Source organism: Daejeonella sp., from assembly GCF_044348475.1.
Classification (GTDB): domain Bacteria; phylum Bacteroidota; class Bacteroidia; order Sphingobacteriales; family Sphingobacteriaceae; genus Daejeonella.
This window is the reverse complement of sequence record NZ_JBIKSU010000001.1, coordinates 1-115,343: the sequence shown is the minus strand read 5'-3', so window position 1 is coordinate 115,343 and position 115,343 is coordinate 1. Positions and strand designations below refer to the sequence as shown.

Sequence of the window (115,343 nt, the reverse complement as noted above, 5' to 3'; positions counted from 1 at the left end):
GTATCAATAGGTAGTGGTGGAAGCCATTTTTTTGCAGATCTGTTCAACGTGTTCAGGGCAGATAATCCCTTTCGGGTAACCAGATTTACATAACGGTTTGGCGCATTCGCTGCAATTACAGCAAGTTCCTTTTCCTTCGCAAATTCTATCATCGGTTTATAATCAGTATAGTTATTCCATGCCCTAGCTTCTTTAATGAAGTTCTTTTCGCGGATCAGGTTTTGTAAATATTCATTCATAACCTGTTGAATATCTTTTTCAAACATCTCCATGGAAAGCGCCTGTTTTTTGCCATGTATCTGATATAACTTTTGAAGCACATCTAACTCAAGCTGATGCCCTGTTGGGTCATTATGCTCTTCGCCAAAGAAGACTACATCTGCCCGTGCAAGACTGCTGATCATTTCATCTAATGAGCATATACTTTTTGATTGGGTATTATAAATTTTATAATTTTCGGTTTTAAGCTGTGCAAAGGCTATATTTGAAAATAATACAAGTAAATACAGCGGGTTTAATTTCATAAATCTGAGTGTGGGAAATTCGTTTCTCAAGAAAGATAAGGATATTTTTAATCAACTGTTTGAATTGTGAAAAATCAAGCTTATATTTGCACTCTTGTTTTTTAGAGTAATAATAGATTAAAAAGTCATGAAAAGAACATTCCAGCCTTCTCAAAGAAAAAGAAGAAATAAGCACGGGTTTAGAGAGCGTATGAGCAGTGCAAACGGAAGAAGAGTATTAGCTTCTAGAAGAGCTAAAGGTAGAAAGAGACTATCTGTATCTGACGAGCGTCGCCATAAAGCATAATTTTTGATTGTATTTTCGTAGCCTTTTACGATTTTGCAGATCAATATCTGCTTGTCAATCAGGCTAATTAACAATCAAAATGAACAGTTTAAAAAAGGAAGAACGGTTATGTAATATAAAGCTCATAGAAAAGCTTTATCATAGCGGTTCTTCTTTTTTAGTTTATCCCTTTCGTATAATCTGGCATTCCTCTGAAGCAATTTCAGAATTTCCTGTCCAGATATTAATTAGTGTTCCCAAAAAAAAGTTTAAACGTGCTGTAGATCGAAATTTGCTAAAGCGCAGAATTCGTGAAATTTACCGTACTCAAAAGGCTGAAAATCTTTTTCCTTTTCTCAATGAACGTTCAGAAAAAATAGTACTTGGTATTAATTATATCGGGAATGAAATTGCTGAATATGTTTCAATGGAAAAGAAATTTAATACTGCAATGCTGCGATTAAAAAAGAATATATCTGAGCAAACATGTTCAAAAAGCTTATAAAAAAGATATTTTCTGGCCTGTTTTTACTTCTGATAAAAATCTATCAGTATTTAATTTCACCTATTCTTGGAAAATCATGCCGTTTTACTCCAACATGTTCTCATTATGGGCTTCAAGCCATAAATAAATATGGTCCGTTTAAAGGTGGCTGGCTTACCTTAAAACGTATTGGTCGATGCCATCCCTGGGGTGGGCATGGTCATGATCCAGTACCTTAAGCTTTATAATTTGTAATTAATTTTGCTCCTTTGTATCGATGAAAGATCAATTGATTTTACTTCTTGAAACTGCAACAACAACTTGTTCTGTAGCCTTGTCTCAGAATGGCAGTATCCTAGCAATAAAAGAGGTGAACGAACGTAATATTCATGCCAGCCATATAACCTTGTTTATTGAAGAGGTGCTGGTTGCGGCCAACAAAACATATTCTGAGCTTCAGGCAATTGCAATTAGTAAAGGACCTGGTTCATACACGGGATTAAGAATTGGAGTTTCAACAGCTAAAGGCTTATGCTACGCGCTTGATATTCCCTTAATTGGAATTGATACTATAGAAGCAATGGCCTCTGGTTTTAGCGATTCTTCTAAGCTTTCTGATTCTTCATTACTTATACCAATGCTTGATGCCAGGCGTATGGAAGTTTATACTGGGGTATACCGTAAAGATTTGAGTATTGTTGAATCCGTTCGCGCAAAAATTGTAGATAAAGACTCATTTAATGAGTACAATAATCAGTCGCTATTCCTCTTTGGTGATGGTGCTGATAAATTCAGAGAGCTTTTTAAAGATCAGCCTACTATTAATTTCAGTGATTTTGTCACATCTGCTTGCCATTTAAATGCGCTGGCTTTGAAAAAATTCCATGATTCAGACTTTGAAAATTTAGCTTATTTCGAACCCTTTTATTTGAAAGACTTTCTAGTTACAACATCAAAAAAAGGACTGCTCTAGGTCTTTTTTCCGGATAGTCGTTTAATAAATCCTTTCTTAGGGTCTTTAATAAAGCCAGGTATCTGTGTGGCATTTAACGGATGTTCTAATACCCTTCCAAATTTCAGTGCAAATCCCATATAAAATGATAGTCCGGTATATCCACTAGGATAGATAGTTGGATTTTTAATATAAGTCTTCAATATTTCTAACGATTTAACAAGATGATCGCTTCCCATGTAGAATTCAACATTTGGAGTTTTAATCATCAACTGTCCGCCTAGCTGTAAAAAACCATTGGTATTGTAATCAGCCATTCCGGTGAATACATAGTTTTTATAATGGTAGTTATTAACTAAGGCAATATCTCCGCCTTTGTAATAAATGCTTTTTGATAAGATCAGATTAGGACGGTAATTTCCAAAATCTTTATTAATCAGGATCTCTGCTTTGCCATTTAGTACACTTACATACGATTTGTTTGTAGAAATTGAACTTATATTCCTATCAAGACTGTCTGCAAGTCTGTTATCTGCAGTTTGATTGGATGCATTATCAATGAAAATTCTGCCAGTATTAAAGTTGTATTCGTATGAATCCTTGCTCCATTTAATCAATCCAATATCTTTTAAATTTCCCAAAACAAACCAGCCATCCCGCAATTTATAACTGGCACCTGCAGTAAAAGATAAGCCAGGATTTCTAAAATTTGGTTTAATCATGTTTCTTTGGAAATTATCAAACTTGAAATTCGATCGCAGGGTGCCCCGAAGCGAAACGTCTATCACATCTGCAGGCTCGTCTAAATTTATTTCAGATTGACGAACCTTTAGCTTGGTATAACTAATGCCACTGAGCAAACTTAATTTAGCCCCAATAGCCAAATGCTTGGTATAGTTCTGCCTGTACGTAAAACTAAACTGATGATACGATTGATTGTAGCCATTTAAATTTAAAATGTTTTGCACTGAGTTGGAGTTAAAGAGCCTATAATCGTCGAATACCGCAAATATTTCATTACTTACTTCAGCTCTGCCATCGTTTCGAATTTGCCAAGAAAGGCCTAATTCTTGATATTTTTTGACAGACTTTAACATCCTAAGCATCGCCACATAATTATTTGAATTTAATGTGATATTATTTAGCTTATTTTCTCCAATTGTAATATCGCTACCATTAAACATGCCATCATATAGTAGTGTTTTGAACGCAGATTGTGCAGGTCCGGAAAACGAACTGTTGATGCTGATCACAGGTATGAAAAAATTAAACGCAAAACGTTTGCTGGTATCTACCTGATATGCTCTTTGAGATGGATTCTCAAAGCTGTCATAAAGAGTACGACTATTGTAAAGTGAAAATTGCTGCGCAAAAGTCGTATTGTTTATACCTAGTATAATGATCGTCCAAATGAATATTTGAAATAAATAAGTGTTTTTTTTCTTGGTGCTGATCATTCTTTTTAATTTTTCTTCTTTATACTATCTACGGATAAAACATCATCTGGAGTTGCAGCTGATTTTTTATAGCCTGTATAAAAATTGGTAAAAAAATGATTTTTATTGCTCGCAAGTTGATAAGAGAAAGCGTACAGGTCATTTATACCATGTTTGTTGTTCCCAAAGTTACCTGCATAATTTCTTTTTAATAAATTTTTAAGAATACTTGCCGAATTATTAAAATGCAGAATAAACGAAATATTACTTTGATCGCCAATAAATTGATCAAATTGTGTGAATGCCTCCGTTTTCAAAAGAAATCTTTCCGAATTATAGTCATTAAGATATCTCTGCAAGGTGCCAGGCGAATTAGATAGGATGAGCAAATTGTCTGTGATAACATAAAATGGCTTCGCATATTTTTTTAGAGGGTCGCCCCAGTAATTATAAAACAAGCTCTCAAAATTTATCTTTCTGATCGTTTCAGAATAAGTTGAGCTCAGGGGCTCAAGAAAAAATTGCATCTGGGTTCCATTTGTAACTTTAATGATCGCTAAATTTTCATAGGTTGAAAGTTGAATCGTGGATAGTTCGTTGCCCCATAATTTCTTAATGTCACGGTCAGGATTGACTCCGGTTTCAGAGGTTATTCTGCCCATTTGATTAATAAGGGTGTCAAGTTCTTTTCTTTCCTTAAATAAACTAGTCAAGTCATCATGGAAAGTTATGAAACTCGATAGTCCATAAACTAATGAATTAGAGGTATTATAGGGTAGTATTTGTTTAATGGTATTTTTTACAGGTGTTTGCTTTAAGAATAGCCTAGTATAATTATTCTTTTTATCTGAAATATTGGTGAGCCCGTTAAATATAAGATCGTCACTTTTGTAATTAAGGCTTAAGCTTGAAAAGCCAGAAAAACTCTGTAATATTTCAAAGTTTCCGCTTAATTTATTTCTAAAAAAGGGCTTGAGAAACCCTGGTTTTTTATAATTGATAAACAGGTTTGCCAACGCATTTCCATCTTTTCTAACGCCTTCGTTAATGATTTTAATGAATTCAGGATCTATCTTCTGTGAGTTTTTATTCAAGCTGCGAAAAAGAATGTCCTTGTTGAAGCTGCCTCTAGCAATTCCATTATCAATAGTAAAATAAAAGGATCGATCAAGTGTTTTATTCTTGATCAGGAATATATCATGTCCATTTTTCTGAAATGTATGGGTCTGATTTGAAGTGTCACTTGCACTAATTTTCCTGATATCATCTGCATTAATTGACTCTTTTAGTTGCATTGACCAAAGAAAATGCACGGTGTCAGTTTGAGATGGATGGAATGATAAAAATACTTTTTGACCTGCTATTGCCGGTTTTAGAGCAGAATTACTGAGTATAAAGTTACTTAACCAATGAATATCTTCTTTTTTTTGAGGCCCGGCAATGGTATCAAAAATGGTGTAATCTTTTAAAATATCGTAAAGGCTTTGGTCGTTTGGATGTTGAAATATTACTGATGCATCAAACGGTATTTCAGATAGAATCTGGTTATTACTACGGTTTTTAACATTAAGATTTGAAAAGTATAGGTAAGCTACAGCAAGTATTGTAATTAATAAGGCTGCAGTGATCCCAATAATTGTTTTCATTAAAATTTACTTTAAACAAATTTATATTTTTATGTCTTCAAAGTAGAATTGCAAACATGTTTGTTAAATTAGCATTCTAATCTAACAATATGAACAAACGCATCATTATTATCGCTTCAGTGTTTGGAATACTCGCTGTTATTTTAGGAGCCTTTGGAGCTCATGCATTAAAAGCTCGACTCACTACTTCTGAACTAGAAGTATGGAAAACTGCCGTTGATTACCAGTTCTATCATACTTTTGCTCTGCTATTCCTTTCTACTTTTTCACGCTTTAATAGTCGTGAAATTAAGTTAGCTTCCTGGTTTTTTAGTTTGGGGATCATTCTTTTTTCGGGATCCTTATATTTAATCTCAGCAAAAGAAATCTTGAATATAAGTCACATTTCTGTTATTGGTCCTATTACGCCTATCGGTGGATTATTTTTTATCATGGGCTGGATCAGTTTGCTAATTGCTACTATAAAGAATAAATAATGCTTGAATTCAATGAAACTGAGGGCATTGTTCGGAAGACTATTTTTATCGAGGTAATTCTTCCACTCGCTATTTCCAAAACCTATACCTACAGGGTGCCACTAGAAATGACCGCTGATGTAGCCATTGGAAAGCGCGTGGTGGTTCAATTTGGCAGGAGCAAAATTTATACAGCAATAATTTGTTTGATTACTGAAACTCCTCCTGCGCATTACGAAGCCAAGTATATTATTGATGTTCTTGATGCTGAACCCATTGTTAATGAATTTCAGCTTAAATTATGGCATTGGATGTCTGATTACTACATCTGTAATTTAGGTGAAGTAATGCAGGCTGCATTGCCTTCAGCCTTAAAGCTTGCCAGTGAAACAAAAATTGTGTTAAACACTTTTGAGGAGATCGATAAAAGTTTATTGTCTGATAAAGAATTTCTTATTGTTGATGCGCTCGAACTTCATCCTGAACTAAGTGTGAGTGATATTAGTAAACTTCTTGGCCAAAAAACGGTTTTCCCTTTGTTGAGAGCCTTGTTTGAGAAGAACGTAATTGTTATCTCAGAAGAAATAACAGAGAAATTCAAACCGCGGAAAAAGGCTTTTATCGTCCTGAATTCTCAATATAATGAGCCTGAAAATAGAAAAGCTTTATTTGAAGTGCTAGAACGTGCACCCAAGCAATTGGAGATCTTATTGGCATACTTTAAACTTGAAAAGCAACAAGCCGCGATCGCAAAGGCTGATCTGATTGAAGTTTCGGGAAGTTCTGCTGCAGTTCTAAAAGCATTGTTAGACAAGGAGATCTTTATTCAGGAAGATAAGGTAGTTAGTCGCTTAAATTTTGGTGAGCTTGAAGAGATTCATGATTTTGAATTAAATGAGGCACAGGTAAATGCACTGAAAGAAACTAAAGAACAGCTTGATGATAAGGGTGTAGTCTTGCTTTATGGTGAAACATCGTCTGGAAAGACTCAGATCTATATCCGCTTGATCGAGCAAATGCTACTACAGGAAAGGCAAACCCTTTATCTTTTACCTGAAATTGCACTTACTACACAGGTAATTGAAAGATTAAAAGAACATTTTGGTGGTCAAATTGGAGTCTATCATTCCAAATTCAATGATAATGAACGCGCAGAGGTTTGGCAAAAAGTGCTCAAAGGTGAATATAAATTAGTTTTGGGTGCACGATCATCAATTTTTCTTCCATTTAAAAACCTTGGTCTAGTTATCGTAGATGAAGAACACGAATCTTCCTATAAACAATATGATCCAGCACCGCGGTATCATGCAAGAGATACTGCAATATATCTGGCGCAATTACATAAGGCGCAGATCGTTTTGGGATCGGCTACACCCAGTTTGGAAAGTTTTTACAATGCCAAGATTAAAAAATATGGCCTGGTAACATTAAAGGGTCGTTTTGGTGGTGTTAAGTCACCAATTATTGAAGTAGTTAGTATTGCTGAAGAAACTAAACGAAAAACGATGCAATCGCATTTTACCTCAGTATTATTGAATGAGATAAAAGGAGCTTTATCACGTAAAGAACAAGTTATTCTATTCCAGAACAGACGTGGTTATACGCCGGTATTGCTCTGTACTACCTGTGGATATACTCCAAAATGTGTAAACTGTGATGTTAGTTTAACCTTTCATAAAAGCAGCGCAAAGCTTCATTGCCATTATTGCGGATACAAACAAGACATTGTAAGCGTTTGCCCTGCCTGTGGTTCAACCCGAATTGAACAGAAAGGATTTGGTACTGAAAAAATTGAAGATGAATTACAGCGAATCTTTGAAGATGCTATTATAGCCCGGATGGATCTTGATTCTACCAGGACAAGGAATAGTTTTCAGGTTCTCCTGAATGATTTTGAAGAGGGGAGGATTGATATTTTGGTAGGTACACAAATGGTTGCCAAGGGTCTCGATTTTGGGAATGTAACCACAATAGGGATTATTAGCGCCGACAGTATGCTGAACTATCCTGATTTTCGCGCCTTTGAGCGAAGTTATCAGATGCTCTCTCAGGTATCTGGCCGTGCAGGAAGACGCACAAAACAAGGAAAGGTCATTATCCAAGCGTATGATACCTCACACCGGATTATTAGCCAGGTGGTAAAGAATGATTACGAAGGAATGTTCGATACTGAAATACTAGAGCGCAGAAATTTTCATTATCCGCCACTTTATCGCCTCATTCAAATCAATGTTAAACATAAAGATCTTACTAAACTGCTCCTGATTGCTTCTTCATTAGCTAAGATTCTGAGATCTCAGTTTGGTGATAGGGTACTTGGTCCTGAAGCTCCAATGATTAGCAGGATTAGAAATTATTATATCCAGACCGTTTTACTTAAAGTTGAGCGGGAGGGAGTGTCTATTCAAAAGATTAAAGAAGCCCTGCAACAGATTCTCGTAAATTTTGATAGCCTTCCAACAAATAAGGGTGTTTATATGCATATTGATGTAGATCCCTATTGAAAATATTCACTCTGATTTTATATTCATATAATTTTCTGAAAATGCCTTCATAAGACTATTTTTGAAATTAAATGGCACATAAATTAGTTGATAGTTATCGAGAGAAGGGCGCGCGGAAAAAGTTAGTTGAATTACTCCGCGAACGGGGTATTGCAGATGAAAATGTTTTAAAAGCCATTGGAAAAGTACCTCGTCATTATTTTTTTGACGAAACATTCTGGAAACAAGCATATAAGGATATCGCATTTCCTATTGGAGATGGTCAAACCATTTCGCAACCCTATACTGTTGCCTATCAAACAGAACTCTTACACATAAAAGCAGGAGATAAGGTGCTCGAAATTGGAACGGGCTCAGGTTATCAAACTTGTATTCTTGTTGAACTTGGGGCTCAGGTTTATACGATTGAAAGACAAGAAAATTTATACAACCGAACTAAACAGGTATTGCCTCATATGGGATATCAGGCCGAATTCTTTTTTGGAGATGGCTCTAAAGGAATAGCAAAACATGCCCCCTATGATAAAATCATTGTGACTGCCGGTGCACCTTTGGTTCCTGAAATTTTATTGAAACAACTGAAAATAGGAGGTATCCTGGTCATTCCCGTTGGCGACGAAGAGTCACAAAAGATGATCACCGTTTTAAGAGTATCTGAAAATGATTTTGAACGCTTTGTACTCGATACCTTTCGTTTTGTACCGCTGGTGGGAGAGAAGGCTTGGTAGGTTATCTGTTATCAGTTAACAGTTATCAGTTATCAGATTGGGTACGTTAGCCAGACAACAGGCAACAGACAACAGACAACAGACAACAGACAACAGACAATCCCTACCTCTTCATCGCCCTGCTCATTTCCAGTTTTGCATCCCGGTCTTTGAGCGTTTCACGTTTGTCATAAATTTTCTTGCCCTGTGCGAGCCCGATTTCTAGTTTTGCAAATCCTCTTTCTGAAGTAAATATCTTTAATGGGATAATGGTGAAACCCTTTTCTTCAATATTGATCTTTAGTTTGGCTAATTCCTTTTTATTCAAAAGCAGGATTCGATCACGCTTTGCTTCATGATTATAGAATGAACCATGCGAATATTCTGCGATCTGCATATTTCTGACATACAACTGACCGTCAATAAAAGTGCAGAATGCATCATTGATATCAGCTTTTCCTTCACGTATTGATTTAATTTCAGTGCCAAGAAGTTTAATTCCAGCTGTATACGTATCGAGTATGTGATACTCAAAATAAGCTCTCTTGTTCTTTATACTAATTCCACTCGCCATATCTCTGCAAATATCCGAAACAAAATCCATAACCGGAATTATCATATTTTAAGATTAATACAATTTATTTTTTAGATTAATCTAAAATTGTATTTTTGTTAATCTAATAATGTGATAAAAATTTAATCAATGCGCTTATTACTTCCCTGTTTTGTCCTGATGGGCTGCCTAAATACGGTTCTGGCACAGACTTCCATCATTCAGGGTATGGTAAAATCTGGAAAAAAGCCCATTGTGTTTGCCAGCATTGCAGTATTAAATAGCAGGTTTGGAACATCAAGTGATTCTGATGGACATTATCAACTTGAAAAACTGCCAGCCGGAAAATATATCCTGATGGTTTCGGCTATGGGCTATAGCCCTGTTAATAAGAATATTACTATTGATGAAAATCAGGTTCTTAATATTGATCTGGAACTATTAGAAGCATCTTCTGTAATTAATGAGGTGGTAGTGAGTGGAACAATGAAAGAAGTGAGCCGTCTGGCTAGCCCTGTACCTGTTGAGGTATACAGTCCGGCATTCTTTCGAAAAAATCCAAGTACATCGATATTTGACGCTTTGCAAAATGTAAATGGTGTTCGTCCCCAGTTGAATTGTAATGTATGTAATACGGGTGATATTCATATTAACGGACTTGAAGGAGCCTATACCATGATACTTATTGATGGAATGCCTATCGTTAGCGGATTATCATCGGTTTATGGATTATCAGGTATCCCAAATTCATTAATTGAACAGGTTGAGATCGTAAAAGGACCGGCTTCCTCACTCTATGGCTCGGAAGCGGTTGGCGGACTGATCAATATTATCACTAAAAAGCCTGAGAATGCCCCTGCATTGGTTGCGGATGTTTTTAGTACTTCCTGGGGAGAAATCAATACCGATCTTGGTATTAAGCTAAAGGCCGGAAAACGTGCAGATATTCTGACAGGGATCAACTATTTCAATTATACAAACAAGATTGATCATAATGGTGATAATTTCACCGATGTAGCATTGCAGGATCGTATTTCCGTCTTTCAAAAGTGGTCTTTTAAAAGGAAAGAGAACAGGTTGTTTAGTCTGGCAGGCAGGTATAATTATGAGGATCGCTGGGGTGGGGATATAAGCTGGGACAGATCTTATCGTGCTGGTTCAGAGCGCTATGCTGAAAGTATTTATACCAACAGATGGGAGCTTTTAGGCAATTATCAATTGCCAGTAAATGAGCCTGTTATGTTAGCCCTTTCTTTGAACGACCATGCGCAAAATTCGGTCTATGGAAATACCTTGTATCATGCCAGACAAAAGATTGCTTTCGGGCAGTTAAGCTGGGATAGAAAGGTGAATAGTCACGATCTTTTATTAGGTACTGCTTTGCGGTATACCTTTTACAATGACAACAGCCCTGCCACTGCATTAATAAATGGTAGTGATAAACCAGATCAAGTATGGCTTCCGGGAATCTTTATTCAGGATGAAATTACACTATCCCAGACGCACAAAATGCTTCTGGGACTTCGTTACGACTATAATTCTGTTCATAAGCATATTTTAACACCCCGGATAGCATACAAATGGAACATCAATGAGAATAATGTGCTGCGGATAAACGCAGGTACAGGTTTTCGGGTTGTAAGTCTTTTTACTGAGGAACACGCAGCCCTAACCGGTTCCAGGGAAGTTATTGTTAATCAGAAGCTTGAACCAGAGCGAAGTTATAATGCGAATGTGAATTTTAACAAGAAGTTTTATTTCAAAAATGGCAGTTTTATGAGCCTTGACGCATCAGCCTGGTACACCCATTTTAATAATCAGATCATTCCTGATTACCTTACGAATCCTGATCAGATTATTTACAGTAATTTAAATGGATATGCGGTATCAAAAGGTATTTCAGCCAATTTAGATATGGATTTGGATAATGGAATAAAGATTTTAGCAGGTATATCTTTGCTCGATGTGTTTTCGAAACAAAATAACAAATTTGTGCGGCCTTTACTAACCGAAAAATGGACTGGCACATGGGGCATTTCCTATAAACTTAACCGTACAAACTTAAATATGGATTATACAGGAAATATATATGGTCCAATGCGTTTGCCTCTTTTGGGCGATTCTGATCCAAGGAGCGAATATTCACCCGTCTGGAGCCTTCAAAACATACAATTAACTTATGGGGGCTTTCAAAAACTAGAGATTTATGCTGGGATGAAAAATCTGCTGAATTGGAAGCCAGGTCGTAATGAGCCATTCTTAATTGCGAATAGCAGAGATCCATTCGATAAAAATGTGAAACGGGATGCTTCCGGCACCGTAATTTCAAGTTCAGAAAATCCTTATGCATTAAGTTTTGACCCGGGATATGTTTATGCACCAAATCAAGGTATCCGAGCATTTTTAGGATTTAGATATACACTCAGATAATATGCTTAAAATACTAGTTATTTGTTTATTTGCGTTTTTTTTGCCTTCTAGGATGCTTGCACAGGTTAAGCCAGTAACTTTTGAGGAATTGGAAATTGCAGAACCCAGACCAGTTCTGGTGATGATCATGACTAATTGGTGTAAATATTGTCATGCAATGAAGAATAATATAGTAAAGAATAAGGAAGTTTCAGACTTGATAAACAATACATATCATCTTTTATTTCTTGATGCTGAGGAAAGAAGCGATATCGTATTTAAAGGTAAAGTATTTAAATACAGGCCATCTGGTTCTAATACGGGAATTCATGAGCTGGCTCTTGATCTGGGAATGATCAGAGTACAAATTTCATATCCCACTTTAACTATTCTGGATGAAAAGAAGAATATCATTTTCCAAAAGAATGCTTACCTCAAACCTAAAGAGCTTTTGTATCTGCTTAAATTGTAAGACAGATGATTTATTTAGTGATGAGAACTGGAATTTGCACATTATGACGAACCTTTTCTACGGTTGTTCCAAAGATCAGATCACTGATGCCCGAATGTCCATGTGCGCCCATGACCAATAGGTCAAGTTCTCTTTCTTTTGCAATTTCTGCAATTGCTTTGGCAGCTGTTCCATATCCGATGGCAATAGTGATCTTATATCCAAGTTCTTCTAGATTTAATTTATATTTCTCAAGATTATTAGTATCACTCTGGGTTTCATGATCTAAAACTTTTTCGCCGTGGAATCTAGCACCAGCTGTTTCAACAATATGTATCAAATGATACTCAGCATCTTTACCGCCCTGAAGAAGTGCATGCCGCAAAGTATTCCGGTCATTTTTAGAGAAATCAACTGAAATACCCACTTTATGGTATTGTATAGGTTGAATTTCTCCGATCTCTAATGCTTCACCATGAGGTACATTGGATGAATCAAGTTCAGATTTCTTAAAAAATGGCATGATGAATACATAAACAAGCAATGCAAAAATCATAACTATAACAGGGATAACCAGTAGATAAATCCACCAAACATTAATGGTCGTATCTTTTATCCAAGCTCCAATCTCTTCAATTACCAGCTGAACATTTAAACTAACAATGATCAATGCCGTTAACCAGGCAAGTATTTTTACCCAAGTCTTTATGGCATATTCCTTCATTTTTGATTTGTCAGAGTTGAAGTGGATCAGGGGTATTACTGCAAAGCCTAACTGTAAACTCAATACAACCTGGCTTAAAACCAATAAGCCACCAAGTGCATCTTCACCAAAATGCAGAATAGTATAAAATGCAGGAATTATGGCCATCATCCTGGTTAAAAGGCGTCTGATCCAGGGCTGTATTCTTAGTTTTAAATGGCCTTCCATCACAATCTGACCCGCTAAAGTTCCCGTTATGGTTGAGCTTTGTCCTGATGCAATTAATGCAATGGCAAATAGGGTTGGTGCTATTGATCCAAATATATGATCAAGTAATTTGTAGGCATCCTGAATTTCTGCTACCTCAAATAGGCCGTTTTTATAGAATGCAGTGGCAGCCAGTATGAGTATGGCGGCATTGACAAAGAATGCCAGGTTCAGCGCAATAGTAGTATCAATAAAATTATACTTTAATGATTCCCTGATTCCTTTTGGAGTTCGCTCAATCTTTCTAGTTTGAACCAATGAGGAATGCAGATATAAATTATGTGGCATAACGGTAGCACCAATGATTCCTATAGCAATATAAAGTGCATTTCCTGTTAAAATTGATGGTTTGAATCCTGAAATCACCTCTCCCAATAATGGTTTTACAATGAGCATTTCTGTAAGAAAGGAGATTCCCACAATAAATACCATCGAAACAATAAATACTTCCATCATTCTCATTCCCTTGTTCATCAAAAAAAGCAAGAGGAATGTATCAAGGATGGTTATAGAAATTCCCCAAATGAGTGGTAAGCCAAATAATAGGTTTAGTCCGATTGCCATTCCAATAATCTCTGCAAGGTCGCAGGCAATAATGGCAATTTGTGCCAAAACATATAAAGGGTAATTGATGTATGCTGGATAGCTATTTCGAGATGCTTGCGCAAGATCTAGACCGCGAACTATTCCCAACCGGGCACTAAGTGACTGAAGCAATAAAGCCATCAGGTTTGACATGAGTAATACCCAGATCAATTTATAACCAAACTGACTACCGCCGGCGATATCTGTTGCCCAGTTTCCCGGATCCATATAACCAACGCTGACAAGATAAGCTGGTCCTATGAATGCAAAAAGCTTTCTCCATCCGGTTTTTCCGCCGGTATTTATAGAACTATGTACCTCACTTAATGAGTCGTCATTGTTGGTATTCATAGCATGACTAAGATGTTTTTTGCAACCTCACGGCTGATTGTTCTGTCGGTATGATCGTTTACAATAAGCATAATGGATCCGTCAAACTCAATAAGCTCAGAAACCCTGATTTTGGTACCAAGAGTTAGCCCCATTTTTTCAAGTAATTTGAGGAAAACAGATGAATGCTCACTAACCCCTGAAATCATTCCGTTTTGATCTTGGTGCATATCAGAAATTCGTACCAGTTTTTTTTGATGTATGGTTCCTGAACGGTCTGGAATAGGATCTCCATGAGGATCTGCTGCCGGATTTCCTAAAAAATCATCAAGTCTGTTGATTAGCGATTCTGAATTAATATGTTCAAGCTCTTCAGCAATATCATGTACCTCATCCCATTTAAAACCTAATTTTTCGACCAGAAAAACCTCCCATAAACGGTGTTTCCTGACAATGTTAACAGCTGCATTTTTCCCAGCTTCAGTTAAAGTAACTCCCTGATATTTAATGTAGTTGATCAGCTTTTTTTCGGAAAGCTTCTTTAACATATCAGTAACCGAGGCTGCTTTAGTATTCGTCATTTCAGCAATTTGGTTGGTACTCACAACAGAATTATTCCCAGTACTTAAATGGTAAATAGCCTTCAGATAATTTTCTTCGGTAAAGGAATGAATAGTTGACATGATTAAGCAAATCTAATTTATTTTTTAGATTAATCTAAAAAAAATATATAAAAAAATATCTGCCAATTTTATCTTCATATTTTAAAATAAAATTTGGCTATTCCTTTTAAAACTTTTATTTTTGGTAACGTATGGCTATAGAACTGGATAAAATCGATTTTAGAATTTTAAAGATTCTACAGGAGAATGGAAGGATTACCAATCTTCAATTGTCACATGAAGTAGGCCTGTCTCCGGCACCTACCCTTGAGCGAGTTAGAAAACTTGAACAAGCCCATTATATTAAAAGCTATCATGCTCTTGTTGATGAAGAATTGCTTGGTTTAGGAATAAAAACTTTTATTCAGATTCAGCTTGATTTTCATAAGAATAATACGATACAGGTATTTTTGGAAGAAATTGAATTAATAAAGGAAATTACCGAATGCCATCATGTTACCGGGCAATGTGATTTTCTTTTAAAAGCTTATGTGAAAGATATTAAATCATATGAACGTTTGATCATGGATAAGATCAGTAAGATCTCGGTTGTTAAAACCTTCCAAACCATGATGATCATGTCTACAAATAAAAAGGAGCCGGCGGTGCCTTTAGAGTACTAAGTTGTCTTTTATTTAATTTGTCCATTATTCAATTTGTCTATTTGTCAATTGGAATACCAATTAACAAATAAAAATAATTGTCATGGACAAATCAACAAATTGACAAATCAGCAAATTCCTACTCTACCTTCCAATCAATCTCCTTCTCTCCATTATTTTTCAGGTATTCATTAGTTAAAATAAAGTGATTGCAGCCAAAGAATCCATGATAAGCTGAAAAAGGTGAAGGATGTGCCGCCGTCAATATCAGATGTTTATTATGGTCAATCAATCTGGCTTTAGCTTGTGCATATTTACCCCATAATAGAAAAACAATCCTATTTTTTTTCTCCGAAATAATTTGAATTATCCGATCGGTAAATATTTCCCATCCCTGATTTTGATGGGAGCCGGCCTTCGAAGCTTCAACGGTTAAGGTTGCATTCAGTAACAATACTCCTTGGTCTGCCCATGAACTTAAGTCGCCATGTTTAGGAATTTGAAAGTCATTGTATTCTGATTGCAGCTCTTTATAGATATTTTTTAGTGAAGGGGGTAACTTAACACCTTTCTGGACTGAAAATGCCAAGCCATGCGCCTGGTTTTTACCATGATAAGGATCTTGACCAATGATTACCACCTTAACTTGATCAAAGGGTGTATGATTGAAAGCGTTGAATATTAAATTGTTTGGTGGAAATATGGTATGCCCTTCTTTACGGCAGATTTCAAGAAAAGAGTGTAAATTTGACATGTAATTTTTGTCTAATTCTTCTTTCAGGATTTCCTGCCAGTTATTTTCAAATTGAATAGACATATTTTCTTAGATTGATATTGGTTAAACGCTCAAATAAACGGATATTTGAAACAAATTTAAAAGATAAAAGATAATGCCTAATTACATCAGATTGATACTTGCAGCTATAGTGTTGGGTGCAGCAATAACTTTAATGGTTTTCGGATTTTGGGGATGGGGAATACTTTCTGTTTTTATAGCCATTCTTATCACTGTAACCTTCTTTTATAACGAATATATGCTGATTGCACAATATTATCTGCGAAAAGATAATATGGATCAGGCAGGAGTTTGGTTGAACCGAATTAAAAATCACGAAACGCAGTTATTTAGCGGGCAGCATGGTTATTATAATCTTTTGATCGGTTTGATTGAATCACGTAAGGCTCCTTTGCAGTCTGAGAAGTATTTTAAAAGAGCCATTAGTTTAGGAATGACCATGGATCATAATATAGCACTGGCTAAATTAAGCTTGGCTGGAATTGCCATGGCAAAAAGAAATAAGAGAGAAGCTACTTTGTATCTGCAGGAGGCAAAAAAAGCCGATAAAAATAAATTATTGGCTGATCAGATAAAAATGATGAAGGAGCAGATGGGGCAGATGGATCGAACAGTTCAGCAGCGCAATTACCGTCAATTTTAGGATATTATTTATCTCTAAGATTATCGAAACGACTTGTGGATTCATAACTCAATTGACAAACTTTAAGCCCCTCAATTTCATAAGAACCATTGATTGCAGAAAAATAGTGTTCTTCTTTTATTCTCTTCAATAGATTCTTAATAAAGGTAAGGTCAAAATCGTCTTTATTCAGTTTGATCAGATATTCCTGATCAGAAATTTCAATACTTGAATTTTTCATTGTGTTTTTATTTATTCAAAAATAAAAAAAGCCGCATACTTAAAAGTATAACGGCCTTTATCGCTATATTATCCTTTTGTTAACTAAACCATTCTAGAACTGCTTCTTTAGAAGGCATTGCAATTTCTAATTTCATTTTTTTACGCATCCCGCCAAGGTCATTAAAGACTTTGTTTGGGTTTCCTGCTTTTAGTTCTTCTACTGTTTTAAAACCCATTTTGTTCAATACAGGAACCCATTCTGCCGGAATTCCTAACGCAATAAAATCTTCTGAACTAACCTGCATAGTCTTCTTTTCTGGTCTCATTTGAGGAAAGAACAATACTTCTTGAATAGTGCTTTGATCAGTCATCAGCATCACTAAACGATCTATTCCAATTCCCAGTCCGGATGTTGGTGGCATTCCATATTCTAAAGCTCTCAAAAAATCTTCATCCATAGCCATTGCTTCTTCATCACCTCGTCCAGCAAGTAGTAGCTGCTCTTCCAGGCGTTCGCGCTGGTCAATAGGATCATTCAGTTCTGTATAGGCATTGGCTATTTCCTTACCCATTACAAATAGTTCAAAACGTTCTACAAGCCCTTCTTGACTGCGGTGCTTTTTAGCTAGAGGGGTCATTTCAATTGGATAGTCAGTTATATAGGTTGGCTGAATAAGAAATTCTTCCACTTTTTCACTGAATATTTCATCTATAAGTTTGCCTCTTCCCATGGTAGGGTCTATTTCTATATTCAGTTGTTTGCAGGTTGCGCGCAAAGATTCTTCATCCATTGCTGAGACATCAATGCCGGTATATTTTTTGATTGAATCATACATGGATAGTTTTTCATATGGTCCAGCAAATTCGATCATATGTTCACCCGCTTTTACGCTTGATTGACCGTGAATGGCTAGTGCTACCTTTTCTAGGCATTGTTCAACCATCGCCATCATCCAGATATAATCTTTATAAGCTACATAGATCTCCATGGATGTAAATTCAGGATTATGGGTACGATCCATACCTTCATTCCTGAACATTTTTCCAAACTCAAATACTCCGTCAAAGCCCGCTACAATCAGGCGCTTTAGGTATAATTCATTGGCAATCCGCAAATAAAGCGGCATATCCAAAGCATTATGATGCGTATTAAATGGTCTTGCTGCCGCACCGCCATGTATGGGCTGAAGAATAGGGGTTTCAACTTCCATCCATCCCTGATCTTCAAAATAGGATCGCATGGTATTGATCACCTTTGATCGCTTGATGAAGATCTGCTTAAATTCCGGATTAACGGTCAGATCTACATATCGTTGTCTGTAACGCATTTCCGGATCTGTAAACCCATCGTAAATATTGCCTTCATCATCACGTTTTACCACTGGTAGTGGTTTTAATGACTTAGAAAGGATTTTCATTTCACTAACATGAATAGAAATCTCTCCGGTCTGGGTAGTGAAAACATATCCGCTTACACCAACAAAGTCGCCGATATCTAAAAGTTTCTTAAATACAGTATTATAAAGAGTTTTGTCTTCGCCCGGACAAATCTCGTCGCGATTAATATAGGCTTGAATTCTGCCGGTCGAGTCTTGAAGCTCTGCAAATGAAGCACTTCCCATAATGCGACGGCTCATTATCCTACCTGCAAAACGGACATTCTTATACGAGGTTTTATCCCGCTCGTAATTGTTTAATATATCCTGTGCGTTAACATTTACTTCGAAGGCTTCAGGTGGATAAGGGTCAATTCCCAGTTTACGTAATTCACCTAAGGCCTCACGGCGCATAATCTCTAATTCAGATAATCCGATGCTCATTTATTTAAAATTTCTGCAAAAATAGGGTTTTCGACGTAATAATGTTAAGAAAGCTTAGCTCCTGTAAAAGAAAGAACAAAAAACTGCAATTTTCAATGAAGTTAGATCACTTTCCTCCTTTAATCTTTCCCCTTTTATCAGTTATCAGTTGTCTGTTATCAGTTATCAGTTGTCTGTTATCAGTTGTCAGTTGGTTAGGTGGTTAGACGTTATTAATATTTACTAAACAAAATTTCGCTTTTTACTTTCAGCTTTGTACTTATAACCTATAACCTATTACTTTTAGCTTTCAGCTTTATACTTATAACCTATAACCTATAACCTATAACCTATTACTTTCAGCTTTATACTTATAACCTATAACCTATAACTTATTACTTTTAGCTTTCAATCAGCTTCTGTCTCCTGCAAATACATATCATTAATATCCTCAGAATATTTATTCTCAATCACTTTTCTTTTTGCTTTCAAAGTAGGAGTGATCTCTCCTTCTTCAATGCTGAAAGGATTCCGCTTCACTAAAAATGATTTTAAGCGTTCAAACTTAGCCAGTTCATTTGAATATTTGCGAATATCAGCATGTAACCATTCCAGTATATTTTGATCCCTAATGAATGAATCTTGCTCCTGAAAGAACTCTTCTTGTAAGTTAAAAGTTTCCTGAAGAACTTCTTTTGAAGGAACAACTATGGCAGTTACATATTCTCTTTTATCTCCGATTAGAAATATCTGCTCTATTTTAGGACTCTTTAAGTAGGTGTTTTCAACTGGAGTAGGATAAATATTTTTACCATAGGCATTTACCAGCATATTCTTGATTCGGTCTGTGATTTGTAGATTACCTTTATAATATCTACCAATATCACCTGTATGGAACCAGCCATCGTTATCAATTACTTCAGCAGTTTCTGAAGGCTTATTCCAATATCCTTTCATCACGCAATGCCCTCTCACAATGATTTCACCTTCAATACATTCAAAGTGCTCATCAAAGCTTTCATTGGTTTGAATAGTGATGATTTTTTTGCTTTCTACATCCTGAATAGCAACTTCAATGCCTGGGATAATGCGGCCAACAGTCCCATAAACCTGGCGGTGATATTCAGTTACGGCCATAACCGGAGAGGTTTCTGTTAGTCCGAATCCCTCTAAAACCTTTATGCCCAGATTTCCGAAAAATTCTCCCACATTTTTAGGTAGGGCTGCTCCACCAGAAAGCATGAACTTTAAACGACCACCAGTTTTTTCCTTAATCTTACTGAAAACTAGCTTTTCTGCAATAGACTTCTTGATACCTAATATTAAACCGGGCTTTTTTCCAGCTTCATGTACTTCTCGGAATTCTTTCCCTGTTTCAATGGCCGATAAAAAAATCTTTGTTTTAATTCCGCCTGCCGATGTACCATTTTTCATCGCTTTATCATGAATTCGCTCAAGTAAACGTGGAACACAACTCATAACAGTAGGTTTAACTTCTGCCATATTTTTTGCTAATAGCTCAAGGCTTTGTGCAAAAGCTATTTTACTACCTACTGCGCAACATACATGATAGGTTGCTGTACGCTCAAATACATGTGATAAAGGAAGAAAGGAAAGAAAAAGATCATCTTTATTAATAACTGGTATTTGTTCCAGACACACTTTAACATTTTGCACGAAATTGGAATGAGTTAACATAACTCCTTTCGGTGTTCCAGTTGTTCCAGAGGTATAAATAAGGGATGTTAAATCGCTTGGAAGGATGGCCTCTCTTGCGCTGTCTATCTTCTTTTGATATTGATTTAAAATTTTTTCACCTTCCTCAATTAAGTTTTTTAAACTAATCACTCCTGCATTTAGTTCTGAATCAGGAATGTATTTTTGGTAATCATCAAATACAGGAATGATTCTCTGAAGATTGGGGCAATTATTTGCAATTTTTAATATTTTTCTGAATAAGAAAGGGTTTCCTACAAGTAAAGTCTTGGCTCCTGAATCGTTCAGAATATATTCTATTTCAGTTTCTGAAAGGGTAGGATAGATAGAAACATTCACTCCACCAATTTGTTGAAGGCCTTGATCATAATAAATCCAGTCAACCGAATTTTCGATAATCAGGGCCAATCGGTCACCCTTAATCATTCCCATTTCAAGCAAATAACTTGAAATAGCATCTGCGTTGTCTAATACATGTTTATAACTGATCTCTACCCAATTCTCCTTTACTTTATGAAGTAAAAAGGTTGTATTTTCATCGTGAACGTACCCGACTACATTCCTAAGTAAATTAGGTACTGTAGTAGACTTTGTAATTTGATTCATTGTGAGTTAAAATAAAAATTTATAATTAACAAGTATAACAGATTACCTGTATAAAAGCAAAAGGCTCATTCATGAGCCTTTTGCTTTTATTATTTTTTCTGTAAAAGATCTTTACAGATTGATTATCAATTATTTATACGGAGAAACTTTCACCACATCCGCAAGTTCGGGATGCATTTGGATTGATGAAATTGAAACCTTTGCCATTTAATCCATCTGAAAAGTCAAGTTCTGTACCAGCGAGGTAGAGAAATGATTTCATGTCAAGTGCAAGTCGAATACCCTGATCTTCAAAAAATTGATCGCCGGTTTTCTCTTCATTATCGAAATCCATTTTGTAAGATAAGCCTGAACAACCGCCACCCTGAACAGAAACACGCAGAAAATAACTCTTATCGAGTTCGTTTTCAGACATCAATTGTTCAACCTTGTTTTTTGCTTTATCTGTAATTGTTACCATTTTTATTTTTACTTAAGATTCAATGCTGTTGTCAGCCCTATTGATTCTTAGTGGTGAGATTTAGCCGATTCTAAGGCTTCCAAACCATTTTTTACACGGTAGTCATTGATTGCTGCCTTGATCGCATCTTCAGCTAAAACTGAACAATGTATTTTAACTGGTGGAAGTGCAAGTTCTTCTACAATATCCATGTTATCGATCTTCATTGCATCATCTATAGATTTACCTTTTAACCATTCGGTAGCAAGAGAAGAAGATGCAATTGCTGACCCGCATCCAAATGTTTTGAATTTTGCATCAGTGATCATATGATTTTCATCAACTTCTATCTGCAAGCGCATCACATCGCCACATTCTGGAGCACCAACTAAGCCGGTTCCAACCTTAGTACTGCTTTTATCAAGAGTTCCAACGTTACGTGGGTGAGTGTAATGATCGATTACTTTTTCTGAGTATGCCATATTTTTTATATTTAGTGTCTTTTATCAGTTGTCTTTTATCAGTTATCTGAGGAATGAAGTATGAAGCATGAGGTATGAAAAGCTATTATGAAATGAAGCTAACCTATAACTTATTACCTATAACTTATTACCTATAACTTATTACCTATAACTTGTTAATGTTCTGCCCATTCAATTTTATCCAAGTCAATTCCTTCTTTGAACATTTCCCAAAGTGGTGATAGATCGCGTAGGTGATTAACTGCTTTTTTAGTTTGTTCAATTGCAAAGTCAACTTCTTCATCTGTTGTGAATCGGCCTAAGCCAAAACGTATTGAAGAATGTGCCAAGTCATCAGATAGGCCAAGGCTTTTCAATACATATGACGGCTCTAATGATGCAGATGTACAAGCAGAGCCTGAAGATACTGCTAAATCTTTCATTGCCATCATTAGGCCTTCACCTTCAACATATTTGAACGATATATTGGCAACATGAGGTAAGCGATGATCGGTATTACCGTTTACATAACTTTCCTCTAAAACTGTCAGTGCAACCTGTAATTTATCGCGCAATTTAGAGAGACGTTTTGCTTCTTCATCCATTTCAAGCCTACAAATTTCAGCTGCTTTTCCTAGACCTACAATTCCAGGAACGTTTAAAGTTCCTGAACGCATGCCTCTTTCATGACCTCCACCGTCCATTTGTGCAGTAACTTTAACTCTTGGGTTTTTACGTCGAACATATAGTGCTCCAACGCCTTTAGGCCCGTACATTTTGTGGCCTGTAAATGCCATAAGATCTATTCCATCAGCATTTACATCAACCGGTATTTTACCAACTGCCTGAACAGCATCTGTCATGAACAGCGCCCCGTGCTTATGTGCAATTGCAGAAATCTCTCTAACCGGTTGAATAACTCCGATCTCATTATTGCCATACATAATTGCTACAAGAATGGTTTTTTCAGTCATTGCAGCTTCTAGCTCGGCAAGGTCAATTAGTCCGTCAGATTTAACTCCAAGGTACGTTACTTCGCCTCCTAGTTTTTCGACGTGTTTACATGCATCTATCACTGCTTTGTGTTCAGTAACGCAGGTAATGATATGATTTCCTTTGTCTTTATACATCTCAAATACACCCTTGATAGCAAGATTATCTGATTCAGTAGCTCCTGATGTGAAAATTATTTCCTTTTCATTTGCTCCAATCAACTTTGCAACCTGCTCACGTGCGTAATCAACGCCTTCTTCTGCAGCCCATCCAAAAGCATGATTCCTGCTGGCAGCGTTCCCGAATTTTGCATTGAAATAGGGTAACATGGCATCAAGAACCCGTGGATCCATTGGTGTTGTAGCATTATTATCTAGGTATATAGGCAAATCCATTCTTAATATTTTATAGTCTTGATTAATTTGATTCAAAGATACAAAATATATTTTTCACTAATTATCAATTTTGTCTATGTAGGTATAGATAAAATGGTCATTTTTATGACATATTAATACAATCATGGACAAGATAGAACACATTGGAATTGCCGTTAAAAGCTTGATAGATGCCTCGCCTTTGTATGAGCGGCTATTGGGTTGTAAAAGTTATAAAACGGAAGAGGTTGTTTCTGAACAGGTAATCACAGAATTCTTTAAAGTAGGTGAAAGTAAGATTGAACTGCTTGAAGCAAGTTCAGATGAAAGTTCTATTCATGGGTTTATTCAAAAGCGAGGCGAAGGGATACATCATATTGCCTTTGCAGTTGATGATATTGTCAAAGAAATGGCCAGACTTAAAAGTGATGGATTTCAACTACTAAGCGATAGTCCCAAGATAGGGGCAGACAATAAACTGGTTTGTTTTGTGCACCCAAAATCTGCGCATGGGGTATTAATAGAGCTTTGCCAGGAAATAAAATAAACTCGTATAAATTGTAAACAGACCATCTAGGCTTATTCTCAAAGGGTTTTGACAAAATAAAAACAGATGATCAACATAATTTCAAAAATTACTTTTTACTAATTGTATTTTTTCCTATATTTGCACCTCTTAAAAAGTATTGAAGATGAAAGCTGAATTGCATCCCAAAAATTACAGATTAGTTGTGTTCAAGGACATGTCTAACGAATATTCTTTCTTAACTAAGTCATGTATTGATACTAAAGAAAGTATTAAATGGGAAGATGGTAATGAATATCCACTAATTAAATTAGAGATTTCACATACCTCTCACCCGTTCTACACTGGTAAAATGAAATTGGTTGATACCGCTGGTCGTATTGATAAATTCCGTACCCGTTACGAAAAAAAATAATTTTATTATAAATAATAATTACAAGTCCCGCCTCATTAGGTCGGGACTTTTTTTATTTTTGCTAAATGGGTATAATTCTTTTTGACGATCAGTTTCGTGCTAATTTATTGCCCTTGTCGTTTACAAGGCCTGTTTCTGAATTCAGAGTAGGTATATTGACTATTGCAGATAAGTGGAAACGTTATTTGAATTCAGAGATCTCCTACCTGACTGAACACTACCTTCAGGAAAAATACCCTCTCCAAATTGATGCTGAAAATCTTCTCATTAATTCTGCTATTTGTCCGGATAAGAATTTATTAGATGCTATAGCTAAAATCAGAGAAGGCGAAGCTCTTTTTCATGATCAGTTATTGATTGCTGTTCAATTAAATGAAGCAGCAGTAAAAGAATTCGATATAAATAAACTTACCTCTTACAGAAGCGTTGAATACCTTAATTCTGTTACTAGAATTGCCTATCCTGAACATATTTTTTCATTTAATGGTCAAGAAATCCGTAAAGATTTTGAGTTATTGACTACAGGGCGAACATCTGCCAGCCTGAGTAACACGAATATTATTTTGGGTGATCAGATTTTTGTTGAGGACGGTGTTGATGCCGAATGTTCAACATTTAATTCCAAAACGGGGCCAATTTATTTAGGAAAAGATTCAATTATTATGGAAGGCTGTCATATTCGAGGCCCATTTGCCCTGTGCGAAGGTGCACTATTAAAAATGGGAGCCAAGATTTATGGAATGACAACAATTGGTCCGCACTCAAAAGCGGGTGGTGAGATCAATAATTCAGTCCTATTTGCAAATTCTGCTAAAGGTCATGAAGGGTATCTAGGAAACTCAGTTTTAGGTGAATGGTGTAATATTGGTGCCGATAGCAATAATTCGAATATGAAAAATAATTATGCAGAAGTGCGTTTATGGGATTATTCAACTGAAAAATTTAGAAAAACCGGATTGCAGTTTTGTGGTTTAATTATGGCAGACCATGCTAAATGCTCGATTAATACCATGTTCAATACAGGTACTGTGGTTGGAGTTGGTTCAAATCTTTTTGGATCGGGGTTCTCTAGAAACTTTGTTCCTGATTTTTCTTGGGGTGGTAGCCAAGGCCGTGAGGTTTATTCATTAAAAAATATGTTTGAAACTGCTATGAAGGTTTTTGCACGTAGAAATATTGATTTTAATGAAATGGAGCAAAAAATTTTAACTCATATTTTTGAGCTAACAGTTAAATACAGAAGATTTTAATTTATTGAGAAAACTATAGAATGAGAAAGAACATTGTTGCCGGTAACTGGAAAATGAATATGGACCTTGAAAAAGGGATTCAACTTTTTAATGAAATTCAGCAACTTCTTAAAGAAGAAGTTAAGGGAGATCAGGAAGTTATTATTTGTTCGCCCTATATTCATTTGAGTAGCTTATCACAATTAGTAGGCCCAAGTACTAACTTGTCAATTGGGGCTCAAAATTGTCATCAAGCAGATAGTGGAGCTTATACAGGTGAAGTTTCAGCTTCAATGATTGCTTCAACTGGTGCAGCATATGTCATAATAGGGCATTCAGAACGCAGGTTATATTTTTCTGAGTCTAATTCTATATTGGCTCAAAAGCTTGATGCAGTTCTAAAAAATGGCATGGCCCCTATATTTTGCATTGGTGAAACCCTAGAGCAAAGAAATAACACGACCTATTTTGAAGTGATAAAAGAGCAGCTTACTGAAGCTTCATTTCATCTTCAAGGAGCAGAATACAGCAAAATGATTCTTGCTTATGAGCCTGTTTGGGCTATTGGAACTGGCTTAACTGCAAGCCCTGAGCAAGCGCAAGAAATCCATTCTTTTATAAGAAGCTTATTGGCCAATAAATACGATCAGGATCTGGCAAACAATATGACAATTCTATATGGAGGAAGCTGTAACCCTAAAAATGCTTCAGAGCTTTTTGCAAAATCAGATATCGATGGCGGATTGATTGGGGGCGCTTCATTAAAGGCCCGTGATTTTGTGGATATTATCAAAGCATTGAATGACTAATGGTTTACAGCGAAGTAATATTTAATCTTTCTACTACAGAAGAGTTTCATAAAGATTTACTGATTAATTCATTATCTGAAATCGGCTTCGATACTTTTGAAGATTTTGATGCCGGTTTCAAAGCTTATATTCCTTCTTCAGAATTCAATGCAGATGTAATTGATCAATTAATGGTGGTTTATGGTGATATGTTCTCATTTACATTCGCTGCTAAACGTATTCCTCATCAAAATTGGAATGAAATATGGGAAAGTAATTTTGAGCCTCTTCAAGTTGCTGATCGCTGTTACATTCGTGCAACATTTCATGAATCTCATCCAGAGTATGAATATGAGATAGTTATTGACCCGAAGATGGCTTTTGGGACTGGCCATCATCAAACTACTGCCCTGATGATGGAATTCATGCTTGGCGAAAACTTCAAAGGACAGAACGTTTTGGATATGGGATGCGGTACTGGAATTCTTGCAATACTGGCTTCAAAAATGGGCGCAAAAGAAGTTTTAGCTATTGATTTTGATGAGATTTGTTTTGAGAGTACAATTGAAAATTCGGAAATTAACGGAATTAATAATATCCGGGTTTTATGCGGATCTAAAGAAGTGATTCCTAGTCAGAAATTTGATACTATTCTGGCTAATATAAATCGTAATATTTTGCTTGATCAATTAAACCGTTATTCTGAGGTAGCAAAACCAGGCGCAATACTCTTTTTGAGTGGCTTTTATCAAGAGCCTGATTTGACCATAATTAAAGAAAAATGTGTTTCAATTGGATTTATTTTTAAACAACATCTAGAGCTGAATAACTGGGTTTCTGCCAAGTTTGAGTTTCTTATTTAAATTAAATTTTTATATTTTAAGAAAAAAATTAAATTCTGATAGTGGAAATTTCTGAAATTATCTGCTTCTCCAAATAAATTTCTTGTTTCCTGTTTTAATTTCAACTTTTTGCAATGTTGCGAATAGTAGAGTATGGATATTAATTGATTGAAAAATAATTTAATGCAGAGTAAAATAAGCTATTAAATTGAAGTTATTTATATTAAAAACTTTGTTTTGTCACGATTCAGTTATATAATTGAATAATATTAAAGGCTGAAGAAAATAATTGAGTTTTATTAATTTTTAAAGAAAATAAATTAACAAGGCTATGATTTTTGGTTAAATCCTATTAATTTTATTGAATCTATATAAACATATATCTAACATCTATCTATAAAAACAATCCCCATGCAAACATTAGGAAAAAAGATTCGCTTACTTAGACATCAAAAAAGTTGGAGCCAGGAAGACGTAGCTAAGCAACTAGGAATTTCTATTCCAGCATTTTCAAAAATTGAAACTGGAATTACAGATATCAATTTATCTAGGTTAGTGCAAATATCGAAATTGTTTGAAATGACTGTAGTTCAATTGCTTGATACAAATAATGCCGAAGATCAGCAGAACTATGATTTGGAAGTTGATACGCTTACCCAGAAGCTTCATGAACGTGAAGCAGAAATCATTGATCTACAGAAGAAGATTATCGATTTATATGAGATTAGAAAATAATAAAAAAGGGGCTTTCATTTGAAAGCCCCTTTTTTATTAGAATATTTTTCTTAATGTAACATGTTTTTTTCCAAGCGTTGCACCTGTTGCTTCGTGGATAGATAACATTTTATCATTGAAATCGCCTACCCAGGATAATTCCAATTCTTCATATTGATTCAATGGAATAACATATTCTTTGAGCTTAATAAATAAAGCAGATTCTAATCCAAGTTTTTGAAATTGTTTTTTAGTACCCATCACTACTGCGCGCATTCTGCTTACTCCTTTCCACCGGTAGTATAAAAATTTTAACTTCTCAATCAGACCAAGTTTTCCATTAAAGCTTTTGATCATTTGATTTGCATCTGGAATAATAACAATTACTGATGCGGGTTCTTCATTGATGTACGCAAACCAGATTAGTTTTTCATCCATCACCGTTTTCATTTTATTGAAACTTTCAAGAATGCCTTGGGTTTCAAGTGGAACAAAATTTTCGAAATCCTGCCAGGCATCATTATAGATTTCTGCAAAGTCTTTTGCAAATTGTTCCAGTTTTCCAACTTCTAAATGCTTAAACGAATAGCCTGGTTTATTGGCAACCCATTGAGCAATTTTTGTGAAACGCTCTGGGAATGGCTTTTTTGCCTCCAAATGATTCGTAATCTGCTCATAAAGAACAGTGAATCCATAATCTTCAAATAATTTTTTATAGTAGGAGTGATGATAATTCATGCCATAAGAGGGAGTAGTAAAGCCCTCAATTAATAGCCCCCAGAAGCTGTCATTCTCGCCAAAGTTGATGGGCCCATCCATCGCTTTCATCCCTCTTGCAGAAAGCCATTGTTGTGCGGTATCAAATAATAATGTTGCAGCTTCTGTATTATCAATACATTCAAAAAAACCGATACCTCCGGTTGCCTGTTGTGGTTGATAGGCTTTTTTTTCATTGATGAATGCAGCAATTCGACCAATTAGTTTTCCATCATCAGATTTTAATACCCATCTGGTGCATGACCCATGACTATGAAAATTATTTAGTTTTGGATCGAAGACTGCTTTAATATCTTTATCAAGGGGACAAACCCAGAACTTATCATTTCTGTAAAGCTCACGTGCTACATCTAAAAATTCGGCAGCCGTTTGGGGATGATCAACTTCTTTTAAAATCATAAGGTTTAAGGAGATTAAATAAAAAAAGCATTCAGAGAACTGAATGCCTGAATAGTTGATTAGGACTTATTTTATTAAAAATCGTCTTCCTCATCATCGAAATTATCGAAATCCTGAATGTCATCATCTAGTTGTAAGTCAAAGTCATCGTCATCATCCAATACAGTACGTGATGACTCCTTTGGATCAGTCAAATTAGTTTGCTTCTTCACCGGGCCTTTAGCAGCTTTCTTGCCTGACCCTTCGCTTGTGGTTGTTTTTTTTGGCGACTTCATCTGTAGAAAATTACGCTTTATTTATGGTGTTTTTATTGAATATAAAATTAATAAGATTTTGAATTTTCAGCTCTTCTTTTTTTATTTTTTATTTCACAAAACAATCTCTTATTCTGCTTGTTCTCCAATCGTATTATTTTCAGTGATTAGCTCATTGATTTGTGGCAGGTCATTTGTTGAATTAATCCCAAAATAATCCATAAATAAGCCGCTGGTGGTATAAAGAAGGGGCTTACCAATGGTTTCGGCTTTTCCACTGATACTGATTAACTCTTTTTCTAAAAGTTTTTGAACCGTATAATCGCAATTAACCCCCCTGATCTGTTCAATTTCAAGCTTGGTGATGGGTTGTTTATAGGCAATAATGGATAGAGTTTCGAGTGCCGCTTGGCTTAATTTTTTCTTGGATCGTTGTATTTGTAATTGATTAATTGCCCCATAGTATTCTTTTTTAGTCAGAAACTGATAGCCACCATTCAGCTGAACAAGCTCTATGGCAAGGTCAAGCTCCAGATATTTTGCCCTAATCTGTTCAATCATTTCAAGAATGAATCTAATTTCAAGAGGTTCTTCAAGTAGTTCAGTTAAAACCTGATGAATTTCTTCTGCAGTAATGCTCTTTTCGGAAGCGAAGATTAATGCTTCGATTAGGTTTGTTGGTTTATCTGGGGTCATGGACAAACATAATACATTGGATTAAATTCCTAAAAAATGATTTAAAAATATTGAAGTGATATTCAGAATCTTGCTAAGTGATATTATATTTAATGACTAAACTTATTTTCTGTAATAACCAATTATATAATTGAAGTTTAAAGTAAATATTGTTATTCAGTGGGTTGAATGAAATTTAAATCAATGTTTGTCCCAGAATTAGTATATAAATTCATTTGTATTGAATTAAGTTATAAAATCCAGCGTGATTTTATATTGGTCAAGGTTTAATGAATTGAAATCATAGATCTTTCCTAATATTATACAGGTATTTGGATTACAATTTCAGTACCAGAATTGCCCATCTGAATCTTTTTTATACTGATATCCCTGTTATTGAGCATATTAATAAGGTCAACTCTTTCCTGTATTAATTCTAATCCACGACTAATGTGCCCAGAAATTTTATTTTTAATTGAATTAGATATTCCAATTCCGTTATCTGTTATTTTTATTAGGAGTACATCATTCTCGCAAGTAAAATCAATATCAATTCTTCCTCCTGTATCTTTTGGCATAATTCCATGCCATATCGCATTTTCAATGAATGGCTGAATTAACATTGGTGGTAAAACAATTTCCTCTACATCGATATTATTACCTACGGTAAAATTGTATTCCATTTTTTCGGTAAACCTAATCTTTTCGAGTGATAGATATAAAGATAGATATTCAATTTCTTCCATAAGTGTGATAGAAATTTTTAAGCATAGCTCAAGATGTTTTCGCATTAATCGGGAGAAAATAGCAAGTATTTTATTAGCTTCTTGTATATTTTTCTTATTAATAAAATATTGGATAGTGGTCAAAATATTGAATATGAAGTGCGGATTTATCATTGCCTGCAAAGTTTTTTGCTCAAGCAATATTATCTTAGTTGCAGTCTCAATGTCTTTCTTTTTTCTTTTTCTTTTTAATTCGAAATAGATAACTACTCCTATTATAGAGATAATTAGAACTAACGAAAAAATAATTGTAAGGATCCACCAAAACAATGTTTCTTTATATTTTTGTTTAGATATGGTTAGTTCGTTTTCCTGTATTTTTTGTTTTTGAATGTAATAGCTGGAAGTCTTGCCAATATTATCAGTCTGATTTTTTGACAGAAGTAAACTATCGATTTTATGAAGTTTGATTAAGTATTGTAAAGCTTTTTTATGATTGTTTTGTGCCTCTTCGATTTGATATAAGTTGTATATGAAATTGTATTGAATTTTTGAATCTTTTAAAATATTTGAGTAATAAATTCCTTCTTTTATTGTTTTTTTTGCTTCATAAAATTTTTTTTCTTTTATGTAAATCGATGTTAATGTTAAATTGGTGCCAACTAAAATTTTATATAAGTTGCGACCTTTTGCCATTGATTTGGCTTTAAATAAAGCTTTTTTTCCTTTTTCTAATTGATTTATTTTGAGATTCAAAACTCCTAAGTTTTGGTAGTATAATATCATAGATATTGTATCTTCTAAACTTTTAAATATTTCGTTACTCTTTTCAAGATATAATTTTGCCTTATTAGTATCTTTTCCCTTGCTTAAGACGTATGAAATATTAAAATATAGACCAGCTATTAATTCCTTATTATTGAGTTTTTTAGATATATCTAATGCCTTGTTAAAGTAAAACAATGCTTTTTGGTGATTTATTTCTCTATATAGAAGACCTATATTATTATAAACCCTTGCCTGTTTTATTTTATCATTTTTTTTTCTGAAGTATTTTAAGGCCTCGATATAATATTTTACAGCCTGTTCAATATCGTTTAGATTAGAGTAGCCAATTCCTTTTACTCTATATGCTTCGCCAATTCCTGAAATGTAATTTGCAATTATTGCTAATTTTAAGCTACTATCGGCAAGAATAATCGTTTTTGATGGATTCTCAAGGCGTAGATCAAATGCTGTTTTGTTCAGCTTATTGATTCGGGTACTGTCAACTAAATTAGATTCTGCTGATAATGTCCTGAAAATATTTTCAAAGGACATTTTGTACAAACTTGTTGGTTTGAATAAATAATTAGTAAAAAAAAATATAACTAGAAGCAATGTTACTGATGAGGCAGTGATTAAGACTTTGTTTTTCAACTTCGCAAGTTTTAGATTTGATTCAAAGAAAAATTTAATGAAATTGAATTAACGATTGAACTAATATTAAATTATAAACAAGTTTTTTAATAAAGTAATAAAGGCGGTGAAACGCCCCAAACGTTTCAACCGCCTTTTAATAACCAGTATTAATATTACCCCTATGTAAAATTTGCATCTTTAATAGAATAATTTTTTTCAGGTTATGTTAAATCAATAGTAAATCAATTTGGTCCCAAAATATTTTAAACTTAGTAAACGGTATATTATATTCTGTTAACGGTAGGTATTTTAGAAATATGTCGATATAAATGCATTAATGTTTAAAATAATTCCTCACGGTTTCAAGGAATTCAGAAGACCTTCTCCTAGAAACTACATGCTCTGAATTATCTGATAGTTTTACTATCAAACCATTTTTATTGGTATAATCACTCAGATGTTTCAAATTAATTATAGTTGATTTATGTATCCTGCTGAAACCCGAATTCTTAAGGATTTCTTCATATTCTTTAAGATGTCTTGATGCAATGATGCTTTGATTGTTTTCAAGATGAAAAATTGAATAATTGCTATCTGCTAAAACATAAATAATTTCATTGATATTGAGAATTTGAAATCCATTTGAATGTGAAAGGTTTATCTTATTGATCTTTTTGATATCGCTGAGATTTTCTTCAAGACTGTTGAGTTGTGCTTTGATATTATCAGATATTAATTGGTCATTTCCATTTCGGGTTTTCAATTTAATAACCTTTATTACTGCATTCTTTAGTTCGTCAATATCAATGGGTTTTAATAAATAATCAATTGCACTAGCCTTTAGTGCTCTTAATGCATATTGATCAAATGCAGTTGTAAAAATGACAAATGAGTTTACTTTTTGCAGGTCTGGTAATAGATTAAATCCATCTTCATTTGGCATAGCTATGTCAAGAAAAACTAAATCAATTTCAACTGTTTTTAGCATTTTTCTTGCTTCTGCAACTGATTGAGCTATGCCTTTTATTTTGACCTCGGGAAAATGCTCGCCAAGGAGGAAATATAGGGATTGACGTGAAAATTCTTCATCGTCAACTATAAGTGCGTTTATTGACATATTATAGTGATTACGTATACTTACTAAAATATTTGTAATTGAAACATAAATCCAATAAAAATGAGTAAACGGTATATTTTTTTGAGTATCAGTACCCAATCACCTGCTGTTCAGTCATTTCAGGTAAATCTCTGAACTCATATTGCTGTGTTCTGAGCTGAGGTTCAAACCCTGCTTCGCGTATCGAATCCTGGATGCCTTGCGAGGTAAAGCGGTGTGGGGCACCAGCGGCAGAAACTACATTTTCTTCGATCATGATTGAGCCAAAATCATTGGCGCCGGCATGCAAACAGATCTGGGCAACCTGCTTTCCAACCGTTAACCAAGAGGCCTGAATGTTTTTCACATTGGGTAGCATGATACGGCTCAAGGCAATCATCCGGATGTATTCGTCAGAAGTTACCTGATTGGTGATGCCTCTTACTTTCTTAAGCAGCGTACCATCATCCTGAAAAGGCCATGGAATAAAGGCGATAAAACCTTTAGCATCGGCTGGTTTTTCTGCCTGCACTTCGCGCAGCCAAACCAAATGCTCAAAACGTTCTTCCAGCGTTTCTACATGTCCAAACATCATGGTTGCTGAGGTAGTTAATCCTAATTGATGCGCAGCACGCATCACATCCAGCCATTCTTGCCCGCCACATTTGCCTTTTGAAATCAACCGGCGAACCCTATCATTTAATATTTCTGCTCCCGCACCGGGTAATGAATCAAGGCCTGCGGCCATTAAAGCCTTTAATACCTCGGTATGGCTAATGCCTTCGAGTTTAGCGATGTGAGCAATTTCAGGTGGGCCTAAAGAGTGTAATTTAAGGGTAGGATATAATTGCTTGAGTTGTTTGAAAAGATCGACATAGAATTGCAAACCCAGATCAGGATGATGCCCGCCCTGTAATAAAAGCTGATCGCCTCCAAAACGGAAGGTTTCTTCGATCTTGATCTTATAAGTTTCAATATCAGTGATATAGCTTTCATCATGACCTGGCCTTCTAAAAAAATTGCAGAATTTACAATTGGCAATACAAACATTGGTTGTATTTACATTCCGGTCAATGATCCAAGTTACTTTATTGTGTGGAACCTGCTTTTTGCGAAGCTCATTGGCAGTATACATCAAGTCAGCAGTTGATGCATTTTTGAAAAGGAATAAACCTTCATCAGCAGAAAGAAATTCAAAATTTGCCGCTCGTAATAGCAGTTCAGAAGTATTCATTGTCAAATATAACAGAGAATTTGTTAAGGAAGGTACTAGTCAATTAGTAAATTGACCAATATGACAATCAATATATTATTTTATGCTTTCTTCTTGCATTTTACTGACATTTCTGCTCTTTAATAAGATGACAAGACGTTCATTCTGCTCTAAAAATTTCGTAAACTTGTTTTTCTAAATTTTTATCTAATTTATGGTTTCTTTCGAACGCTTTACGCTTGCAAATGGTCTAAAAGTACTGGTACATGAAGACCCCACAACCCCAATGGCGGTTGTCAATATTCTGTATGATGTTGGTGCCCGAGATGAACATCCTGATCAAACCGGCTTTGCCCATTTGTTTGAACATCTTATGTTTGGGGGCTCTGTTAATATTCCATCTTATGATGAACCTTTGCAGCGAGTAGGAGGTGAGAATAATGCCTTCACAAGCAATGATATTACCAATTATTACATTACGCTTCCTTCTGTTAATCTTGAAACTGCCTTTTGGCTAGAAAGCGACAGAATGCTGAGCCTTGCTTTTTCTGAAAAAAGCTTGGAAGTACAACGAAATGTGGTTTGCGAAGAGTTTAAACAACGGTATTTAAACCAACCTTATGGTGATGTATGGCTTAAATTAAGGCCAATGGCTTATAAGCAGCATCCTTATCAATGGGCAACTATTGGCAAGTCGCTTGATCACATAGAAAATGCAACTATTAATGATGTTAAAGCCTTTTTTAACCGTCACTATAACCCTTCAAATGCCATCATGGTAGTGGGTGGCGATGTTAAACTTGAAGAAGTAAAAAGGCTTTCTGAAAAATGGTTTGGAACTATTCCTGCAGGTAAAAAAATACCACGAATATTGCCTACAGAAGGCGTACAAACCAACGAAAGAAAAGAGACCGTTCAAGCGAATGTACCTTTAGATGCATTATATAAAGTGTTTCATATGCCTGCAAGAACCCAGCAAGGTTATTACGCGGTTGATCTGATTTCAGATATTCTTTCAAGAGGTAACTCGTCTAGATTGTTTCGTAATTTATTAAAAGACAAGAAGTTATTTAGTGACATTAATGCTTATCTCACGGGTAGTTTAGATGCTGGATTGTTTGTTGTTGAAGGAAAGCCCCTGCCGGGAGTATCTATGGATGTTGCTGAAGCCGCAATATGGGAGGAGTTAAACAGGATCAGCACCGAATTAGTTCCAGATGCAGAGCTCACAAAGGTTAAGAACAAAATGGAATCGACCATGGTCTTTTCTGAAATGAGCTTGCTTGACAAAGCAATGAACCTTGCCTATTTCGAACTGCTTGGAGATGCCAATGAATTGAATTTAGAAACGCAAAAGTACCTGGATGTAAATTCTGAAGAAATTCGATTGCAGGCAAAACAGATATTCCGGAAAGAAAATTCATCTACTTTATACTATTTAGCTAATTAATATGATTAACAGAGCACTTGCCCCGGTTTATGGTGAAGTTGACAATATAGAGCTGATCAGGGCTAAACCTCTGGTATTGGCTAATGGATTAAAACTATTCAGTATTGATGGGGGAGAGCAAGATCTTGTTCGCATAGAATTTATCTTCTCTAATACTAATTATGATTCTGCTAAACCACTTCAAACATTCGCCACAAATACCATGTTGAATGATGGTACTTCAGAGCTTAGTTCAACCCAAATTGCTGACAAAATTGATTACTATGGCGCATTTCTTCAAACTGAATATGCCAATGATCATTCAACGGTAATTTTATTTACGTTAAACAAGCATCTGGCAAATACCTTACCCATTGTAAAGGCTATTATTTCAGATTCCATCTTTCCGCAAGTTGAACTGGATACCCTGATACGCAATCAAAAGCAAAAGCTGAGTGTAAGTTTAGAAAAAAACGACTTCTTGAGCCGTAAAACATTTAGCCACGTTTTGTTTGGCGATACGCTGTATGGCTATGATATTGCAGCTGCCGATTATGATCAGTTGAGTAGAGATCAGTTAAGTGCCTATTTTAAGTTGGCATACCAGCCAAAAAATTGCACAGTTATCCTATCAGGGAAGGTGAATGAGGATACGATTACGCTCATTGACAAATACTTTGGTACCGATTGGGATAATTCAATTGATGTAAAGGAGAATGAATTCACATTTGCCATGGGTTCTGGCCAAGAGCATTTTCTGGAAAGGGCAGATGCCTTGCAATCTGCCATCCGAATTGGACAAGTATCAATTAACCGGAAACATGCTGATTTTCCTGGGCTTCAGGTTTTAAATACAATTTTTGGAGGATATTTTGGTTCTAGATTAATGGCCAATATCCGTGAGGATAAGGGATTTACTTATGGTATTGGTTCTGCATTGGTTTCATTGAAAAATACCGGATACTTTTTTATTGCTTCAGAGGTAGGCGCAGAGGTTTGTTCTGCTACATTAACTGAAATCGAAAAAGAAATCACACTATTAAAAGAGCAGCCTGTAACTGAAGGTGAATTGGCTTTGGTTAGGAATTATATGCTGGGTTCAATGTTAGGAAGTTTAGAAAATGCACTATCTCATGCCGATAAATTTAAAAATGTTTATTTCTCAGGCCTCGACTATGATTATTATAAGAACTATATCAATACAGTAAGAAATATTGGCCCTAATGAAGTTCAAGCACTTGCTAATCAATATTTAAATTTTAATTCTTTTGAAAAAGTGATTGTTGGAAAGAAATGATGTTGAACTATCTGATTCGATTGCCTGTTATACGCTTCGAATTAGATAGCATAACTTCTAGTTCAAATCCAAATTCGGTTTTTCAATATTTATTTCTACATTTGCCTGGCAAGTAATAACCCCTCAATTATTTGCTATGCATCTAGACCCAGAAAAATTCGTTGCAGAAGGCCTAACCTACGACGACGTACTATTAATCCCAGCTTATTCCGAAGTTTTACCACGTGATGTTGATACCAGCACTTATTTTACTCGTAAAATAAAACTGAATGTTCCTATTGTTTCGGCTGCTATGGATACGGTTACAGAATCGGGTCTTGCAATTGCAATTGCTCAAGCCGGTGGAATAGGCATGCTTCATAAAAATATGAGTATTGTGCAGCAGGCAGAAGAGGTGCGTAAGGTAAAGCGTTCTGAAAGTGGAATTATTCAGGATCCGGTAACCCTTGATGTAAATGCCTTGGTTTCAGATGCCTTTCTGATTATGAAAGATTATAAGATCGGTGGAATTCCGGTTATCTCATCAGACCGAAAATTGGTAGGGATTATTACTAACCGTGATCTTCGTTTTCAAAAAGACATGAAACGCCCGGTAAAGGATGTGATGACCAGTGAAAATTTGATTACTGCACCAGAGGGCACAACCTTAAAGCAAGCAGAAGAAATTCTGCAAGATTATAAAATTGAGAAACTTCCAGTAGTTGATAAACAAGGTTATTTAACCGGTTTGATTACATTTAAGGATATTCAGAAATTCAAAAATTTTCCAAATGCATGTAAAGATGAGCATGGACGATTGCGGGTTGGTGCAGCAGTTGGAGTTACCCCAGATACTATTGAGCGAGTAGATGCATTGGTTAAAGCCGGAGTAGATGTAATCACTATTGACACGGCACACGGGCATTCTAGAGGGGTTATTCAAAAATTGAAAGATGTAAAAGCAAAATATCCTGAACTTCAGGTGGTTGTTGGAAATATTGCAACCGGCGAGGCTGCTATTGCATTGGCCGATGCAGGTGCTGATGCTGTTAAGGTTGGAATTGGACCTGGTTCTATTTGTACAACCAGAATTATTGCAGGTGTTGGTGTTCCACAATTGTATGCAGTATATGAGTGTGCAAAAGCACTTAAGGGCAGGGGTGTACCAGTAATTGCCGATGGAGGTATAAAACAAACTGGGGATATTGCAAAAGCAATTGCTGCAGGTGCCAGTACAATCATGGCGGGATCTTTATTTGCTGGAGTTGAAGAATCGCCTGGCGAGACCATTATTTACGAGAGCAGAAAGTTTAAATCATACCGCGGAATGGGTTCAATTGAAGCCATGGAACAAGGTTCAAAAGATCGCTATTTTCAGGATGTAGAAGATGACATTAAAAAATTGGTTCCTGAAGGTATTGTTGGTAGAGTGCCTTTCAAAGGGTCTCTTGCAGAGGTAATGTATCAGCTTATTGGCGGCTTAAGAGCGAGTATGGGATATTGCGGTGCGGCAACAATTGATGATCTTCAAAATGCAAGGTTTGTTAAAATTACGGCAGCTGGAATGCGCGAAAGCCATCCTCATGATATTACAATTACTAAAGAAGCTCCGAATTATAGTAGGTAATTGGGGGCTGAAAGCTGAAAAGTTATAAGTTAAAAGCTAAAAGGCGAAAGCTGAAAGTTAAAAGCTAAAAGGCGAAAGCTGAAAGTTAAAAGCTAAAAGGTGAAAGCCAAAAGCTAAAAGGCGAAAGGTAAAAGCTAAAAGGTGAAAGCCAAAAGGTGAAAGCTAAATTAAATAATACAAATCTTTACTAATTACTAACTACTAACCACTAACTACTAACCACTAACTACTAACCACTAACTACTAACCACTAACCACTAATTACTAACTACTAACCACTAATCAATGAAATCAATTTCTGTTTTCTGTGGGGCAAATTTTAATGGGGATCCTGTGTTGCTTAAGGCAATAGAAGATTTAGCTGATGTTTTTGTACAGAAAGATATCACCTTAGTGTTTGGCGGAGGTAGGGTTGGTGTAATGGGCCTTATTGCAGATGCAATGTTGGTTCGTGGTGGAAGAGCTATTGGCGTTATCCCACAGTTTTTGATGGATAAGGAGGTGGGTCATACCGGACTTACAGAGCTGATTATTACCGAAAATATGCATCAGCGAAAACAAAAAATGGCTGACATTTCTGATGGCATAATAACTTTGCCTGGTGGATTTGGAACCATGGAAGAGTTTTTTGAGGTGCTTACTTGGTTGCAATTAGGCCTTCATAATAACCCCATCGGATTATTAAATGTAGGTGGCTTTTACGATCCATTACTTTTACAGATGGATAGGATGGTTGATCAGAAATTCCTGAAGCCAATTAACCGTGAATTAGTTTTATCTCATGATAATCCTGGGAGCCTTGTTGCATTAATGGAGAAGTATAATCCGCTACCAGATGATGTCTGGTTTAGAGATAGAAATCTGACATAGCTTGATCTATTAAAAATTGATTTAATAAATATTGTTTATTATCTCAAAAATAGGATATGTGGAATGATTTTTGTGGAGCATGAAATGTTACAAATTATTGCTAAATTCTTAAAAATCAGTTATTTTTCGATAAAAAAATCGCTTAGCTTGCAGATTTTTTTTAAATTTGCACACTTTAATACAGCGTATTTATTCATAAATGAGACAACTCAAAATAACCCAATCGATTACCAATCGTGAATCTCAGTCACTAGACAAGTATTTGCACGAAATTGGTAAGGTAGATCTAATTACAGCCGAAGAAGAAGTAATTCTAGCCCAAAAGATTAGAGAGGGCGATCAGGCAGCTCTAGAGCGTTTAACAAAAACCAATCTGCGTTTTGTGGTTTCTGTGGCAAAGCAATATCAGAATCAAGGTCTTACCTTGGGTGATTTGATAAATGAAGGAAATCTTGGACTAATCAAAGCAGCAAAACGTTTTGATGAAACCAAAGGGTTCAAGTTTATTTCGTATGCTGTTTGGTGGATTCGTCAGTCAATTTTACAGGCTATAGCAGAGCAATCTCGAATTGTTCGTTTGCCCTTGAATCAAGTAGGTTCACTGAGTAAGATAAGTAAAGCTTTTTCAAGACTTGAGCAGGAGTTTGAGCGTGAGCCATCTCCTGAAGAATTAGCCGAGAATCTAGAAACAACCGTTGAAAAAATTTCAGACACATTAAGTAACTCTGGGCGCCATGTTTCTATGGATGCGCCATTTGTACAGGGAGAAGAAAATACATTGCTAGATGTTCTTGAGAACAGTGATCCCAATACAGACAGTAATTTGATCAATGAATCTTTATCTGAAGAGATTAAACGTTCATTGTCAACGCTAACTGAAAGAGAACGTGAAATAATAGTTTTATTCTTTGGGCTAAGTACAAATCATCCGCTTTCTCTTGAAGAAATCGGTGAAAAATTCAACCTGACTCGTGAGCGAGTTCGTCAAATTAAAGACAAAGCCTTGCAGCGTTTACGCCATACTTCTAGAAGTAAGATTTTGAAATCTTACCTCGGATAATCTAAAATTTACAGGATTGAAAAAGATCGGGCCTATGCCCGATTTTTTTATTTATAGCCTTTTTACTTGTTTGGCGGTTACTCTTTTTAGATTTACTGTTACTATTTTTTGAATGGTATCAAAAATTCGGTTTTAAAACATATTTATCATAGAATCTGAAGATATGTTCTGTGGCTTCCTCTGCTGTATCAACCAGTCGATACAAATTAAGATCATCCTCTTTAATATTATTCTCTTCGTTTAACATGGTGTTCTTTACCCAGTCCATCAAACCTGACCAATAGTTTTTGCCCACAAGTACAATTGGGAATCGTGCTACCTTTCCGGTTTGAATTAAGGTCAATGCTTCAAACAGCTCATCCATTGTTCCAAATCCTCCAGGCAATACTATAAACCCTTGTGAATATTTCATGAACATTACTTTCCTAACAAAGAAGTAATCAAATTCCAAAATTTTGTCGCGATCAATATATTTATTATGAAATTGTTCAAAAGGAAGGTCGATGTTTAAACCAACAGATTTTCCACCTGCCTCAAAAGCGCCTTTATTGGCTGCCTCCATAATACCAGGACCACCCCCTGAAATCACCCCATAGCCACGTTCAGTTAGAATTCGGGCACAATCTTCGGCTATTTTATAGTATTTATTTTCTTGTGCTGTTCTTGCCGATCCAAAAATGGAAACACATGGCCCTATTTTAGCAAGCTTTTCAAAACCATCCACAAATTCAGACATGATTTTGAATATTTGCCAAGAGTCAGTAACCTTTATTTCCTGCCAATTCTTATTTTCAAATGCATTTCTTAGCTTATCGTCTATACTCATTGTGTCAATTATCGAATTAAAATTGGGTGTTGGTGCTTTGTGGTTTGCTGATTAGTAATAAGCCAATGAATGTTATCAATCCATTGACAACAATTAGCTCATTATCAAATACATATCCACCCATTACTATTTTTGAATTTGCATTGAGGAAAAAGCAAATTGCTGGAGATAATATACAGATGAATGGCACCAGTTTATCTCTTACACCTCTGTTCTTTAAAAACAGGCCAAATCCATAAAGACCAAGCAATGGCCCGTAGGTATACGATGCTACCGTGAAAATTGCACTTACAACAGCTGCATTGTTCACAATGTTAAATAGAACAACAACAAGGAACATGAGTAAAGAAAAACCTACATGTACAAGATGGCGGTTTCGAATAGATGAAGCTGAATTAATATCTTCTTTTTTTGAGAAACTTAAAAAGTCAACACAAAACGAAGTGGTTAAAGCTGTTAAGGCTGAATCTGTTGTTGCAAAGGTTGCGGCTGTAAGACCCAGCATAAAAACAATTGCTGGAATTGCCGACAAATGGTTAAATGCTATTTCAGGAAATAGAAAATCGGTGCGTGGTTTTCCAGTTATGCTATCTAATGGAATCGCAATTCCATACTTATTGGCGTAAACATAGAGTAATGCCCCAACACTTAAGAAGAAGATATTAATTATCACAAATACTGCGGTGAATGTAAACATGTTTTTTTGGGCTTCACCAATATTCTTACAACTCAGATTTTTCTGCATCATATCTTGATCCAGACCTACCATTGTTATGGTTACAAAAATTCCTCCTAGTAATTGCTTACTTACATGAAATTTACTGGTAATAAAATCTTCATAGAAAAATACTTTGGAATAACCACTGTTCTTTATCGTTTCAAAGGCCTGAAATATATTCAGATCTAAGCTGTTACAGATAAAGAATATGGTTAATATTACTGAGGATACAAGAAATACTGTTTGCAGCGTATCTGTTATGATGATTGTTTTTAAGCCTCCCTTAAACGTATATGACCAGATTAGGCCAAGAGAAATCAAAACCGTGGCCCAGAATGGTATTCCATAAGAATCAAAAATGAATCGCTGCAATACAATCACCACTAAATACAGTCTGAATGAAGATCCAATGGTACGGCTTAAAAGAAAAATACTCGCAGCAGTTTTATAGCTGTAGGTACCCAGTCGCTCTTCAATATAGGTATAGATAGAAGTCAGATTCATTCGGTAGTACAGTGGTAGTAAGACTGCTGCTATCAGGATAAAACCAATTGCATTTCCAATCACGAACTGAAAGTATTTGAATTCATTTCCTGCCGGATTACCTACTTCGCCTGGAACAGAGATAAAGGTTACACCAGATAATGCTGTTCCAATCATTCCAAAAGCAACCAGGTACCATTTAGAATTCCTGTTTGCAGTAAAAAAAGTAGAGTTATCAGATGATTTCTTTGAAGTGAAATAGGATATTCCTAATAAGATCAGAAAATATCCAATTAAAAAACTAAGTAAAATTCCTGGAGCCATAATTTTATTTATTGTGATACTAAGCTAAATTAATAATTAAGTTCTTAATTCATTTATTGTCTTGATGCAATTCGGCATAAAGATTAGTATCTGAATTTATCCTTCAACAAGATGTGTAAAGATTAAGTTTTAAATTTAAATTTGCAGAATGAATTTTTCTTCTAAACTGTTAGAAAACGCAGTCAATGAATTTTCTGCACTGCCTGGAATTGGTCAGAAAACAGCCTTGCGCTTAGTATTGCATCTACTTAATAGGCCGAATGCTGAGGTTGAAAAGTTTAGTAATGCCCTCACTGTTTTAAAAAGAGATATTCGATTCTGTGAATTATGCTATAATATTTCAGATCATCCTATCTGTCAGATTTGTAGTTCAGTAAAACGCGATAAATCATTGGTTTGCGTAGTTGAAGATACCCGTGATGTAATGGCCATTGAAAATACCGGAACTTTTCAGGGAGTTTACCATGTGTTAGGTGGCTTAATTTCGCCAATGGATGGTGTTGGGCCATCAGATCTTACCATAGATGGGCTTGTAGAACGTGTTAATTTAGGAGGGATAAAAGAAGTTATCCTTGCTATCAGTGCCACAATGGAGGGTGATACAACTATCTTTTATCTGTACAAGAAGCTTAAAGAATCAGGAATTCAAATCAGCACCATTGCCCGTGGCATAGCTTTTGGTGGAGAATTAGAATATGTAGATGAAATTACTTTAGGCAGATCAATTGCAACGCGCATTCCTTATGAAAACTCTCTTGCCTGATGATCAAGGTGCCAATTAGGTTGATTTAAATAAATTTTAATCCTTTACAATGGATCTCAAAAATAAAACGGTAATAATAACCGGCGCATCATCTGGAATAGGTAAATCTTGTGCAGAGCAGTTTGCAAAAAGAGGGGCTAATCTAGTGCTTGGTGCACGTCAATATGTTACGCTTTGTAAAATAGCCCAAGATCTTGAAAAACGCTTTGGAATTAAGGCTATTGCTGTTCAGTGCGATGTTTCTAACGAGTTAGATTGTATGGAATTAATCAATCAGGCAAAAACTACTTTTGATCGAATTGATATACTTATAAATAATGCAGGTATCTCGATGCGGGCCTTATTCAAGGATCTTGATCTGCTTGTTTTACGTAATTTAATGGATGTCAATTTTTGGGGAGCAGTTTATTGTACCAAATATGCCTTGCCTGAATTAATTAAAAATAGGGGCTCTGTTGTTGGGGTTTCATCGATAGCAGGATACCGTGGTCTTCCAGGAAGAACGGGTTACTCTGCTTCTAAATTTGCTTTAAATGGTTTCCTGGAATCATTACGGGTTGAAAACTTGAAAACCGGTTTACATGTAATGATCGCATCTCCCGGATTTACATCATCTAATATTCGAAATGTTGCACTTGCAAAAGATGGAACCTCACAGGGTGAAACCAGTATGGACGAAGATAAAATGATGAGTTCTGATGAAGTAGCAGCAATCATTGTCAAAGGAATTGATCAGCGTAAGCGTTCACTGATCATGACCTCGCAAGGAAAACTTACTGTATTTCTCAATAAAATATGGCCTTCATGGTTAGATGGCTTGGTTTATAATCATTTTACAAAAGAAAAAAATCCGCTCATTAAATGAAACCATACTTAGTTCTTATGCTTTTTTTGCTTTCCGAAATTTCAATTGCTTTTGGGGGTATTGGGATAAAACGAGATATCTCCTACAGAGGTCAATCGCAAAATGTCAGAAATTATTTAGATGTATATTATCCAAAAAACAAAGAAGCTCCTAAAGATGTTTTGGTTTTTATTCATGGAGGATCCTGGGACAGCGGAAAAAAAGAAACCTATTGGTGGCTAGGCAAAAATTTGGCCAGTAAAAATGTTATCTCAGTGATCATAAATTATAGTTTAAGCCCCAAATCGCAGTATGAAGAAATGGCATATGACTGTTCTGAGGCTATAAAATGGGTAAAAGATAGCATTGCAACCTATGGCGGAAGTCCAGATAGAATTTTTGTAATGGGGCATTCTGCAGGAGGGCATTTGGCAGCATTGATTAATAATGATCCAAGATTTTTTAAGAAGGCTGGGATTATAAATCCAATAAAGGGAGTGATCCTGAATGATGGATTCGGACTTGATATGTTAGAATATCTGAATGCAGCTGAAAAAAATAAGCAAACGGAAAGCTTTTTAACAACTTTTTCAACTGATCAGAATCAATGGAAAATTGGTTCGCCTATGTTTTACCTTGAAAATGTACAAAATCCCTTTCTGATTCTAGTTGGTGAGCGTACTTATCCTGCTATTAAAATTCAGTCTGATCGCCTCTATAAAGTACTAACTGAGGCCAATAAACCATCAGAAATTAATATTATAAAAAGAAAAAAGCATATAGGTATGATTTCGCAAATGATTTTTCGGAATAATCAGATGTATAGTATGATCTTAACCTTTATGAATAAGTATCGTTGATGTATTTTTTTTGAGAGAAATTGAAGGATTTACTTTCAGCTGATTTTACTTTTCATGATATTCTATATTTTCGAAAAAATTATAAATTTTTACTGATATGTTTAAAACTCCATTGGATAGATTCCGTTTCATTGCCTTTATAGAAGGTTGTTCATTTCTATTGATCGGATTTACCATGATACTTAAATATAAATATGATATGCCAGGCCCAAATTATGTGGTAGGTATGGTTCATGGGTTACTTTTTATTCTTTACATAATTTTGCTAATTCAGGTTGCTTATTTGTATAAATGGTCATTCTGGAAACTAACAATGGGCTTTATTGCATCATTAATTCCATTTGGTACGTTTTATGCCGATAAGAAATTGTTCTCAAAATAGGAGATCTTTTAATAGTTAATGTCTTAGCTGATTGTGGAAATTCTTTTTAAAAGCAAAAATTAAAAATATCAATTATTGAATTGAGCCTTATTCTAAAACACTGAGCATGAGTTTGCCTAAAAATAATCGTTCTGTAGTCATTTGGTTGTATGTTGGTTTAGTTATGATCATGATACAAGTTGTTATTGGTGGCATTACGCGCTTAACAGGATCAGGCTTGTCTATTACCGAGTGGAAGCCCATTTTAGGGGCCTTTCCGCCAATGAATGAACAAGCATGGCTAGATGCTTTTAATAAGTATAAAGAAATTGCTCAGTTCAAACATCTCAATAGTCACTTCTCTTTAAGTGATTTTAAGTTTATATTCTTTTGGGAATGGCTTCATCGTGACTGGGCAAGGCTTATGGGATTGGTTTTTATTTTTCCATTCATTTATTTTCTTATAAGCAAGAAGATTCAGCCCAATATGGTCAAACCAATGATCATGCTATTTCTACTTGGTGGTTTACAAGGAGCAATAGGGTGGATCATGGTTCAGAGTGGACTGAACGATGAAAATTTATATGTTAGTCATATTCGTCTGGCTATTCACTTTATTTCAGCACTAATACTTTTATGTTATGTGTTTTGGTTCGCATTAAAGCTTAGTATTTCTGAAAATCAGATTCTGCATGTTCCTGAACTAAAAAAAATCAATGTTTGGTTATTGGTATTACTTACATTTCAGTTAGTATATGGAGCGTTTATGGCCGGATTGCATGCCGCATTTGCTGCAATTACTTGGCCTGATATCAATGGAATGCTTTGGCCAACAGGCATGTTTAGCCAGGGAAGTTTCCTAGAAGATATCACTCACAATCTCATTACAGTGCAATTCATTCACAGAGGGCTTGCCTATATCATCTGTGTTCCAGTTATCATTTGGGTTTTAAAGGCTCAAAAATTAGCTCCAGGAACTTTATTGCATAAGGTTAGCTTTTTACCTGTCCTGTTTTTAGTTGTTCAAATACTTTTAGGTGTGCTCACTGTATTAAATACTGCTACAGAAATTCCATTGATTTATGCGATTCTGCACCAATTTGTGGGAATGTTATTCCTGCTTTCATTGGTATATACTTTGTTTTTGAGCAGAGGAAAACTTTCCAGATTTCGTTGATTTTTTTTCAAGTAGTATTGCCTTTAATTATTATTCTGGATTGTCTGCTGATACTCATATTTTTAAAAATTCGGAAAAGGGTTTGCAGCTAATGAAATTTTATTCATATTTGCTTAAACAATGAAACTAAAGCAAATATATACGATCTGGTGGTGGCAAATGTTCAAACATTCGGCAATTAGCTAGGTATATATTTTTCTGTATAAAAAGAATAATACTAAGGGTTGCTCAAAGAGCAACCCTTTTTTATTAAAAAATAAATTTGAGTTAAAATCAGTGCAAATCTCTAGGTATAAGATATCCGGCTAGAAAGCCAGAAATATAAAATGGTATGAAAAAAATATTGAATCACCTTTTTGAACAAAAAACATTTGGAAGAGATGAATCGAAAGAGATTTTGACAAATATTACATTGGGTAAATACAATGCCTCGCAAATGGCGGCGTTTATGGCTGCTTATTGTATGCGTAATATTACTGTTGAAGAACTCGAGGGTTTCAGAGATGGGATGCTGGAATTATGTTTGAAGGCTGATCTGCATGAATATGAACTGATTGATCTTTGCGGAACAGGCGGCGATGGTAAGGATACTTTTAATATTTCAACTCTTGCCTCATTTGTAGTTGCTGGTGCTGGGTATAAGGTTTCTAAGCATGGAAATTACGGTGTTTCTTCGGGATGCGGTTCATCAAACGTGATGGAATATCTTGGTTATACTTTTTCAAATGACACAGATCACTTAAAAAGATCTTTGGATAATGCTGGAATTTGTTTTTTACATGCGCCATTATTTCATGCGGCAATGAAAACTGTGGCGCCCATTAGAAAGGAGTTGGGTGTGAAAACTTTTTTTAATATGTTGGGGCCACTTGTTAATCCTGCAAGACCTAAATATCAAATGGTCGGGGTATTTAGCCTTGAGCTAGCACGTTTGTATGCATATCTATATCAAAAATCAGATACAAAGTATACCATTGTACACGCACTTGAAGGATACGATGAAATATCCTTAACCTGTGATTTTAAAACTTTTTCGGCATCTGGTGAACATATTCATTCAATAGCACAGTTAGGATTTGACAAAATTGATCCAGAGAAAATTGGTGGAGGTAGTACAGTGAAAGATTCAGCAGATATTTTTAAAGCTGTTTTGGAAGGAGAGGGAACTACTGAGCAAAATAATGTTGTAGTATGTAATGCAGCAGTTGCAATTCGAACAATTAAACCTGAACAGTCATTTTCTGACTGTTTTTATGAAGCAGAAGAATCATTGCAAAGCAAGAAAGCTTTGAATAGCTTTAAGAAAATGTTATCATGAAAATAAAGGTTTGCGGAATGAGAGATCCGAATAATATCATTGATCTTGCTCAATTGAAGCCAGATTACCTTGGATTGATTTTTTATTCTCAGTCTAAACGATTTGCAGCAAATCTAGATAAAGGTATATTAAGCTCATTGCCAGATTCTATCAAGTTAACAGGAGTTTTTGTTAATGAAACAATTGATGAAATAATAAGTAAAATTGAGAAATATGATTTAAATGCAGTTCAACTTCATGGTTCAGAATCGGTGCTCTATTGCCAGCAGTTAAGAAAGCTGCTCCGTGTTAGGTTGCCGTTTAGAGAACTTGAAATTATTAAAGCATTCGGAATTTTTCTTGGTTTTGATTTTAATAAACTTGAACAATTTAACGATGTGGTTGATTACTTTTTGTTTGATACTAAAACTACCGAACATGGGGGATCAGGCATAGCCTTCGATTGGAAAATATTGGATCAATATAGCGGATTGAAACCATTCTTTTTGAGTGGTGGTTTGAGTCCTGACAATATCTCTGAGATCAGTAATTTAGTAACGGAACAGTTATATGCGATAGATCTGAATAGTAAATTTGAATTGGAGCCAGGTCTTAAAGATATCAGTAGTCTTAAATCTGTATTTGAATTAATTGGTAAACAAAACTAGTCTGAAAAGGCAAAATATACATTATGAACAGAGAATTTATAAGCAGTTCGGTTAAATGGGGAGTAAACCCAAAGGGATATTATGGTGATTTTGGAGGAGCATATATTCCAGAAATGTTATATCCTAACGTAGAGCAACTCCGTCAGCAATATCTTGACATTATTTATGAACCTGGTTTTCAGGAAGAGTTTCATATGTTGTTGAAAGATTATGTGGGCAGACCTTCTCCTTTATTTCATGCAGAGCGTTTATCTGCAAGATATGGCACTACAATTTATCTTAAAAGAGAAGATCTGAATCATACCGGAGCCCATAAGATCAATAATACTGTAGGTCAGATTTTGCTTGCCGAGCGATTGGGAAAGAAGCGAATCATTGCTGAAACTGGAGCAGGGCAGCATGGCGTTGCCACAGCAACTGTTTGTGCGCTCAAGGGCCTAGAATGTATTATTTACATGGGCGAAGTTGATATTGAAAGACAGGCGCCAAACGTAGCTAGAATGAAAATGATGGGAGCAAAGGTTGTTCCGGCAGTTTCGGGCAGTAAAACCTTGAAGGATGCAACAAATGAAGCGATGCGAGACTGGATCAATAATCCAATAGATACTCATTATATTATCGGTTCTGTTGTTGGGCCACATCCTTATCCAGATATGGTTGCACGTTTTCAATCCATTATTTCGGAAGAGACCAAAAAACAGCTTTTTGAGAAGACAGGTTCTGAAAATCCGGATATTGTCATGGCATGTGTTGGAGGTGGAAGTAATGCTATGGGTATGTTTTATCATTTTCTGGATGATCAGGATGTTAGGCTGATCGCTGTAGAAGCTGCTGGTTTAGGCGTAAATAGTGGAGAATCGGCTGCTACCACTTTGTTGGGTAGAGAAGGTGTTTTGCACGGTAGCCGTTCTATTTTGATGCAAAGCGATGATGGTCAGGTTATTGAGCCATATTCTATTTCTGCCGGGCTTGATTATCCGGGTATTGGCCCTCAGCATGCTCATTTATTTAAACAAGACCGTGCCGAATATGTAAGTATTACTGATGATGAAGCCATGCAAGCGGGTAGATTATGTTCTGAACTGGAAGGGATAATTCCTGCCATTGAAACAGCACATGCTCTTGCGCAGCTTGAAAAAATGATATTTACAGGTAATGAATCAGTTGTGATTTGCCTTTCAGGGCGTGGCGACAAAGATTTAGATACCTATATGAACTATTTTAATTTATAATACCTAATAATTTGATATAATCATCAAATAATTGATACCTGCACTACTATGAACAGACTTAATGAATTATTCCAACATAAGAAAGAACCGCTTTTATCCATTTATTTTACGGCAGGATATCCAGATTTGAACAGTACGCTTGATATTGCTGAAGCCATTGAAAAAGCAGGTGCTGATTTCATGGAAATTGGGTTTCCTTATTCTGATCCATTGGCAGATGGACCTGTTATTCAGAATAGCTCACAAAAGGCACTTCAAAATGGAATGAATTTAACTATACTTTTTAAGCAGTTGAAAGAACTGCGTAAGCGTGTTTCTATTCCTGTATTATTAATGGGATATGTTAACCCGGTATTACAATATGGAGTTAAGAATTTCTGTGATTCATGTGCTGCAGTAGGAGTAGATGGAGTGATTGTTCCTGATCTTCCGATGGTAGAGTATGAGGAATTTTACAAGGATTATTTTATTGATAATGCAATTAGTAATATTTTTTTAGTTACTCCGCAGACATCTGAAGAACGGATCCGGAAAATTGATGACTTGAGTAATGGCTTTATTTACCTCCTTTCCTCTTCTTCTACAACAGGAAAGAACTTAACTGTTTCAAATGAGGCAGATGCTTATTTCTCTAGAATCCGTGAAATGAACCTCAAGAATCCAACGATGATAGGATTTGGTATTTCAGATCAGAAAAGTTTTAATAAAGCTGCTGAATATACTCGTGGAGCTATTGTTGGGAGTGCTTTTGTGAAATTTTTGGACACTGATAATGCCTTGCAGCGAATTCCTGAATTTATCAATTCAATTCGCCCCTGATTCTATGCTTCTTTGGCTGAAATCGTCGTTTTTTTATGATTTAGAGAGCTCAAAAATGCATAGCCGGATATTCCAGCCAGGACAGAAGAAACTATAATTGCAAATTTTGCTTGAATTTGATACTCAATACTATTAAACGAAAGTAAGGCAATAAATACTGACATGGTAAAGCCTATGCCTGCAAGTAGGCCGAGGCCAAAAATATGTTTCCAATTTACTTTGTTCGGTAATTTTGCGATGCCTAATTTCACTGAAAGCCATGAAAAAAGACTTACTCCAATTGGCTTACCCAATGCTAATCCGCAAATTATACCCAGTCCAAGCGGGCTACTAAGGCCATCAATCATTTTATTTTCAAAGCGAATATTAGTATTGGCAAGAGCAAAAATAGGCATGATTAAAAAGTTTACAGGCCGCACGAGTAGGTGCTCTAATTTTTCGAGAGGCGACTCATCTTTAACCGTATTTGTAGGAATGGTTAGGGCTAGCAATACCCCCGCAATAGTAGCGTGAATGCCTGAATGGTGTACAAAATACCACAAAAAGATGCCCGGAATGATGTAATAAATAAGCTTTTTTACCCCAAATCTGTTTAGTGCTATCAATACTATTAAAATTCCTGTTGAATATAAAAGCTGCATCCAATGCAGTTCATTGGTGTAAAATATAGCGATGACGAGTATGGCACCTAAATCATCAGCGATTGCAAGAGCCGCAAGGAATATTTTTAAAGAAGAAGGAACACGTTTTCCCAATAACGATATAACCCCTAGTGCAAAAGCAATATCTGTAGCCATTGGAATACCCCAGCCATGTATTGTGGGAGTGCCTGAATTCATTAATGCATAAATAATGGCAGGGACAATCATGCCGCCTAATGCAGCAAATATTGGCATAGCAGCCTTTTGTGGGCTTGATAATTCACCTTCAATAATCTCGCGTTTTATTTCCAGCCCTACTAGAAGAAAAAAAATAGCCATCAAGCCATCATTGATCCAAAGTGATACGGAATATTCTAATACTATAGCTGAGCTGCTGAATCCAATTTTTGTACTCAGTAAATTCTCAAATGCTGCACCTAAATTTGAATTTGCGATGATTAGCGAAACGATAACGCAGACAATCAGAATCACTCCGCCTATCTGTTCGGATCTGAAAAAATCTTTAAAAGGTTTTATGTTTATTGTACGTACCAAGGTGTCCAAATTACAAAATAATTTAAAGCTTTATTTTATAAATTTCTTTATTGATTTAAAAAAGGTTATACTCATACACTCAAATAAATAATTGATTGTCAATTACTTACAAGAATTGGTCTAGTTTACCCTTGCCCTGTCGAATTATTTCAAACTCGCCCAAACTACAATCTACAATGGTAGAGGGCTCATTGTCGCCATAGCCTCCATCAATTACAAGATCAACCATAGCCTCATACTTCTCATGAATTAGTTCTGGGTCAGTTGAGTATTCAATGATCTCATCATCGTCATGTATCGAAGTAGAGATTATTGGATTTCCAAGTAGTTGAACAATTGTGCGGGCAATAGTATTGTTGGGCACACGGATTCCTACTGTTTTTTTGTTAGAGCTCAAAAGCTTTGGAACATTTTTGTTGGCATTGAAAATGAAAGTAAATGGGCCGGGAAGTGCTTTTTTTAGAATCCGGTAGGTTTCATTATCTATTGGTTTGGTATAATCTGAAATATGCCTTAAATCGTAACAAACAAAAGAGAAGTTTGCTTTTTCAGGTTTTATGCCTCGAATTTTGCAGATTCGCTCAATTGCTTTTGGATTGGTAATGTCACATCCTAAACCATAAACCGTATCTGTAGGGTAGATAATTATTCCACCTTTTTTTAAGACTTCAACTACCTGCTGAATGATTTTTTCATTTGGATTTTCAGGATAGATCTTAATTAGCATGTATAAAAATACTAAAATAAAATGCGTCCTAAGTATACAGGATGTAATGCAAGCTTAAAGAAAATGCTAATTTTTAAATCAAAAATTTAAATGAATCTTAAAATTCGGCATTTTTTGGAGTTCTCGGGAATGGAATAACATCTCTGATATTCGTCATTCCGGTAACAAATAGAACCAGACGCTCAAAACCTAAGCCGAATCCGGCATGTGGCGTTGAACCAAAACGTCGAGTGTCTAGATACCATGACATATCTTCAGTTGGAATATGCATTTCCTTCATTCTTTTTTCTAGGTTCTCTAGACGTTCTTCACGCTGCGATCCACCTACAATTTCGCCAATGCCAGGGAATAGAATATCCATTGCTCTGACTGTTGATCTTCCTTCTGTATCTGGTTCATTCATTCGCATATAAAAGGATTTGATATCAGCGGGATAGTCTGTTAATATGACTGGTTTCTTAAAATGTTTTTCTACCAAGAAGCGCTCATGCTCTGATTGAAGATCAGCCCCCCAGCCTTCAATCAAATATTTAAATTGTTTTTTCTGGTTTGGCTTGGAGTTTTTAAGAATATTGATCGCTTCTGTATAGGTGATTCTTTCAAAATCATTTTCCAGACAGAAATTAAGTTTTGTTAGCAGGTCAGATTCAGAACGCTCTGTCTGAGGTTTTTGTTTTTCTTCTTCTAGGAGCCTATTATTAAGAAATTCCAGTTCGTCTGCACAATGATCTATGGCATATCGAATCAGATATTTAAGTAATTCTTCAGCAAGATCCATGTTGTCATTCAGATCATAGAAAGCCATTTCGGGCTCAATCATCCAAAATTCTGCCAGATGGCGTGTTGTATTTGAGTTTTCGGCTCTGAATGTTGGTCCAAAGGTGTAAATATCTCCAAATGCCATAGCGGCAAGCTCGCCCTCCAGTTGGCCCGAAACGGTTAGATTGGTTGCTTTACCAAAAAAATCTTCTTTATAATTTACTGTGCCATCCTCATTGCGTGGGATATGATCAGGATCAAAAGTTGAAACTCTAAACATTTCTCCTGCTCCTTCAGCATCAGAGGCAGTAATTATAGGAGTATGCATGTATACAAAGCCCTTGTCATTAAAGAATTTGTGTACAGCATAGGCTAATGCATGTCTTATTTTAAAAACCGCATTGAAAGTACTCGTACGAAAGCGTAAATGTGCAATTTCACGTAAAAATTCTAGGCTATGTTTTTTGGGTTGCAAAGGAAATTTATCTGCATCGCTATCACCTAATATTTCAAGTGAATTTACTTTAATCTCAATTCGTTGCCCTTTTCCTAATGATTCTACCAGTTCGCCATTGATAGATATTGCAGCCCCAGTGGTGAGTCTTTTTAGTAGGCTTTCTTCAAACGAATTAAAATCTACAACTGCCTGTATATTGTTCAAAGTTGAACCGTCATTCAGAGCAATAAATTGATTGTTTCTGAATGTTCTTACCCATCCCATTACAGAAACCTGTTTTCCGAAATCGCTAGAAACTAATAGATCTTTAATTCGTGTACGCTTAGCCATTTTTTTTGTATGAATTGCAAAAATACAAATCGTTCTGTTAACCACAAGATAAAGCCTGCATCTTCTCAGAAGATATTTATTTGCATTTTAAGAGATCGTTTTTAGCAATTTCAGAGTCATAGAAACCCTGTTTATTGCCAAATGAATTGGTTATGTATACAATTACTTGTGCGATATCTATATCTGCCAGTGCTTGGTTGCCAGGCATAATTCCATCGTAGGATAGGTTATTTATCTTAACTATACCACTTTGCCCATTTCTAATTATACATGCTAATTTATTTCTGTTTAATTTAAGATAGGTACTATCCGTTAAAGGCGGATATAAAGTACCCAAACCTTGACCATCTGATCCATGGCAGTTCTGGCAATTCTTTTCGTAAATACCCTTGCCATTAACATAATAACGTTTAAAGTTTATACTTGTCTCATTTTGGCATGATTGAATCATGCTTGTTAAGGCAACTGTAAAAAAAATAAAGTAAATGAGCTTATTTCTCATTAGCAAACTCTTCCTTCAGCAACAGTTCCATGTCTTTCATTAATTGATTAACCTGATCTTCCTTGGTGCCATCATATGCTCCACGAAGCTGCTTTTTAGTATCTACTAAAATAAACCATCCCTGATGAACCAATCCTTGCGGATCAGTGCTGTCTTCAAAAGCAGAAACCAAGTAGCTTTTTGCAGCAATGCCGAAAATAGAATCACGGCTTCCATGAACAAACTCCCATTGGTTGCCTTCAATCCCCAGTTTTGTAGCATAAGATTTTAATTTTGATGGCAGATCGTATTTTATATCTATCGTATGAGAAAGGAATTTAACTTTTGGATTGCCCTTGAACTTCGTATACACATTTAACATATTTCGGTGCATAATCGGACAAATGGTATTGCAAGAAGTAAAAAAGAAGTCTGTCACATAAATTTTATTGTCGAAATCTTTATTTGTAACTGGAATGCTATCCTGGTTAAAATAACTAAAAGCAGGAACTGTTTGATAAATAGTGTCAATTCGTAGTTTACCATCTACAGTTTTCTGTACCGGTTCACGTTCGCCTAAAATTGGAAGTTTTTTTTCAGATGTATTCATACAAGACTGAAAAATTAAAGTAGCAAGTGCAAATAAAAGAACTTTTGTCATGGTGCAAATATACTTTGAATTTTTTGGAGTGATCATTCAAAAAGCTGAAATTTTCAGCCTTTTGAATGAGTTTAAAGCACGAAATTTTTGAATGACAATTTTAAATTTAAACCGCCAAATCTTTCATAATGCTTTCAATCTTTTCTTCAAGAAGCTTGTCTTTTTTGCTGAACTCATTTTTATCAGGAAGAGCAGTTTTTACGCTGCAATAAAATTTGATTTTAGGTTCTGTGCCTGATGGCCTTGCAGAAATAATAGATCCATCTGCTGTAATGAATTGTAATACATCAGATTTTGGATAATCCAAAGGTTTTTCGGATCCAGATAATAAGTCGGTTTCTCTCCCTAGTTCATAATCTTTCAACCTCACTACCTTTGACCCCCCCAGTGTTGATGGTGTATTGGTTCTAAAGCGTTCCATGAGAGCTTTAATTTCTTCAGCACCAGTTTTGCCTTTTTTGGTTATAGAAACGAGTTTTTCCTTATAAAAACCATATTTTTCATACATATCCAGCATGGCCTGGTATAAACTACTTCCCTGATCCTTGTAAAATGCGGTCATTTCTGCGATGAAGGCACAAGATATTACAGCATCTTTATCTCTTACTAGTTCACCAACTAGATAGCCATAGCTTTCTTCGCCTCCTGCAATAAAAAGTTTCTTGCCTTGTAGTTCGGTTATCAAGGCTCCAATCCATTTGAATCCGGTTAGAGTTTCGTAGAAGCCTACATTCTTTGATAATGCAATATCCTCAATTAGCTTAGTAGTTACCACAGTCGATACCACATATTCATTTCCTGTAAGTTTCCCTTTTTGTTCCCAGGCACTTAGTAAATAATTGATTAGTAAGCTGCCTGTTTGATTGCCATTGAGTAAAATAAACTCACCTTCATTGTTTTTTACTGCAATACCAACACGGTCAGCATCCGGATCTGTAGCTAAAACTAGATCAGCATCTATATTCTTTGCTTTGGCTAAGGCTAAAGTTAGGGCCTCTTTTTCTTCAGGATTTGGATAGATAACCGTTGAAAAATTTCCATCTGGAGTAGATTGCTCTTCAACAATGTGGATATTTTTAAATCCAAATCGAGTTAAAGCAGCTGGAACAAGGGTAATGCCTGTTCCGTGAATAGGAGAGTAAACAATTTTGAGATCTTTTTGTCTTTCAATAGCCTCCATAGACATGGAAAGTTCTGCTATCTTTTCTAGGTATAACTCGTCTAGGCTTTCATCAATCAGTTCAATATTTTCTTCAATTCGGTTAAATTTAACCAAATCAATAGTGCTAATGGCAGAAACTTCATCCATAACCATTTGGTCATCAGGTGATGTAAACTGACCACCATCCCATCCATAAGCCTTGTAACCATTGTATTCTTTTGGATTATGAGATGCCGTGATCATTACTCCACTTTTGCATCCTAACTGTCTGATGGCAAATGAAAGTTCAGGAGTAGGTCTTAATTCCTTGAAAAAATGCACATGAATGCCATTTGCTGAAAATACTTGGGCTGTTATCTGTGCAAAATAATCAGATTTGTTTCTGCTATCGTGAGCAACTGCTACACTGATCTTTTGACCGGGGTATTTTTTTAGCAGAAAGTTTGATAGCCCTTGCGTTGCTGATCCGATTGTATATTTATTGATGCGATTACTACCTGGACCCATTATTCCTCTAAGTCCGCCTGTTCCAAACTCTAGATCTCTGTAGAATGAATCGGTAAGTTCCAGAAATGACTCAGAATTCAGTAATCTATTGATTTCATTTTTTGTGTCGCTATCATAATTGCCTTGAAGCCAATCATTGATTTTATTTAATACGGAAGTTTCCAGCTCGTGCATAATTATTAATGGTTAATTGTGTTCAAATACGATCAGAAACGATCAATGGTAAACCCGCCAAATTAAATTTTGTTTGGCATGAAAAATAGAATGCTTTTTTCTATTTTTAACAACTAATTGCACAAGTATAATTATCATTTGTTGCAATTTAAAATTCTAGATTTAATGAAGGTATTAAAGTTCGGAGGAACATCGGTAGGAAGTCCCGATCGTATTAAAAAATTATTAGACATTATTAACCCAAAAGATAGGCAGATAGTTGTTCTTTCTGCTGTTTCGGGTACTACAAACAGCCTTTTAGAAATTTCCCAGGCTTATCTTGGAACTGAGAAGCAGAAAGCTACTGAACTGATCAAGGCATTAAAGGATAAGTATGAGATTTTTATAAAAGAACTTTTTGCATCTGCTGAAGGGTTTGAACAGGGTAAGGATCTTATTGATTATCATTTTAATTTATTAACATCATTTGCCAATGAGCATTTCACAAGTATTGAAGAAAAGGTCATTCTTGCTCAAGGAGAACTGATATCTACCACACTTTACCATATTTATTTGAATGAAATTGGCGTAAGGTCAATACTCCTTCCTGCACTTGATTTTATGAAAATTGATGAGGATAATGAGCCGCTAATTCCTTTTATTTCTGAAAATTTGCAGTTGCTTCTTGATAAATATCCTGAAAACACCTTATTTATTACTCAGGGTTATATATGTCGTAATTCGTTTGGAGAGATCGATAACCTGCGTCGTGGAGGAAGTGATTATACCGCTTCATTGATTGGAGCAGCAATTGCAGCTCAAGAGGTACAAATATGGACAGATATTGATGGCATGCACAATAATGATCCAAGAATTGTAAAGGGTACAAAGCCAATCGCGGTTTTGTCTTTTGATGAAGCAGCTGAGCTTGCCTATTTTGGTGCAAAAATACTGCATCCACAGAGTGTATTTCCTGCTCAAAAATATAAGGTTCCTGTTCGTTTATTGAATACAATGGAGCCTAAAGCACCTGGAACATTGATCACTAATGAAAGTGAGCGCGGAAAAATCAAATCTATTGCTGCAAAAGACGGCATTACTGCAATTAAAATTCAATCTAGCAGAATGCTACTTGCTTACGGTTTTTTAAGAAGAGTTTTTGAAGTTTTTGAACGTTACAAGACTCCAATAGATATGATTACCACTTCAGAAGTAGCTGTTTCAGTTACCATTGATGATACTCAGCATTTGGAAGAGATCATGCAGGAACTGACTAGTTTTGGTACTGTTGAGGTTGATTATAACCAAACGATTGTTTGCGTTGTTGGTGATTTTGGTGTAGAAAAACATGGTTTTGCAGCACGCGTACTAGAGGCAATTAAGCATATTCCCTTACGTATGATCTCGTATGGCGGGAGTAATTATAATATCTCTATATTGGTTAAAGATAGCGATAAAGTGGAAGCACTGAGATCTTTACATAGCCGTTTATTTGAATAGAATACAGATCTGCTAGCGCAGGTATAAATATATATATGTTAAGTAAGGATACGATTTCGCGATTTAAAAATTTAGAAACACCATTTTACTATTATGATCTGGAACTGCTAGATCAGTCTTTAAACACCTGTAAATTAGCTGCAGAAAAATTTGGTTTTCATGTGCATTATGCATTAAAGGCTAATTTCAATGAACAAATTTTACACGCTGTTAAAAAGATAGGTTTTGGGGCTGATTGTGTTAGTGGAAATGAGGTAAAAAAAGCAATTGAAATTGGTTTCGATCCTGGGAAAGTTGTTTTTGCCGGTGTTGGTAAATCAGATCAGGAGATTATTGAAGCGTTGAATAGTAATATTTACTGCTTTAATATAGAGTCGGTGCAGGAACTTGGTATTATCAATAGCCTAGCAGCTGAGTGTGGAAAAACTGCAAGTGTTGCTATACGTATTAATCCTAATGTAGATGCACATACCCATCAGTATATCACCACTGGGCTTGAAGAAAATAAATTCGGTGTGAATCAGTGGGAGCTTGACTCATGCATTGAACAGCTGAAAGCTTGTCCAAACCTAAATCTTATTGGTATACATTTCCATATTGGTTCCCAGATTACCAATTTGGAGGTTTTTAAAAGTTTATGTGTTAAAGTGAATGAGCTTAATTCTTGGTTTGAAGACCATGGTTTTCAATTACAAATTTTAAATGTTGGTGGAGGCTTGGGTGTTGATTATCATGCGCCTGATCAAAATCCTATTAACGATTTTGAGAGCTATTTTACAATTTTTAATCAGTTTTTAGAGCGTAAAAATCATCAGGAAGTTCATTTTGAATTAGGTAGAGCTCTGGTTGCACAGTGTGGAAGTCTGATTAGTAGAATTCTGTATGTGAAAAATGGACTTAAAAAGAATTTTTTGATTTTGGATGCTGGAATGACCGAATTGATGCGGCCTGCTCTTTATCAAGCATTTCATAAGATAGAAAACATTAGCTCACTTGCTGATGTCCATGTTAAATACGATGTAGTTGGCCCTATTTGTGAAAGCACAGATTGCTTTGGTAAAGAGGTTGAACTTCCTGAATCTGTTCGAGGTGACCTCATTGCTATTAGAACCGCCGGTGCGTATGGAGAAGTGATGTCTTCGGGATATAATCTCAGAGAACGCGTTAAATCAGTTTACTCCTGATGTAGATTAATCTAATAATTCTATTTTGTGTTGTTAGTAAATTAGCCGATTTTCAATTCTTATTAATTGTTGCAGTTTTCTAATTTATTCAAATGCATTCAAACCCGTTATATCCATTCCTGTAATAAGTAAATGAATGTCATGCGTTCCCTCATAAGTTACAACTGATTCTAGGTTCATCATATGTCTCATTACTGGATATTCGCCAGTGATACCCATACCTCCAAGTATCTGTCTTGCTTCACGTGCAATAGTGATTGCTGTTTCTACACTGTTTCTTTTTGCCATTGAAATTTGAGCTGGACTAGCTCTGTTCTCATTTACTAATACACCTAAACGCCAAACTAGAAGCTGTCCTTTTGTTATTTCTGTAATCATTTCAGCAAGCTTCTTTTGTTGAAGCTGAAAACCACCAATTGGGCGGCCAAACTGAATTCGCTCTTTTGAATAGCGAAGCGCTGTGTCATAACAATCCATTGCTGCACCTAGGGCTCCCCATGCTATTCCATAACGCGCTTGATTCAAGCATCCTAATGGACCTTTTAGGCCTTTTACATGTGGTAAAATATTCTTTTTAGGCACTTTTACATTATCGAAAACCAGCTCGCCACTTGCAGAAGCTCTTAAACTCCACTTACCATGTATTTCGGGTGCACTAAAGCCCTCCATTCCTTTTTCCACTATTATACCTCGTATAATTCCTTCTTCATCCTTTGCCCAAACAATCGCAATATCAGCGAAAGGAGAATTTGATATCCACATTTTAGATCCATTAAGCAGATAATAATCACCCATATCCTTTATGTTAGTGATCATACTGCCTGGGTCAGAGCCATGGTCAGGTTCAGTCAGTCCAAAGCAGCCCATGAATTCGCCAGTGGCGAGTTTTGGGAGATAATGCATTTTTTGTTCTTCAGATCCGTAGGTATAAATAGGATACATAACTAATGAACCCTGTACAGAGGCTGTAGAACGAATTCCTGAATCGCCTCGTTCAATCTCTTGCATGATCAATCCATAAGAAATGTAGTCTAGCCCGGCTCCACCATACTTTGTCGGAATTGTAGGCCCGAATGCGCCAATTTCTGCAAGTCCGGGAATGAGATGGTTAGGAAATAAAGCCTTTTGAGCAAAATCTTCAATGATTGGACTCACTTCTTTCTTTATCCAGCTACGAGCACTATCCCGAATTAACTTATGCTCCTGGCTTAATAGATCATCTATAAGATAATAATCAGGTGCTTCATAAAGATCTTTTTTGGATGATTTGTGAATAGGGTTGCTGTCTGAACTTTGCATAGACTTTGGTTAGTTTTTCAAAATTACGAAAATAGGTTTGAAAATTTGATTGTAATACCATTGAATAAGGCAGCAATAGTTAAAATGAAAATTAGTACATGAATTTTATAAAAACAAAGCGAAATGCATTGTTTATCATGCTTAGGTTATATTAAGCCATGTTCAAAAATCAAAAAGATTTGCTTTAACATTACTCATCTGATTGTCCATTTTAATAATAGTTTAATATCTTTATAATATGATTTGGAAATTGGTTAAAGACGAGTTGCCTGAGCAGGCAAAAGATGTATTATTATTTGATGGTGGTCAAATTTATTTTGGTTTTTACAGTGAGATCTACAATAAATTTGTAGTTGCAGATGATAAAGTGGAGTTAGAAGATTTTACTCACTGGATGACTTTGCCTGAATTCCCTTCAAAATAAGTCTTTTTATAAGCAAGGTTTTTAAAATACCTTGTTATCTGAATTTTAAGGATTGTAATGTTCTTATCATGAATAAAATTGAATTTTTAACATGAAATAACTAATACATTCCCTAAAATAGATTTGCATTGAACAATTGATTGAGGATATTAAATCTTTAACTACTAGATTTTTCTCTCGTTTTGTTTGCTAGGTGGTTTTAATTCTGGCGGGGTTGATGAAAGTTCGCCATTTTCATTGACATAAGCCATCATGTCTTCCAATTTTCCACCTGTAGAATTTTGTTGACGTTCCTGTTTACGATGTTCTTTATCTTCCTTCTTTTTCGCTCTATTTTTTTCGAGTTGCTTTTTCATGAAGGTAGCCTGTGATTTAGCCATATATTGTAGTTTTAAGTAAAAAATTACTATCCGGTTATATTTCGCTGCTGAAAGATAAAGAGAATTCGACTAGGAGAATAAATCAGGTTAAGGATTTGCTGTTTATGAAACAGTGATGTCCAATATCCAGATTTGACGAATTAATCTGCAGTTGTGAATAAGGAATAGCTAATGCTTTAATCGCAAAATTACGAATTTTAGAGGAGAAGGGCAAGTAATTACTTTTTTTAACTATTCAAAACTAACGGATAATACAAGGATTTGAGATAGGACTCTTATTATCAGTTTATTGACCCATTGAAATTATTGACTAAACTTAAAGATCATAGCAGAACTGGCAAGAATTTTTAAAGCAATGCCAGTTCTGTTATTTGTATGAAATGGTAATCAAATTAAGATCCTGTTTTTTTATAGTTCTCTTATCCAGATATTACGAAAACTTATTGGTTCGCTTGGATCGCCATGGTCTTGCAATTTTATTGGCGATGGGCCGTGTTTTTTATAAAATGGTGCACCAATATATACCGTTTCTCCTTTTATCTCAACATTGTTCTGTATAAGAATTCCGTTATGTAATACCGTAACTCTTGCTGCAGTTTTCAAGCTTCCGTTGTCATTAAAAACTGGGGCAGTCCAAACGATATCGTATGATTGCCATTCTCCAGGTTTTTTAGATGCGTTTACCAGCGGAATTGCTTGCTTATAAATACTTCCAGCCTGACCATTGCTGTAGGTTGAGTTATTGTAAGAATCAAGCAATTGAAGTTCATAACCGCTATCACCTGTGCCTGTTGAAGCCAAAAACAGTCCGCTATTGCCTCTTGCTTGTCCACTTCCAGTAATATTTGCTGGTATTAACCACTCAATATGTAACTGATAATTTAAAAAGGATTGTTTTGTTTCGATATTTCCAGTCCCTTTATTTACCGTAAATATATTGTCCTTAACCGTCCATTTTGCTGCTGATTTGTCTTTAACGGTTAGCCATTGGTTTAGATTTCCACCATTGAACAGAATGATTGCATCTGCTGGTGTATTTTGAAAACTCACTATTTTAGGTACTGGCGTCCAAGCTTCTGTATCTTTTGGGTTTGCGCTTTGTTGGGCATTAACACTATTAAAAGCAACTATTAAAATTGCATTGAATAAAAATGTACGTTTCATAGTTTAATTTTTTTGAAAATAAATGAATAACTAATTCTGAAATGAAGATAATATTTTCTAATCTAATTCTTGTTTTATTTATTCTGATGACACATTCAACCTAGATGTGCCTTAAATAATATATTTTTGTATTTATGGGAACAATCAGTCAAAAAGTTAGTTTAGAAGGTGCTCGCTTTTTTTCGTTTCATGGATTTTATCCAGAAGAACAAGTATTGGGCGCCGAATTCATTCTAGACATTGATACTATGTTGAATGTACATGGTGATGGAGAAGATGATCTATCTAATACAGTCAATTATGTACGCTTGTTTCAGATCGCATCTGATGAGATGGAAATCCCCAGAAAATTAATTGAAACCGTGGCTCATGGAATATTAGACAGAATAAGACATGAATTTTTAGCTGTTCAATACATCCGTGTATCTATCCGTAAAATGCATCCTCCTATGGGAGCAGAAGTAAAAAACTCAGCTATTGAATTGATTTTTAAAAGATAATATGCAATTCTGAATCCTTTCAAGATATTCTAAAAAAAATGTCTGTTTTGATGCTTTATCGTTCCTCCATTTTAGAAATTGGAAAATAGGAATCGAAACTGCTTGCCTTTTCTGTTTCTAAATTAGAGCATAAAGTACAAAAAGTGTAATTTTGCGCCATGCCGAGAGAAATTTTAGAAAACAAGAGGAAAGCACTTAAGATAAATTTAGATGATGCAATTTATGGAACATTTGCTGAGATAGGGGCCGGACAAGAGGTTGCCAGAAATTTCTTTACTGCTGGTGCAGCATCTGGTACCATTGCAAAAACTATGTCGGCATATGATATGGTATTCAGTAATTCTATTTATGGTACTGAAGAGTCTGGCAGATATGTTTCAGAGTCGCGTCTTGATAAAATGATTCAGCATGAATTTGAGCTTTTATCTGAACGCTTAAATGGTCCAAAATATTCTGATAAAACTTTTTTTGCGTTTGCGGATACAGTAACAACACTGAATTTCAACAAAACAAATGACCCTCATGGTTGGCTTGGAATTAGATTTCAGTTAACTCCTGGTGGTCAACCAAATGATATTGTTTTTCATGTCAGGTTATTAGACAGCGATTCTAGTTTGCAACAAAATGTACTCGGCATATTAGGAGTGAATCTTGTTTATGCAGCTTATTTTTATCATGATAATATTCAATCTATGATCGAATCATTGGTTGATAATTTAACTATTGGTTCAGTTGAAATAGATTTAATTAGTTTAAGTGGTCCGCATTTTAAAAATGCGAATGATAGGCTTGTTAATCTTTATTTAATTGCAAAAGGATTTTCTGGCGCAGCAATTTTTGATAAAGATGGACAGGCGCGTCAATCAAAAGATGTACTGTATAAAAAAGATGTCATGATTTTGCGTACAAAGTTTGGTCAAAAGTCAACTCCAAATTTTGATCTCTTTAACAGAGCCGTTGAACAATTTAAGCGTACTCAAAAGGTTAATGATAAGAATATCATTGTGATGATTGAGGTTTTAATGACTAATTTCCTTGATGATAAATCTGAACTTGGAAATGCAGAGCTTGAGAATTTTGCCAAACGTGCTGAAGAACTCTGTGCTACAGGGAATTATGTAATCGTTTCTGATTTTACCCGTAATCACAAGCTTGCCCAGTATTTATCACGATGTAGTCCTAAAAGTGTTGGTATTTCTACAAATATTGCCAACCTAAAGAATATTTTTAATTCAAATAATTATAGTGAAAACTATACAGATGAACTTTTGGCTTACATCAGTGATCTATTCAGTAAGAATGTGAAGTTGTACGCCTATCCATACCTCGACAATAAAAACAATCAAATTATTACTACCCGGAATATGCCCGTTTCAAATGAAGCCAAACATTTGTTCGAATTCCTTATCCAAAATGGTTATATATTGGATATTGATGAATACGATACCAAATTTGTAAAAACGGTATAAATTAAATTGAAATTTTAATCTTCGATTAATTTCGCATGTTAATGTATTGTAAGGGTTGTCCGAAATCTTCAGTCCGGCATAAAGATATAACTGCCTGCAAATCATCAATCTTCTTGCCCTGCACCCTTAACTGGTCATCCATGATTGAAGCTTGAACTTTTAAGCCACTGTCTTTTATCTTTTTGACTATTTTTTTAGCAACCTCTTTATCTATGCCTTCTTTAATCTTTATTTCTTTGCGAAGCATATTGCCGGAAGCATATTCTTCCTTTCCTAGATCCATACTTCCTGGGTCAAGGCTATGTTTTACCATTCGCGAAATGATCGCATCCTGAATAGCTTTTAGACGCATATCATTTTCTGTAACGATCGTTATTTCATTCGATTTTTTATCGAGTTCAATTGTACTTTTGGAATCGTTGAAATCGTAACGGTTGAGAATCTCTTTTTTTGCTGTATTTATTGCATTATCGAGGGTCTGACCATCAATCTTACTTACTATATCAAATGTTGGCATAATTATTATTCTATTGGTAAAACAAAGATTAGTTAATATATTTAAATAATTCCAAAATTACAATCATTAATAGAAAAATCATGAAAACAAATAAAGTAAAAACCTCTGTAAAAACTGAGAAAAAAACACCTAAACAGGTAGTTAAAAAAGAGTTGGAAGCTTCAATTACAAATAAGTTTTTGGAAGCTTTGAAAAGTCTGGGTCATGATGCAGATAAATTTTCAAAAGATATTAAAAAGACAAGTAAAGAGCTTGCAAAAAAACTTGCCAAAAAATATACTGAAGTAAAAACTGCGGTTGAAGAAAAGTTAGATAGTAAATCAACTGAAATCAAAATTAAAAAGATTAAAAGACCAATTACAGTTTCAACCAAGAAAGCAGTAGCTCCAGTAAAAAAGGCAGCTCCAGTAAAAAAGGCAACTCCAGTAAAGCCAAAGGCAGCTCCAAAACCAGCAGTAATTTCACTGAAGCCAAAGGCGGTAAAAAAGAGTACTCCAAAAATTGTAAAGTCTATTGTGTCTAAGAGTAAAGCCACAGCGGCAAAGAAAACAACAAAGTCTCCGGTTAAAAAAGCGGTCATCACTAAACCTGCAGTGGTTAAATCAATACCTTCTTTAGCAAAAAAAGTAGTTGCAAAAAAGCCATTAGTTAAGAAAGTGAAAGCTACTGTTGCACCGGTTGCAAAAAAAACTAGTAAGAATAATAAAACTACTCCAAATTAATTAAGCCATTGAACATCTGGCGACAGACTTAATGAGAACTTAATATTTAATTAATATTTATTTTTGATTTTTACAGTCCCGTCTTCCAGGAAACGGGACTGTTTATTTTTTATGAAATGCCTAAGAATATTCCGCTTATAAATCGTGAAGTTAGCTGGTTATCGTTTAACGATCGGGTATTGCAGGAAGCGGCTGATAAATCTGTTCCCCTGGTTGAACGTATTCGGTTTCTAGCTATTTTTTCATCCAATCTTGATGAGTTTTATCGGGTCAGAGTGGCCACCCTTAACAGGCTTTCAAGTTTAAATACCAAGTCAAAAGAATTCTTGGGTTTTAATCCGCGCAAAACGTTAAATGAGATCAAAACAATTGTTGTTCGTCAGGAACGCAAGTTTAATCATCAGTATAACGATGTGATTCTCAAAGAACTTGAGCAAGAAAAAATATTCATAATCAACGAAAAACAGTTAAATGTTTCGCGCGGCTTATATGTAGAAAAATATTTCAGAGAAAAGGTGTTATCAACATTAGTGCCTGTGATGATTGATAAGAATCAAACTTTTCCGGAATTAAAAGACCGGGCCATTTATTTTTTTGTAAGACTTGTTCAGAAAAAAAATATTGAGAAATCTAGGTTAGCCCTGATTGAAATTCCAACTAATGGATTAAATCGGTTTTTGGTGCTTCCTGAAACTAATAATTTGAAGTTTATTACCTTGATTGATGATATCATTAGATATTGCTTGAATGATATATTCTTTATTTTTAAGTACGACCAGATTGAATCTTATTCTATTCAGCTTACCCGCGATGCTGAACTAGATCTAGATAAGCATGTGAGTGAGAAGTTCATTGAAGCTTTAACAAAAAGTTTGAACAAAAGGAGCAAAGGACGACCAATGCGTTTATTATATGATAAAGAAATGCCATTGGATATGCTTAAATACTTGGTGGATAAACTCGATTTGAGTACAGACGGGTTAATTCCGGGTAACCGATATCATAATTTCAAAGATTTTATAGGCTTTCCTAATGTGGGTGGCCCTGATCTGGAATATCCCAAAATGCCTGCGCTACCCGTTAAAGATCTATCTAGTATGAGCAGTATTTTTGTGCAGATAGCCAAAAGAGATTATCTGATAAACTTACCTTATCAGTCATTTGATTACATTATTCATTTTTTAAGGGAAGCTGCAATTGATCCTAAAGTAAAAGAGATTAGCATGACTTTATACCGTCTGGCTGAAAACTCAAGGGTAATACATGCATTGATTAATGCAGCAAAAAATGGTAAAAAGGTTTATTGTTTATTAGAATTGAAAGCAAGATTCGATGAACAGGCTAATATATTCTGGACAAATAGACTTGAAGAGGAAGGTGTGATTGTTAATTACGGTATACCTGACTACAAGGTCCATTCAAAAATTTGTTTGGTAAAAAGACAGGAAAGCGGGAAATATGTTTTCTATGCAAATCTTGCTACGGGTAATTTCAATGAAAAAACAGCTGGATTGTATTGTGATCACAGTCTATTTACTGCCAATTCACAAATTACCAGCGAACTTGTCAAGTTATTTGAAGGTTTACAAACAGATACCTTTTTTAAGGGATACAAATATTTGATTGTTTCGCCTCTTGAGAGTAGATCAAAATTGAATGAGCTGATTAACCACGAGATTAAAAATGCCAAATCAGGTAAAATTGCGTTTATCACCTTAAAGATGAATAGTTTAACCGATGAAGAGGTAATCGGTAAACTGTATGATGCCAACAATGCAGGGGTGAAAATTAAGCTGATAATTCGTGGTATGTGCAGCTTAATTCCTGGAGTTACAGGATTTAGTGAAAACATTGAGGTATTTAGCATTATTGATAGGTTTCTTGAACATGCTAGAGTTTGGATTTTCGCAAATTCTGGAGAAGAAAAAGTGTACCTTACTTCTGCTGATTTAATGGCGCGAAATCTTGATAATCGGGTTGAGGTTGGTTTTCCAATTCTTGACCAAGAAGTAAAATCAGAGATCCTTAAAATTATCAATATTCAATTAATGGATAATTCAAAGGCCAGAGAGATTAACCAGCTTAATAATAATCGTTATCGTAAAACTGGAACCAAAATATTAAGCAGGGCTCAGACAGATATCTATACCTATTTAAAATATAAGAAATAACACATTGAGATACGCCGCTATAGATATAGGATCAAATGCTATCAGACTTTTAATAGCTGATATTCTGCAAAATGGTAAAGTAGTTTCTTTTAAAAAAAATACACTCATCCGCGTGCCAGTGCGACTAGGAGATGATGCATTTCTTGATAAGAAGATTTCAGTTAAAAAGATCCAAGAGCTAGTAAAGACAATGGTCGCTTTTCGTCATTTAATAGATGTGTACAAGGTTAGTGATTATATGGCTTGTGCCACATCGGCAATGCGCGAAGCCAGTAATGGTTCATCAATAGTATCTTTAATTAAATCTGAAGCAGGAATTGATTTAGAAATTGTTGAAGGCCAAAGGGAAGCAAATATTATTTATGCAAGTCATATTGAGGAGAGTTTGGATCATAAAAAGAACTATTTATATATTGATGTAGGAGGTGGTAGTACAGAACTTTCTGTGTTCAGTAAGGGAGAAATGATTGCCTCGCGTTCATTCAATCTTGGGGGTATAAGGATTCTCGACAATCAGGATAAAGATGAAACCTGGGCAGACATGAAGGAATGGGTAAAGCAACAGGCGCAGACTAATAAAAATCTGTCGGGTATTGGTACTGGAGGAAACATTAATAAATTATTTAGAATGGCCGATCAAAAAGATGGAACTGCTATTACTTTTATAAAGCTAAAATCTATCTATGATTACCTGAATTCATTCTCATTAAAAGACAGAATCAATGTTCTGGGGCTTAACCAAGATAGGGCAGACGTAATTATACCTGCAACAGAAATATACCTGAGTGTTATGAAGTGGGGTGGTGTAAAGCAAATATTTGTCCCTAGAGTAGGTCTTGTAGATGGGATAATTCAGCTTTTAATTGACAAAAATTTCGCCGAATAATTTAAGACGCAACGATTTTTTTTGAACCAATCCATAGAAAATAGGTGATAACAGGTGCCATGACAACATCCATGGTATAATGAACATGCTGAAGCAATACCGCAATACCAATAACTATGGTAGCTATTAAGGCTAGAATTTTATCTGTTCTTTTCTTCAGACATAAAAACATCAGAAACATTGCCGCTGTATGACCTGAGAAAAATAAATCTTTTGTTATGAATTTTGGACCATAAAATTGATTGCTGATCGGATCATGGATAGGAATTAAATCAGCTGGAGCATTCAGGGGTATAAGACCAATAGACACAAACCTGGATAAATTGATCAGGATAAAGCCCCAAAGAAAGGTTAGAAATATATTAGGATCTTGCTTAAATCTACTGAATGTTAATAAGGTCATTGACCAGATAACTGTAAATATATAGATAGAGAGGTCATAAGCAGGCAGCCATGACAACAAATAATCATTAAAACTGATACCATTTCTTTGTTCTATGGCCTGATAAAAAAAAGGCAATGAAAGCAGAATAAAAGAAATAAGAATTAATCCGGTTATTAATTTTTTTCTGTAATCAGAAGATTGCCAGTTAATTTTCCATAAACCGACAGTAGCTATTTGTTCAGACATTTATATTTTTTTAAAGCGAGCAAATTTACAAGTTTTAATTTTTATCAAGACAATTAATATGGTTTTTTTAAAATTCGATTAGAATTAAATCGTTAATAGCCTATTTTGATTGATTATTTTTATGTAATCTAAAATCTATCTTTTTAAAGAATCCAGCTAGATGGATTAACTGGAGTTCCACCTTTCCAGATCTGGAATTGCATTTCTGTTACACCCTCCGACTGATCTGTTGCAACTGTTCCAATAGATTGTCTTGCTTGAACCTCTTGTCCAGCTGAGACACTCACATTTTTAAGTTTCGAATAAATAGAAAAATATTCTCCATGCCTGATGATCACAGTGTACGTGTTAACCAGAAAAATAACTTTACTCACTTTCCCGCCATAAACTGCTGAAACAGTAGCACCCGGTTCAGTTTTTATATTTATTCCTGGGTTAAAAATAGTGACATTATTGTATTTATGCTGGCCAAATCCCTGAGTTATTATTCCTGATGCCGGCTTTTGTAAACGGCCCCTGCTTCCCAAGAATGAAGAAGAAAGTTTTGCATCTGCCGGACTAGATGCTAATATTGAAGAACCTTTAGCTTCAATACTGGTTTTCTTTTCATTGCTAGATGATTCTGAAATCTTTTCTTTTGTAAGTTTTGCTTTTGCTGCGGCTGCCAATCTTTCACGCTCAGCAGCTTTTCGCTGTTCTGCTAAAATTTCTTTACGTATAGCTGCTTGAATAGCATTATTTAAGTCGGAAGCCTCTTTTTGTTTTTTAGTCAACTGCTTTTGAAGATCTTTTTGCTGTTTGGTTAATGTTGTTAATATTTTGGATTGCTGAATCTTATCTTTTCCTAGAGTTTGTTTCTCTGAGATCTGATCCAATAATAAGCTGCTTTTTTCCTTTTTATTATGATCCAGAACAGAAATTTCTTTCTTTAAAATTACTTGAGTGCTCTGAATATTGCTGGCCTGCTTTTTCCTGAATTGTCCTGCCTGCTGAATATATTTTAACCTCATATAGGCCTGATTAAAATCATGAGAAGCAAACAGGAACATTAATTTATTGTAAGCTCCCTGATTTTTGAAAGCAAATTGAATCATTTTTGCATATTCAGCCTTCAGCTTGTCTAAATTTGATTGTAAACTCTTTACCTCGGTTGTATTGCTGATAATTTTACTATCGAGCATTCTGATCTCCGAATTTATAGTCTGGATCTTTTCTTCCCTTAATCTGATCTGTGTATTTAATAAATTGATCTGATTCAGCGATAGTTTTTTGCTTTTATCAATTTTATTTCTGCTTTTCTTGAGCTGTTCAATTTCTTTATTGATCACATCTTTGCGCTTTTTAAGAGCCGAGCTGCTTTGTGAAAAAGCAGAGGTAACACTGATCATTAAAGCTAAAAAGATGATGAATTTAAGCAGACGCATAGATGGTTAATTTGCGTGGCAAAACTATTAACAATAGATGAAATACTGCCATTATTTCTCATAATAATATTTCAGGTATTAACCGTCTTTATTTCAATAATTTGGTTGAAATTCTTATTACTTTTGCTAGGCACACGCAATTTATGCCTTCTCTTAAGCACCCCATCTATACCATTCAATTTGCTCTTCTCTGTTTGAGTTCATTCTTATTTTCAGCGAGCTTCAATATGCTGGTTCCAGAATTGCCAGCATATCTGAGTAGTATGGGCGGTGCAGAATATAAAGGATATATTATAGGCCTTTTTACCATCACAGCCGGAATTGCCAGACCTTTTAGCGGGAAGCTTACCGATAAGATTGGTCGTGTTCCAGTAATGGCCGTAGGCTCATTGGTTTGTGTTGTTTGCGGGCTATTGTATCCGCTTTTGACTACTGTTGCAGGGTTTTTATGGCTTAGGTTGTTTCATGGATTTTCAACAGGGTTTAAGCCTACAGCAACAGCTGCTTATGTTGCAGATATAGTTCCTGCAAATAGATGGGGCGAGGCAATGGGAATTCATGGCCTTTGTTTCAGTACCGGTTTAGCAATCGGTCCGGCTATTGGTAGCGAATTAACAGAAAGAATCTCTATTAATGCACTATTTTATTGTTCTTCCTTTATTGCCTTATTATCGATCATCATCTTGATGAATATGAAAGAGACTATCAAAAAGAAAGAAAGTTTTAACTTTTCAATGCTCAAGATGCATCGCAAAGAATTGATTGAATTAAGGGTATTGCCTGGTGCTTTTGTCACGTTTCTTTCCTACCTCAGTTATGGAGCTATTCTTACCGTAATTTCTGACTGGGGAACTCATCTGGGAGTGGTAAATAAAGGCCTCTTTTTTATGGTATTTACTATTTCATCCTTGCTAATTCGGTTTTTATCTGGTAAAATGTCTGACCGTATTGGGCGAGTCAGTATCATAAAATTATCTTTATTTCTTTTGGTAATCGCAATGATTATGATTGCAAGATCAGATTCAGCATTTTTTCTGATGTTTTCTTCAGCAGTTTATGGAGTCGCAACTGGAATGTTATCGCCTGCAATAACTGCCTGGATAGTTGACTTAAGTCATCCTGAGTATCGAGGAAAAGCTATTGCAACTATGTACATAGCTTTAGAAGCTGGAATTGGATTGGGTGCTTTTGTTGCAGGTGCGCTCTTCATCTCAGATGTAACCATGATACCCTTAACTTTTTATGTGATTGGTGCATTAACCTTGCTGGCCTTAATTTATCTTCAATTCATATATAAACCTGCAAAGGTTAAAGATCATGCAATTGAATCCTGAGATCCTGAATGAATTAGTAAGCATGAGAATGCCTTTTGGTAAATACAAAGGCAAATTAATATGCGATCTTCCAGAATTTTATCTTGTTTGGTATGAATCTAATGGGTTTCCACAAGGTAAGATTGGGATATTACTTGCAACAATGTATGAAATTAAGCTCAATGGATTGGAATACCTGTTAAAACCATTGAGAAAATAAGTTGTTCTGAAAGGCCAATGAATCGGTTCAGGCTATTTATTGCTAACAATATTAGTATATTCTATCTATATTTGGTTCATAATCTTAAAGGATGTACGCGATAGTCGATATTGAAACAACAGGTGGCCATGCTAGTGCAAATGGTATCACTGAAATCGCAATCTTAATTCATAACGGTAAAGAAGTCACAGAACAGTTTCGTACGCTTGTTAACCCCGGAATTCCAATACCTATTTATATCCAGTCACTTACTGGTATTAATGATGATATGGTTAGATCTGCACCCCGCTTTAATGAGGTTGCCCAACAGATATATGCGCTATTGCATGATAAGATATTTGTAGCTCATAATGTGAATTTTGATTTTTCATTCCTTCATTATCATCTTGCCGCGGCTGGTCTTCACTTACAAACTCGAAAGCTTTGCACCGTTCGGTTGAGTCGTAAGATCATTCCCGGACTTGCTTCATATAGCCTCGGACGCCTTTGTAAGGAAGTGGGAATAGAGGTTGTAGAAAGGCACAGGGCTATGGGAGATGCGCAAGCAACCTCAAAGCTTTTTTCAATGTTGCTTGAAAAAGATCATGAAGGTCATATCAATAGAACATTAAACCCAAGGTCAAAAGAGCAATCTTTACCGCCTCATTTGCCTAAAGAGGATATGGATAAACTTCCCTCAGTTTCAGGAATTTATTATTTCCACAATAGTAAATCGAAAGTAATCTATGTTGGAAAGGCCAGAAATATTAAAAAAAGAGTTTCCAGTCATTTTGCTAATAATAAACCTGGCAAGCAAAAACAAGAATTTTTAAGGGATATACACCATATCAGTTTCCAGGAATGTGGTACTGAATTAATGGCCTTTATTCTAGAAGCGATTGAGATTAAGCGATTATGGCCCGCTTATAACCGTTCACTGAAAAAATTTGAACATGCTTATGGTTTATATTCTTTTGATGATCAAAATGGATATTTACGCTTAGCAGTTGATAAAAGGAATAAATTTTCAAAACCATTTTACACCTTTAATAAAATTCTGGATGGCCACGCCATGATAAAAAATTTGATCGCTGAATTTAATCTTTGTCCTAAACTCTGTTTCGTTCAGCGAAATAATGAGCCTTGTATCTCAATTAATGAACAAGTTTGTAAAAAAGCATGCGAACAAATTGAGAGCCCTGCCAGTTATAATGAACGTGTAATCAATGCTCTTTCTAAACTAAAGTCTGCGTTGCCTAGTTTTATGGTTATAGATGAGGGTAGAAACCTTTCTGAAAAAAGTTGCATTCTAATTGAAGAGGGCCAGTTTTATGGTATGGGATATATTTCAACAGATCTCAAAGACGAAGATATGGTGGATCTTAAAAAATATCTGACACCTTATGCATCCAATGATTATATACGGAATATGGTTTTTAATTATTCAATTCGATATCCTCTTAAAGTCAGGTAAAATTGTATAAATTAAAGTACTTTCAAATTGGTCACTATAATTTGATTATTGGGTGTATTCTATATTGATGCATATTTTCACATTAACATAAGATTTGCCTTAGCCAATATGATTATTTAATTTATCCATTTTGCAATCTTGTTTCATAGATTTTTAGCAATTTAGCATCATCGTAATTATTTTTAATGAAGATACTTTATGCCATTCAAGGCACCGGAAATGGGCATTTGAGCCGTGCTATGGATATTATTCCTTGTCTTCAGCAGCATGGAAAGGTTGATATTCTGGTGAGTGGTACTCAAGGAGACCTTAGCATTCCATTTCCAATAAAATACAAATTCCGAGGGCTAAGTTTTATTTTTGGTAAATCTGGAGGTGTTGACCTTTGGAAAACCTGTATAAAATCAAATGTTCGTAAGCTTGTAAATGAGATTAAATCATTACCGGTTGAAAATTATGATCTGGTAATCAATGATTTTGAGCCAGTTTCTGCTTGGGCATGCTATATGAAAAACATTCCCTGCATTGGCCTTAGCCATCAAGCCACTGTATTGGCTGAAGGTGCACCAAAGACTGAGCATCATGATATGATTGGAAAGCTCATTCTGAATAATTATGCACCTAATACATCTCATTATGGGTTTCATTTCCAATCGTATGAACATAATATCTTTACTCCTGTAATCAGAAAGCAAGTCAGAGATCAGTTTATTGAAAACAAAGGACACTACACAGTTTATCTTCCTTCATACGATGATAAGAGGTTAATTGCAAAACTTAGCCAGTTTAAAAATATTTCATGGGACGTGTTTTCAAAGCACAACAAAAAACAATTCAGGAGTATGAATGTTACTGTACAGCCCATTCACAATGAAAAATTTATCAAGAGTATGGCTCAGGCTGAAGGTGTATTGTGTGGGGCTGGTTTTGAAACACCTGCTGAAGCCTTATTTATGAAAAAGAAGCTTTTGGTTATTCCAATGAAAAATCAATATGAGCAGCAATTAAATGCTGCAGCTTTAAAGCAGATGGGAGTACCTGTCATTAAAAATTTAAATGAAAAATTTGATATGGTCATTCGAACCTGGATTAACTCAACAAGGATCGTGGAAGTAAATTATCCCGATATGACCAGTGCAATTATTGACCAAATTATTCAAAAGCATGGTTCATCATCCCAAAGAATAGAAAACCTAAAATTTGGAATTATACATTCTTAATTCAGTTCTTGAAATTTAAATCATTCAGGAAAAAAACACTAATTTTTTAGGAGATTATCCAAATAGATTACTGCTTAAGTACCGGTCGCCACGGTCGCATGCAATAAAAACAATTACACCTTTTTCTAGTTCAGAAGCAAGCCTGAAAGCTGCAGATGCCCCACCTCCGCTACTCATTCCTGCAAAAATTCCTTCCGTTTTGGCAAGTTTACGACTCATTTCTGTAGCTTCTAATTCAGATATATCCATTATTCGGTCTACGCGGCTTGGTTCAAATATTTTGGGCAAGTACGCTTCAGGCCATCTGCGAATTCCGGGGATAGATGAATCTTCAGTTGGCTGACAGCCAATGATCTGAATATTGGGATTTTTTTCTTTTAAAAAACGAGAGCATCCCATTATCGTTCCGGTTGTACCCATAGAACTCACAAAATGTGTTATTTTTTGTTCGGTATCTCTCCACATTTCTGGGCCGGTAGTTTTGTAATGTGCCAAAAAATTATCAGGATTGGCAAATTGATTGAGTTGAAAACTTTTGCCACTGGCTGCTTTTTCTTCAGCATAGTCGCGACAAAGCTCAATTCCATCCAATAAAGTAACCTTTGCACCAAAGGCTTCCATGGTAAGTGTTCGTTCTCTTGTAGAATTTGAAGGCATAACAAGTTCAATTTCAATGCCGAATACACTTGCTATCATTGCTAATGCTATACCGGTATTTCCACTTGTAGCTTCTATGAGTTTGGTTTTTTTATTGATTTCTCCGCGCTCAAGAGCACTTCTGATCATGTTTAATGCCGCTCTGTCTTTTACACTACCACCTGGATTGTTCCCTTCTAGCTTTGCATAGATCTTTACTTTTGGATTAGGATTTAATCTTGTTATCTCTACCAGAGGTGTATTTCCTACCAGATCAATGATGCCTGCCATTATTTTTTAATATTTCATGATCACTTGATATTTTCACTTCAGCTGTATTATAAACATAAGAACCTGCTGGGATACTTTTTGTAATCCACACATTGCCTCCAATTGTGGAGTCGTTTCCAATGAAGGTTTCACCACCAAGTATTGTAGCGCCAGAATACACAACTACTCGATCGCCAATTGTTGGGTGCCTCTTCGTGTTAGCCATGCTCTTATGAACGCTTAAAGCACCCAATGTTACTCCCTGATACATTTTTACATGTTTCCCTATCTTGCAAGTCTCACCTATAACAATTCCTGTACCATGGTCTATGTGAAAAAACTCATCGATTTCTGCTGCAGGATGTATGTCGATTCCAGTTTTTGAATGAGCATATTCTGTAAAAATTCGTGGTAATAGTGGTACACCCAATAGGTATAATGAATGAGCAAGCCTGTAAAACGAGATTGCATAGAACCCTGGATATGCTCTAATAACCTCAAATTCGGTTTTTGCTGCAGGATCACCATCAAAAATGGCTTTTATGTCGGTATTTAAAAGTCGATATATTTCAGGTATTTGCTCAAAAAAATCTTTGGCTAATTGGGCATTGTTACAGTCAATGCAAGCTTTGGTGGCTTCCATTATCTTACAAAGTTCGATTTCAAGTTTATTGAATTCTTTTTTTAGTTCCTCTAAATTAGTTAAGCTGCGTTTGGATTGTTCAGGAAAAAGTAATCTGATCAGTTCTAGCGCCCATCTAGATATTTCATCGTTTGATGGTACTGCATCTGCATCTTGTTGCTTTTTTAAAATATGCCTGAAAAATTCTTCGTTCATTTTTTTATACTAAAAACTTTATAAGTTGTTAAGAATGCAAGTTTAACGAAAAGAATGTTTTCGCTTGGTAAAAACATCTGCATATAATTTTATTTGCAGCCAAGATATTTCAATATCACATACTTATCTCAGATTTCAATCTAGTTTTCTATATCAATATTGTATTTGTTTAATAGTCCCGGAATGCCCTGGATTGAAAATTTGGCCATCTTAATACGGTTGAGTTCCGGATCAATAGAATAGTTGAAAGCGGTACGAAAATCAACCTTTTCTATGTTCGTATTATTAAATACGGCATTGTTCAAATCGCAACTTTCAAAGATGGAACCGGTAAGCTCGCATTCGGTAAAATCAACTTCTATTAACTGGCAATTATTGAACGTAGTTTTTTTGATTATTGTTTTGTAAAATGATGAGTGATTCAGCTGGCAATTTTCAAATGTAAATGCAAGGCCAAATTCATTACAATTTTCAAAATGAAGCCCTAGCATTTTACATTCATTGAATTTTATGTCTCTAAATGCAGTTTTTGTTAAAACAGCAAGACTTAGATTAGAGCCAATAAATTCGCAATCAATAAATTTTATCTCCGATAGATTTGTATTTGAAAAATCGCATTGTCTGAATATGCAATTTTCATATTCTCCTATTTCCAGAGCCTCTTCCTGAAATTTTATTTTATCAAATAGTTTATCTTCAGTATAATTCATCCCCAATTCATTTGATCATGTTGAACAGCTATTATCGTGTTAATTGATGTAAGCTAAATACTTCAGAAGGACTATTGATACCTTCAGTTTTTAAAACATCTAGGATTTTTTTAAAGGTTTCCGAATTACCTGCAATATTTGAGAAATACACAATAGAAGTTTTTTGTCCTGGAATATTAACCGAATAAGTACTGAAGCCACAGGTACTTCCCGAATGGAATAATGCTGGGTTGCCTTTATCGAAATAGAACCACCCAGGACCATAAAAGCTACCAGTAACTTCTTTTATTGAAAAATTCAGTCGTTTAAATGCCGATGGTAAATCTAATAAAGTTCCCTTCCATAAAGCATGAGTCCATTTTTTATAATCATCTAATGAAGTGTAAACTCCACCATCGCCTTTAATTGCACTTGTTGAACTTTGATCATTTGCATAAAGTTTCAAGTTCTTATCTCTTGCAAATCCAAAGGAGCGATTAGGAATAGAAGTTGTAGCTTCATAAACCAGCGATTTCTTCATTTTTAGCCGATTGAATATCCTTTCCTTCATGAATTCGGGAAAGGTTTGTCCTGAAACACGTTCAACGATTAATGCTAATAGGGCATAAGCAGAATTGCTATACCTGAACTCAGTGCCCGGATTTGAATATGTTTTATTCTGGGTACTTAAAATATTCAAGACATCAAGATCTAGCAATGGAGTGGTAATGGTAGGATCCATTACTTCCTCATAATCAATTATTCCTGATGTATGGGTAATTAAATGGCGTACCAACACCTTATCGCCAATACTTGGGGGTAATTCTGGTAAAAAATGCGAAATAGGGTCATCAAATGAAATCTTCTGTTCTAATTCAAGCAGCAGGATACACATGGCTGTAAATTGTTTTGAAACAGAAGCAAGTCTAAAATTTGTGTTTGGTTTAATTTTATTTAAACTTCCAACATCGGCCATTCCAAAGCCTTTATTGTACATGGTCTCTCCATTTGTTTCAACATAAAGTGCAATTCCTGGTTCGCCTTGCAAAATACTACTATGGATAACTGAATCAAGCCGTTTATCTAGCTGCGCACTGGCAGTATGTGAAATTATTAAACTTAAAATGATGAGAATATATTTCATGCTAAATTAAAAATGATAAGCCGTATAGTTAAAATAGTGGATCTGTTGTTCCAATTTATGCATTTGAAACCAGCATAAAATTAGGTTTTTAGGAGTTTTAATAACTTAATCAAGTCATCTGGTGTGTCAATTGCTTGACTTTCTTTCGTTGTAATTGCAGCCTGAATAGCGTATCCATGCTCAATCCAACGCAGTTGTTCTAGCCCTTCTGCTATTTCTAGATTAGACACGGGTAATTTGGTGATTTCTGAAAGTGTTTGCCTTTTGAAGGCATAAATGCCTATGTGTTTATAAAAAGCATGTTCAATCAGATAATTATCTATTTTTTTACCTCTTAGGTATGGTATTGTGGCACGGCTAAAATAAATTGCCTGCTGATTTTTATTAAGAATTACCTTGGGTGTGTTTGGATTAACTAGTTCCTCTTTGGTATCAATTAATTTAACTAGTGTTGCAATTTGGGTATTTAAATCATCATAGCAGGAGCAGAGCAGGTCAATCTGTTGTGGATCGATCATTGGTTCGTCTCCCTGAATATTGACCAGGATATCAAATTCCGGAAATTGTTCGGCAACTTCTCCACAGCGATCAGTTCCACTGGCATGTTTTGATGAAGTCATTATCCCTTGGCCTCCAAAGGTTTTTATATGATTCAAAATTCGTTGATCATCTGTGGCTACAATTACCTTGTCTAGTTGAGAAGACTTTTGGCATTGTTCATAAACCCTTTGAATCATACTTTTTCCGGCAATATCTATGAGGGGTTTACCGGGAAACCGACTGGATTCAAAACGAGCGGGGATAATTCCGAGGATCTTCATCGGCTCTTGATTTATCGAAATTGGCTAAAATAAACCATGGATCTCGCGTTCAATACTATTGATTACAAATCCAAGGTCTTCAGGTTTGTTGGCAAAGTCAAGTTTATCTTTATCAAGCACCAAAAGTTTACCTTTTGTGTAAGAGTCAATCCATTTTTTATATTTATCATTCAGCTTAGAAAGATAATCAAGACGAATTCCTGCCTCGTATTCTCTACCACGTCTCTGTATATTGTTAACCAGAGTTGGAACTGATGCTTTCAGATAAATTAACAAATCTGGCGGCTTAATAAAAGAAGTAATATTCTCGAAAATTGAACGATAGTTTTCGTAATCTCGGGTAGTCATTAAACCCATATCATGAAGGTTTTCAGCAAAAATATAAGCATCTTCATAAATCGTCCTATCCTGTATGATATTCCTTTCGGTGTTCTGTAATTCAAGAATTTGCTGAAAACGACTGTTCAGGAAATAAATCTGTAAGTTAAAGCTCCATCTTTTCATATCGCTATAAAAATCTTCCAGATAAGGGTTATTGTCAACGGCTTCAAACTGAGCTTCATAATTCAGATGCTTTGCAAGCAATTCTGTCAGGGTAGTTTTACCAGCCCCAATATTTCCAACTATAGCAATATGCATGATGTTTATTGTAAGTGCTTAGCGACGACCGCTAATTGTGTTTGAAAATACAAATAGTTTTTTTAATGAAGGGAATTTAAAAAGTTTTAAAGCCAATTATTTCCCTTACTTCCCTAATTGTTTTTGATGCGCTTTCTCGTGCTTTAATAGCGCCAAAACGAGCAACCTCTCGTAAATAAGTTTCATCTTTTGCTATCTCATTTATCCGCTCACGAATTGGAGCTGTAGCAATAATCATGTCGTCAGCTAGTTGCTTTTTAAAGTCGCCATATCTAATCCCACAATTGGCGTAAAGCTGTTCAAAATGATTGTATGTATTTGGTGATGAAACAATGCTCATGAGGTCAAATAGATTCTGAATGGATTCAGCTTTTGGCTGATTTTCTTCTGTAGGGCCACCATCGCTTACAGCCCTCATTACCTTTTTTCTGATTACTTCAGGTTCATCTGATAAATAAATAGCATTGCCCTCACCTTCCGATTTACCCATTTTGCCCTTGCCGTCAAGTCCGGGAACTTTTACTAATTTATCGGTAAAATTAAATGCAAATGGTTCAGGGAAGTAGTCTTTATTATAGAGCCTATTGAATCTGTTGCCAAAGGTTCTTGACATTTCTAGATGTTGTTCCTGATCTTTTCCTACGGGTACTTTTGTAGCTTTATGAATTAGAATATCAGCGGCCATTAAAACAGGGTAGGTTAATAATCCTGCATTTACATTGTCTGGATGTGCACGTACTTTATCTTTGAATGAAGTACTTCTTTCAAGTTCACCTAGGTAGGCATTCATGTTCAGATATAAGTATAATTCTGCTATTTCTGGAACATCTGATTGCACATAAATTGTTGCTTTTTCAGGGTCAATCCCAGCAGCTAGATACTCAATCAATACTTGCTTTACATTGCCATGAAGATCGGAGGGAGTAGGGTGAGTGGTTAAAGAATGATAGTCTGCAATAAAAAAATAGCAGTTGAATTCATTCTGCATCTGTACAAAGTTTTTTACAGCGCCATAAAAATTTCCTAAATGCAGTTTACCGGTACTGCGGATACCACTAACAACAGTTTCCATAAGCCGTAAAAATAAGAATTTTTTCTGTAACTGAGGCTTAAAGGGTTTCAAATGCCCCTCTTTTATTATAAAGCTCCATAGATTTTTGTATTTTTGAATCAATGAAAAGACTTTTTAAAAGCGTACATCTTTACTATTTTCAAGTTTGGCTCGCTCTAGTTTTTACGAGTCTATATCCAATTATTTTTTATTTTTCGCGAAGCCCTGTGAAGTTTCATGGGATGAACCAAATGCGATGGATATTCAGTTATGTAAGTTCGGTTTTATCAGGTTTTTTATTTCGCTTCAGCTATGAACAAAAAATTGATTGGTCGAAAAGGTATATTATCTGTGCAAATCATACCTCAAACCTCGATATAACTGCTATTATATTACTGGCAAAACGGAATTATGTATTTATTGGCAAGGATGAACTTCTTGATAATTTTATAACCGGCATTTACTTCCGCACTATTGATATCCCGTTGAACAGAGAGAGTAAAATGTCGGCTTTCAGAGCTTTTAAAAAAGCCGAAGAAAGTTTAAAAGAGGGTAAGAATGTGGTGATCTTTCCGGAAGGAATGATCAGCGAAAATTACCCTCCGGTTTTACAGCCATTTAAAAATGGACCTTTTAAACTTGCCATTGAACAGGGAGTACATATTTTACCGGTAACTATTTGTAATAACTGGAATTTAATGTGGGATGATGGAAAGCGATATGGAACTAATCCTGGAATTTGCGATATTTGGGTTCACGCTCCAATAGATACATCATGTTTAACGTTAACCGATGCTGAAGATTTAAAAGCTAAAGTTTATGGAGTTATATCTACTCAGCTTAATGCCCACCAAAACAAGTAGCAATTTTGATTTTAGAGCAGTTAATGCCTATTTAAATATAAATTATTAATGAAATTAAGTCCAGAAACGATCGATAAAATTGCCCATTTGGCTAGGTTAGAGGTGCAAGAAGTTGAAAAACAGGGTCTTTTAGATGACATGAATAAAATTCTTACTTTCATGGACAAATTAAATGAGGTGGATACCAGTGGAGTTGAACCGCTGATTTATATGAATGATGAGATCAATGTTTTGCGTGAAGATGAAATAAATCAGGAGATTAGCAGAGCTATGGCCTTGAAAAATGCGCCTAAAGAAGACGGAAAGTTCTTTAGGGTTGCCAAAGTAATTAATAAGCCCTAATTTATCTGACACTGTAACAATGCACCTATTCCGATAGTCTAAAAACAAAAACATGGCTCAAGATCCTCTTATCACTTTAACAGACATCGGTAGGAAATATGTAATTGGGGCTGAAACTATTCATGCCTTGAAATCTGTTTCCTTAACTATAAATAAGGGTGAATTTGTAGCCCTTATGGGTCCGTCGGGCTCAGGTAAATCAACTCTAATGAATATTCTTGGTTGTTTAGATACACCAACTAAAGGAATTTATATCTTAAATGGAAACCAGGTTAGTGAAATGACCGATAGTGAACTTGCTGAAATCAGAAACAAGGAAATTGGTTTTGTGTTTCAGACATTTAATTTATTACCCCGCTCATCATCACTTGAAAATGTAGCACTACCATTGGTTTACGCCGGAATTGGAAGAAGAGAACGAGATGATAGGGCTCAAAAAACTCTTGAAAGTGTTGGGCTTGGAAACAGAGTTCACCATAAGCCAAATGAATTATCCGGAGGGCAGCGTCAGCGTGTTGCTGTAGCAAGAGCACTAGTTAATAATCCTTCTATCATTCTAGCAGATGAACCTACTGGAAATCTTGATACGAAGACTTCTGTTGAGATTATGGGATTATTGGAAGAAATCCATTCCAAAGGCAATACTATTATTCTGGTTACGCATGAAGAAGATATTGCACAGCATGCGCATAGGATCGTTAGAATGCGTGATGGGCTGATTGAAAATGATTATTTGAATGAGAATGTGAAGACTGTTTCTCCCAGACTTGCCGATATGAAATCTAAGGATTCAGATTTCGAGAAAATTCAATAAGTAAAAATCTAGCTATTTTCTTAAGCATTAATTTGACTTCAAACCAATGATTTGATCTTTTGCTAAATATTCATTGTAATTATGTTTTATGAATGTCAAAATAATGGGTTTAACCTGTTAACATTCATTACATTCTGCTGAATAATTCTTAATATCGCCCAAAGTTTAAATCAGGATTTATTGATTGCCTTACTTAACACGAATAGAAGCAAATGAAAATTTATACCAAAACTGGAGATGAGGGTTTAACCTCCCTGATAGGTGGAACGCGGGTGCCAAAATATGATCTTCGGATTGAAAGTTATGGGACAGTTGATGAGCTCAATTCCTATATTGGTATGATTCGCGACCACGATATTCATACCGATCAAAAAGACACCTTGAAGGAAATACAGGACAGATTGTTTACTATTGGCGCAGCCTTAGCTTCAGATCCTGAGAAATCTAAAATGAAAATTCCGGATCTTCACTTTTCGGATATTACCTTTCTAGAAAATCAGATCGATGAAATGAATGTAGTGCTTCCTGAGCTAAAACATTTTATTTTGCCAGGCGGAAGTCCGGTGGTTTCATTTTGCCATGTTTCTAGGTGTGTTTGTAGAAGGGCAGAGCGAATTATCGTTCATTTGAAGCAAGAAAGTTTTGTGGATGAAAAGGTAATTGTTTACCTGAATAGGCTTAGCGATTATCTTTTTGTGCTGGCAAGAAAATTGTGTCACGATAGTAATATGCCTGAAAATCAGTGGTTTCCACGAGTTTAATTTTTTTAATAAAAATAATTGATATTCTTATTTAAATTATTATATTTTTGCAAAAAATAGTATAAACCAAATTCTAAGAAATATGTATTGGACATTAGAATTAGCGTCACACCTAGAAGACGCTCCATGGCCGGCAACAAAAGATGAACTAATTGATTATGCAATTCGTTCAGGTGCACCAGTGGAAGTTATAGAAAACCTGCAAGCATTGGAAGATGATGGCGAGCCATATGAAAATATAGAAGAAATATGGCCGGATTATCCTACCAAGGATGATTTCTTTTTTAACGAAGACGAATATTAAACAAAAACCCTGCTTAGGCAGGGTTTTTTTATGCTTTGTTTTTTGTTTGACTCAGATAGAATTCAGCAAGATTTAGGTCTTCAGCAAAAGTGATTTTTAGATTTTTACTTTCGCCTTCTATCAAATTTAAAGTAATGCCTGTGCGTTCTACAACTGATGCATCATCAGTAAATTCATTGTTGTATTCTTGCTTATAGGCATTATTTAAAAGCTCAAATTGAAAAGTTTGAGGAGTTTGAATCAGATAAATTTCATCTCTGTTTAATGGTAGGCTTGAATTGCCTTTTTGTTGTCTGACTGAATCTTTAGACTTAATAGCCACTACTGCATTGCCTAATTGTTCAGCTTCTTTGAAAGAACGACAGATCAGTTCGTTGCTGGCTAGTGGCCTGACTGCATCATGAATTGCAATAATAGAGTCTTCACTTATTGCCTTAATTCCATTTTTAACTGAGTGGAATCGTTGTAGCCCGCCTTTTATAAGGGTATGTGGAATTGAAAAATTATATTTTTCGCAAAGCTGTTCCCAATAAGTGATGAAATCTACGTTTAATACTACAATGATCTCTGGCTTAAAATCTGAGTAAAAGAATGCTTCAATAGTATGCATAAGAATAGGTTTACCATTCAATAGCATAAATTGTTTAGGTATATCAGATTGCATCCTGTTTCCGGAGCCACCACCTACTATGATCGCGTAGTATTTCAAAACTAAAATATCAGATATTTTATGTTCCAGGTTGCTGTTGGGTATAGAATAAAACCCATTATACCCGAAATAATTAGATGATTAGCATTGCATCTCCATAACTGTAAAAGCGATATTTTTCTTTTACAGCAACCTCGTATGCTTTCATAACATTTTCATAACCTCCAAATGCTGCTACCATCATCAAAAGTGTTGATTCAGGCGTATGAAAGTTAGTGATCATGCAATTGGCAATACTGAAATCATATGGAGGAAAGATGAACTTGCTGGTCCAGTCATTTGCAGCTTTTAATTCCTTTCCTGCAGAAACGGCAGATTCAATTGATCTCATAGAAGTTGTTCCTACTGCACAAACTCTGCGTTTTTCAAGAATGGCCTTATTAACGATGTCTGCATCTTTTTGCTCAATGATATATTGCTCTGAATCCATTTTATGCTTGGTAAGGTCTTCAACCTCAACAGATCTGAATGTACCTAAACCCACATGTAATGTAATTTCTGCAAAATCAACACCCTTTAATTCAAGGCGTTTCATAAGCTCCCTGCTAAAGTGTAAACCAGCGGTTGGAGCTGCTACAGCCCCTTCATTTTTAGCAAAGATTGTTTGGTATCTCTCCTTATCTTCAGCAGTTGCTTTGCGTTTTATGTATTTTGGTAGCGGGGTTTCACCTAGAATCTCAATATTTCTACGGAATTCTTCATTCGTGCCATCGAAAAGGAAGCGAATTGTTCTTCCACGTGAAGTAGTGTTGTCAACAACCTCAGCAACTAACAGATCATCATCGCCAAAGTAAAGCTTATTTCCAACTCTAATCTTACGTGCAGGGTCAACTAAAACATCCCAAAGACGAAGTTCACGATTTAATTCACGAAGCAAAAACACTTCAATGGTTGCACCTGTTTTTTCCTTATTGCCGTAAAGCCGAGCTGGAAAAACTTTGGTATTATTCAAAATCATCACATCTTTTTCTTCAAAATACCCTAAAACATCTTTGAATATTTTATGCTCAATAGCTCCGGTTTTCTTATCCAAAACCATTAATCGGGCTTCATCGCGATTTTCAACTGGGTTATGGGCTATTAAAGATTCAGGTAAATCAAATTTAAACTGAGATAATTTCATAATTATTTATAGTGGATTTCAGGGCGCAAATTTAACAAAATAAAACTATAAATGTTTATTCTTAAGGATAGAAATTTAAGAATGCTATATTTAAATAATATTCATCTCATGACCTGTAACGTAATCTATTAAATTTGGTCTAAACCGTATATGATATTTCTCAAACTTTTAAAAGAGAGTTTTTTGTTTGCTTTTGGAGCCCTTAGGCAAAATAAACTTAGAACAATATTGTCTTTGTTAGGGATAACAATCGGTATAATGACCATTGTTGGAGTTTTTTCGGCAGTAGATACCCTTCGTAATAACATTCAAAGCAGTGTTGAAAAATTGGGTAGTAATACCATATATATTCAAAAGTGGCCATGGGTAGGTGGTCCAGATTTTCCATGGTGGAAATACATCAGTAGGCCTCAACCCTCATTACGTGATTACGGAAAGCTCACAGAGCGACTTCAAACTGCTGAGGGCATATCATTTGAGATTGGTATCGGAAATCGTACCATCAAGTACAAAAATAATAGTATTGAAGGAGCAGAAATAAAAGCGGCCTGTCATGATTATTATAAAGTTTGGAAATTCGACTTTCAATCTGGACGCTATTTTACAGATAGTGAATCAAAAGGCGGTAGGCCTATTGCAATAATTGGTTATTCAATTGCCGATGGCTTGTTCCCTAATGAAGATCCTATTGGTAAAGTTATTACCGTTCTAGGAAGAAGAGTAACTATTATTGGGGTATTTACTGAAGAAGGTGAAGATATGCTTGGCGTTTCTGCTGATAAAACCGTTTTGATACCCCTTAATTTTGCAAAGGGTGTAATTAAGGTTGAAGATGAACGCTATGGGCCTCAAATTACAATTAAGGGAAGAGAGAATATTTCGGTAAATGAACTTGAGAGTGAACTGAAAGGAACAATGCGTTCAATTCATCGTTTGGGCCCGCAAGATGACGATGATTTTTCCTTGAACAAAACTACTGTGCTGACAGCGCAATTAGATCAGCTATTTGGCATTATCGATATTGCAGGTGCGATTATTGGAGGTTTTTCAATTTTGGTTGGCGGTTTCGGTATAGCTAATATTATGTTTGTTTCTGTAAAAGAACGTACCAATATCATCGGAATTCAAAAGTCTTTGGGAGCTAAAAATTATTTCATTATGCTTCAATTTTTAATTGAATCAGTTCTACTTTGTTTAATGGGTGGATTTATTGGTCTGCTCATCGTGTTTGCATTAGCATTTATTTCTAAAACATTTTTTGATCTCACAATTGTGGTAGACTTAAGCAAAGTGGTTCTTACTGTAGTTCTATCTACCGCTATTGGTCTTATTTCAGGTTTTATTCCAGCATTTAATGCTTCTAGATTAGATCCTGTTGAAGCGATTAGGAGTAAGTAGGTTGTCGGTTATCTGTTGTCTGTTATCAGTTAGCTGTTGTCTGAGGTAGGAGGTAGGAGGTCTGAAAAAAGCAGAAATTTTCAATTAGCACTAAACAGTCTTTGCTCTTGGTTCTTGGCTCTTGGTTCCAATTTCACTTTTACTGATGTAGGAGGTGTGAAAAAAGCAGAAAATTTCAATTAGCACTAAACAGTCTTTGTTCTTGGTTCTTGGCTCTTGGTTCCAATTTCAGTTGTCTGAGGTATGAGGTATGAGGTCTGAAAAAAGCAGAAATTTTCAATTAGCAAGTAAACAGTCTTTGCTCTTGGTTCTTGGCTCCAATTTCAGTTGTCTGAGGTATTAGGTAGGAGGTCTGAAAAAAGCAGAAATTTTCAATTAGCAGTAAACAGTCTTTGCTCTTGGTTCTTGGCTCTTGGTTCCAATTTCAGTTGTCTGAGGTATGAGGTAGGAGGTATGAAAAAAGTAGAAAATTTCAATTAGCACTAAACAGTCTTTGCTCTTGGTTCTTGGTTCTTGGTTCCAATTTCAGTTGTCTGAGGTATGAGGTAGGAGGTCTGAAAAAAGCAGAAATTTTCAATTAGCAGTAAACAGTCTTTACTCTTGGTTCTTGGCTCTTGGTTCCAATTTCACTTTTACTGATCTAGGAGGTCTGAAAAAAGCAGAAATTTTCAATTAGCAGTAAACAGTCTTTGTTCTTTGTTCTTGGTTCTTGGCTCTCGGTTCTTGGCTCCAATTTAATGTACTTACCAACCAATTACAAATCATCAACCTCTCTCAGCAATCTAGCTTTGTCAATGGGAACTACACCAACATGTTCGCAAACTAATCCTCCCGCTAGATTTGCAATTTCGGCAGTTTCAAATTCATTTAAGCCTGCTGCCAAACATAGTGCTGTAGTAGCTATAACGGTGTCTCCAGCGCCAGAAACATCTGCTATATCGCGCTTATGTGCAGGTATGTGCTTATTCCCACTTACTGAACTAACATAAACTCCATTTTCAGAAAGGGTTAGCATAACAGTCTTTGCACCGAGTTGTTTCTTTAATCTTTCTACTGCCTGCTCAATCTGATCTATATTCAAAGGATCAATGTCAATTTTAAGCCCTTCTCTTAATTCTTTTAAGTTTGGTTTAAAAAGTTGAACTTCTTTATAGGCATGGAAATTTCTTTTTTTAGGATCAACTACGGTGATAATTCCTATTTCTTTGGCCAGCTTTACAGTTTTATCGATGAGCTCTTCTGTAATTAGCCCTTTATCATAATCTTCAAAGATAATTGCATCAATTCTGTGATCAGCAATGATTTGTTTTATCTTATTCAAAACGAGTTGGGTGTTAGAACTAGATAGATTACGTTCAGTTTCAGCATCAACTCTTGCTATTTGCTGATTATGGGCAATAATTCTAGTCTTGACCGTAGTTGGCCTTGTTTTTATTTTTATAATTCCCTCATTAGAAAGTCTCTGAGCCTTTAATAAAGAAAGAAAATTATCGCCATCTGAATCATCGCCTATTACAGCGCAAATGTAAGGACATGCTCCAAGCGACTGAATATTTAAAGCCACGTTTGCGGCTCCTCCTAAGCGGTTTTCTTTTTTTGTTACTCTTACTACCGGAACAGGTGCTTCAGGCGAAATACGTTCTATTTTACCCCATATATAGCTATCAATCATTACATCCCCGATTATTAGAACATTCAAGGAATTGAACTTTTCGAAGATGTTAGTCATTTAGCTTTGATAAGTTTAATAACCGGGTATTTAGCCCGGTATTTAAGAAAAATTCTTTATTTTAAAGCTACTAAAGCCTCTTTTATACGCTTAATAGCTTCGATCAATTTTACATTAGCAGCTGCGTATGAAATACGGATCGAATTTGGATCACCAAATGAATCACCACTAACTGTGGCAACATGACCGGTATTTAATAAGTAAAGCGAAAGGTCTTCAGCATTTTTGATAAGTTCACCTGCTGGGGTAGTTTTGCCAAAAAATGAACTCACTTCAGGAAAGAAATAAAATGCGCCTCCGGGTAAATTAACTTTTAATCCCGGAATTTCTTTCAGTAAACCATAAACAAGATCACGACGTTCTTTGAATACTTTTTTCATCTCCAGTATGGTGGCTAATCCACCTTCGTATGCTGCTATTCCCGCCATTTGCGTAATTGAGCAGGTTCCCGAGGTAATTTGACTCTGAAGTTTATCGCAGGCCGAAGCTATTGCTTTACTGCTAGCAGAATAACCAATACGCCATCCAGTCATCGCATAAGCCTTCGATAGCCCGTTGATGATAATTACACGGTCTTTAATTGAAGCAAATTGCGCAATAGATTCATGGTCGTTCAGGAAGTTAATGTGCTCGTATATCTCATCAGAAATAATAAAGATATTCGGATACTTTTCAAAAACTTTCACAAGTGAAGCGAGTTCTTCACGGGTATATACACTTCCTGTAGGGTTATTTGGAGATGAAAACATGAATAACTTAGTTTTCGGTGTAATCGCTGCTTCAAGCTCTTCTGCAGTAATTTTAAAATCACTTTCTTAGGTAGCATGGATAAACACTGATTCTCCTTCAGCAAGCTTTACGAGTTCTGAGTAAGAAACCCAATATGGAGTGGGTATAATCACCTCTTCGCCCGGATTCACAAGGCAAAGTATGGCATTGGCCAGCGATTGTTTGGCTCCAGTAGAAACAACGATTTGATCGAAGTCATAATCGAGGTTATTTTCCCGTTTTAGCTTTGCAGCAATTGCTTTACGAAGTTCTGGATATCCCGGAACTGGCGTATAATAAGAATAATTCTTGTCGATAGCCTGTTTGGCTGCTTCTTTAACAAAATCAGGTGTGAAAAAATCAGTTTCGCCTAAACTTAAGCTGATAACATCTACTCCTTTTGCTGCTAATTCCCGGCCCATTTTTGCCATTTTAATAGTGGCTGACTCGGATAGATTTTCAATACGGTTTGATAATGTGCTCATAATTAACGCAAATATAGAAACATGACCTGCCAAAGCAAAAATTAAAGAACATTCCACCTAAATTTTATGATTTTTTGATAAATGCTCTTTTGTAATGTCTAAATTTGAGCTAAATACGGTTCAGATTTGCAAACTCAAAAAAAGGTCATTTTACTTTCTCTTATTGTTGGGGTATTGCTGATGCTTGCCAAGTTTACCGCCTATTTAATTACTTCTTCTAATTCCATTTTAACAGATGCGGCTGAAAGTATTGTCAATATCCTGGCCAGTCTTTTTGCATTTTATAGTATTTATGTTGCTGCTCAGCCAAAAGATTTAAATCATCCATACGGTCATGGGAAAGTTGAATTTTTTTCCGTGTTTATAGAAGGTGCCCTTATTATTATAGCTGGAATTTTAATCAGTTTTAAATCTATTTATAATTTATTTTATCCTCATCAGATTAGCGAATTGATCATTGGAACGCTAATTATAGGTATTTCAGGTTTAATTAATTATGCTCTAGGCTATTATTTGATTGATCAAAGTAAAAAGCATAACTCACTAACATTAAATGCAGATGGCAAGCATCTTCAAACAGATGCCTATACCAGTGCAGGTTTGGTTATTGGACTCATGCTCATTTATTTTACTGGGTTAAATTACCTCGATAGTATTTTGTCGATTTCCATTGGTGTTTTCATTGTGTATAGTGGTTATAAATTGGTCCGGAAATCGGTTTCAGGGTTAATGGATGAATCTGATTTTGATACAAGTGATGAAATCATTGCTATATTAAATACACATCGAAAAGATTCTTGGATTGATATGCATAATCTACGTACACAACGCTATGGGCCTGATATTCATATTGATTGTCATCTCACGCTACCTTATTATTTTGATCTGAATAAAGTACATGAGGAGGTCTCGGAAGTAGACAAGCTGGTTAATTACAAGGCCAATTCGAGAACAGAATTTTTTATACATGCAGATCCATGTATGCCCGAATGTTGCCATTACTGCAGAATGCTTGAATGCAATGTTAGATCAGAATCTAAAAATATTGATATTGCCTGGACTATTGAAAATGTAACTAAAAATCAAAAACATTTTACGCGGGATGTATAAATTTAATTTACGTGTTTATGGCCTTCTGTTTAATGAACAGAACCAAATATTAATTAGCGATGAAGAAGAATACGGATTTCAGTTCAGTAAATTTCCGGGTGGCGGACTTGAATATGGAGAAGGTCTTATTGATGGTTTAAAAAGAGAGTTTATTGAGGAGTGCAATGCCGAAATTGAAGTTTTAGAGCACTTTTACACCACAGATTTTTTTATTCAGTCTGTATTCAATGATAGTCAGGTGATTAGTGTCTATTATCTTGTTAAGCCCGTTTCAGTTTTGGATTTAGATTTCAAAGAACTTCCTTTTGATTTTCAAGCTCAGGGGGATATCTTACAGGCCTTTAGGTGGAAAGGGATTCATGAGTTGTCTGATCAGGAGCTTGCCTTCCCTACAGATCAGCGAGTTTTAAATTTATTAAAAGAAAAATGGCCAATAAATCTTTAGCAGAACGTGATCAGGATCTGATCTGGCATCCTTATACACAAATGCAAAATGCACCTTTACCAATTCCTATCGTTAGAGGTGAAGGTATTTTTCTGATTGCAGAAGATGGTAAAAAGTATATTGATGCGATATCTTCTTGGTGGGTGAATATTCATGGTCACGCTCATCCTTACATTGCTAAGAAAGTTTCTGAACAACTTAGCACTCTTGAGCATGTAATATTTGCTGGTTTTACACATCCGGGTGCAATTGAACTGGCTGAACGATTGATTAGTATTTTGCCTGCTAGCCAGCAGAAGGTTTTTTATTCTGATAATGGATCAACTGCAGTAGAAGTTGCGCTAAAAATGTGCTTTCAGTACTGGAGCAACCAGGGTAAAGAAAAACCCAAAGTTCTAGCATTTAATAACTCTTATCATGGAGATACCTTCGGTGCTATGGCTGTTAGTGCCAGAAGTGCTTTTACAAAACCTTTTGAAAAATTACTATTCGAGGTCGAATTCTTAGACCTTCCGGATTCTAATAATTTGAATAAGCTTAAATCACAAATTTCAGCATCTGCTTCTGAGGTGTCTGCATTTATTTTTGAGCCTCTTGTTCAGGGGGCAGGTGGGATGCAGATGTATGAAGCTGAATATCTTGATGAATTAATAAAACATTGCAAAAATAACGGGATCCTTACTATTGCAGACGAAGTAATGACCGGATTTGGTCGCACTGGTAAATTGTTTGCTTCTGATCACCTATCTGAAAAGGCAGATCTGATGTGTTTTTCAAAGGGGCTTACCGGTGGTACTATGGCTTTAGGAGTTACAACCTGCACGTCAATTATTTATGAAGCCTTTCTGTCTGACAATAAATTAAAGACCTTATTTCATGGTCATTCATTTACTGCAAATCCAATTGCATGTGCTGCTGCACTGGCCAGTATGGATATACTGCTTGAGAGTGAAACACTAAAGAATATTCAACGGATTACAGCAAGCCACCAGGTTTTCAATAAACGAATTAGTATGCATCCTAAAGTAAAATGCATCCGGCAAACCGGTACTATTCTGGCTTTGGAATGGGAAACAAGTGGTGAAACATCCTATTTTAACAATTTAAGAGATAACCTATATAATTTCTTCCTAGGACATGGTATTATTCTGCGTCCACTTGGAAATATTATTTACATAATGCCCCCGTATTGCATTACAAATGAACAACTCGATTATATTTACAAAAAAATTGAAGAGGCGCTTGAGCGATTTTAAAAATGAATTTTAGTCAATTACTTTCAGAGATAGTTTCTGATCATGATAAACATGCACGTTGGTTAAATACCCTTTCCTTAATGGAAAACTCCGGAGCTCGAAAGATCTCTGCCAGCGAACACAAAAAAGATGTGACCCTTATCATTTTAAAACATGCTGCAGAAGAGCATAGGCATGCCTATTACCTTAAAAAGCAGATTTCTAAATTGAGTGAGGATGCTTGTCCCACGTATGCTGATCACTATCTACTTGCCAGTTCGAGTAGCAGATATTATCTAAATATTTTGGATGTTTTTGTTTGCAAATATTTAAAAACCATGCTTCATTTAAGTGGCAATGAACTCAAATTTGCAGCATATCTGTTGGTAACCTATGCAATTGAAGTACGTGCCGATGAGTTGTATCCTTTATATCAGGAGGTTTTGGATAAGGCAGGTAGTAAAGTTAATGTCAAATCTATTATTCTTGAAGAGGAGGGGCATCTTGAAGAAATGCTTGTGCAACTAAAGAATTTCTCTCCCAACTGGCAGAAGCATGCCGACAAAGCAGTTGAATTTGAGACCAAATTATTTAATGACTGGATAAAATCGTTAGAAAAAGAGATTGAATATCAATAATCTAGATATTGCTGATAAACCTCCTGCATATATGCCTTGCCGTTTTTAAGCAATTCATTATCAATTTTAGCATTAGGGGAGTTCTTTCTGAGAATAATGTTTTTACCGACATTGTCGAAAGATATTGTTTGGTTTTCAGTTGCAAAACCGAAGCCATTATCCCAATTAAAAAAACTGAAACTCTGAGTGCCCGGATTCAGCAAATCTTTACTCCACTGATATCGAATAGGATCGATGCTTAGCTGGTTTAATAATGTAGCAACCAGGTCTGTTTGATTTCCTATTTTACTAATTCTTGTTCCTCTAAATTCTGGCTTGATCATATTGCCAAAAAACAATAGAGGAATTCGATACCTTTTTGGATGATACTCTTCCAAATTTGCGGGTAAGCGGTGGCTATGATCTGAAAGAATTACAAATAATGTATTCTTATACCAAGGTTTTTTCTTGGCTTCTTTCAAATAGGCACCTAAACAAGAATCTGTATAAAAAGTAGTGCTCCTGAACTTATTTTCTAAATTATCGCCTGGAAAATGGTTTTTAACGGGTAGTTCAAAAGGCTCATGATTTGTTAAGGTCAGAATAGTGGAAAAGAATGGTTGTTTGACAGTATCCATGTCTTTCATTTGTTTACTAAATACCTTCTCATCATAGGTGCCCCATTTCGAATTCATGTCTTTCGATAAAAATGAATGTTTATCGACCAGTGTTTTGTAGCCATGACTTAAAATATAGGACTTAATATTAAAGAACTCGCTTTCTCCACCATAGTAAAAAGAGGTTGAATAAGCGTTCAATGCCAGTTCTTGAGCAATACCAGGAAGTTTTTCATGCTTGGCATTTTGCTTAATAATACTTCGGATAGCCTGCGAAGGGAATCCGCTTATTGTTGCCGTTATTCCCTTGTCGGTACGGCCCGAAGCAGCATAAACCTGTTCAAAAAGAATACCCTCAGCTGCTAAATTATCTATGTTGGGGGTCACGCCTTGTTCTCCGCCAAGACTACCTACTAGCTCTGCACTAAAACTTTCAAGTACAATAAGTACAATGTTTGGCCGCTCAGATTTTAAAACTTTGACAGTTGGTTGCGAGGGTTTCTTAAATAATGAGGATACAATTTTTTTCGCCTCATCTTTTTTATAGTATTTATATGGATTCTCATTGTCAAATTTATTATTGATAACATCTTGAATAAGATTCCATTGAGTATTAACTGAAGCATGGTTTAATACGATGTTGTTTGAAAAATAGGCCATGCTTTGGTTGATTGGACTTAGCTGCCAACCCCCTCTTATTGCAAGAAATAATGTACTTAAAACTAAAAAACTGATTGTCAGTTTAATTCCCAATGATTTTGTACGATCGGCAATTTTATATAGAATGAATTTTGAACTGATGTAAACAGAGCACATCAAGTAAGCAAATAATATGCTAAACAGAAAGATTAATGGAGAGGATGAAATTGAGGCAATTGCTTCTTTTGGAGAATTAATTGCCAGGTCGACTGCCCTATAATTTATTTTTGAACCCCACTCTCTGTAAAGATTGAGGTTACTGATTGCAATAGTTGAAAATAGTGCAACAAAGAAAATTACATATGATTTAGCTATTATTTTGGGAATCTTGACAGAAGGCAGAAAAAGTAGAATGACATAAAAAATAGCAGGCAGTACAGAAATATAGGCGGCCATTGAGATATCAAGTCTCAAAGCACGCCAAAACGTACTGAGTATTTCAGTAGTTTGTAGGTATGATATTCTTTCTGAAAAATAAATTAGAAATATAAGTCTTTCAAGAAAGAAGAATACGATCCAGAACAGAAAAAACCGACCAAAAACAATAAAGCTTTTTAACATCAGTGCAAGTTATAAAAAACACTGTATGTTAAAAAGCTTTAATCTTAATGTTAAGTTTGTGTTACCTGCCTCCTTGCATTTGCATCAGCTGATCCATACTAATCTCTTCAAAATCTTTTGATGCAGAAAATGAACCAGCAGGTACAGTGCCGGCTTTGATTTCTTTTACAATAGCTTTTACACTTAAGCCATTCATGAACGAAACGAATTCAACTGGGAAACCAAAGTTTTTATCGAAAAAGCGGCTTAATGCATTTTGAGTTACTTCCACATCCTTTGTAAACCATGCTTCGAAATTCTGATTTGATTTCTTCTCGTTAACTTCATGCTTTAAAACATTAAATCCGGCAATGCTTTTAGTTTCTGTACTAGCTTTCAAAGTTAATTCGGGCATATTTGCCTGCATTTTTTCTTAATCAGCTGGAGTAAACAATACAGAAAACTTTTTACCCATCATGGGTATGTTTAACAATAGACGTTCATATTCTTTATTTACATTCAGAATATTTGTACTACTATACATTGCAGATTCAGTTTTTAAACTTGAAGAGTCTCCTTTGAAATAAACGGTTATTTCTTTTGGGAAACTACTGGCCATAGCCTGCATTTGTTCAGGTAATTTCCATTCAACGGTATAAATAATAGTACCCTCATTTATTTTACCTGTGTTTGCAGAATTGCTTGACTGGGCATAAATTACTGTTGCTGAAAACAACAGTACAAAACTTAAAATGATTCTCTTCATATCTTAAATAATTGATCTCACAAATAGACGGATTATTCCGGATATTGTTACTTATGACCGTTTAATAATTTCATTTGAGCTTTTCTTGCCGGGAAAGTAATTTCATTCAAATGAAATGTATTTGCTTGATTCTTATTTTGTTCCAAACCGAATTAATTGCTCAGATAAGTCCGGGGCCAAGGTCTATATCTATGGGGTCGGCCGGAGTTGCTTTAAAAGGCGTATGGTCATTACAGCATAATTCTGCGGGCATTGCTGAAATTCGGAGGCCAATATTTGCTTTAGGATATCAGCGTCATTTTTCTGACCAAGATTTAAGTACTCAAAAAGCTGTTTTTGCTATCCCATTTAAGCAGCATGTTTTTGGATTGAGTATTCATCGTTATGGCCTTAGTGAATATTCAGATCAAACAACAGGAATTGCCTATACCAGAAATTTTTCAGGTGCTTTGGCACTCTCAATTATGATTAACTATCATCAGCTAAGTATCCACAAATATGGTGAATCACGCGCTGTAAGTGTGGATGCTGGCATGCAATATCGAATCAACGACAAATTTTGGATCGGAACGCATATTTCAAATCCGTCAAATAGTAAGTTTCACGATCTTTTAGGTTCAACTATTCCCCTAAGTATTTCTGTAGGTGTTTCTTTTGAATTTAGTGATAAAGTATTACTAGTTAGTGATATACGGAAGGTATTAACTGCTAAGATTGATACAAAACTAGGCCTTGAATATCGAATGATCAAGTGGTTTGCCTTTAGGGGAGGAATGTCTGCAAACCCATTTAAGCAATATGCAGGCTTTGGTATTCAGTATCATCGGTTCGCCTTAGATGTAGCAATTTCTTCACATCCAAATCTTGGCTATTCACCTAATCTGGCGTTCAGTTATGAATTTTAATGGAAAATACCTCGGATTTATTCTTTTACTAATAAGCATTGACCCTGCTATTGCATATGCTCAAGACGACGATATTGATATCATTGCAAAGATTCTGGATATTCTTTCGCCTGATCTAGGCGAGGATCAGGATTATTCAGATATAGCCGAGCGGTTAACTTATTATAGGAAACATCCAATTGACCTTAATAATGCAACCAAAGACCAGTTGAAAGAGCTGATTTTTTTGAGCCCAATTCAAATTAATGAAATTCTTAATCATAGTCTTGAAAATGGTCCATTTATTGATGTTTTTGAACTTCAAAGTATCGGCAGCCTCGACATTGAATCTGTCAACTTGCTCATGAAATTTGTCAAGGTAACATTGCCTCCACCTTTTAAAGATGTGACGTTCAAAAAGCTTGTTCAGAAAGCAGACCATGATCTTATGATTAGAATCGGAAAAATACTTGAAAAACAAGCAGGATTTTCAAAACTAGGCAATGCAATGGAGGCCAACTATCAGGGTTCTGCATGGAGAATTTTAACCCGTTACCGATATAATTTTTCGAATACTTTGGCCGCATCACTTAATATGGAAAAAGATGCCGGCGAGCAATTTTTTGATAGCAGTAAAAACAAAGGATTTGATTTTTATTCAGGGAATATATCATTTAGAGGAAGTGGTATAGTTAAGAAATTGCTTATCGGTGATTATGCGCTGCAATTTGGCCAGGGTTTAGTGATGTGGTCGGGCTCGGGTTTTGGTAAGGGTTCCGGAATAAGTACCATTGCCAAACAGGATTTTGGTTTAAAGCCCTACAGTTCGGTTAATGAGTCTATTTTTTTAAGAGGTGCCTCGGGTACGTTTAAGTTTAGAAAACTTTCTTTCACTCCTTTTTTTTCAAAGAAAAACTTAGACGCCAGTTTGACGGATCAGGGAAAAGAAGTGAATACAATCAATATGAGTGGTCTTCACCGTACAAAAAGTGAAATTGATACTAAATCCCAACTATTATCCACTTTATATGGAGCACATGTTCAATTTAATAGCAAAAGCTTAAACATTGGATTTACTTCTTATCAAACCCAGTTTAGTCTTCCTTTTAGTATTGGGAAATCACTATATGAACAATTCGATTTTAAAGGAAACTTGCTGACGAATCTTGGATTAAATTATGATTATAGCCATAGAAACACCTATTTTTTTGGTGAGGTGGCACATAGCAAAAATGGTGGAACTGCATCGATAAATGGAATCATGAGTAGCCTGTCTCCCAGAGTTTCTCTGGTACTTATGCATCGCAGGTATGCTAAGAATTATCATTCATTTTTTAATCAGTCAGTTTCTGAAGCTTCAAATGCAGTAAATGAAAGTGGATTTTATTCCGCCCTGTCACTCAAGTTTGATTCTAAATGGGATCTATTTACATATTCCGACTTTTTCAGGTTTCCATGGTTGAAATTTAGGGTTAATGCTCCTTCATCTGGCTACGAACTATTTGCTCAGCTAAACTACAGGATGAATAAGAAACTGAGCTTAAGCAGTCGCTTTAAACAGCAGCTAAGAGAAGAAAACTCAGAGAGTATCCTTGCCGATTCTGGTTTAGAAACGGTGGATAAGCAAAATTATCGTATTGAGATTAGATATAGCATTGATGATCGTTTTAGCTTTAGAAACCGTATTGAAATGGTACGCTATCAAAAGGGAAACTCAAAATTTGAACTTGGATTTTTAAATTATCAGGATATTATTTACAAGCCAATGAGCTCAAGGCTTTCAGGGAATATACGATTTGGAATTTTTGATACGGAGAGTTTTAATTCGAGGATATATGCCTATGAAAATGATGTTTTGTATGCTTATTCGGTTCCTGCTTATCAAGGTAAGGGTGTCCGGTTTTATCTCAATGCTAGGTATACCCTAACTAGAGGTTTTGATCTATGGCTAAGATATTCATTAACAAGCTATTATGATCAAAATACAGTGGGTAGTGGAGATGATAAAATCAATGGAAATAAAAGGTCGGATGCAAGACTGCAAATTCGCTATCAATTTTAAGTATGTTTTTTAGTGGGGAGGTGCCGTTTGTACGATTGTTATTCCCCCTAATCATTGGAATTTTAGTTGCATATACTTTTGCTAATCCCTTGATTTATTCATTGAGATTTGGTCTGATAATTTTGCTTTTTGGGTCTTTTTTGATCGGATTATTGGCTTACAAAAAATATAACTTGTTTAGATGGAGATGGCTTTTTGGTTTACTCATTCATTTTTGCCTTATACTATTAGCCTACGAACTTACGATTCATTTTTCTGGACAGTTTGACCCGAGCCATTTTAGTAAATTAAAATCTAAAACTCTGTTTGTTAAAATAATCAATGAACCAAAATCATCAACCGGAATTGTTCGATTTGAGTCTGAAGTTATAGCGGTTTATTCAAATAAACGTATTCAAAACACTAATGGCAAGCTATTAATTGCCATGAAGCTTGATCCTTTAGATGCAATTGAAGTTAATTATGGAGATATATTTCTAATCCCAGCTAATTATCAAGAAGTAGAACCATCGTATAATCCGGGTGAATTTGATTTCAAATCTTATTTAAATAACAAGCAGATCTATTTTCAAATTTTTATTCAAGCAGATCAGGCTAAACGTGTTTTCCAAAATACTGGCCATCCATTCATCTCATTTGCTCTTAAATTAAGGAAAGATCTGGTAAAAAAGTTCAACAGGTATATGCCTGATCGGGAGGCCTCTTCAATGGCAGCAACTCTGATTCTGGGCTACCGCGCTGATCTTAATAAAGATATTATAGAGGCTTATTCAAAAACCGGTACAATGCATGTACTTTCAGTATCAGGAATGCATGTAGGAATTGTATTTCTTGTCTTGTCTTTTTTGCTTAAACCAATGAGCAGCAGTAAAAAATTAATTGTACTCAGAGCCATTATCATTATTGCAGTAATTTGGTTTTACGCTTTGCTTACCGGATTCTCACCATCCGTTTGCAGATCTGCACTCATGCTAAGTTTTGTGGTGTTGGGAAAGGCAATGAATAAAAATCAGAATACCTACAATTTAATTGCGATCTCTGCATTTTTTTTGCTTTTGTATGATCCATATTACTTGTTTGATGTTGGTTTTCAACTGTCCTATCTGGCAGTTATTGGGTTGGTATATTTCCATCCAATAATTTTCGATGTATTTTATATTAAAAATAAATTATTGGAACCTATCTGGAGCTATTGTGCTTTATCAATTGCAGCACAATTAGCTACCTTTCCACTTAGTATTTACTATTTCCATCAATTCCCAATTTACTTTCTACTAAGCAATTTGCTCATCGTGTTGCCTGTTGCTTTCATCATGTATGCAGGAATTTCTTTTTTAATCATCCCATACCCCTTAATTATACAGCCTCTTGGTAGATTTCTAAACTGGCTAATCAATTTTACAAATGACATTTTATACAAAATTGAACAACTGCCATTTTCAGCTATGGAAGGCATTTGGATTAGTACTTTTGAGTACATGCTGATTAGTTCATTGCTTATTTTATTCGTATTCTGGCAATTATTTAGAAATAAAATCATCATCTGGCTATCAATATTTAGCGGTATTTTACTTGTTTCCAGTCTGTCTATAAAATCAATTGGAAATTATAATAGGCATGAATTGATCTTTTTTAGTCTTCGTAAGAATACAGCAATAGCTTATTTATTTAAAGGGCAAAGTATTGTTATTACTGATGTAAAGCCTTCTGATAAACTAAATGCATTTTCAATAAAGCCTTCAATTTCAATGCGTGGTATTGAAGAAAGTCTTGTTTTTGATCCTGAACAACAATTTTCAGGAACTAACTACTGGTCTGATTCTGATTTTATGCAATTCGGTAATTTCAGGATACTTAGGTGGCGAAATGACTTTAATAAGTTTATTCCCAACAAGAAAATAGGCGTTGATTTGCTGCTTATAAGTAAAGGCTCGGTACAGAAATTGCGCTATATTAGAGAGGTGGTTAACTTTAAATCTGTCATTATAGATTCATCTAATCCGCAGTATAAAATAGAGGCCTGGCTAAAGGAAGCCAAAAGTTTAAAAATTAGTTGTATTTCATTAAAGAAAGTTCCGGCATATATTGTTAAGCTAGACTAATTTGTTTTTAAAATAAAACAGATGGTATAGTAGGGGCTTACACGTATAATTAAAGCTTTTCTTTTACTTCGAGTAGAAAATGTTTTAGTCGTTCTAATGAGTCAATTACCTTTTGATTCTCTTTAACTTCGTCTTTATTACTGCGAAGATGATCTTTTGCACCTTGAAGGGTATATCCTTTATCTTTTACAAGACTAAAGATGATCCTTAAATTTTCCACATCATCAGGACTAAACAGACGGTTGCCCTTTTTATTTTTTTTGGGTTGAAGAATTTCAAATTCTCGCTCATAATAACGGATCTGAGAAGCGTTCACATCAAACATTTGGGTTACTTCGCCCATAGTATAGTACAACTTTGTGATTTCTCGATCTTTGTATGGCATAGCCTTGTTTTTCTTTGTAAAAATAATACTATTTGATCATTTAACAACAGAAGTAAACTACCAAAACCTTTTTTCTACCTTGAAACATTAAAAAATTAATCATTTTGCTAAAATGAGCCATGTTTAATGAATATGAATTTTGTATCCAAATATTCTTATATTCTCCACACACAAATCCGCATCAATATTTATATTTGCAGAATAGCTAATCAAGGATGACTACCAAAGAAATAAGACAGAGTTTTTTAGATTTTTTTGCCAATAAAGGGCATCAGGTAGTTTCATCGGCACCTATTGTGGTGAAAGACGATCCTACATTGATGTTTACCAATGCGGGTATGAATCAGTTTAAAGATCTTTTTCTGGGCGAAGCCGCAATTAAGTATTCCAGGGTTGCAGATACACAGCGTTGTTTACGGGTATCTGGCAAGCATAATGATCTTGAAGAGGTTGGTATTGATACCTATCATCATACCATGTTTGAGATGCTTGGTAATTGGAGCTTCGGTGATTATTTTAAAAAAGAAGCCATTGCTTGGAGCTGGGAACTTTTGACTGAAGTTTATAAAATTCCAAAAGATCAGCTATATGTAAGTGTATTTCAAGGTGATGAAAAGGAGGGCCTCCCTAAAGATGAGGAAGCACTTGAAATTTGGAAGCACTATATTTCTGAGGATCGAATTCTTCTTGGCAATAAAAAAGACAATTTCTGGGAAATGGGTGAAATTGGCCCTTGCGGACCATGTTCTGAAATCCATGTGGATATGCGACCAGAAGCTGAACGCAAAAGAGTAAATGGAAGTACACTGGTTAATCAGGATGATCCGCAAGTGATTGAGGTCTGGAATAATGTATTTATGCAATACAACAGACTCAAAAATGGTTCTCTTGAAAAGCTTCCAAATCAGCATGTTGATACAGGTATGGGATTGGAGCGATTAGTGCGGGTGATCCAAAATAAAACATCAAATTATGACACAGATGTATTTCAGCCACTGATCCAGTATATTTCAGAGCAATCGAACACTCCTTATCATGGCAATTCAGTTCCTGGCGAAGAGGGTTGGGGTTCTGCCGTTGCCATGCGAGTTATGTCTGATCATATTCGTGCTATTTGTTTTTGCATTGCCGATGGAACACTTCCTTCAAATAACAAGGCTGGTTATGTGGTTCGTCGAATACTCAGAAGAGCAGTGAGGTATGCCTATACTTTCCTTAATCTAAAAGAGCCATTTTTAAATAAACTTGTTCCAATACTAGCAGATCAGTTTGATGGTGTGTTTTCTGAACTTAAAAAACAACAGGATTTTGTTCAAAAGGTTGTTCTTGAAGAAGAAATGTCATTTTTAAGAACCTTATCTACAGGAATTCAACGTTTTGAACGTTTTGAAACAACAGATAAACTAATCAAGGGCGACTTTGCTTTTGAGTTATATGACACTTTTGGGTTTCCAATTGACCTGACCGAGCTTATGGCAAGGGAAAAAGGTTGGACAGTGGATATGGAGGGGTTTGAAATTGAACTTCAGCAGCAAAAACAGCGTTCACGTGCAGCCACAGCAATTGATACCGGCGACTGGATCATCGTAACTGAAGGAGATGAAATTGAATTTGTAGGATACGATTACCTGGAAAGCGATTGTAATATCCTTAGATATCGCCAGGTAACTGCAAAAGGTAAGGATCAGTTTCAGGTAGTTTTGAACCGTACCCCATTTTATGCAGAGAGTGGCGGTCAAGCAGGCGATACCGGTAAGATTGAAGATCATACCGGATTGTTTGAATACGAAATAAGGGATACAAAAAAAGAAAACGGACTGATTATTCATTACTTGGATCAGATTCCGGATAACCCTTCAGGGACATTTAGGGCTATAGTAGATCCGATAAACAGGATTGCTACAGAAAATAATCATTCGGCTACACATTTGCTTCATGCAGCTTTAAAACAAGTTTTGGGTTTGCATGTGAATCAAAAAGGCTCTCTCGTAAATGGAGATTATCTTCGTTTTGACTTTTCTCATTTTTCAAAAGTTACAGATCAGGAGCTTGCAGCGATAGAAACTATTGTTAACCTAAAGATCCGTGAAAATATTAATTTAAAGGAAGAAAGAAATGTTCCATATCAGGATGCTATTAATTCTGGTGTTACTGCACTTTTTGGTGAAAAATATGGAGATTTTGTTCGCGTAATTACTTTTGACGATCATTTTTCAAAGGAGTTATGTGGTGGAACCCATGTAAAAGCCAGCGGGCAGATTGGTTATTTTAAAATACTTTCAGAAAGTGCAGTTGCTGCTGGCGTCAGAAGAATTGAAGCAATCACTGCTATAGCTGCAGAGAAATTTATTAATGGGCAGAATGAACAGATTAAAGGGCTTAAAGACTTGCTTAAAAATCCGAATGATATTTTAAAATCAGTTGAAAGCCTTTTAGAAGAAAATAATCGTTTAAAGAAGGAAATTGAAAAAACAGTTCTAGAGCGTTCGGCAGGTTTAAAACATGAACTTGTGAAAGATGTATTAAACATAGACGGGGTTAATTTTCTTGCTAAACAGGTTAACTTACCCACTGCAGATGCGGTAAAAAGCCTGGCATATGCTCTGAAAGATCTTTTAGATAATCTATTCCTTGTTTTAGCCAGCGAAATTGATGGAAAGCCAAGTTTGACGGTTATGGTTTCAGAAAATCTTGTCAAAGAAAGAGGTCTTAATGCAGGAACTATTGTTCGTGAACTTGCAAAAGAAATTCAGGGTGGCGGCGGCGGGCAACCGTTCTTTGCTACTGCAGGTGGAAAAGATAGTTCAGGCTTGGCAAATGCCTTAGATAAAGCAAAATTATTTCTGCTTAAATAAAATTGAGTGAGGTGATTATAAATTTGAATTGTTAAACTCAATTTATATGGATTAGTAATTTTTTTATCCATCGCTATTCTTGCCAATACTGCTATTTCCTTTATTCTCTTTTTTACCATCAATTGAATGTGAGCCAGATAAATTGCAGTTAAAATAGCTGTATTTTTGAATGGTAAGGTATACTAGCAGAGGTTGTTTGTTTTCATGCATTTTATACTGTCAAGCGTTCTACTCTAACAATACGTATTATGCTTGTTATTGCTGAACAATTAAAATTTGTACAATAACAGGTTGTAAGCAATGATTAGTACAATTAAGGTACCGGTAATAAAAATTGCTTATCCTAACGCATGGAATGCTCATTTATAATCAATTGCTTATCTTTGCAACAGAATTATTTCACCTATTAAGTTTTAATGACAATAATCCTGGACAGTTTAACTCAAAAATACCAACTTGTAGTTGGATTAGAGGTGCATGTTCAATTATCTACATCAAGTAAGATTTTTTCATCCGACTCTGCTGGTTTTGGAGCTGGCCCTAATGAGCATATTAGTCCGGTTAGCTTAGGTCTGCCTGGTACCTTGCCAAAACTTAATAAAAAAGTGGTGGAGTATGCCATTAAAATGGGGCTTGCAACCAATTGTCAGATTAATTCCAGTACCCACTTTGATCGCAAGAATTATTTTTACGCAGATCTTCCAAAAGGTTTTCAAACCACTCAAGATAGCCAGCCAATATGTACATCAGGATTTATTGATGTTCAAGCAGATGATCATTCTACCAGAAGAATCAGAATTCATCGAATACATATGGAGGATGATGCCGGAAAAAGTATGCATGATCAAGACGAGTTTGACTCTCTGATTGATCTTAACCGTGCAGGAGTTCCACTCATAGAGATTGTTTCTGAACCTGACATTCGCTCTGCCCATGAAGCTGCAGCCTATTTAAATGAAATCCGTAAACTGGTAAGATATCTTGATATCTGTGATGGCAACATGGAGGAGGGTAGTATACGATGTGATGCGAATATTTCAGTTAGACTAAGAGATGCCACAGAATATGGTAACAGATGCGAAGTAAAAAACTTGAATTCAATCAAGAATCTGCAAAGAGCAATTGATCATGAATTTATCAGACAAGCACAGCTTCTAGAAAAAGGAGAATACATAGAACAAAATACGCTAAATTTTGATGCTGAAACTGGCCATACGAGTCCGTTAAGAAGTAAAGAAACAGCCAATGATTATCGCTATTTTCCTGAACCAGATCTTCCACCACTTGTTATAGATGAAAAGTACATCGCTGAGCTTAAAAAATTAGTACCTGAACTTCCTGCGCAGAAGATAGAGCGATATATGTCTAAATTAGGTTTGTCTGAATATGATGCAATTTTGCTTTCATCTGAGAAAGAAATTGCAGCCTATTTTGATGAGCTTATAATCTTCAATAATCATTTTAAAGCATCAGCAAATTGGGTTGTAGGGCCATTGAGAACGCATCTTCATGAAACCGGAACACATGCAAAGGATTTTAAAGTTCAACCTAAGGTTCTATCAGAATTAATTGAGCTTATTGATGCTGGTAAATTAAACTACTCTGTTGCAGCCAATCAGGTTTTTCCTGAGTTGATCAAAAATCCATTGATATCTGCTGAAGATGCAGCAAATGCGCTGCAGGTTTTGATAGATACTGATGCTGATGATTTGAATTTACTTATTGAAGAAGTACTGAACAACTACCCCGATAAGGTGAAAGAATACCAAAATGGTAAAAAAGGCGTTTTAGGATTGTTTATGGGTGACCTTATGAAAAAAACAAAAGGTAAGATCAATCCTCAGATTGCCAGTAAGTTAGTAATAGAAAAATTAGAAAATAGTGCATGAAAAAAATAGTGATAATTGCCCTGCTTGGGCTTTTTATAAGTTCTTGTAAAAACAATGATGAATTAAGTATTGCAGGCAAAGTTGAAAATGCCGGAGATATTAAAAAGGTATTACTTTATGAGGCCGACCAATTGGTTGATTCTGCTTTTTTAAATGAAAGTAATGAGTTTAAATTTCGTAGAGTTACACCTGATCCTAATTTTTACACCCTTGTTATTGGCGAGAAAAATTTTCTTATTGTAGGCCAAAATGGTGATGCACTGGAGTTTAAATCTGATTATTCAGATTCCACAAATACGTATGATATTAAAGGTTCAGGCGATTCTGAAAAGATACGTGACTTTAATAAGTTGAGTAATGAATACGGGAAAATATACCAGAAGATTCAGGACGATTATGCAGCGCTTATCAATTCGAACCCTGCTTCAAAAGACTCAATATACAACGTTTTGATGCCTCAATTTCAGTCAAATGTGGATAAATTTTCTAAAGAAGCGTTTGAGTTTGTTCAAGCTAATAAAGATAATCTGGCCGGATTTTATGCAGCAGGCACTATTGATCAGAATAAGTATGAACAACAATTGATTGTATATGCCGAAGAGATTAAGTCTAAATTCGCTAAGAATGGTGCTGTACAATCATTTGTAACTAAAATGGAAGGCCTCAAGCCAGTATCGATTGGTCAATTTGCACCTGATTTTCAATTACCTGATCAAACAGGCAAAGAGTTTAAATTGTCTGATTTTAAAGGAAAATATATACTTCTTGATTTTTGGGCTTCTTGGTGCGCCCCCTGTCGTGATGAAAACCCTAATATTGTAAAGCAATACGAAAAGTTTAAAAGCAAGAACTTTATGGTACTTGGCGTTTCTTTAGATGATGATCGTGCTGCTTGGCTAAAGGCTATAAAAGATGATCAGTTGAACTGGCCACATCTATCAGAATTAAAACGATGGGATGGGAAAGTAACTTTGCAGTACAAAGTTGAAGGAATACCCGCTTCATTTATACTTGATCCGGAAGGAAAGATTATTGCAAAGAACCTAAGAGGTGTTGAATTAGAGCAATTTTTAAGTAAGACATTTAAATAAATTTTTAATTGTAAATTCGGTAAAAGTTTACAATTTGTTAATAAATGCTTAACGCAATGATGCAACTAAGAGGTTATTTTTACAAAAATTAATCCAATTTATGAGTACAACTAAGCATAAGATTCTGATTGTTGATGATGAACCTGATATACGGGAGCTTATTGAGTACAATTTAAAAAAGGAAGGCTATCAGGTATATACTGCTTCTAATGGCCAAGAAGGAGTTACTGAAGCCAAACGGGTATTGCCTGATCTCATTATACTTGATATCATGATGCCCAAAATGGATGGGATAGAAGCCTGCAGAATTCTTAGAACAATGAATGAGTTTAAGAATACATTCATGGTGTTTTTAACTGCAAGAAGTGAAGAATACTCAGAAATTGCTGGTTTTAATGTGGGTGCAGATGATTACATAGCTAAACCAATCAAGCCTCGTGCACTTACCAGCAGGATCAATGCTATTTTAAGACGTAATGTGCATTCTGAAGAAGCAGAAGTAGAAAATAAAGTTGAAATAGGCGATCTAATTATTGATCGTGAAGCATTTCTTGTATTCCGTAATGGTGAAAAAATTGTTCTTGCCAAAAAGGAATTTGAGTTACTCTATTTACTGGCATCTAAGCCTGGTAAAGTTTATACTCGTGATGTAATTCTGAAAAGTATTTGGGAAGATTCTGTTGTGGTAACTAACCGCACAATCGATGTTCATATCCGTAAACTTCGTGAAAAACTGGGTGACAACTATGTCAGTACAGTAAAAGGGGTGGGATATAAATTTGAGCTAAAGTAAGAAAGCGAGAAAGCGGAAAGCGAGAAAGCAGAAAGCTGAAAGCTGAAAGCGAGAAAGCAGAAAGTAAGAAAGAGCTTTTACCTTTAACCTTTTAGCTTTAGCCTCTTAGCTTTAAGCTTTAACCTTTTAGCTTTACCCTTTACCCTTTATCCTTTAAGCTTTACCCTTTTAGCTTTTTAAGCTTTAGCCTTTTACCTTTACCCTTTTAGCTTTTACCTTTAGCCTTTTAGCTTTAAGCTTTACCCTTTAAGCTTTAGCCTTTAAGCTTTAAGCTTTACCCTTTAAGCTTTAGCCTTTAAGCTTTAGCCTTTTAGCTTTAAGCTTTAAGCTTTTAGCTTTTAACTTTAACCTTCCTTAGTTCTTAAATTAAAGCCTAAATTTGCATTCTAATTTATAATGTGTGAAGTTTCCAATATTCGAGGATCTTATTCTTTTCGAGAACGATAATCTTATCGTTGTTAATAAACCAGCCTTTCTAAGCTCGCTCGACGACCGGGAAGGTGGAGATAATAATTTGCTAAGAATGGCCAAAAACTATGCTGATGATGCACAGATTTGCCACCGTTTAGACAGAGAAACTTCAGGGGCCTTAATCATTGCTAAAAATCCTGAAACCTATCGTCATGTTTCCATGCAATTTGAACACCGAAAAGTTAATAAGTTGTATCATGCCGTAATTAATGGGACTCATTCTTTTGAAGAACTTCATGTTGATTTGCCTATTTTGAACCTAGGAGCAAAGAACGTAGCAATAAACAAGCAGGAAGGTAAACCTGCAGAAACGGTGTTTAATTCAATTAAATTCTACAAACATTATACTTTAGTTGAGTGCAGGCCAATAACCGGAAGAATGCACCAAATAAGGATTCATTTGGCCTCGCAGAGAGCCAATATTGCAGGTGATGAAATGTATGGGGGTAAGCCAATTTACCTTTCCGAAATAAAAAGAGCATATCGTATAGGTAAAGATCAAGAAGAATTACCCATCATGAAGCGTTTTGCATTACATGCTCGTTGTATTAGTTTTAAGATTGATGAGCATACTGAAATGACTTTTGAAGCGCCATACCCTAAAGATTTTGCAACTTTAATCAAGTTGCTCGATAAGTTTGATTCTTAATTTTTTAGTGTAGAAGCTTCATAAAAAGAAGAAACAGCCTCCCAATTAGGGTCAGATTCAAGAGAAATAGACTCGATACGACTCTGTTTTTCCTTAATTCGTTCCAAAATTTCTATTGCCTTAGTTTGATCTTCGGGTTTGATGTAGAGAAGTATGTCACGATACCCACTCATTGTAGTTGTACCAACATAGCAGTAATTTCCTAAAATCTTACTTAATTCCTGTATGATTTCTGTTTGTAAGTTGTTGAAAATGAGGGCTTCTTTGTTTGTTGGATGTCCGTCTATATTTTTTTCTAAACTGTTCACCATGATGAAAAGTGACAATGAAAAAATAGATTTCTCTTTAAAATCAATATAACGATCATTAATTGAAGCTAGGCATGGTTTCCCATTTGCCTCGAATTTAAGCGTTGTGAAATTCTGATTGATAATAGGAGCTTCACTTTTTATAGTTTCTGACTCCAGTTTTTTATTTTGGGAACAAGATATTAATGGAAAAAAACAAAAGAGTAAGAAGTAATATTTCTGGATCATTTAATTACTATTTTCTTTGCTCAATTTATTCGATGTCATTCCTGGCTTCACCCATTTTTTATCTTGGGCGTGATCCGGGATTAATAACCCAATATCTTCAAAACCTGTTTACTATTCTGTTCTTCACCAAATACTTCAAAATTCGGAGTTTCATCCCTATTACGGCGAATGATCACATGCTTAGGAGACGGAAGTAGGCAATGATGAATACCGCCATAACCACTAAGAACCTCCTGGTAAGCGCCTGTATGAAAGAAGCCTAAATACTGAACTTTTCGGGTTTTAGGCATAAATACGTTGTTCATATGAGCTTCTTGGCTATAATAATCCTGACCATCGCAGGTAATTCCACCAAGATTTACACGCTCATATTCAGAATCCCAATTATTTATTGGTGCAAGAATATATTTTTGATTCAATGCCCAAACATCCGGAAGGTTGGTAATGAAAGAACCATCAAGCATTAGCCATTTTTCACGGTCATTCTGTTGCTTACGCCCTAGAACCTTGTAAAGAATACCTGAAGCTTCAGCAACTGTGTATTTACCGAATTCAGTAATAATATCAGGCTCCATGACATCGTGCTCTGCACAAATTTCTTTAATCCTTTTAACAATTTCATTGACCATGTATTCGTAATCAAAATCAAATGCTAAAGAATCTTTGAAAGGCATTCCTCCACCAATGTCAAGTGTGTCGAGATCAGGGTTTATTTTCTTGAACTTGCAATAAAGCGTAGCGTATTTTTCAAGCTCATTCCAATAGTAAGGAGTGTCAGAAATTCCTGAATTAATAAAGAAATGAAGTAATTTAACCTTGAAATTAGGATTTTGAGCTATTTTATGGTTGTAAAAATCAATAATATCTTCAATTCTAATTCCTAATCGAGAGGTATAGAATTGGGAGTCAGGTTGTTCTTCGGCAGCGATTCTTATCCCTAAACTACATGGAATATCTAATTCATCATCATAGATGTTAAACTCTTCCTTATTATCAAGAACGGGAATAATATTTTTAAACCCATCGTGAAGCATATCAATGATATATTGCTTGTATTGAAAAGTTTTAAATCCATTGCAAATAACTGTTATCTCCTTATTTAATGCACCTTTTTTCTCAAGCGCATCAATCATAGGCATATCGAATGCAGATGAAGTTTCTAAGTGGATGTCATTTCGCAGAGCTTCCTCTACAATATGCCTGAAGTGCGAGCTTTTAGTACAATAACAATATTTATAGCCACCTCTATAGTTGTTTTTAACAATAGCTGCCTGAAACAATAGTTTGGCTTGTTGTATCTTCTTACTGATGATAGGTAAGTAAGTGAATCTGAGTGGAGAACCATAGGTTTCGATCATCTCCATGAGGTTTAGGTCATGAAAATATAATTCATCATCTATGATATCAAAACCATCCTGAGGGAAGCCCACGCTTAAATCAAGAAACTCCGCGTAACTCTGCATTTTTTTATAATTTTGGCAAAGATATAAAAAGCATATAGCATAGAACATAATACATTGCTTAAAATTTTATGTTCTTATTAAAATTTGCTTGGTAAACAAAAAGGAATGTGTCTGAGCTTGAATTATTGAGGTTAATTCGAAGTTTGGTGCAGGAACACGAGGATCCAGTAGGGCAATTGATGTATAATGAAAATTTTGCTTTTTTGAGATGGTAGGAATTAATTCTACCTTATCAAAATAGAATTTAAAAGCAGAGCATGCATTTGATAGCTTGCTGTGCGATACAAATTCCTTATTAACGATTAAATTTACAGGGCTCAATGCCAATTAAAATGACAATAGAAAATACCATAGTTCAGCAAATCCAGAGAGCTGTTTCAGTACTTTACCAAACAGAAATAGCATCAGATAGTATTGTTATTCAGGAAACTCGAAAAGAATTTGAAGGTCAGGTTACTGCTGTGACCTTTCCATTTACCCGTTTTTCTAAAAAAACTCCTGAACAAACCGGAACTGAACTAGGGGAGTATCTAAAAGATAATGTTAAAGAAGTTGAAAACTTTAACGTGATCAAAGGATTTTTGAATTTGTCAATTGCTGATTTTTATTGGGTTGATGAGTTATTAACTACTATTCATAGTAGTTCATTTGGGCAATTTCCGCCTAACGGACAAAAAGTTATGGTGGAATATTCTTCACCAAACACGAATAAACCCCTTCATTTAGGTCATGTGCGTAATAATTTACTGGGTTACTCGGTTGCTGAAATCTTGTTGGCAAATGGATATGAAGTAACAAAGGTCAATCTGGTAAATGATCGTGGCATACATATTTGTAAGTCGATGCTGGCATGGCAACTGTTTGGAAATGGTGAAACGCCTGAAAGCAGCCAACTAAAAGGAGACCATCTAGTTGGTAAATATTATGTGATTTTTGATAAGGAATATAAAAAACAGATTGAAGCGCTGATCGATAAAGGGCTCACAGAAGATGAAGCAAAAAAGAATGCTCCGATTATAAAAGAAGCTCAGGAAATGCTTTTGAAATGGGAGGCTGGCGATAAGGAAGTTATAAAGCTTTGGAGCATGATGAATGGCTGGGTTTATTCCGGTTTTGAAGTTACTTATAAAATGCTAGGAGTAGATTTCAAGAAATACTATTATGAATCAGATACCTACCTTTTAGGGAAGGATACGATTCAGGAGGGGCTTGAAAAGGGAGTTTTTTTTAAAAAGGATGATGGATCAGTTTGGATAGATCTAACTGAAGATGGCCTGGATCAGAAACTTGTGCTTAGAGCAGATGGAACTTCTGTTTACATTACTCAGGATCTTGGAACTGCCCAATTGAAATATGACGACTTTAAAATGGATAAGTCTATCTATGTGGTAGGCAACGAACAGGATTATCATTTTAAAGTATTATTTCTTATTCTCCAGAAATTGGGTAAAACATGGGCACAAGGTTTATTCCACCTTTCTTATGGGATGGTTGATCTACCTTCTGGGAAAATGAAATCTAGGGAGGGGACAGTGGTTGATGCCGATGAGCTGATGGAAGATATGATCATTACTGCTCGAGACAGAACCGAGGAATTAGGAAAAGTTGAAGGATTCACCGAACAAGAGAAGAAAGACCTTTATAATATGATAGGACTAGGAGCTCTTAAATTTTTCTTGTTAAAGGTTGAGCCTAAAAAGCGTTTATTATTTGATCCGAATGAATCAATTGATTTTCAGGGCCATACGGGGCCATTTATTCAGTATACCCATGCAAGGATACGTTCAGTGATGGCAAAAGCTGAGTATAAAAATAAAATTTCCGATAACTATTCAACTATACTTACTGCTCTTGAAAAAGACCTGATTGTTAATTTGGCCAAATACCCTGATGTGATAGCTGCATCAGCTAAAGAATACAGTCCGGCACATATTGCAAATTATGTTTTTGAGTTAGCTAAATTATTCAATAAGTTCTATCATGAAGAAAGCATATTGAAGGCTGAAGATTTGGATGTTAGAAATTTCAGACTAGACCTTGCGGCTGCTACGGCCTCAACCATTAATAAAGGAATGAAATTATTGGGAATACAGGTACCTGATAGGATGTAGGAGGGAAATTTGGGTATTGAGTAGTGAGTATAGAGTATAGAGTATAGAGTATAGAGTAGTGAGTATAGCGTATTGAGATAGATCCTGCTTCATTTCATACAAGTATTTCATACCTCATACCTCAGATAACAGACAACAGATAACAGACAACAGACAACAGAAAATGGAACCAAGAGCCAGGAACCAAGAGCCAAGACTGTGTACTGCTAATTTGAGATTTACTGCTTTTTTCATACCTCAGACCTCATACCTCAGACAACAGATAACTGGAACCAAGAACCAAGAGCCAAGACTGTGTACTGCTAATTTGAGATTTACTGCTTTTTTCATACCTCATACCTCATACCTCAGACAACAGACAACAGAAAATGGAACCAAGAACCAGGAACCAAGAGCCAAGACTGTGTACTGCTAATTTGAGATTTACTGCTTTTTTCAAACCTCATACTTCATACCTCATACAACAGATAACTGGAAC

The 115,343-nt window shown here is 35.5% G+C and carries 111 protein-coding genes and 1 pseudogene (1 of these 112 running past the window's edge); 62 read left to right on the top strand and 50 right to left on the bottom strand.

Going from position 1 to position 115,343, the window contains the following annotated elements; all coding sequences use genetic code 11:
* A protein-coding gene (locus ACIQZ6_RS00560; RefSeq protein ID WP_395807130.1) for a ChaN family lipoprotein crosses the window boundary here: on the bottom strand, positions 1 to 524 show its 5' portion. It extends 349 nt beyond the left edge of the window; 524 of the gene's 873 nt are visible here — the first part of the coding sequence; it begins with the start codon at positions 522 to 524; the stop codon falls past the left edge of the window.
* A gap of 127 nt (positions 525 to 651) precedes the next feature.
* Between ACIQZ6_RS00560 and rpmH the strand changes: the two genes are divergently transcribed.
* From rpmH to tsaB, 4 genes are all read left to right on the top strand, one after another.
* Entirely contained in the window at positions 652 to 810 is a 159-nt protein-coding gene (gene rpmH, locus ACIQZ6_RS00555) for a 50S ribosomal protein L34 (protein ID WP_079701901.1), read from the top strand.
* Between the two features lie 79 nt (positions 811 to 889).
* Positions 890 to 1,294 (top strand): ribonuclease P protein component, encoded by a 405-nt coding sequence (locus tag ACIQZ6_RS00550; RefSeq protein ID WP_395807128.1) that lies wholly within the window; start codon positions 890 to 892, stop codon positions 1,292 to 1,294.
* Entirely contained in the window at positions 1,276 to 1,512 is a 237-nt protein-coding gene (yidD, locus tag ACIQZ6_RS00545) for a membrane protein insertion efficiency factor YidD (protein ID WP_395807126.1), read from the top strand. The genes ACIQZ6_RS00550 and yidD overlap by 19 nt, the downstream gene beginning before the upstream one ends.
* A gap of 38 nt (positions 1,513 to 1,550) precedes the next feature.
* Positions 1,551 to 2,246 (top strand): tRNA (adenosine(37)-N6)-threonylcarbamoyltransferase complex dimerization subunit type 1 TsaB, encoded by a 696-nt coding sequence (gene tsaB, locus ACIQZ6_RS00540; protein WP_395807125.1) that lies wholly within the window; start codon positions 1,551 to 1,553, stop codon positions 2,244 to 2,246.
* Here tsaB and ACIQZ6_RS00535 read toward each other — a convergent pair.
* Both ACIQZ6_RS00535 and ACIQZ6_RS00530 read right to left on the bottom strand, forming a co-directional pair.
* The gene (locus tag ACIQZ6_RS00535; protein WP_395807123.1) at positions 2,243 to 3,682 is read right to left on the bottom strand and encodes a DUF5723 family protein; all 1,440 of its coding nucleotides are present in this window, start codon (positions 3,680 to 3,682) and stop codon (positions 2,243 to 2,245) included. The genes tsaB and ACIQZ6_RS00535 overlap by 4 nt on opposite strands.
* Positions 3,683 to 3,687: 5 nt before the next feature.
* Positions 3,688 to 5,307 (bottom strand): hypothetical protein, encoded by a 1,620-nt coding sequence (locus tag ACIQZ6_RS00530; RefSeq protein ID WP_395807121.1) that lies wholly within the window; start codon positions 5,305 to 5,307, stop codon positions 3,688 to 3,690.
* 89 nt (positions 5,308 to 5,396) lie between these two features.
* Between ACIQZ6_RS00530 and ACIQZ6_RS00525 the strand changes: the two genes are divergently transcribed.
* From ACIQZ6_RS00525 to ACIQZ6_RS00515, 3 genes are all read left to right on the top strand, one after another.
* Positions 5,397 to 5,783: a DUF423 domain-containing protein gene (locus tag ACIQZ6_RS00525; protein ID WP_395807119.1), complete on the top strand. Its 387-nt coding sequence runs from the start codon at positions 5,397 to 5,399 to the stop codon at positions 5,781 to 5,783.
* Positions 5,783 to 8,266, top strand: coding sequence for a primosomal protein N' (gene priA / locus ACIQZ6_RS00520; RefSeq protein WP_395807117.1), 2,484 nt, complete (start codon positions 5,783 to 5,785; stop codon positions 8,264 to 8,266). Before ACIQZ6_RS00525 ends, priA begins: the two co-directional genes overlap by 1 nt.
* 71 nt (positions 8,267 to 8,337) lie before the next feature.
* Entirely contained in the window at positions 8,338 to 8,994 is a 657-nt protein-coding gene (locus ACIQZ6_RS00515; RefSeq protein WP_395807115.1) for a protein-L-isoaspartate(D-aspartate) O-methyltransferase, read from the top strand.
* Positions 8,995 to 9,097: 103 nt separating this feature from the next.
* On the opposite strand, the gene smpB is transcribed toward ACIQZ6_RS00515, so the two are convergent.
* Entirely contained in the window at positions 9,098 to 9,547 is a 450-nt protein-coding gene (gene smpB / locus ACIQZ6_RS00510) for an SsrA-binding protein SmpB (protein ID WP_395807248.1), read from the bottom strand.
* Positions 9,548 to 9,676: 129 nt separating this feature from the next.
* On the opposite strand from smpB, the gene ACIQZ6_RS00505 reads away from it, so the two are divergent.
* Positions 9,677 to 11,956, top strand: a complete 2,280-nt coding sequence (locus ACIQZ6_RS00505) for a TonB-dependent receptor domain-containing protein (RefSeq protein WP_395807113.1) — start codon at positions 9,677 to 9,679, stop codon at positions 11,954 to 11,956.
* 1 nt (position 11,957) lies between these two features.
* On the top strand, positions 11,958 to 12,407 hold the full coding sequence (locus ACIQZ6_RS00500; RefSeq protein ID WP_395807111.1) for a thioredoxin family protein: 450 nt from the start codon (positions 11,958 to 11,960) through the stop codon (positions 12,405 to 12,407).
* 10 nt (positions 12,408 to 12,417) lie between these two features.
* Here the strand turns inward: ACIQZ6_RS00500 and ACIQZ6_RS00495 are convergent, their stop codons facing one another.
* Entirely contained in the window at positions 12,418 to 14,292 is a 1,875-nt protein-coding gene (locus tag ACIQZ6_RS00495; RefSeq protein WP_395807109.1) for an Nramp family divalent metal transporter, read from the bottom strand.
* Positions 14,289 to 14,954 carry a metal-dependent transcriptional regulator gene (locus ACIQZ6_RS00490; RefSeq protein ID WP_395807107.1) on the bottom strand — a complete coding sequence of 222 codons (666 nt, stop codon included), beginning with the start codon at positions 14,952 to 14,954 and terminating at the stop codon, positions 14,289 to 14,291. Before ACIQZ6_RS00490 ends, ACIQZ6_RS00495 begins: the two co-directional genes overlap by 4 nt.
* A 131-nt stretch (positions 14,955 to 15,085) precedes the next feature.
* Here ACIQZ6_RS00490 and ACIQZ6_RS00485 point away from each other — a divergent pair, with 131 nt between their 5' ends.
* Positions 15,086 to 15,556: an Lrp/AsnC family transcriptional regulator gene (locus ACIQZ6_RS00485; protein ID WP_306551706.1), complete on the top strand. Its 471-nt coding sequence runs from the start codon at positions 15,086 to 15,088 to the stop codon at positions 15,554 to 15,556.
* A gap of 118 nt (positions 15,557 to 15,674) precedes the next feature.
* Here the strand turns inward: ACIQZ6_RS00485 and ung are convergent, their stop codons facing one another.
* Positions 15,675 to 16,352 (bottom strand): uracil-DNA glycosylase, encoded by a 678-nt coding sequence (gene ung, locus ACIQZ6_RS00480; protein WP_395807104.1) that lies wholly within the window; start codon positions 16,350 to 16,352, stop codon positions 15,675 to 15,677.
* Between the two features lie 73 nt (positions 16,353 to 16,425).
* On the opposite strand from ung, the gene ACIQZ6_RS00475 reads away from it, so the two are divergent.
* Positions 16,426 to 16,974 carry a DUF2892 domain-containing protein gene (locus ACIQZ6_RS00475; RefSeq protein ID WP_395807102.1) on the top strand — a complete coding sequence of 183 codons (549 nt, stop codon included), beginning with the start codon at positions 16,426 to 16,428 and terminating at the stop codon, positions 16,972 to 16,974.
* A gap of 4 nt (positions 16,975 to 16,978) precedes the next feature.
* Here ACIQZ6_RS00475 and ACIQZ6_RS00470 read toward each other — a convergent pair whose 3' ends face one another.
* From ACIQZ6_RS00470 to ACIQZ6_RS00445, 6 genes are all read right to left on the bottom strand, one after another.
* The gene (locus ACIQZ6_RS00470; RefSeq protein WP_395807100.1) at positions 16,979 to 17,194 is read right to left on the bottom strand and encodes a hypothetical protein; all 216 of its coding nucleotides are present in this window, start codon (positions 17,192 to 17,194) and stop codon (positions 16,979 to 16,981) included.
* A 79-nt stretch (positions 17,195 to 17,273) separates the two neighbouring features.
* Positions 17,274 to 18,995, bottom strand: coding sequence for a lysine--tRNA ligase (gene lysS / locus ACIQZ6_RS00465; protein WP_395807098.1), 1,722 nt, complete (start codon positions 18,993 to 18,995; stop codon positions 17,274 to 17,276).
* Between the two features lie 387 nt (positions 18,996 to 19,382).
* On the bottom strand, positions 19,383 to 21,296 hold the full coding sequence (locus tag ACIQZ6_RS00460) for an AMP-dependent synthetase/ligase (RefSeq protein ID WP_395807096.1): 1,914 nt from the start codon (positions 21,294 to 21,296) through the stop codon (positions 19,383 to 19,385).
* Between the two features lie 133 nt (positions 21,297 to 21,429).
* Positions 21,430 to 21,756, bottom strand: coding sequence for a HesB/IscA family protein (locus ACIQZ6_RS00455; protein WP_395807095.1), 327 nt, complete (start codon positions 21,754 to 21,756; stop codon positions 21,430 to 21,432).
* A gap of 47 nt (positions 21,757 to 21,803) precedes the next feature.
* Positions 21,804 to 22,217: a Fe-S cluster assembly scaffold IscU gene (gene iscU, locus ACIQZ6_RS00450; RefSeq protein ID WP_306551713.1), complete on the bottom strand. Its 414-nt coding sequence runs from the start codon at positions 22,215 to 22,217 to the stop codon at positions 21,804 to 21,806.
* A gap of 155 nt (positions 22,218 to 22,372) precedes the next feature.
* Positions 22,373 to 23,584, bottom strand: coding sequence for an IscS subfamily cysteine desulfurase (locus ACIQZ6_RS00445; protein ID WP_395807093.1), 1,212 nt, complete (start codon positions 23,582 to 23,584; stop codon positions 22,373 to 22,375).
* Between the two features lie 124 nt (positions 23,585 to 23,708).
* On the opposite strand from ACIQZ6_RS00445, the gene mce reads away from it, so the two are divergent.
* The 6 genes from mce (at position 23,709) to ACIQZ6_RS00415 (ending at position 28,098) form a co-directional block, all read left to right on the top strand.
* Complete coding sequence (gene mce / locus ACIQZ6_RS00440; protein WP_395807091.1) at positions 23,709 to 24,110, top strand: methylmalonyl-CoA epimerase; 402 nt, start codon at positions 23,709 to 23,711, stop codon at positions 24,108 to 24,110.
* 145 nt (positions 24,111 to 24,255) lie between these two features.
* Positions 24,256 to 24,504, top strand: coding sequence for a type B 50S ribosomal protein L31 (locus tag ACIQZ6_RS00435; RefSeq protein WP_090697682.1), 249 nt, complete (start codon positions 24,256 to 24,258; stop codon positions 24,502 to 24,504).
* Between the two features lie 65 nt (positions 24,505 to 24,569).
* Positions 24,570 to 25,754 carry a GlmU family protein gene (locus ACIQZ6_RS00430; protein ID WP_395807089.1) on the top strand — a complete coding sequence of 395 codons (1,185 nt, stop codon included), beginning with the start codon at positions 24,570 to 24,572 and terminating at the stop codon, positions 25,752 to 25,754.
* Between the two features lie 20 nt (positions 25,755 to 25,774).
* The gene (gene tpiA, locus ACIQZ6_RS00425; RefSeq protein WP_395807087.1) at positions 25,775 to 26,542 is read left to right on the top strand and encodes a triose-phosphate isomerase; all 768 of its coding nucleotides are present in this window, start codon (positions 25,775 to 25,777) and stop codon (positions 26,540 to 26,542) included.
* Complete coding sequence (prmA, locus tag ACIQZ6_RS00420) at positions 26,542 to 27,384, top strand: 50S ribosomal protein L11 methyltransferase (RefSeq protein ID WP_395807085.1); 843 nt, start codon at positions 26,542 to 26,544, stop codon at positions 27,382 to 27,384. Before tpiA ends, prmA begins: the two co-directional genes overlap by 1 nt.
* A gap of 390 nt (positions 27,385 to 27,774) precedes the next feature.
* Complete coding sequence (locus tag ACIQZ6_RS00415) at positions 27,775 to 28,098, top strand: helix-turn-helix domain-containing protein (protein WP_395807083.1); 324 nt, start codon at positions 27,775 to 27,777, stop codon at positions 28,096 to 28,098.
* A 36-nt stretch (positions 28,099 to 28,134) separates the two neighbouring features.
* On the opposite strand, the gene ACIQZ6_RS00410 is transcribed toward ACIQZ6_RS00415, so the two are convergent.
* From ACIQZ6_RS00410 to mqnC, 6 genes are all read right to left on the bottom strand, one after another.
* The gene (locus ACIQZ6_RS00410; RefSeq protein WP_395807081.1) at positions 28,135 to 29,253 is read right to left on the bottom strand and encodes a GNAT family N-acetyltransferase; all 1,119 of its coding nucleotides are present in this window, start codon (positions 29,251 to 29,253) and stop codon (positions 28,135 to 28,137) included.
* 74 nt (positions 29,254 to 29,327) lie between these two features.
* Positions 29,328 to 29,528, bottom strand: coding sequence for a hypothetical protein (locus tag ACIQZ6_RS00405; protein WP_395807079.1), 201 nt, complete (start codon positions 29,526 to 29,528; stop codon positions 29,328 to 29,330).
* A gap of 108 nt (positions 29,529 to 29,636) precedes the next feature.
* Positions 29,637 to 30,203, bottom strand: coding sequence for an SMC-Scp complex subunit ScpB (gene scpB, locus ACIQZ6_RS00400; protein ID WP_395807078.1), 567 nt, complete (start codon positions 30,201 to 30,203; stop codon positions 29,637 to 29,639).
* Between the two features lie 299 nt (positions 30,204 to 30,502).
* A complete protein-coding gene (locus ACIQZ6_RS00395) occupies positions 30,503 to 32,326 on the bottom strand; it encodes a histidine kinase (protein WP_395807076.1) in 1,824 nt (607 codons plus the stop codon).
* 316 nt (positions 32,327 to 32,642) lie between these two features.
* Positions 32,643 to 33,425 carry a LytR/AlgR family response regulator transcription factor gene (locus ACIQZ6_RS00390; RefSeq protein WP_395807074.1) on the bottom strand — a complete coding sequence of 261 codons (783 nt, stop codon included), beginning with the start codon at positions 33,423 to 33,425 and terminating at the stop codon, positions 32,643 to 32,645.
* 88 nt (positions 33,426 to 33,513) lie between these two features.
* Complete coding sequence (gene mqnC, locus ACIQZ6_RS00385; protein ID WP_395807072.1) at positions 33,514 to 34,638, bottom strand: cyclic dehypoxanthinyl futalosine synthase; 1,125 nt, start codon at positions 34,636 to 34,638, stop codon at positions 33,514 to 33,516.
* A 193-nt stretch (positions 34,639 to 34,831) separates the two neighbouring features.
* On the opposite strand from mqnC, the gene ACIQZ6_RS00380 reads away from it, so the two are divergent.
* The 5 genes from ACIQZ6_RS00380 (at position 34,832) to ACIQZ6_RS00360 (ending at position 40,879) form a co-directional block, all read left to right on the top strand.
* The gene (locus tag ACIQZ6_RS00380; RefSeq protein ID WP_395807070.1) at positions 34,832 to 36,067 is read left to right on the top strand and encodes a M16 family metallopeptidase; all 1,236 of its coding nucleotides are present in this window, start codon (positions 34,832 to 34,834) and stop codon (positions 36,065 to 36,067) included.
* A gap of 1 nt (position 36,068) precedes the next feature.
* A complete protein-coding gene (locus ACIQZ6_RS00375; protein ID WP_395807068.1) occupies positions 36,069 to 37,343 on the top strand; it encodes a M16 family metallopeptidase in 1,275 nt (424 codons plus the stop codon).
* A 136-nt stretch (positions 37,344 to 37,479) separates the two neighbouring features.
* Complete coding sequence (guaB, locus tag ACIQZ6_RS00370) at positions 37,480 to 38,949, top strand: IMP dehydrogenase (RefSeq protein WP_395807066.1); 1,470 nt, start codon at positions 37,480 to 37,482, stop codon at positions 38,947 to 38,949.
* Positions 38,950 to 39,234: 285 nt separating this feature from the next.
* The gene (locus ACIQZ6_RS00365) at positions 39,235 to 39,819 is read left to right on the top strand and encodes a TIGR00730 family Rossman fold protein (protein WP_395807064.1); all 585 of its coding nucleotides are present in this window, start codon (positions 39,235 to 39,237) and stop codon (positions 39,817 to 39,819) included.
* Between the two features lie 199 nt (positions 39,820 to 40,018).
* On the top strand, positions 40,019 to 40,879 hold the full coding sequence (locus ACIQZ6_RS00360) for an RNA polymerase sigma factor RpoD/SigA (protein ID WP_305365494.1): 861 nt from the start codon (positions 40,019 to 40,021) through the stop codon (positions 40,877 to 40,879).
* Positions 40,880 to 40,997: 118 nt separating this feature from the next.
* Here the strand turns inward: ACIQZ6_RS00360 and ACIQZ6_RS00355 are convergent, their stop codons facing one another.
* The gene (locus tag ACIQZ6_RS00355) at positions 40,998 to 41,705 is read right to left on the bottom strand and encodes a TIGR00730 family Rossman fold protein (RefSeq protein ID WP_306551730.1); all 708 of its coding nucleotides are present in this window, start codon (positions 41,703 to 41,705) and stop codon (positions 40,998 to 41,000) included.
* A gap of 16 nt (positions 41,706 to 41,721) precedes the next feature.
* The gene (locus tag ACIQZ6_RS00350; RefSeq protein ID WP_395807061.1) at positions 41,722 to 43,230 is read right to left on the bottom strand and encodes a sodium:solute symporter; all 1,509 of its coding nucleotides are present in this window, start codon (positions 43,228 to 43,230) and stop codon (positions 41,722 to 41,724) included.
* Between the two features lie 148 nt (positions 43,231 to 43,378).
* Between ACIQZ6_RS00350 and recR the strand changes: the two genes are divergently transcribed.
* The 9 genes from recR (at position 43,379) to trpA (ending at position 51,251) form a co-directional block, all read left to right on the top strand.
* Complete coding sequence (gene recR, locus ACIQZ6_RS00345) at positions 43,379 to 43,993, top strand: recombination mediator RecR (protein WP_395807059.1); 615 nt, start codon at positions 43,379 to 43,381, stop codon at positions 43,991 to 43,993.
* Between the two features lie 49 nt (positions 43,994 to 44,042).
* Entirely contained in the window at positions 44,043 to 44,858 is an 816-nt protein-coding gene (locus ACIQZ6_RS00340) for an SDR family oxidoreductase (RefSeq protein WP_395807057.1), read from the top strand.
* The gene (locus ACIQZ6_RS00335) at positions 44,855 to 45,697 is read left to right on the top strand and encodes an alpha/beta hydrolase (RefSeq protein WP_395807055.1); all 843 of its coding nucleotides are present in this window, start codon (positions 44,855 to 44,857) and stop codon (positions 45,695 to 45,697) included. The genes ACIQZ6_RS00340 and ACIQZ6_RS00335 overlap by 4 nt, the downstream gene beginning before the upstream one ends.
* Before the next feature lie 97 nt (positions 45,698 to 45,794).
* Positions 45,795 to 46,079, top strand: coding sequence for a DUF3817 domain-containing protein (locus ACIQZ6_RS00330; RefSeq protein WP_395807053.1), 285 nt, complete (start codon positions 45,795 to 45,797; stop codon positions 46,077 to 46,079).
* A 106-nt stretch (positions 46,080 to 46,185) separates the two neighbouring features.
* On the top strand, positions 46,186 to 47,235 hold the full coding sequence (locus ACIQZ6_RS00325) for a COX15/CtaA family protein (RefSeq protein ID WP_395807051.1): 1,050 nt from the start codon (positions 46,186 to 46,188) through the stop codon (positions 47,233 to 47,235).
* Between the two features lie 331 nt (positions 47,236 to 47,566).
* Positions 47,567 to 48,553: an anthranilate phosphoribosyltransferase gene (gene trpD, locus ACIQZ6_RS00320; RefSeq protein ID WP_395807049.1), complete on the top strand. Its 987-nt coding sequence runs from the start codon at positions 47,567 to 47,569 to the stop codon at positions 48,551 to 48,553.
* Positions 48,550 to 49,200 carry a phosphoribosylanthranilate isomerase gene (locus ACIQZ6_RS00315; protein WP_395807047.1) on the top strand — a complete coding sequence of 217 codons (651 nt, stop codon included), beginning with the start codon at positions 48,550 to 48,552 and terminating at the stop codon, positions 49,198 to 49,200. Before trpD ends, ACIQZ6_RS00315 begins: the two co-directional genes overlap by 4 nt.
* Positions 49,201 to 49,223: 23 nt before the next feature.
* Entirely contained in the window at positions 49,224 to 50,432 is a 1,209-nt protein-coding gene (gene trpB / locus ACIQZ6_RS00310) for a tryptophan synthase subunit beta (RefSeq protein WP_395807045.1), read from the top strand.
* A gap of 48 nt (positions 50,433 to 50,480) precedes the next feature.
* On the top strand, positions 50,481 to 51,251 hold the full coding sequence (trpA, locus tag ACIQZ6_RS00305; RefSeq protein ID WP_395807044.1) for a tryptophan synthase subunit alpha: 771 nt from the start codon (positions 50,481 to 50,483) through the stop codon (positions 51,249 to 51,251).
* Between the two features lie 2 nt (positions 51,252 to 51,253).
* On the opposite strand, the gene nhaA is transcribed toward trpA, so the two are convergent.
* The 6 genes from nhaA to ACIQZ6_RS00275 all read right to left on the bottom strand — a co-directional run bounded on the left by nhaA (position 51,254) and on the right by ACIQZ6_RS00275 (position 57,705).
* Positions 51,254 to 52,447 carry a Na+/H+ antiporter NhaA gene (gene nhaA, locus ACIQZ6_RS00300; protein WP_395807042.1) on the bottom strand — a complete coding sequence of 398 codons (1,194 nt, stop codon included), beginning with the start codon at positions 52,445 to 52,447 and terminating at the stop codon, positions 51,254 to 51,256.
* A gap of 106 nt (positions 52,448 to 52,553) precedes the next feature.
* Positions 52,554 to 53,174 (bottom strand): L-threonylcarbamoyladenylate synthase, encoded by a 621-nt coding sequence (locus ACIQZ6_RS00295; protein WP_395807040.1) that lies wholly within the window; start codon positions 53,172 to 53,174, stop codon positions 52,554 to 52,556.
* 97 nt (positions 53,175 to 53,271) lie between these two features.
* Complete coding sequence (gene asnS / locus ACIQZ6_RS00290; protein ID WP_395807038.1) at positions 53,272 to 54,720, bottom strand: asparagine--tRNA ligase; 1,449 nt, start codon at positions 54,718 to 54,720, stop codon at positions 53,272 to 53,274.
* Between the two features lie 76 nt (positions 54,721 to 54,796).
* On the bottom strand, positions 54,797 to 55,222 hold the full coding sequence (locus ACIQZ6_RS00285) for a c-type cytochrome (RefSeq protein ID WP_395807036.1): 426 nt from the start codon (positions 55,220 to 55,222) through the stop codon (positions 54,797 to 54,799).
* The gene (locus ACIQZ6_RS00280; RefSeq protein WP_395807034.1) at positions 55,212 to 55,811 is read right to left on the bottom strand and encodes an SCO family protein; all 600 of its coding nucleotides are present in this window, start codon (positions 55,809 to 55,811) and stop codon (positions 55,212 to 55,214) included. Before ACIQZ6_RS00280 ends, ACIQZ6_RS00285 begins: the two co-directional genes overlap by 11 nt.
* A gap of 157 nt (positions 55,812 to 55,968) precedes the next feature.
* Complete coding sequence (locus tag ACIQZ6_RS00275; RefSeq protein WP_395807032.1) at positions 55,969 to 57,705, bottom strand: phospho-sugar mutase; 1,737 nt, start codon at positions 57,703 to 57,705, stop codon at positions 55,969 to 55,971.
* Between the two features lie 165 nt (positions 57,706 to 57,870).
* Between ACIQZ6_RS00275 and ACIQZ6_RS00270 the strand changes: the two genes are divergently transcribed.
* Together ACIQZ6_RS00270 and lysA are read left to right on the top strand one after the other, a co-directional pair.
* Entirely contained in the window at positions 57,871 to 59,184 is a 1,314-nt protein-coding gene (locus tag ACIQZ6_RS00270; RefSeq protein ID WP_395807030.1) for an aspartate kinase, read from the top strand.
* 35 nt (positions 59,185 to 59,219) lie between these two features.
* Complete coding sequence (gene lysA / locus ACIQZ6_RS00265) at positions 59,220 to 60,368, top strand: diaminopimelate decarboxylase (RefSeq protein WP_395807028.1); 1,149 nt, start codon at positions 59,220 to 59,222, stop codon at positions 60,366 to 60,368.
* An 84-nt stretch (positions 60,369 to 60,452) separates the two neighbouring features.
* Here the strand turns inward: lysA and ACIQZ6_RS00260 are convergent, their stop codons facing one another.
* Complete coding sequence (locus ACIQZ6_RS00260; protein ID WP_395807026.1) at positions 60,453 to 61,667, bottom strand: acyl-CoA dehydrogenase family protein; 1,215 nt, start codon at positions 61,665 to 61,667, stop codon at positions 60,453 to 60,455.
* Positions 61,668 to 61,905: 238 nt separating this feature from the next.
* On the opposite strand from ACIQZ6_RS00260, the gene ACIQZ6_RS00255 reads away from it, so the two are divergent.
* Positions 61,906 to 62,091 carry a DUF551 domain-containing protein gene (locus ACIQZ6_RS00255; protein ID WP_395807024.1) on the top strand — a complete coding sequence of 62 codons (186 nt, stop codon included), beginning with the start codon at positions 61,906 to 61,908 and terminating at the stop codon, positions 62,089 to 62,091.
* A gap of 164 nt (positions 62,092 to 62,255) precedes the next feature.
* Here the strand turns inward: ACIQZ6_RS00255 and ACIQZ6_RS00250 are convergent, their stop codons facing one another.
* Together ACIQZ6_RS00250 and ACIQZ6_RS00245 are read right to left on the bottom strand one after the other, a co-directional pair.
* Entirely contained in the window at positions 62,256 to 62,471 is a 216-nt protein-coding gene (locus tag ACIQZ6_RS00250) for a hypothetical protein (protein ID WP_395807022.1), read from the bottom strand.
* A gap of 408 nt (positions 62,472 to 62,879) precedes the next feature.
* On the bottom strand, positions 62,880 to 63,635 hold the full coding sequence (locus ACIQZ6_RS00245) for a DUF1080 domain-containing protein (RefSeq protein WP_395807020.1): 756 nt from the start codon (positions 63,633 to 63,635) through the stop codon (positions 62,880 to 62,882).
* 134 nt (positions 63,636 to 63,769) lie between these two features.
* Between ACIQZ6_RS00245 and folB the strand changes: the two genes are divergently transcribed.
* Complete coding sequence (folB, locus tag ACIQZ6_RS00240; protein WP_395807018.1) at positions 63,770 to 64,135, top strand: dihydroneopterin aldolase; 366 nt, start codon at positions 63,770 to 63,772, stop codon at positions 64,133 to 64,135.
* Between the two features lie 158 nt (positions 64,136 to 64,293).
* The gene (locus tag ACIQZ6_RS00235; RefSeq protein ID WP_395807016.1) at positions 64,294 to 65,604 is read left to right on the top strand and encodes a nicotinamide mononucleotide adenylyltransferase; all 1,311 of its coding nucleotides are present in this window, start codon (positions 64,294 to 64,296) and stop codon (positions 65,602 to 65,604) included.
* A gap of 25 nt (positions 65,605 to 65,629) precedes the next feature.
* On the opposite strand, the gene ACIQZ6_RS00230 is transcribed toward ACIQZ6_RS00235, so the two are convergent.
* Complete coding sequence (locus ACIQZ6_RS00230) at positions 65,630 to 66,121, bottom strand: YajQ family cyclic di-GMP-binding protein (RefSeq protein ID WP_395807014.1); 492 nt, start codon at positions 66,119 to 66,121, stop codon at positions 65,630 to 65,632.
* Between the two features lie 80 nt (positions 66,122 to 66,201).
* On the opposite strand from ACIQZ6_RS00230, the gene ACIQZ6_RS00225 reads away from it, so the two are divergent.
* From ACIQZ6_RS00225 to ACIQZ6_RS00215, 3 genes are all read left to right on the top strand, one after another.
* Positions 66,202 to 66,843, top strand: coding sequence for a hypothetical protein (locus ACIQZ6_RS00225; protein ID WP_395807012.1), 642 nt, complete (start codon positions 66,202 to 66,204; stop codon positions 66,841 to 66,843).
* A 116-nt stretch (positions 66,844 to 66,959) separates the two neighbouring features.
* Positions 66,960 to 69,014 carry a polyphosphate kinase 1 gene (gene ppk1 / locus ACIQZ6_RS00220; RefSeq protein ID WP_395807010.1) on the top strand — a complete coding sequence of 685 codons (2,055 nt, stop codon included), beginning with the start codon at positions 66,960 to 66,962 and terminating at the stop codon, positions 69,012 to 69,014.
* A gap of 4 nt (positions 69,015 to 69,018) precedes the next feature.
* On the top strand, positions 69,019 to 69,900 hold the full coding sequence (locus ACIQZ6_RS00215) for an exopolyphosphatase (RefSeq protein ID WP_395807009.1): 882 nt from the start codon (positions 69,019 to 69,021) through the stop codon (positions 69,898 to 69,900).
* Between the two features lies 1 nt (position 69,901).
* On the opposite strand, the gene ACIQZ6_RS00210 is transcribed toward ACIQZ6_RS00215, so the two are convergent.
* Positions 69,902 to 70,531: a phosphatase PAP2-related protein gene (locus ACIQZ6_RS00210; RefSeq protein ID WP_395807007.1), complete on the bottom strand. Its 630-nt coding sequence runs from the start codon at positions 70,529 to 70,531 to the stop codon at positions 69,902 to 69,904.
* A gap of 143 nt (positions 70,532 to 70,674) precedes the next feature.
* Entirely contained in the window at positions 70,675 to 71,955 is a 1,281-nt protein-coding gene (locus tag ACIQZ6_RS00205; RefSeq protein WP_395807005.1) for a murein hydrolase activator EnvC family protein, read from the bottom strand.
* A gap of 143 nt (positions 71,956 to 72,098) precedes the next feature.
* Here ACIQZ6_RS00205 and ACIQZ6_RS00200 point away from each other — a divergent pair, with 143 nt between their 5' ends.
* From ACIQZ6_RS00200 to ACIQZ6_RS00185, 4 genes are all read left to right on the top strand, one after another.
* The gene (locus ACIQZ6_RS00200; RefSeq protein WP_395807003.1) at positions 72,099 to 73,289 is read left to right on the top strand and encodes an MFS transporter; all 1,191 of its coding nucleotides are present in this window, start codon (positions 72,099 to 72,101) and stop codon (positions 73,287 to 73,289) included.
* Positions 73,273 to 73,488 carry a DUF3820 family protein gene (locus ACIQZ6_RS00195; RefSeq protein ID WP_395807001.1) on the top strand — a complete coding sequence of 72 codons (216 nt, stop codon included), beginning with the start codon at positions 73,273 to 73,275 and terminating at the stop codon, positions 73,486 to 73,488. Before ACIQZ6_RS00200 ends, ACIQZ6_RS00195 begins: the two co-directional genes overlap by 17 nt.
* Before the next feature lie 91 nt (positions 73,489 to 73,579).
* A complete protein-coding gene (locus ACIQZ6_RS00190; protein ID WP_395807000.1) occupies positions 73,580 to 74,941 on the top strand; it encodes an exonuclease domain-containing protein in 1,362 nt (453 codons plus the stop codon).
* 185 nt (positions 74,942 to 75,126) lie between these two features.
* Positions 75,127 to 76,161 carry a glycosyltransferase family protein gene (locus ACIQZ6_RS00185; RefSeq protein WP_395806998.1) on the top strand — a complete coding sequence of 345 codons (1,035 nt, stop codon included), beginning with the start codon at positions 75,127 to 75,129 and terminating at the stop codon, positions 76,159 to 76,161.
* Between the two features lie 54 nt (positions 76,162 to 76,215).
* Here the strand turns inward: ACIQZ6_RS00185 and cysM are convergent, their stop codons facing one another.
* The 7 genes from cysM to trpS all read right to left on the bottom strand — a co-directional run bounded on the left by cysM (position 76,216) and on the right by trpS (position 82,270).
* Entirely contained in the window at positions 76,216 to 77,088 is an 873-nt protein-coding gene (gene cysM, locus ACIQZ6_RS00180) for a cysteine synthase CysM (RefSeq protein WP_395806996.1), read from the bottom strand.
* Positions 77,072 to 77,905: a serine O-acetyltransferase gene (locus ACIQZ6_RS00175; RefSeq protein WP_395806994.1), complete on the bottom strand. Its 834-nt coding sequence runs from the start codon at positions 77,903 to 77,905 to the stop codon at positions 77,072 to 77,074. The genes cysM and ACIQZ6_RS00175 overlap by 17 nt, the downstream gene beginning before the upstream one ends.
* Positions 77,906 to 78,045: 140 nt before the next feature.
* A complete protein-coding gene (locus ACIQZ6_RS00170; RefSeq protein ID WP_395806993.1) occupies positions 78,046 to 78,615 on the bottom strand; it encodes a pentapeptide repeat-containing protein in 570 nt (189 codons plus the stop codon).
* A gap of 31 nt (positions 78,616 to 78,646) precedes the next feature.
* Complete coding sequence (locus ACIQZ6_RS00165; RefSeq protein ID WP_395806991.1) at positions 78,647 to 79,738, bottom strand: serine hydrolase domain-containing protein; 1,092 nt, start codon at positions 79,736 to 79,738, stop codon at positions 78,647 to 78,649.
* A gap of 80 nt (positions 79,739 to 79,818) precedes the next feature.
* A complete protein-coding gene (kdsB, locus tag ACIQZ6_RS00160) occupies positions 79,819 to 80,559 on the bottom strand; it encodes a 3-deoxy-manno-octulosonate cytidylyltransferase (RefSeq protein WP_395806989.1) in 741 nt (246 codons plus the stop codon).
* Positions 80,560 to 80,583: 24 nt separating this feature from the next.
* On the bottom strand, positions 80,584 to 81,198 hold the full coding sequence (locus ACIQZ6_RS00155; RefSeq protein ID WP_395806987.1) for a deoxynucleoside kinase: 615 nt from the start codon (positions 81,196 to 81,198) through the stop codon (positions 80,584 to 80,586).
* Between the two features lie 76 nt (positions 81,199 to 81,274).
* Entirely contained in the window at positions 81,275 to 82,270 is a 996-nt protein-coding gene (gene trpS, locus ACIQZ6_RS00150; protein ID WP_395806985.1) for a tryptophan--tRNA ligase, read from the bottom strand.
* Between the two features lie 230 nt (positions 82,271 to 82,500).
* On the opposite strand from trpS, the gene ACIQZ6_RS00145 reads away from it, so the two are divergent.
* From ACIQZ6_RS00145 to ACIQZ6_RS00125, 5 genes are all read left to right on the top strand, one after another.
* Positions 82,501 to 83,112 (top strand): lysophospholipid acyltransferase family protein, encoded by a 612-nt coding sequence (locus tag ACIQZ6_RS00145; RefSeq protein WP_395806983.1) that lies wholly within the window; start codon positions 82,501 to 82,503, stop codon positions 83,110 to 83,112.
* A 48-nt stretch (positions 83,113 to 83,160) separates the two neighbouring features.
* Positions 83,161 to 83,454: an Asp-tRNA(Asn)/Glu-tRNA(Gln) amidotransferase subunit GatC gene (gatC, locus tag ACIQZ6_RS00140; protein WP_395806982.1), complete on the top strand. Its 294-nt coding sequence runs from the start codon at positions 83,161 to 83,163 to the stop codon at positions 83,452 to 83,454.
* A 52-nt stretch (positions 83,455 to 83,506) separates the two neighbouring features.
* On the top strand, positions 83,507 to 84,268 hold the full coding sequence (locus ACIQZ6_RS00135) for an ABC transporter ATP-binding protein (RefSeq protein ID WP_090697983.1): 762 nt from the start codon (positions 83,507 to 83,509) through the stop codon (positions 84,266 to 84,268).
* A 212-nt stretch (positions 84,269 to 84,480) separates the two neighbouring features.
* A complete protein-coding gene (locus ACIQZ6_RS00130) occupies positions 84,481 to 85,029 on the top strand; it encodes a cob(I)yrinic acid a,c-diamide adenosyltransferase (RefSeq protein ID WP_395806980.1) in 549 nt (182 codons plus the stop codon).
* 82 nt (positions 85,030 to 85,111) lie between these two features.
* Complete coding sequence (locus ACIQZ6_RS00125) at positions 85,112 to 85,333, top strand: DUF2795 domain-containing protein (RefSeq protein WP_002996718.1); 222 nt, start codon at positions 85,112 to 85,114, stop codon at positions 85,331 to 85,333.
* 28 nt (positions 85,334 to 85,361) lie between these two features.
* Here the strand turns inward: ACIQZ6_RS00125 and ACIQZ6_RS00120 are convergent, their stop codons facing one another.
* Entirely contained in the window at positions 85,362 to 86,042 is a 681-nt protein-coding gene (locus tag ACIQZ6_RS00120) for a 2-C-methyl-D-erythritol 4-phosphate cytidylyltransferase (protein ID WP_395806978.1), read from the bottom strand.
* Between the two features lie 73 nt (positions 86,043 to 86,115).
* On the bottom strand, positions 86,116 to 87,165 hold the full coding sequence (gene queA / locus ACIQZ6_RS00115; RefSeq protein WP_395806976.1) for a tRNA preQ1(34) S-adenosylmethionine ribosyltransferase-isomerase QueA: 1,050 nt from the start codon (positions 87,163 to 87,165) through the stop codon (positions 86,116 to 86,118).
* A gap of 150 nt (positions 87,166 to 87,315) precedes the next feature.
* Between queA and ACIQZ6_RS00110 the strand changes: the two genes are divergently transcribed.
* Positions 87,316 to 88,563, top strand: a complete 1,248-nt coding sequence (locus ACIQZ6_RS00110) for an ABC transporter permease (protein WP_395806974.1) — start codon at positions 87,316 to 87,318, stop codon at positions 88,561 to 88,563.
* 754 nt (positions 88,564 to 89,317) lie between these two features.
* On the opposite strand, the gene ACIQZ6_RS00105 is transcribed toward ACIQZ6_RS00110, so the two are convergent.
* Positions 89,318 to 90,292, bottom strand: a complete 975-nt coding sequence (locus ACIQZ6_RS00105) for a bifunctional heptose 7-phosphate kinase/heptose 1-phosphate adenyltransferase (protein WP_395806972.1) — start codon at positions 90,290 to 90,292, stop codon at positions 89,318 to 89,320.
* Positions 90,293 to 90,348: 56 nt separating this feature from the next.
* A pseudogene (locus ACIQZ6_RS00100) lies at positions 90,349 to 91,545 on the bottom strand (pyridoxal phosphate-dependent aminotransferase).
* Between the two features lie 126 nt (positions 91,546 to 91,671).
* On the opposite strand from ACIQZ6_RS00100, the gene ACIQZ6_RS00095 reads away from it, so the two are divergent.
* Genes ACIQZ6_RS00095 through ACIQZ6_RS00080 form a run of 4 tightly spaced genes read left to right on the top strand, consistent with a single transcriptional unit; the run spans position 91,672 to position 94,973 of the window.
* The gene (locus ACIQZ6_RS00095) at positions 91,672 to 92,655 is read left to right on the top strand and encodes a cation diffusion facilitator family transporter (protein WP_395806970.1); all 984 of its coding nucleotides are present in this window, start codon (positions 91,672 to 91,674) and stop codon (positions 92,653 to 92,655) included.
* Positions 92,648 to 93,100: an NUDIX domain-containing protein gene (locus tag ACIQZ6_RS00090; RefSeq protein WP_395806968.1), complete on the top strand. Its 453-nt coding sequence runs from the start codon at positions 92,648 to 92,650 to the stop codon at positions 93,098 to 93,100. The genes ACIQZ6_RS00095 and ACIQZ6_RS00090 overlap by 8 nt, the downstream gene beginning before the upstream one ends.
* The gene (gene bioA / locus ACIQZ6_RS00085; RefSeq protein ID WP_395806966.1) at positions 93,082 to 94,356 is read left to right on the top strand and encodes an adenosylmethionine--8-amino-7-oxononanoate transaminase; all 1,275 of its coding nucleotides are present in this window, start codon (positions 93,082 to 93,084) and stop codon (positions 94,354 to 94,356) included. Before ACIQZ6_RS00090 ends, bioA begins: the two co-directional genes overlap by 19 nt.
* 2 nt (positions 94,357 to 94,358) lie before the next feature.
* Positions 94,359 to 94,973, top strand: coding sequence for a hypothetical protein (locus tag ACIQZ6_RS00080; protein ID WP_395806964.1), 615 nt, complete (start codon positions 94,359 to 94,361; stop codon positions 94,971 to 94,973).
* Here ACIQZ6_RS00080 and ACIQZ6_RS00075 read toward each other — a convergent pair.
* From ACIQZ6_RS00075 to ACIQZ6_RS00065, 3 genes are all read right to left on the bottom strand, one after another.
* On the bottom strand, positions 94,967 to 96,829 hold the full coding sequence (locus ACIQZ6_RS00075; RefSeq protein ID WP_395806962.1) for an LTA synthase family protein: 1,863 nt from the start codon (positions 96,827 to 96,829) through the stop codon (positions 94,967 to 94,969). The genes ACIQZ6_RS00080 and ACIQZ6_RS00075 overlap by 7 nt on opposite strands.
* Before the next feature lie 61 nt (positions 96,830 to 96,890).
* Complete coding sequence (locus ACIQZ6_RS00070) at positions 96,891 to 97,223, bottom strand: hypothetical protein (protein ID WP_395806960.1); 333 nt, start codon at positions 97,221 to 97,223, stop codon at positions 96,891 to 96,893.
* An 18-nt stretch (positions 97,224 to 97,241) separates the two neighbouring features.
* Positions 97,242 to 97,574 (bottom strand): hypothetical protein, encoded by a 333-nt coding sequence (locus ACIQZ6_RS00065; RefSeq protein ID WP_395806958.1) that lies wholly within the window; start codon positions 97,572 to 97,574, stop codon positions 97,242 to 97,244.
* A 110-nt stretch (positions 97,575 to 97,684) separates the two neighbouring features.
* On the opposite strand from ACIQZ6_RS00065, the gene ACIQZ6_RS00060 reads away from it, so the two are divergent.
* The 3 genes from ACIQZ6_RS00060 to ACIQZ6_RS00050 are packed head-to-tail and all read left to right on the top strand — an operon-like array spanning position 97,685 to position 102,622.
* The gene (locus ACIQZ6_RS00060; protein ID WP_395806956.1) at positions 97,685 to 98,479 is read left to right on the top strand and encodes a hypothetical protein; all 795 of its coding nucleotides are present in this window, start codon (positions 97,685 to 97,687) and stop codon (positions 98,477 to 98,479) included.
* Entirely contained in the window at positions 98,439 to 100,520 is a 2,082-nt protein-coding gene (locus ACIQZ6_RS00055; RefSeq protein ID WP_395806954.1) for a hypothetical protein, read from the top strand. The genes ACIQZ6_RS00060 and ACIQZ6_RS00055 overlap by 41 nt, the downstream gene beginning before the upstream one ends.
* 2 nt (positions 100,521 to 100,522) lie before the next feature.
* The gene (locus tag ACIQZ6_RS00050) at positions 100,523 to 102,622 is read left to right on the top strand and encodes a ComEC/Rec2 family competence protein (protein ID WP_395806952.1); all 2,100 of its coding nucleotides are present in this window, start codon (positions 100,523 to 100,525) and stop codon (positions 102,620 to 102,622) included.
* Between the two features lie 49 nt (positions 102,623 to 102,671).
* On the opposite strand, the gene ACIQZ6_RS00045 is transcribed toward ACIQZ6_RS00050, so the two are convergent.
* On the bottom strand, positions 102,672 to 103,007 hold the full coding sequence (locus ACIQZ6_RS00045) for a MerR family transcriptional regulator (RefSeq protein WP_395806950.1): 336 nt from the start codon (positions 103,005 to 103,007) through the stop codon (positions 102,672 to 102,674).
* Between the two features lie 215 nt (positions 103,008 to 103,222).
* Between ACIQZ6_RS00045 and alaS the strand changes: the two genes are divergently transcribed.
* From alaS to ACIQZ6_RS00020, 5 genes are all read left to right on the top strand, one after another.
* Positions 103,223 to 105,862, top strand: a complete 2,640-nt coding sequence (gene alaS, locus ACIQZ6_RS00040) for an alanine--tRNA ligase (RefSeq protein ID WP_395806948.1) — start codon at positions 103,223 to 103,225, stop codon at positions 105,860 to 105,862.
* A 416-nt stretch (positions 105,863 to 106,278) separates the two neighbouring features.
* Positions 106,279 to 107,751, top strand: a complete 1,473-nt coding sequence (gene gatB, locus ACIQZ6_RS00035) for an Asp-tRNA(Asn)/Glu-tRNA(Gln) amidotransferase subunit GatB (protein ID WP_395806946.1) — start codon at positions 106,279 to 106,281, stop codon at positions 107,749 to 107,751.
* A complete protein-coding gene (locus ACIQZ6_RS00030; RefSeq protein WP_395806944.1) occupies positions 107,748 to 108,842 on the top strand; it encodes a peroxiredoxin family protein in 1,095 nt (364 codons plus the stop codon). Before gatB ends, ACIQZ6_RS00030 begins: the two co-directional genes overlap by 4 nt.
* Before the next feature lie 100 nt (positions 108,843 to 108,942).
* Positions 108,943 to 109,635: a response regulator transcription factor gene (locus ACIQZ6_RS00025; protein ID WP_395806942.1), complete on the top strand. Its 693-nt coding sequence runs from the start codon at positions 108,943 to 108,945 to the stop codon at positions 109,633 to 109,635.
* A gap of 400 nt (positions 109,636 to 110,035) precedes the next feature.
* Positions 110,036 to 110,755, top strand: coding sequence for an RluA family pseudouridine synthase (locus ACIQZ6_RS00020; protein WP_395806940.1), 720 nt, complete (start codon positions 110,036 to 110,038; stop codon positions 110,753 to 110,755).
* On the opposite strand, the gene ACIQZ6_RS00015 is transcribed toward ACIQZ6_RS00020, so the two are convergent.
* The gene (locus tag ACIQZ6_RS00015) at positions 110,752 to 111,291 is read right to left on the bottom strand and encodes a DUF695 domain-containing protein (RefSeq protein ID WP_395806938.1); all 540 of its coding nucleotides are present in this window, start codon (positions 111,289 to 111,291) and stop codon (positions 110,752 to 110,754) included. The two genes, ACIQZ6_RS00020 and ACIQZ6_RS00015, sit on opposite strands and share 4 nt — an antisense overlap.
* Before the next feature lie 80 nt (positions 111,292 to 111,371).
* Positions 111,372 to 112,754, bottom strand: coding sequence for an arginine decarboxylase (locus ACIQZ6_RS00010; protein ID WP_395806936.1), 1,383 nt, complete (start codon positions 112,752 to 112,754; stop codon positions 111,372 to 111,374).
* Between the two features lie 320 nt (positions 112,755 to 113,074).
* Between ACIQZ6_RS00010 and argS the strand changes: the two genes are divergently transcribed.
* A complete protein-coding gene (argS, locus tag ACIQZ6_RS00005) occupies positions 113,075 to 114,865 on the top strand; it encodes an arginine--tRNA ligase (RefSeq protein WP_395806934.1) in 1,791 nt (596 codons plus the stop codon).
* Positions 114,866 to 115,343: the final 478 nt, after the last annotated feature.

What these genes read in the sequence shown, in the direction of transcription:
- rpmH (WP_079701901.1), top strand. Translation starts at nt 652, where the DNA reads ATGAAAAGAACATTCCAGCCTTCTCAAAGAAAAAGAAGAAATAAGCAC.
- ACIQZ6_RS00550 (WP_395807128.1), top strand. Translation starts at nt 890, where the DNA reads ATGAACAGTTTAAAAAAGGAAGAACGGTTATGTAATATAAAGCTCATA.
- yidD (WP_395807126.1), top strand. Translation starts at nt 1,276, where the DNA reads ATGTTCAAAAAGCTTATAAAAAAGATATTTTCTGGCCTGTTTTTACTT.
- tsaB (WP_395807125.1), top strand. Translation starts at nt 1,551, where the DNA reads ATGAAAGATCAATTGATTTTACTTCTTGAAACTGCAACAACAACTTGT.
- ACIQZ6_RS00535 (WP_395807123.1), bottom strand. Translation starts at nt 3,682, where the DNA reads ATGATCAGCACCAAGAAAAAAAACACTTATTTATTTCAAATATTCATT.
- ACIQZ6_RS00530 (WP_395807121.1), bottom strand. Translation starts at nt 5,307, where the DNA reads ATGAAAACAATTATTGGGATCACTGCAGCCTTATTAATTACAATACTT.
- ACIQZ6_RS00525 (WP_395807119.1), top strand. Translation starts at nt 5,397, where the DNA reads ATGAACAAACGCATCATTATTATCGCTTCAGTGTTTGGAATACTCGCT.
- priA (WP_395807117.1), top strand. Translation starts at nt 5,783, where the DNA reads ATGCTTGAATTCAATGAAACTGAGGGCATTGTTCGGAAGACTATTTTT.
- ACIQZ6_RS00515 (WP_395807115.1), top strand. Translation starts at nt 8,338, where the DNA reads ATGGCACATAAATTAGTTGATAGTTATCGAGAGAAGGGCGCGCGGAAA.
- smpB (WP_395807248.1), bottom strand. Translation starts at nt 9,547, where the DNA reads ATGGCGAGTGGAATTAGTATAAAGAACAAGAGAGCTTATTTTGAGTAT.
- ACIQZ6_RS00505 (WP_395807113.1), top strand. Translation starts at nt 9,677, where the DNA reads ATGCGCTTATTACTTCCCTGTTTTGTCCTGATGGGCTGCCTAAATACG.
- ACIQZ6_RS00500 (WP_395807111.1), top strand. Translation starts at nt 11,958, where the DNA reads ATGCTTAAAATACTAGTTATTTGTTTATTTGCGTTTTTTTTGCCTTCT.
- ACIQZ6_RS00495 (WP_395807109.1), bottom strand. Translation starts at nt 14,292, where the DNA reads ATGAATACCAACAATGACGACTCATTAAGTGAGGTACATAGTTCTATA.
- ACIQZ6_RS00490 (WP_395807107.1), bottom strand. Translation starts at nt 14,954, where the DNA reads ATGTCAACTATTCATTCCTTTACCGAAGAAAATTATCTGAAGGCTATT.
- ACIQZ6_RS00485 (WP_306551706.1), top strand. Translation starts at nt 15,086, where the DNA reads ATGGCTATAGAACTGGATAAAATCGATTTTAGAATTTTAAAGATTCTA.
- ung (WP_395807104.1), bottom strand. Translation starts at nt 16,352, where the DNA reads ATGTCTATTCAATTTGAAAATAACTGGCAGGAAATCCTGAAAGAAGAA.
- ACIQZ6_RS00475 (WP_395807102.1), top strand. Translation starts at nt 16,426, where the DNA reads ATGCCTAATTACATCAGATTGATACTTGCAGCTATAGTGTTGGGTGCA.
- ACIQZ6_RS00470 (WP_395807100.1), bottom strand. Translation starts at nt 17,194, where the DNA reads ATGAAAAATTCAAGTATTGAAATTTCTGATCAGGAATATCTGATCAAA.
- lysS (WP_395807098.1), bottom strand. Translation starts at nt 18,995, where the DNA reads ATGAGCATCGGATTATCTGAATTAGAGATTATGCGCCGTGAGGCCTTA.
- ACIQZ6_RS00460 (WP_395807096.1), bottom strand. Translation starts at nt 21,296, where the DNA reads ATGAATCAAATTACAAAGTCTACTACAGTACCTAATTTACTTAGGAAT.
- ACIQZ6_RS00455 (WP_395807095.1), bottom strand. Translation starts at nt 21,756, where the DNA reads ATGGTAACAATTACAGATAAAGCAAAAAACAAGGTTGAACAATTGATG.
- iscU (WP_306551713.1), bottom strand. Translation starts at nt 22,217, where the DNA reads ATGGCATACTCAGAAAAAGTAATCGATCATTACACTCACCCACGTAAC.
- ACIQZ6_RS00445 (WP_395807093.1), bottom strand. Translation starts at nt 23,584, where the DNA reads ATGGATTTGCCTATATACCTAGATAATAATGCTACAACACCAATGGAT.
- mce (WP_395807091.1), top strand. Translation starts at nt 23,709, where the DNA reads ATGGACAAGATAGAACACATTGGAATTGCCGTTAAAAGCTTGATAGAT.
- ACIQZ6_RS00435 (WP_090697682.1), top strand. Translation starts at nt 24,256, where the DNA reads ATGAAAGCTGAATTGCATCCCAAAAATTACAGATTAGTTGTGTTCAAG.
- ACIQZ6_RS00430 (WP_395807089.1), top strand. Translation starts at nt 24,570, where the DNA reads ATGGGTATAATTCTTTTTGACGATCAGTTTCGTGCTAATTTATTGCCC.
- tpiA (WP_395807087.1), top strand. Translation starts at nt 25,775, where the DNA reads ATGAGAAAGAACATTGTTGCCGGTAACTGGAAAATGAATATGGACCTT.
- prmA (WP_395807085.1), top strand. Translation starts at nt 26,542, where the DNA reads ATGGTTTACAGCGAAGTAATATTTAATCTTTCTACTACAGAAGAGTTT.
- ACIQZ6_RS00415 (WP_395807083.1), top strand. Translation starts at nt 27,775, where the DNA reads ATGCAAACATTAGGAAAAAAGATTCGCTTACTTAGACATCAAAAAAGT.
- ACIQZ6_RS00410 (WP_395807081.1), bottom strand. Translation starts at nt 29,253, where the DNA reads ATGATTTTAAAAGAAGTTGATCATCCCCAAACGGCTGCCGAATTTTTA.
- ACIQZ6_RS00405 (WP_395807079.1), bottom strand. Translation starts at nt 29,528, where the DNA reads ATGAAGTCGCCAAAAAAAACAACCACAAGCGAAGGGTCAGGCAAGAAA.
- scpB (WP_395807078.1), bottom strand. Translation starts at nt 30,203, where the DNA reads ATGACCCCAGATAAACCAACAAACCTAATCGAAGCATTAATCTTCGCT.
- ACIQZ6_RS00390 (WP_395807074.1), bottom strand. Translation starts at nt 33,425, where the DNA reads ATGTCAATAAACGCACTTATAGTTGACGATGAAGAATTTTCACGTCAA.
- mqnC (WP_395807072.1), bottom strand. Translation starts at nt 34,638, where the DNA reads ATGAATACTTCTGAACTGCTATTACGAGCGGCAAATTTTGAATTTCTT.
- ACIQZ6_RS00380 (WP_395807070.1), top strand. Translation starts at nt 34,832, where the DNA reads ATGGTTTCTTTCGAACGCTTTACGCTTGCAAATGGTCTAAAAGTACTG.
- ACIQZ6_RS00375 (WP_395807068.1), top strand. Translation starts at nt 36,069, where the DNA reads ATGATTAACAGAGCACTTGCCCCGGTTTATGGTGAAGTTGACAATATA.
- guaB (WP_395807066.1), top strand. Translation starts at nt 37,480, where the DNA reads ATGCATCTAGACCCAGAAAAATTCGTTGCAGAAGGCCTAACCTACGAC.
- ACIQZ6_RS00365 (WP_395807064.1), top strand. Translation starts at nt 39,235, where the DNA reads ATGAAATCAATTTCTGTTTTCTGTGGGGCAAATTTTAATGGGGATCCT.
- ACIQZ6_RS00360 (WP_305365494.1), top strand. Translation starts at nt 40,019, where the DNA reads ATGAGACAACTCAAAATAACCCAATCGATTACCAATCGTGAATCTCAG.
- ACIQZ6_RS00355 (WP_306551730.1), bottom strand. Translation starts at nt 41,705, where the DNA reads ATGAGTATAGACGATAAGCTAAGAAATGCATTTGAAAATAAGAATTGG.
- ACIQZ6_RS00350 (WP_395807061.1), bottom strand. Translation starts at nt 43,230, where the DNA reads ATGGCTCCAGGAATTTTACTTAGTTTTTTAATTGGATATTTTCTGATC.
- recR (WP_395807059.1), top strand. Translation starts at nt 43,379, where the DNA reads ATGAATTTTTCTTCTAAACTGTTAGAAAACGCAGTCAATGAATTTTCT.
- ACIQZ6_RS00340 (WP_395807057.1), top strand. Translation starts at nt 44,043, where the DNA reads ATGGATCTCAAAAATAAAACGGTAATAATAACCGGCGCATCATCTGGA.
- ACIQZ6_RS00335 (WP_395807055.1), top strand. Translation starts at nt 44,855, where the DNA reads ATGAAACCATACTTAGTTCTTATGCTTTTTTTGCTTTCCGAAATTTCA.
- ACIQZ6_RS00330 (WP_395807053.1), top strand. Translation starts at nt 45,795, where the DNA reads ATGTTTAAAACTCCATTGGATAGATTCCGTTTCATTGCCTTTATAGAA.
- ACIQZ6_RS00325 (WP_395807051.1), top strand. Translation starts at nt 46,186, where the DNA reads ATGAGTTTGCCTAAAAATAATCGTTCTGTAGTCATTTGGTTGTATGTT.
- trpD (WP_395807049.1), top strand. Translation starts at nt 47,567, where the DNA reads ATGAAAAAAATATTGAATCACCTTTTTGAACAAAAAACATTTGGAAGA.
- ACIQZ6_RS00315 (WP_395807047.1), top strand. Translation starts at nt 48,550, where the DNA reads ATGAAAATAAAGGTTTGCGGAATGAGAGATCCGAATAATATCATTGAT.
- trpB (WP_395807045.1), top strand. Translation starts at nt 49,224, where the DNA reads ATGAACAGAGAATTTATAAGCAGTTCGGTTAAATGGGGAGTAAACCCA.
- trpA (WP_395807044.1), top strand. Translation starts at nt 50,481, where the DNA reads ATGAACAGACTTAATGAATTATTCCAACATAAGAAAGAACCGCTTTTA.
- ACIQZ6_RS00295 (WP_395807040.1), bottom strand. Translation starts at nt 53,174, where the DNA reads ATGCTAATTAAGATCTATCCTGAAAATCCAAATGAAAAAATCATTCAG.
- asnS (WP_395807038.1), bottom strand. Translation starts at nt 54,720, where the DNA reads ATGGCTAAGCGTACACGAATTAAAGATCTATTAGTTTCTAGCGATTTC.
- ACIQZ6_RS00285 (WP_395807036.1), bottom strand. Translation starts at nt 55,222, where the DNA reads ATGAGAAATAAGCTCATTTACTTTATTTTTTTTACAGTTGCCTTAACA.
- ACIQZ6_RS00280 (WP_395807034.1), bottom strand. Translation starts at nt 55,811, where the DNA reads ATGAATACATCTGAAAAAAAACTTCCAATTTTAGGCGAACGTGAACCG.
- ACIQZ6_RS00275 (WP_395807032.1), bottom strand. Translation starts at nt 57,705, where the DNA reads ATGCACGAGCTGGAAACTTCCGTATTAAATAAAATCAATGATTGGCTT.
- ACIQZ6_RS00270 (WP_395807030.1), top strand. Translation starts at nt 57,871, where the DNA reads ATGAAGGTATTAAAGTTCGGAGGAACATCGGTAGGAAGTCCCGATCGT.
- lysA (WP_395807028.1), top strand. Translation starts at nt 59,220, where the DNA reads ATGTTAAGTAAGGATACGATTTCGCGATTTAAAAATTTAGAAACACCA.
- ACIQZ6_RS00260 (WP_395807026.1), bottom strand. Translation starts at nt 61,667, where the DNA reads ATGCAAAGTTCAGACAGCAACCCTATTCACAAATCATCCAAAAAAGAT.
- ACIQZ6_RS00255 (WP_395807024.1), top strand. Translation starts at nt 61,906, where the DNA reads ATGATTTGGAAATTGGTTAAAGACGAGTTGCCTGAGCAGGCAAAAGAT.
- ACIQZ6_RS00250 (WP_395807022.1), bottom strand. Translation starts at nt 62,471, where the DNA reads ATGGCTAAATCACAGGCTACCTTCATGAAAAAGCAACTCGAAAAAAAT.
- ACIQZ6_RS00245 (WP_395807020.1), bottom strand. Translation starts at nt 63,635, where the DNA reads ATGAAACGTACATTTTTATTCAATGCAATTTTAATAGTTGCTTTTAAT.
- folB (WP_395807018.1), top strand. Translation starts at nt 63,770, where the DNA reads ATGGGAACAATCAGTCAAAAAGTTAGTTTAGAAGGTGCTCGCTTTTTT.
- ACIQZ6_RS00235 (WP_395807016.1), top strand. Translation starts at nt 64,294, where the DNA reads ATGCCGAGAGAAATTTTAGAAAACAAGAGGAAAGCACTTAAGATAAAT.
- ACIQZ6_RS00230 (WP_395807014.1), bottom strand. Translation starts at nt 66,121, where the DNA reads ATGCCAACATTTGATATAGTAAGTAAGATTGATGGTCAGACCCTCGAT.
- ACIQZ6_RS00225 (WP_395807012.1), top strand. Translation starts at nt 66,202, where the DNA reads ATGAAAACAAATAAAGTAAAAACCTCTGTAAAAACTGAGAAAAAAACA.
- ppk1 (WP_395807010.1), top strand. Translation starts at nt 66,960, where the DNA reads ATGCCTAAGAATATTCCGCTTATAAATCGTGAAGTTAGCTGGTTATCG.
- ACIQZ6_RS00210 (WP_395807007.1), bottom strand. Translation starts at nt 70,531, where the DNA reads ATGTCTGAACAAATAGCTACTGTCGGTTTATGGAAAATTAACTGGCAA.
- ACIQZ6_RS00205 (WP_395807005.1), bottom strand. Translation starts at nt 71,955, where the DNA reads ATGCGTCTGCTTAAATTCATCATCTTTTTAGCTTTAATGATCAGTGTT.
- ACIQZ6_RS00200 (WP_395807003.1), top strand. Translation starts at nt 72,099, where the DNA reads ATGCCTTCTCTTAAGCACCCCATCTATACCATTCAATTTGCTCTTCTC.
- ACIQZ6_RS00195 (WP_395807001.1), top strand. Translation starts at nt 73,273, where the DNA reads ATGCAATTGAATCCTGAGATCCTGAATGAATTAGTAAGCATGAGAATG.
- ACIQZ6_RS00190 (WP_395807000.1), top strand. Translation starts at nt 73,580, where the DNA reads ATGTACGCGATAGTCGATATTGAAACAACAGGTGGCCATGCTAGTGCA.
- ACIQZ6_RS00185 (WP_395806998.1), top strand. Translation starts at nt 75,127, where the DNA reads ATGAAGATACTTTATGCCATTCAAGGCACCGGAAATGGGCATTTGAGC.
- cysM (WP_395806996.1), bottom strand. Translation starts at nt 77,088, where the DNA reads ATGGCAGGCATCATTGATCTGGTAGGAAATACACCTCTGGTAGAGATA.
- ACIQZ6_RS00175 (WP_395806994.1), bottom strand. Translation starts at nt 77,905, where the DNA reads ATGAACGAAGAATTTTTCAGGCATATTTTAAAAAAGCAACAAGATGCA.
- ACIQZ6_RS00170 (WP_395806993.1), bottom strand. Translation starts at nt 78,615, where the DNA reads ATGAATTATACTGAAGATAAACTATTTGATAAAATAAAATTTCAGGAA.
- ACIQZ6_RS00165 (WP_395806991.1), bottom strand. Translation starts at nt 79,738, where the DNA reads ATGAAATATATTCTCATCATTTTAAGTTTAATAATTTCACATACTGCC.
- kdsB (WP_395806989.1), bottom strand. Translation starts at nt 80,559, where the DNA reads ATGAAGATCCTCGGAATTATCCCCGCTCGTTTTGAATCCAGTCGGTTT.
- ACIQZ6_RS00155 (WP_395806987.1), bottom strand. Translation starts at nt 81,198, where the DNA reads ATGCATATTGCTATAGTTGGAAATATTGGGGCTGGTAAAACTACCCTG.
- trpS (WP_395806985.1), bottom strand. Translation starts at nt 82,270, where the DNA reads ATGGAAACTGTTGTTAGTGGTATCCGCAGTACCGGTAAACTGCATTTA.
- ACIQZ6_RS00145 (WP_395806983.1), top strand. Translation starts at nt 82,501, where the DNA reads ATGCGATGGATATTCAGTTATGTAAGTTCGGTTTTATCAGGTTTTTTA.
- gatC (WP_395806982.1), top strand. Translation starts at nt 83,161, where the DNA reads ATGAAATTAAGTCCAGAAACGATCGATAAAATTGCCCATTTGGCTAGG.
- ACIQZ6_RS00135 (WP_090697983.1), top strand. Translation starts at nt 83,507, where the DNA reads ATGGCTCAAGATCCTCTTATCACTTTAACAGACATCGGTAGGAAATAT.
- ACIQZ6_RS00130 (WP_395806980.1), top strand. Translation starts at nt 84,481, where the DNA reads ATGAAAATTTATACCAAAACTGGAGATGAGGGTTTAACCTCCCTGATA.
- ACIQZ6_RS00125 (WP_002996718.1), top strand. Translation starts at nt 85,112, where the DNA reads ATGTATTGGACATTAGAATTAGCGTCACACCTAGAAGACGCTCCATGG.
- queA (WP_395806976.1), bottom strand. Translation starts at nt 87,165, where the DNA reads ATGAAATTATCTCAGTTTAAATTTGATTTACCTGAATCTTTAATAGCC.
- ACIQZ6_RS00110 (WP_395806974.1), top strand. Translation starts at nt 87,316, where the DNA reads ATGATATTTCTCAAACTTTTAAAAGAGAGTTTTTTGTTTGCTTTTGGA.
- ACIQZ6_RS00105 (WP_395806972.1), bottom strand. Translation starts at nt 90,292, where the DNA reads ATGACTAACATCTTCGAAAAGTTCAATTCCTTGAATGTTCTAATAATC.
- ACIQZ6_RS00090 (WP_395806968.1), top strand. Translation starts at nt 92,648, where the DNA reads ATGTATAAATTTAATTTACGTGTTTATGGCCTTCTGTTTAATGAACAG.
- bioA (WP_395806966.1), top strand. Translation starts at nt 93,082, where the DNA reads ATGGCCAATAAATCTTTAGCAGAACGTGATCAGGATCTGATCTGGCAT.
- ACIQZ6_RS00080 (WP_395806964.1), top strand. Translation starts at nt 94,359, where the DNA reads ATGAATTTTAGTCAATTACTTTCAGAGATAGTTTCTGATCATGATAAA.
- ACIQZ6_RS00075 (WP_395806962.1), bottom strand. Translation starts at nt 96,829, where the DNA reads ATGTTAAAAAGCTTTATTGTTTTTGGTCGGTTTTTTCTGTTCTGGATC.
- ACIQZ6_RS00070 (WP_395806960.1), bottom strand. Translation starts at nt 97,223, where the DNA reads ATGCCCGAATTAACTTTGAAAGCTAGTACAGAAACTAAAAGCATTGCC.
- ACIQZ6_RS00065 (WP_395806958.1), bottom strand. Translation starts at nt 97,574, where the DNA reads ATGAAGAGAATCATTTTAAGTTTTGTACTGTTGTTTTCAGCAACAGTA.
- ACIQZ6_RS00060 (WP_395806956.1), top strand. Translation starts at nt 97,685, where the DNA reads ATGAAATGTATTTGCTTGATTCTTATTTTGTTCCAAACCGAATTAATT.
- ACIQZ6_RS00050 (WP_395806952.1), top strand. Translation starts at nt 100,523, where the DNA reads ATGTTTTTTAGTGGGGAGGTGCCGTTTGTACGATTGTTATTCCCCCTA.
- ACIQZ6_RS00045 (WP_395806950.1), bottom strand. Translation starts at nt 103,007, where the DNA reads ATGCCATACAAAGATCGAGAAATCACAAAGTTGTACTATACTATGGGC.
- alaS (WP_395806948.1), top strand. Translation starts at nt 103,223, where the DNA reads ATGACTACCAAAGAAATAAGACAGAGTTTTTTAGATTTTTTTGCCAAT.
- gatB (WP_395806946.1), top strand. Translation starts at nt 106,279, where the DNA reads ATGACAATAATCCTGGACAGTTTAACTCAAAAATACCAACTTGTAGTT.
- ACIQZ6_RS00030 (WP_395806944.1), top strand. Translation starts at nt 107,748, where the DNA reads ATGAAAAAAATAGTGATAATTGCCCTGCTTGGGCTTTTTATAAGTTCT.
- ACIQZ6_RS00025 (WP_395806942.1), top strand. Translation starts at nt 108,943, where the DNA reads ATGAGTACAACTAAGCATAAGATTCTGATTGTTGATGATGAACCTGAT.
- ACIQZ6_RS00015 (WP_395806938.1), bottom strand. Translation starts at nt 111,291, where the DNA reads ATGATCCAGAAATATTACTTCTTACTCTTTTGTTTTTTTCCATTAATA.
- ACIQZ6_RS00010 (WP_395806936.1), bottom strand. Translation starts at nt 112,754, where the DNA reads ATGCAGAGTTACGCGGAGTTTCTTGATTTAAGCGTGGGCTTCCCTCAG.
- argS (WP_395806934.1), top strand. Translation starts at nt 113,075, where the DNA reads ATGCCAATTAAAATGACAATAGAAAATACCATAGTTCAGCAAATCCAG.